The sequence below is a fragment of the Pseudoalteromonas shioyasakiensis genome (genome assembly GCA_013391845.1).
In the GTDB taxonomy this organism is placed as follows: Bacteria; Pseudomonadota; Gammaproteobacteria; order Enterobacterales; family Alteromonadaceae; genus Pseudoalteromonas; species Pseudoalteromonas apostichopi.
Genome location: CP058414.1, coordinates 515,001 through 630,343 on the forward strand (window position 1 = coordinate 515,001; position 115,343 = coordinate 630,343).

The 115,343-nt window shown below is 42.0% G+C and carries 106 protein-coding genes, 4 tRNA genes, 3 rRNA genes and 4 pseudogenes (2 of these 117 cut by a window edge); 53 read left to right on the forward strand and 64 right to left on the reverse strand.

Annotation, left to right across the window (positions count from 1 at the left end):
• The 18 genes and pseudogenes from HYD28_02250 to mnmE all read right to left on the reverse strand — a co-directional run.
• Positions 1-1,348, reverse strand: the 5' portion of a protein-coding gene (locus HYD28_02250; GenBank protein QLE07885.1) for a choice-of-anchor I family protein. The gene continues 491 nt to the left of window position 1, outside the view; the window shows 1,348 of its 1,839 coding nt (coding positions 1-1,348); it begins with the start codon at positions 1,346-1,348; the stop codon falls past the left edge of the window.
• A gap of 142 nt (positions 1,349-1,490) precedes the next feature.
• Entirely contained in the window at positions 1,491-2,849 is a 1,359-nt protein-coding gene (gene glmU, locus HYD28_02255) for a bifunctional UDP-N-acetylglucosamine diphosphorylase/glucosamine-1-phosphate N-acetyltransferase GlmU (protein ID QLE07886.1), read from the reverse strand.
• A 272-nt stretch (positions 2,850-3,121) separates the two neighbouring features.
• Positions 3,122-3,544, reverse strand: coding sequence for a F0F1 ATP synthase subunit epsilon (gene atpC / locus HYD28_02260; protein ID QLE07887.1), 423 nt, complete (start codon positions 3,542-3,544; stop codon positions 3,122-3,124).
• A 13-nt stretch (positions 3,545-3,557) separates the two neighbouring features.
• Entirely contained in the window at positions 3,558-4,943 is a 1,386-nt protein-coding gene (gene atpD, locus HYD28_02265; GenBank protein QLE07888.1) for a F0F1 ATP synthase subunit beta, read from the reverse strand.
• Positions 4,944-4,975: 32 nt separating this feature from the next.
• Positions 4,976-5,836, reverse strand: a complete 861-nt coding sequence (atpG, locus tag HYD28_02270) for a F0F1 ATP synthase subunit gamma (protein QLE07889.1) — start codon at positions 5,834-5,836, stop codon at positions 4,976-4,978.
• Between the two features lie 59 nt (positions 5,837-5,895).
• Complete coding sequence (gene atpA, locus HYD28_02275) at positions 5,896-7,437, reverse strand: F0F1 ATP synthase subunit alpha (protein QLE07890.1); 1,542 nt, start codon at positions 7,435-7,437, stop codon at positions 5,896-5,898.
• Between the two features lie 14 nt (positions 7,438-7,451).
• Positions 7,452-7,985, reverse strand: coding sequence for a F0F1 ATP synthase subunit delta (gene atpH / locus HYD28_02280; GenBank protein ID QLE07891.1), 534 nt, complete (start codon positions 7,983-7,985; stop codon positions 7,452-7,454).
• Positions 7,986-8,001: 16 nt separating this feature from the next.
• Entirely contained in the window at positions 8,002-8,472 is a 471-nt protein-coding gene (gene atpF, locus HYD28_02285) for a F0F1 ATP synthase subunit B (GenBank protein ID QLE07892.1), read from the reverse strand.
• 42 nt (positions 8,473-8,514) lie between these two features.
• Positions 8,515-8,748, reverse strand: coding sequence for a F0F1 ATP synthase subunit C (atpE, locus tag HYD28_02290; protein ID QLE07893.1), 234 nt, complete (start codon positions 8,746-8,748; stop codon positions 8,515-8,517).
• Positions 8,749-8,804: 56 nt separating this feature from the next.
• A complete protein-coding gene (atpB, locus tag HYD28_02295; protein QLE07894.1) occupies positions 8,805-9,662 on the reverse strand; it encodes a F0F1 ATP synthase subunit A in 858 nt (285 codons plus the stop codon).
• Positions 9,663-9,677: 15 nt separating this feature from the next.
• Complete coding sequence (locus tag HYD28_02300) at positions 9,678-10,058, reverse strand: ATP synthase subunit I (GenBank protein QLE07895.1); 381 nt, start codon at positions 10,056-10,058, stop codon at positions 9,678-9,680.
• A 159-nt stretch (positions 10,059-10,217) separates the two neighbouring features.
• Positions 10,218-11,129: a ParB/RepB/Spo0J family partition protein gene (locus HYD28_02305; GenBank protein QLE07896.1), complete on the reverse strand. Its 912-nt coding sequence runs from the start codon at positions 11,127-11,129 to the stop codon at positions 10,218-10,220.
• Positions 11,130-11,149: 20 nt separating this feature from the next.
• A complete protein-coding gene (locus HYD28_02310; protein QLE07897.1) occupies positions 11,150-11,935 on the reverse strand; it encodes a ParA family protein in 786 nt (261 codons plus the stop codon).
• A 13-nt stretch (positions 11,936-11,948) separates the two neighbouring features.
• Positions 11,949-12,569 (reverse strand): 16S rRNA (guanine(527)-N(7))-methyltransferase RsmG, encoded by a 621-nt coding sequence (gene rsmG, locus HYD28_02315; protein QLE07898.1) that lies wholly within the window; start codon positions 12,567-12,569, stop codon positions 11,949-11,951.
• Between the two features lie 15 nt (positions 12,570-12,584).
• Positions 12,585-14,474: a tRNA uridine-5-carboxymethylaminomethyl(34) synthesis enzyme MnmG gene (gene mnmG, locus HYD28_02320; GenBank protein ID QLE07899.1), complete on the reverse strand. Its 1,890-nt coding sequence runs from the start codon at positions 14,472-14,474 to the stop codon at positions 12,585-12,587.
• 428 nt (positions 14,475-14,902) lie between these two features.
• Positions 14,903-15,353 (reverse strand): annotated as a pseudogene (gene mioC / locus HYD28_02325) (FMN-binding protein MioC).
• Positions 15,354-15,939: 586 nt separating this feature from the next.
• A complete protein-coding gene (locus tag HYD28_02330; protein QLE07900.1) occupies positions 15,940-16,680 on the reverse strand; it encodes an isocitrate lyase/phosphoenolpyruvate mutase family protein in 741 nt (246 codons plus the stop codon).
• A 147-nt stretch (positions 16,681-16,827) separates the two neighbouring features.
• Positions 16,828-18,192 carry a tRNA uridine-5-carboxymethylaminomethyl(34) synthesis GTPase MnmE gene (gene mnmE / locus HYD28_02335; protein QLE07901.1) on the reverse strand — a complete coding sequence of 455 codons (1,365 nt, stop codon included), beginning with the start codon at positions 18,190-18,192 and terminating at the stop codon, positions 16,828-16,830.
• A gap of 207 nt (positions 18,193-18,399) precedes the next feature.
• Between mnmE and HYD28_02340 the strand changes: the two genes are divergently transcribed.
• Both HYD28_02340 and HYD28_02345 read left to right on the forward strand, forming a co-directional pair.
• Positions 18,400-20,547: a TonB-dependent siderophore receptor gene (locus HYD28_02340; GenBank protein ID QLE07902.1), complete on the forward strand. Its 2,148-nt coding sequence runs from the start codon at positions 18,400-18,402 to the stop codon at positions 20,545-20,547.
• 9 nt (positions 20,548-20,556) lie between these two features.
• Positions 20,557-21,762: a PepSY domain-containing protein gene (locus tag HYD28_02345; protein ID QLE07903.1), complete on the forward strand. Its 1,206-nt coding sequence runs from the start codon at positions 20,557-20,559 to the stop codon at positions 21,760-21,762.
• A 55-nt stretch (positions 21,763-21,817) separates the two neighbouring features.
• On the opposite strand, the gene yidC is transcribed toward HYD28_02345, so the two are convergent.
• From yidC to rpmH, 4 genes are all read right to left on the reverse strand, one after another.
• The gene (yidC, locus tag HYD28_02350) at positions 21,818-23,449 is read right to left on the reverse strand and encodes a membrane protein insertase YidC (GenBank protein ID QLE07904.1); all 1,632 of its coding nucleotides are present in this window, start codon (positions 23,447-23,449) and stop codon (positions 21,818-21,820) included.
• A gap of 8 nt (positions 23,450-23,457) precedes the next feature.
• Entirely contained in the window at positions 23,458-23,730 is a 273-nt protein-coding gene (gene yidD, locus HYD28_02355; protein QLE07905.1) for a membrane protein insertion efficiency factor YidD, read from the reverse strand.
• A gap of 128 nt (positions 23,731-23,858) precedes the next feature.
• Positions 23,859-24,281: a ribonuclease P protein component gene (gene rnpA, locus HYD28_02360; protein QLE07906.1), complete on the reverse strand. Its 423-nt coding sequence runs from the start codon at positions 24,279-24,281 to the stop codon at positions 23,859-23,861.
• Between the two features lie 5 nt (positions 24,282-24,286).
• Positions 24,287-24,421 carry a 50S ribosomal protein L34 gene (rpmH, locus tag HYD28_02365; GenBank protein QLE07907.1) on the reverse strand — a complete coding sequence of 45 codons (135 nt, stop codon included), beginning with the start codon at positions 24,419-24,421 and terminating at the stop codon, positions 24,287-24,289.
• 506 nt (positions 24,422-24,927) lie between these two features.
• Between rpmH and dnaA the strand changes: the two genes are divergently transcribed.
• The 7 genes and pseudogenes from dnaA to HYD28_02400 all read left to right on the forward strand — a co-directional run bounded on the left by dnaA (position 24,928) and on the right by HYD28_02400 (position 34,614).
• Positions 24,928-26,325, forward strand: a complete 1,398-nt coding sequence (dnaA, locus tag HYD28_02370; GenBank protein ID QLE07908.1) for a chromosomal replication initiator protein DnaA — start codon at positions 24,928-24,930, stop codon at positions 26,323-26,325.
• 13 nt (positions 26,326-26,338) lie between these two features.
• Positions 26,339-27,442, forward strand: a complete 1,104-nt coding sequence (gene dnaN, locus HYD28_02375; protein QLE07909.1) for a DNA polymerase III subunit beta — start codon at positions 26,339-26,341, stop codon at positions 27,440-27,442.
• A 6-nt stretch (positions 27,443-27,448) separates the two neighbouring features.
• Positions 27,449-28,544: pseudogene (recF, locus tag HYD28_02380) on the forward strand (DNA replication/repair protein RecF).
• Positions 28,545-28,556: 12 nt separating this feature from the next.
• Positions 28,557-30,983: a DNA topoisomerase (ATP-hydrolyzing) subunit B gene (gyrB, locus tag HYD28_02385; protein QLE07910.1), complete on the forward strand. Its 2,427-nt coding sequence runs from the start codon at positions 28,557-28,559 to the stop codon at positions 30,981-30,983.
• Between the two features lie 142 nt (positions 30,984-31,125).
• On the forward strand, positions 31,126-32,025 hold the full coding sequence (glyQ, locus tag HYD28_02390; GenBank protein ID QLE07911.1) for a glycine--tRNA ligase subunit alpha: 900 nt from the start codon (positions 31,126-31,128) through the stop codon (positions 32,023-32,025).
• 8 nt (positions 32,026-32,033) lie between these two features.
• Positions 32,034-34,103: a glycine--tRNA ligase subunit beta gene (gene glyS / locus HYD28_02395; GenBank protein ID QLE07912.1), complete on the forward strand. Its 2,070-nt coding sequence runs from the start codon at positions 32,034-32,036 to the stop codon at positions 34,101-34,103.
• Positions 34,104-34,164: 61 nt separating this feature from the next.
• Positions 34,165-34,614 (forward strand): hypothetical protein, encoded by a 450-nt coding sequence (locus HYD28_02400; protein QLE07913.1) that lies wholly within the window; start codon positions 34,165-34,167, stop codon positions 34,612-34,614.
• 97 nt (positions 34,615-34,711) lie between these two features.
• Here the strand turns inward: HYD28_02400 and tusA are convergent, their stop codons facing one another.
• The 3 genes from tusA to fadB all read right to left on the reverse strand — a co-directional run bounded on the left by tusA (position 34,712) and on the right by fadB (position 38,436).
• Positions 34,712-34,951, reverse strand: coding sequence for a sulfurtransferase TusA (gene tusA / locus HYD28_02405; GenBank protein QLE07914.1), 240 nt, complete (start codon positions 34,949-34,951; stop codon positions 34,712-34,714).
• 153 nt (positions 34,952-35,104) lie between these two features.
• Entirely contained in the window at positions 35,105-36,271 is a 1,167-nt protein-coding gene (fadA, locus tag HYD28_02410; protein QLE07915.1) for an acetyl-CoA C-acyltransferase FadA, read from the reverse strand.
• 5 nt (positions 36,272-36,276) lie between these two features.
• Positions 36,277-38,436: a fatty acid oxidation complex subunit alpha FadB gene (fadB, locus tag HYD28_02415; protein QLE07916.1), complete on the reverse strand. Its 2,160-nt coding sequence runs from the start codon at positions 38,434-38,436 to the stop codon at positions 36,277-36,279.
• A 195-nt stretch (positions 38,437-38,631) separates the two neighbouring features.
• On the opposite strand from fadB, the gene HYD28_02420 reads away from it, so the two are divergent.
• The 9 genes from HYD28_02420 to HYD28_02460 all read left to right on the forward strand — a co-directional run bounded on the left by HYD28_02420 (position 38,632) and on the right by HYD28_02460 (position 46,478).
• Positions 38,632-40,518 carry a transglycosylase SLT domain-containing protein gene (locus HYD28_02420; GenBank protein ID QLE07917.1) on the forward strand — a complete coding sequence of 629 codons (1,887 nt, stop codon included), beginning with the start codon at positions 38,632-38,634 and terminating at the stop codon, positions 40,516-40,518.
• Between the two features lie 93 nt (positions 40,519-40,611).
• Positions 40,612-41,934, forward strand: coding sequence for a Xaa-Pro dipeptidase (gene pepQ, locus HYD28_02425; protein QLE07918.1), 1,323 nt, complete (start codon positions 40,612-40,614; stop codon positions 41,932-41,934).
• Between the two features lie 57 nt (positions 41,935-41,991).
• Positions 41,992-42,609, forward strand: coding sequence for a YigZ family protein (locus HYD28_02430; protein ID QLE07919.1), 618 nt, complete (start codon positions 41,992-41,994; stop codon positions 42,607-42,609).
• Between the two features lie 95 nt (positions 42,610-42,704).
• The gene (locus tag HYD28_02435) at positions 42,705-44,156 is read left to right on the forward strand and encodes a potassium transporter (protein ID QLE07920.1); all 1,452 of its coding nucleotides are present in this window, start codon (positions 42,705-42,707) and stop codon (positions 44,154-44,156) included.
• A gap of 38 nt (positions 44,157-44,194) precedes the next feature.
• A complete protein-coding gene (locus tag HYD28_02440; protein ID QLE07921.1) occupies positions 44,195-44,851 on the forward strand; it encodes a flagellar brake protein in 657 nt (218 codons plus the stop codon).
• 475 nt (positions 44,852-45,326) lie between these two features.
• Positions 45,327-45,536, forward strand: coding sequence for a calmodulin (locus tag HYD28_02445; GenBank protein QLE07922.1), 210 nt, complete (start codon positions 45,327-45,329; stop codon positions 45,534-45,536).
• A 68-nt stretch (positions 45,537-45,604) separates the two neighbouring features.
• The gene (locus HYD28_02450) at positions 45,605-45,817 is read left to right on the forward strand and encodes a calmodulin (protein QLE07923.1); all 213 of its coding nucleotides are present in this window, start codon (positions 45,605-45,607) and stop codon (positions 45,815-45,817) included.
• Positions 45,818-45,957: 140 nt separating this feature from the next.
• Positions 45,958-46,173 carry a calmodulin gene (locus HYD28_02455; GenBank protein QLE07924.1) on the forward strand — a complete coding sequence of 72 codons (216 nt, stop codon included), beginning with the start codon at positions 45,958-45,960 and terminating at the stop codon, positions 46,171-46,173.
• A gap of 86 nt (positions 46,174-46,259) precedes the next feature.
• Positions 46,260-46,478, forward strand: a complete 219-nt coding sequence (locus HYD28_02460; protein QLE07925.1) for an EF-hand domain-containing protein — start codon at positions 46,260-46,262, stop codon at positions 46,476-46,478.
• An 84-nt stretch (positions 46,479-46,562) separates the two neighbouring features.
• Here the strand turns inward: HYD28_02460 and trkA are convergent, their stop codons facing one another.
• Genes trkA through HYD28_02480 form a run of 4 tightly spaced genes read right to left on the reverse strand, consistent with a single transcriptional unit; the run spans position 46,563 to position 50,714 of the window.
• A complete protein-coding gene (gene trkA, locus HYD28_02465) occupies positions 46,563-47,939 on the reverse strand; it encodes a Trk system potassium transporter TrkA (GenBank protein QLE07926.1) in 1,377 nt (458 codons plus the stop codon).
• A gap of 12 nt (positions 47,940-47,951) precedes the next feature.
• Positions 47,952-49,238 carry a 16S rRNA (cytosine(967)-C(5))-methyltransferase RsmB gene (gene rsmB / locus HYD28_02470; GenBank protein QLE07927.1) on the reverse strand — a complete coding sequence of 429 codons (1,287 nt, stop codon included), beginning with the start codon at positions 49,236-49,238 and terminating at the stop codon, positions 47,952-47,954.
• Entirely contained in the window at positions 49,231-50,184 is a 954-nt protein-coding gene (fmt, locus tag HYD28_02475) for a methionyl-tRNA formyltransferase (GenBank protein QLE07928.1), read from the reverse strand. Before fmt ends, rsmB begins: the two co-directional genes overlap by 8 nt.
• A 20-nt stretch (positions 50,185-50,204) precedes the next feature.
• A complete protein-coding gene (locus tag HYD28_02480) occupies positions 50,205-50,714 on the reverse strand; it encodes a peptide deformylase (GenBank protein ID QLE07929.1) in 510 nt (169 codons plus the stop codon).
• A gap of 118 nt (positions 50,715-50,832) precedes the next feature.
• Here HYD28_02480 and HYD28_02485 point away from each other — a divergent pair, with 118 nt between their 5' ends.
• The 6 genes from HYD28_02485 to hemF all read left to right on the forward strand — a co-directional run bounded on the left by HYD28_02485 (position 50,833) and on the right by hemF (position 55,739).
• Entirely contained in the window at positions 50,833-51,951 is a 1,119-nt protein-coding gene (locus HYD28_02485) for a LysM peptidoglycan-binding domain-containing protein (protein QLE07930.1), read from the forward strand.
• Positions 51,952-51,981: 30 nt separating this feature from the next.
• Positions 51,982-53,079, forward strand: a complete 1,098-nt coding sequence (gene dprA, locus HYD28_02490; GenBank protein QLE07931.1) for a DNA-protecting protein DprA — start codon at positions 51,982-51,984, stop codon at positions 53,077-53,079.
• Positions 53,072-53,545 carry a DUF494 domain-containing protein gene (locus tag HYD28_02495; GenBank protein ID QLE07932.1) on the forward strand — a complete coding sequence of 158 codons (474 nt, stop codon included), beginning with the start codon at positions 53,072-53,074 and terminating at the stop codon, positions 53,543-53,545. Before dprA ends, HYD28_02495 begins: the two co-directional genes overlap by 8 nt.
• Positions 53,546-53,616: 71 nt before the next feature.
• Positions 53,617-54,186, forward strand: coding sequence for a topoisomerase DNA-binding C4 zinc finger domain-containing protein (locus tag HYD28_02500; protein ID QLE07933.1), 570 nt, complete (start codon positions 53,617-53,619; stop codon positions 54,184-54,186).
• A gap of 33 nt (positions 54,187-54,219) precedes the next feature.
• A complete protein-coding gene (locus HYD28_02505) occupies positions 54,220-54,786 on the forward strand; it encodes a threonylcarbamoyl-AMP synthase (GenBank protein ID QLE07934.1) in 567 nt (188 codons plus the stop codon).
• Between the two features lie 2 nt (positions 54,787-54,788).
• On the forward strand, positions 54,789-55,739 hold the full coding sequence (gene hemF, locus HYD28_02510; GenBank protein QLE07935.1) for an oxygen-dependent coproporphyrinogen oxidase: 951 nt from the start codon (positions 54,789-54,791) through the stop codon (positions 55,737-55,739).
• Here hemF and HYD28_02515 read toward each other — a convergent pair.
• From HYD28_02515 to HYD28_02525, 3 genes are all read right to left on the reverse strand, one after another.
• Positions 55,736-56,188, reverse strand: coding sequence for a hypothetical protein (locus tag HYD28_02515; protein ID QLE07936.1), 453 nt, complete (start codon positions 56,186-56,188; stop codon positions 55,736-55,738). The genes hemF and HYD28_02515 overlap by 4 nt on opposite strands.
• Before the next feature lie 66 nt (positions 56,189-56,254).
• A complete protein-coding gene (locus tag HYD28_02520; GenBank protein QLE07937.1) occupies positions 56,255-57,850 on the reverse strand; it encodes a methyl-accepting chemotaxis protein in 1,596 nt (531 codons plus the stop codon).
• A gap of 81 nt (positions 57,851-57,931) precedes the next feature.
• Entirely contained in the window at positions 57,932-58,363 is a 432-nt protein-coding gene (locus HYD28_02525; protein QLE07938.1) for a group II truncated hemoglobin, read from the reverse strand.
• Between the two features lie 41 nt (positions 58,364-58,404).
• Between HYD28_02525 and aroE the strand changes: the two genes are divergently transcribed.
• Both aroE and HYD28_02535 read left to right on the forward strand, forming a co-directional pair.
• Positions 58,405-59,229: a shikimate dehydrogenase gene (gene aroE / locus HYD28_02530; protein ID QLE07939.1), complete on the forward strand. Its 825-nt coding sequence runs from the start codon at positions 58,405-58,407 to the stop codon at positions 59,227-59,229.
• Complete coding sequence (locus tag HYD28_02535; protein QLE07940.1) at positions 59,226-59,480, forward strand: DUF1488 domain-containing protein; 255 nt, start codon at positions 59,226-59,228, stop codon at positions 59,478-59,480. The genes aroE and HYD28_02535 overlap by 4 nt, the downstream gene beginning before the upstream one ends.
• Here HYD28_02535 and HYD28_02540 read toward each other — a convergent pair.
• Positions 59,477-60,010, reverse strand: a complete 534-nt coding sequence (locus tag HYD28_02540; protein ID QLE07941.1) for a gamma carbonic anhydrase family protein — start codon at positions 60,008-60,010, stop codon at positions 59,477-59,479. The two genes, HYD28_02535 and HYD28_02540, sit on opposite strands and share 4 nt — an antisense overlap.
• A gap of 574 nt (positions 60,011-60,584) precedes the next feature.
• On the opposite strand from HYD28_02540, the gene HYD28_02545 reads away from it, so the two are divergent.
• The 13 genes from HYD28_02545 (at position 60,585) to HYD28_02605 (ending at position 72,298) form a co-directional block, all read left to right on the forward strand.
• Positions 60,585-62,126, forward strand: a 16S ribosomal RNA gene (locus HYD28_02545).
• 76 nt (positions 62,127-62,202) lie between these two features.
• Positions 62,203-62,279 (forward strand) — tRNA-Ile (locus HYD28_02550).
• A gap of 42 nt (positions 62,280-62,321) precedes the next feature.
• Positions 62,322-62,397, forward strand: a tRNA-Ala gene (locus HYD28_02555).
• Positions 62,398-62,673: 276 nt separating this feature from the next.
• Positions 62,674-65,581 (forward strand): 23S ribosomal RNA (locus HYD28_02560).
• A 106-nt stretch (positions 65,582-65,687) separates the two neighbouring features.
• Positions 65,688-65,802, forward strand: a 5S ribosomal RNA gene (gene rrf, locus HYD28_02565).
• The 16S, 23S and 5S rRNA genes sit together here with 2 tRNA genes alongside, the layout of an rRNA operon.
• Positions 65,803-66,224: 422 nt before the next feature.
• Entirely contained in the window at positions 66,225-67,157 is a 933-nt protein-coding gene (locus HYD28_02570) for a CHAD domain-containing protein (protein QLE07942.1), read from the forward strand.
• 30 nt (positions 67,158-67,187) lie between these two features.
• Positions 67,188-68,087 carry a DUF350 domain-containing protein gene (locus HYD28_02575; protein QLE07943.1) on the forward strand — a complete coding sequence of 300 codons (900 nt, stop codon included), beginning with the start codon at positions 67,188-67,190 and terminating at the stop codon, positions 68,085-68,087.
• Between the two features lie 4 nt (positions 68,088-68,091).
• The gene (locus HYD28_02580) at positions 68,092-69,813 is read left to right on the forward strand and encodes a polyamine aminopropyltransferase (GenBank protein ID QLE07944.1); all 1,722 of its coding nucleotides are present in this window, start codon (positions 68,092-68,094) and stop codon (positions 69,811-69,813) included.
• Positions 69,814-69,892: 79 nt separating this feature from the next.
• The gene (locus HYD28_02585; GenBank protein ID QLE07945.1) at positions 69,893-70,306 is read left to right on the forward strand and encodes a DUF2170 family protein; all 414 of its coding nucleotides are present in this window, start codon (positions 69,893-69,895) and stop codon (positions 70,304-70,306) included.
• A gap of 24 nt (positions 70,307-70,330) precedes the next feature.
• Positions 70,331-71,023, forward strand: coding sequence for a PspA/IM30 family protein (locus HYD28_02590; GenBank protein ID QLE07946.1), 693 nt, complete (start codon positions 70,331-70,333; stop codon positions 71,021-71,023).
• 71 nt (positions 71,024-71,094) lie between these two features.
• On the forward strand, positions 71,095-71,733 hold the full coding sequence (locus HYD28_02595) for a hypothetical protein (GenBank protein QLE07947.1): 639 nt from the start codon (positions 71,095-71,097) through the stop codon (positions 71,731-71,733).
• On the forward strand, positions 71,730-72,047 hold the full coding sequence (locus HYD28_02600) for a hypothetical protein (protein QLE07948.1): 318 nt from the start codon (positions 71,730-71,732) through the stop codon (positions 72,045-72,047). Before HYD28_02595 ends, HYD28_02600 begins: the two co-directional genes overlap by 4 nt.
• Before the next feature lie 65 nt (positions 72,048-72,112).
• Positions 72,113-72,298, forward strand: a complete 186-nt coding sequence (locus HYD28_02605; GenBank protein QLE10466.1) for a hypothetical protein — start codon at positions 72,113-72,115, stop codon at positions 72,296-72,298.
• Here HYD28_02605 and HYD28_02610 read toward each other — a convergent pair.
• From HYD28_02610 to HYD28_02630, 5 genes and pseudogenes are all read right to left on the reverse strand, one after another.
• A pseudogene (locus HYD28_02610) lies at positions 72,291-72,693 on the reverse strand (hypothetical protein). The gene HYD28_02605 and the pseudogene HYD28_02610 overlap by 8 nt on opposite strands.
• Positions 72,694-72,706: 13 nt before the next feature.
• A complete protein-coding gene (locus HYD28_02615) occupies positions 72,707-73,192 on the reverse strand; it encodes a hypothetical protein (GenBank protein ID QLE07949.1) in 486 nt (161 codons plus the stop codon).
• A 123-nt stretch (positions 73,193-73,315) separates the two neighbouring features.
• A complete protein-coding gene (locus HYD28_02620; GenBank protein ID QLE07950.1) occupies positions 73,316-74,692 on the reverse strand; it encodes a class II fumarate hydratase in 1,377 nt (458 codons plus the stop codon).
• Positions 74,693-74,700: 8 nt separating this feature from the next.
• Positions 74,701-75,027, reverse strand: a complete 327-nt coding sequence (locus tag HYD28_02625) for a hypothetical protein (protein QLE10467.1) — start codon at positions 75,025-75,027, stop codon at positions 74,701-74,703.
• Positions 75,028-75,172: 145 nt separating this feature from the next.
• The gene (locus HYD28_02630) at positions 75,173-75,367 is read right to left on the reverse strand and encodes a hypothetical protein (protein QLE07951.1); all 195 of its coding nucleotides are present in this window, start codon (positions 75,365-75,367) and stop codon (positions 75,173-75,175) included.
• Between the two features lie 183 nt (positions 75,368-75,550).
• On the opposite strand from HYD28_02630, the gene HYD28_02635 reads away from it, so the two are divergent.
• Positions 75,551-76,141: a DUF938 domain-containing protein gene (locus HYD28_02635; GenBank protein QLE07952.1), complete on the forward strand. Its 591-nt coding sequence runs from the start codon at positions 75,551-75,553 to the stop codon at positions 76,139-76,141.
• Here the strand turns inward: HYD28_02635 and HYD28_02640 are convergent.
• From HYD28_02640 to HYD28_02650, 3 genes are all read right to left on the reverse strand, one after another.
• Complete coding sequence (locus HYD28_02640) at positions 76,118-77,257, reverse strand: N-acetyltransferase (GenBank protein ID QLE07953.1); 1,140 nt, start codon at positions 77,255-77,257, stop codon at positions 76,118-76,120. The genes HYD28_02635 and HYD28_02640 overlap by 24 nt on opposite strands.
• Positions 77,254-78,621 carry an alpha/beta fold hydrolase gene (locus HYD28_02645; protein QLE07954.1) on the reverse strand — a complete coding sequence of 456 codons (1,368 nt, stop codon included), beginning with the start codon at positions 78,619-78,621 and terminating at the stop codon, positions 77,254-77,256. The genes HYD28_02640 and HYD28_02645 overlap by 4 nt, the downstream gene beginning before the upstream one ends.
• Positions 78,622-78,689: 68 nt before the next feature.
• The gene (locus HYD28_02650; GenBank protein QLE07955.1) at positions 78,690-79,151 is read right to left on the reverse strand and encodes an Lrp/AsnC family transcriptional regulator; all 462 of its coding nucleotides are present in this window, start codon (positions 79,149-79,151) and stop codon (positions 78,690-78,692) included.
• A 113-nt stretch (positions 79,152-79,264) separates the two neighbouring features.
• Here HYD28_02650 and HYD28_02655 point away from each other — a divergent pair, with 113 nt between their 5' ends.
• On the forward strand, positions 79,265-80,434 hold the full coding sequence (locus HYD28_02655) for a DUF1864 family protein (GenBank protein QLE07956.1): 1,170 nt from the start codon (positions 79,265-79,267) through the stop codon (positions 80,432-80,434).
• Entirely contained in the window at positions 80,434-81,552 is a 1,119-nt protein-coding gene (locus HYD28_02660; protein ID QLE07957.1) for an aminotransferase class V-fold PLP-dependent enzyme, read from the forward strand. Before HYD28_02655 ends, HYD28_02660 begins: the two co-directional genes overlap by 1 nt.
• Here the strand turns inward: HYD28_02660 and HYD28_02665 are convergent.
• The 5 genes from HYD28_02665 to HYD28_02685 all read right to left on the reverse strand — a co-directional run bounded on the left by HYD28_02665 (position 81,524) and on the right by HYD28_02685 (position 83,571).
• Positions 81,524-82,288 carry an MBL fold metallo-hydrolase gene (locus HYD28_02665; protein QLE07958.1) on the reverse strand — a complete coding sequence of 255 codons (765 nt, stop codon included), beginning with the start codon at positions 82,286-82,288 and terminating at the stop codon, positions 81,524-81,526. The two genes, HYD28_02660 and HYD28_02665, sit on opposite strands and share 29 nt — an antisense overlap.
• A 68-nt stretch (positions 82,289-82,356) precedes the next feature.
• The gene (locus HYD28_02670; GenBank protein ID QLE07959.1) at positions 82,357-82,857 is read right to left on the reverse strand and encodes a DUF4124 domain-containing protein; all 501 of its coding nucleotides are present in this window, start codon (positions 82,855-82,857) and stop codon (positions 82,357-82,359) included.
• Between the two features lie 109 nt (positions 82,858-82,966).
• Positions 82,967-83,059, reverse strand: a tRNA-Ser gene (locus tag HYD28_02675).
• Positions 83,060-83,112: 53 nt separating this feature from the next.
• Positions 83,113-83,203, reverse strand: a tRNA-Ser gene (locus HYD28_02680).
• Between the two features lie 227 nt (positions 83,204-83,430).
• On the reverse strand, positions 83,431-83,571 hold the full coding sequence (locus HYD28_02685) for a hypothetical protein (GenBank protein ID QLE07960.1): 141 nt from the start codon (positions 83,569-83,571) through the stop codon (positions 83,431-83,433).
• Between the two features lie 323 nt (positions 83,572-83,894).
• Here HYD28_02685 and HYD28_02690 point away from each other — a divergent pair, with 323 nt between their 5' ends.
• Positions 83,895-84,743, forward strand: a complete 849-nt coding sequence (locus HYD28_02690; GenBank protein QLE07961.1) for a YegS/Rv2252/BmrU family lipid kinase — start codon at positions 83,895-83,897, stop codon at positions 84,741-84,743.
• 54 nt (positions 84,744-84,797) lie between these two features.
• Here the strand turns inward: HYD28_02690 and HYD28_02695 are convergent, their stop codons facing one another.
• Positions 84,798-85,727: a DMT family transporter gene (locus HYD28_02695; protein ID QLE07962.1), complete on the reverse strand. Its 930-nt coding sequence runs from the start codon at positions 85,725-85,727 to the stop codon at positions 84,798-84,800.
• 101 nt (positions 85,728-85,828) lie between these two features.
• Here HYD28_02695 and HYD28_02700 point away from each other — a divergent pair, with 101 nt between their 5' ends.
• Positions 85,829-87,271: a PLP-dependent aminotransferase family protein gene (locus HYD28_02700; protein ID QLE07963.1), complete on the forward strand. Its 1,443-nt coding sequence runs from the start codon at positions 85,829-85,831 to the stop codon at positions 87,269-87,271.
• Between the two features lie 54 nt (positions 87,272-87,325).
• Here the strand turns inward: HYD28_02700 and HYD28_02705 are convergent, their stop codons facing one another.
• Positions 87,326-88,147, reverse strand: a complete 822-nt coding sequence (locus HYD28_02705) for a YggN family protein (GenBank protein ID QLE07964.1) — start codon at positions 88,145-88,147, stop codon at positions 87,326-87,328.
• Between the two features lie 391 nt (positions 88,148-88,538).
• Between HYD28_02705 and HYD28_02710 the strand changes: the two genes are divergently transcribed.
• The gene (locus HYD28_02710) at positions 88,539-88,727 is read left to right on the forward strand and encodes a hypothetical protein (protein ID QLE07965.1); all 189 of its coding nucleotides are present in this window, start codon (positions 88,539-88,541) and stop codon (positions 88,725-88,727) included.
• Positions 88,728-88,779: 52 nt separating this feature from the next.
• On the opposite strand, the gene HYD28_02715 is transcribed toward HYD28_02710, so the two are convergent.
• Both HYD28_02715 and HYD28_02720 read right to left on the reverse strand, forming a co-directional pair.
• The gene (locus HYD28_02715; GenBank protein ID QLE07966.1) at positions 88,780-89,262 is read right to left on the reverse strand and encodes a glutathione peroxidase; all 483 of its coding nucleotides are present in this window, start codon (positions 89,260-89,262) and stop codon (positions 88,780-88,782) included.
• Positions 89,263-89,329: 67 nt separating this feature from the next.
• The gene (locus HYD28_02720) at positions 89,330-90,196 is read right to left on the reverse strand and encodes a LysR family transcriptional regulator (protein ID QLE07967.1); all 867 of its coding nucleotides are present in this window, start codon (positions 90,194-90,196) and stop codon (positions 89,330-89,332) included.
• A gap of 160 nt (positions 90,197-90,356) precedes the next feature.
• Here HYD28_02720 and HYD28_02725 point away from each other — a divergent pair, with 160 nt between their 5' ends.
• Positions 90,357-91,511 (forward strand): iron-containing alcohol dehydrogenase, encoded by a 1,155-nt coding sequence (locus HYD28_02725; protein QLE07968.1) that lies wholly within the window; start codon positions 90,357-90,359, stop codon positions 91,509-91,511.
• Here HYD28_02725 and HYD28_02730 read toward each other — a convergent pair.
• The gene (locus HYD28_02730; protein QLE07969.1) at positions 91,508-91,807 is read right to left on the reverse strand and encodes an AzlD domain-containing protein; all 300 of its coding nucleotides are present in this window, start codon (positions 91,805-91,807) and stop codon (positions 91,508-91,510) included. The genes HYD28_02725 and HYD28_02730 overlap by 4 nt on opposite strands.
• Positions 91,804-92,466, reverse strand: coding sequence for an AzlC family ABC transporter permease (locus tag HYD28_02735; protein QLE10468.1), 663 nt, complete (start codon positions 92,464-92,466; stop codon positions 91,804-91,806). Before HYD28_02735 ends, HYD28_02730 begins: the two co-directional genes overlap by 4 nt.
• 196 nt (positions 92,467-92,662) lie before the next feature.
• Between HYD28_02735 and HYD28_02740 the strand changes: the two genes are divergently transcribed.
• Positions 92,663-93,313, forward strand: a complete 651-nt coding sequence (locus HYD28_02740; protein QLE07970.1) for a cytochrome b/b6 domain-containing protein — start codon at positions 92,663-92,665, stop codon at positions 93,311-93,313.
• A gap of 61 nt (positions 93,314-93,374) precedes the next feature.
• Here the strand turns inward: HYD28_02740 and HYD28_02745 are convergent, their stop codons facing one another.
• Positions 93,375-93,827 carry a cytochrome c gene (locus tag HYD28_02745; GenBank protein QLE07971.1) on the reverse strand — a complete coding sequence of 151 codons (453 nt, stop codon included), beginning with the start codon at positions 93,825-93,827 and terminating at the stop codon, positions 93,375-93,377.
• A gap of 158 nt (positions 93,828-93,985) precedes the next feature.
• Positions 93,986-94,456, reverse strand: coding sequence for a DUF2721 domain-containing protein (locus HYD28_02750; GenBank protein QLE07972.1), 471 nt, complete (start codon positions 94,454-94,456; stop codon positions 93,986-93,988).
• 248 nt (positions 94,457-94,704) lie between these two features.
• Here HYD28_02750 and HYD28_02755 point away from each other — a divergent pair, with 248 nt between their 5' ends.
• Positions 94,705-98,406, forward strand: coding sequence for a S8 family serine peptidase (locus tag HYD28_02755; GenBank protein ID QLE07973.1), 3,702 nt, complete (start codon positions 94,705-94,707; stop codon positions 98,404-98,406).
• 129 nt (positions 98,407-98,535) lie between these two features.
• Positions 98,536-100,701 (forward strand): S9 family peptidase, encoded by a 2,166-nt coding sequence (locus HYD28_02760; GenBank protein ID QLE07974.1) that lies wholly within the window; start codon positions 98,536-98,538, stop codon positions 100,699-100,701.
• A 21-nt stretch (positions 100,702-100,722) separates the two neighbouring features.
• On the opposite strand, the gene HYD28_02765 is transcribed toward HYD28_02760, so the two are convergent.
• From HYD28_02765 to HYD28_02780, 4 genes are read right to left on the reverse strand one after another with little or no spacing between them, the layout of a single operon-like run.
• Positions 100,723-102,198 carry a HAMP domain-containing histidine kinase gene (locus tag HYD28_02765; GenBank protein ID QLE07975.1) on the reverse strand — a complete coding sequence of 492 codons (1,476 nt, stop codon included), beginning with the start codon at positions 102,196-102,198 and terminating at the stop codon, positions 100,723-100,725.
• Entirely contained in the window at positions 102,198-102,923 is a 726-nt protein-coding gene (locus HYD28_02770; GenBank protein QLE07976.1) for a response regulator transcription factor, read from the reverse strand. Before HYD28_02770 ends, HYD28_02765 begins: the two co-directional genes overlap by 1 nt.
• A 58-nt stretch (positions 102,924-102,981) precedes the next feature.
• Complete coding sequence (locus HYD28_02775; protein ID QLE07977.1) at positions 102,982-103,710, reverse strand: spondin domain-containing protein; 729 nt, start codon at positions 103,708-103,710, stop codon at positions 102,982-102,984.
• A gap of 9 nt (positions 103,711-103,719) precedes the next feature.
• Positions 103,720-104,421 carry a spondin domain-containing protein gene (locus tag HYD28_02780; GenBank protein QLE07978.1) on the reverse strand — a complete coding sequence of 234 codons (702 nt, stop codon included), beginning with the start codon at positions 104,419-104,421 and terminating at the stop codon, positions 103,720-103,722.
• 205 nt (positions 104,422-104,626) lie between these two features.
• Here HYD28_02780 and HYD28_02785 point away from each other — a divergent pair, with 205 nt between their 5' ends.
• Both HYD28_02785 and HYD28_02790 read left to right on the forward strand, forming a co-directional pair.
• Entirely contained in the window at positions 104,627-104,998 is a 372-nt protein-coding gene (locus tag HYD28_02785) for a DUF4870 domain-containing protein (GenBank protein ID QLE07979.1), read from the forward strand.
• Positions 104,999-105,055: 57 nt separating this feature from the next.
• Positions 105,056-105,490 carry a DedA family protein gene (locus HYD28_02790; protein ID QLE10469.1) on the forward strand — a complete coding sequence of 145 codons (435 nt, stop codon included), beginning with the start codon at positions 105,056-105,058 and terminating at the stop codon, positions 105,488-105,490.
• Here the strand turns inward: HYD28_02790 and folX are convergent.
• The 3 genes from folX to folM are packed head-to-tail and all read right to left on the reverse strand — an operon-like array spanning position 105,487 to position 107,141.
• A complete protein-coding gene (gene folX / locus HYD28_02795) occupies positions 105,487-105,846 on the reverse strand; it encodes a dihydroneopterin triphosphate 2'-epimerase (GenBank protein QLE07980.1) in 360 nt (119 codons plus the stop codon). The genes HYD28_02790 and folX overlap by 4 nt on opposite strands.
• Positions 105,847-105,848: 2 nt before the next feature.
• Positions 105,849-106,403 (reverse strand): GTP cyclohydrolase I FolE, encoded by a 555-nt coding sequence (gene folE, locus HYD28_02800; protein ID QLE07981.1) that lies wholly within the window; start codon positions 106,401-106,403, stop codon positions 105,849-105,851.
• 18 nt (positions 106,404-106,421) lie between these two features.
• Positions 106,422-107,141 (reverse strand): dihydromonapterin reductase, encoded by a 720-nt coding sequence (gene folM, locus HYD28_02805; GenBank protein QLE07982.1) that lies wholly within the window; start codon positions 107,139-107,141, stop codon positions 106,422-106,424.
• A gap of 200 nt (positions 107,142-107,341) precedes the next feature.
• Between folM and HYD28_02810 the strand changes: the two genes are divergently transcribed.
• Positions 107,342-108,241, forward strand: a complete 900-nt coding sequence (locus tag HYD28_02810; protein ID QLE10470.1) for a sulfite exporter TauE/SafE family protein — start codon at positions 107,342-107,344, stop codon at positions 108,239-108,241.
• On the opposite strand, the gene nadE is transcribed toward HYD28_02810, so the two are convergent.
• The 3 genes and pseudogenes from nadE to HYD28_02825 all read right to left on the reverse strand — a co-directional run bounded on the left by nadE (position 108,238) and on the right by HYD28_02825 (position 113,152).
• Positions 108,238-109,074, reverse strand: coding sequence for an ammonia-dependent NAD(+) synthetase (nadE, locus tag HYD28_02815; GenBank protein QLE07983.1), 837 nt, complete (start codon positions 109,072-109,074; stop codon positions 108,238-108,240). The two genes, HYD28_02810 and nadE, sit on opposite strands and share 4 nt — an antisense overlap.
• A gap of 67 nt (positions 109,075-109,141) precedes the next feature.
• Positions 109,142-109,769, reverse strand: a pseudogene (locus HYD28_02820) (DUF480 domain-containing protein).
• 17 nt (positions 109,770-109,786) lie between these two features.
• Positions 109,787-113,152: a response regulator gene (locus tag HYD28_02825; GenBank protein QLE07984.1), complete on the reverse strand. Its 3,366-nt coding sequence runs from the start codon at positions 113,150-113,152 to the stop codon at positions 109,787-109,789.
• Positions 113,153-113,330: 178 nt separating this feature from the next.
• On the opposite strand from HYD28_02825, the gene HYD28_02830 reads away from it, so the two are divergent.
• Positions 113,331-115,343 carry the 5' portion of a penicillin acylase family protein gene (locus HYD28_02830; protein ID QLE07985.1) on the forward strand. Its footprint extends 270 nt past the window's final position, so the window shows 2,013 of its 2,283 coding nt (coding positions 1-2,013); its start codon is at positions 113,331-113,333; its stop codon lies off the right edge, out of view.

Consider the following 115,343-nt stretch of genomic DNA (forward strand, 5'->3'; position numbering starts at 1 on the left):
CTTTAACAGTGGTCACTTTTAAACGGCCAATATCACTGTTGTCATTGTTCAGGTAGTCAAAATTGCTTGCTAGTGTTAAGTCTTTAGCTCTTGTCTCATCTATATATGATAAACAACCGTCATCTTTATCATAATCAAGACCACCTTTAGCTATGCAATCAGCTTCGTCGTTTGTATCAAAGAAGTATTCTCGTGCATCACCTTCGTTCGCTGTGACAATAAAGTTAGCACCTTTCCAGGTAAAGCTTGAAATAGTATCTGGTTGATACATGCCATAGAGGCCAGGGTATGATTTAAAGTTAACCCCACCGTCTTTATCAGATGCATCAAAAAGCAAATTAGACCAATCTTTAAAACCTAAGCCTTTAAGCTCTAGGCTATTATCTTCAAGATTGACGATAGCAAGGGCGTTATTTTCTTGTAGTGACACGTAGGCAAATTTATTATCTTTCGAAACGCTGATGTATTCAGGTTCTAAATCCATAGCCACGGTTGTATTAATCAAATTACCGTTGATTGTTCGACCTGTCGGGTTAGCAAATACAATCCCTCGCTCTTCAAGCTCTGCTTGTTTGTCGTTATAAGCTGAAAAAGTAATGCTAATAGCAGTATCTGCAATTACACCATCATTGATATTTATAATGCTAATTGAGCCTTCAGGGTCAATACTGTAATCACCATTAGGCTCACCTTCATTTGCAACCAGTACCTTATTGCCATCATGGCTAAAAGTAACCATGTCGGGTAGGGCGCCTACCGTTACATTCTTAATAAACAGAGGCTCATCGCCACTGATATCATAAAATGCGATTAAACCTTCATCACCGGTAATATCTGCGGCCATTGCAACTGCAAGAAGTTCATTATTAGCATCAATAGCGATACTGTTTGCATCACCCGCACTGTACTTATTAAGTGCAAGGGTAATCTCTGAGGTTAAATTAGTGCCGTTTATAACCCCTTCGTTATCTTTAACTAAAGCTGCACGGTCAAAGCTATCGGCTTTCATGATATTCACAACTGCCGAATCACCGGAACTATTGATCGCAAAAATTCGTTGTTTAGAAGCTTGATAAGCGACAATCTCTGCTGCACCTTCCGGACTTTCTGCGTTCAGCACTGCACGACCGATAAGGTTTATACTTAAAGCCGCGTTTGCATCTGTACCATTTGCTCCGTCAGCTCCGTTAGTACCATCGGAGCCATTTTCCCCATCAATTCCGTTAGTACCATTTTGACCTGCAGGACCTTGTTCACCTTGTAGGCCATCTTTGCCGTCGTCACCGTCTAACGAGCAACCTGTAAGAATAGTTAAAAGTGATAGCGCAATAATTGATCTTTTTAACATTATTATTTTTCCTTGGTATTGTATTGAGGCAATTACAACACGCAGGCATTACAACTATATGGCACTTTTATGAGAACAAAATTTAGCCACAAAAAAAGCGAGTATAAACTCGCTTTTATTTATAAATTAGTAGGGTAGCTCACTACTTTTTGGTTGGACGCTTCCAGCCAGTTAGATTACGTTGTTTGCCACGAGCTACTGCAAGCTGCTCGTCTTCAACAGTATTAGTAATAACAGAACCTGCGCCAATCGTTGCCATTGAGCCAATATTCACCGGTGCTACTAGTGATGAGTTTGAACCGATAAAGGCGTTATCACCGATAATAGTTTTTGATTTGTTTACGCCATCATAGTTACAAGTAATAGTACCTGCGCCAATATTCACTTTTTCACCAACTTCAGTGTCACCTAAGTAGGTAAGATGATTTGCCTTTGAGCCTTTGCCTAAGCGAGTCTTTTTCATCTCAACAAAGTTACCGATATGCGAGTCTTCTTCCATAATCGCACCAGGGCGAAGGCGAGCATAAGGGCCTAAAGTACATTTAGCAGCCACACTCGCTTCTTCAACAAGTGAGTTAGCTTTAATTACAACGTTATCACCAACAGTACAATCTTTAAGTACGCAGTTAGGGCCAATTTGCACGTTATTACCTAGTGTTACTTTACCTTCGAAAATAACATTAACGTCGATTAGTACATCTTCGCCGGTAGTAACTTCACCACGCACATCAATACGCGCAGGATCAGCAAGTGTAGCACCATTAAGCATTAGCTCTTCGGCTTGCCATGCTTGGTATGCACGTTCAAGAGCTGCAAGTTGAACGCGATTATTTGCGCCTTCGACTTCCATCGGGTGCTCGGGCTGTGCAGAAGTAATTTCAACACCTTCGCTATGTGCCATAGCAACGATATCTGTTAAATAGTATTCACCTTGAGCGTTGTTGTTCGATAGGTTACCTAACCAACGTTTAAGTAGCTCACCATTGGCAGCCATAATACCGGTATTAATTTCTTTAATTGCAAGTTGCTCAGCAGAGGCATCTTTTTGTTCGATAATACCCACTAGCTTGCCATTTTCACGGATCATACGACCATAACCTGATGGGTCATCTAGGGTAACGGTTAATACAGCTAAGCCTTTTTCTGGTGTCGCTGCGAGTAACTTCTCTAAGGTAGCGCGTTTTGTCAGTGGCACATCACCATAGAGAATTAATACAGTGTCGTCATCAGCAATGTGTTCTTTAGCAACTGCCACGGCATGACCCGTACCTAGTTGCTCTTCTTGTAATACCCAGTTTACTTGATTGTGCGATAGGGCATCTTGCAGCTGTTCACGGCCATGACCGTAAACAAGGTTCGTTTCACGAGCGCCAAGGGCAGTGGCATTATCAATAACGTGCTGCACCATAGGTTTACCAGCAACTTTGTGTAAAACCTTTGGTAGAGCAGAGCGCATACGAGTGCCTTTACCCGCAGCAAGAATAACGGTAGTCAGAGACATTAAAACAATATCCTTCTTTCTTTGTTTTAGGTGTGCAATATTTTGTGAGTTCTGGGAAACATACAAAGTTGTGTAAGTCACATCATGTGTAAATACGCAATCCTAATGAGTTGGACTGAACCTTGGATGAAACAGCTATTCACTATTAATTTACACTATTGTAGCGAGCTTTGATGAAGGATATAAGTATAAATATTAAGTAGGGTAGAAAGCCGTGAATTTCGGGCACAAAAAAGCCCACATTAAGTGGGCTTTTTGAAAACCGAGTAGGCTTACTTTTTACGTAATTGTTGAATTACGCGAAGTTGAGCGATTGCTTCAGCAAGTTGCACTGCAGCTTGTTGATAATCTAACTCAGCAGTTGACGTATTCGCCATTTGCTCTTCAGCATCACGTTTAGCTTTTTCAGCCGCTTGCTCGTCTAGGTCTTCACCACGTACTGCAGTATCTGCAAGAATCGTGATGCGATCCGGTTGAACTTCTAGCGTACCGCCAGCAATATACATCACGTCTTCGTGACCAAATTGCTTAACCAAACGTACCATACCAGGTTTTAGGGCAGTTAATAATGGAGCGTGACCATAGTTAACACCAAGGTCACCTTCACTACCACTCACTTGAATCGATTCAACCAGACCAGAGAACAAGCTCTCTTCTGCGCTTACTACGTCAAGATGTACAGTCATAGCCGCCATACTACCCTCCTAATTACATGCTTTTGGCTTTTTCTTGAGCTTCTTCAATAGAGCCAACCATGTAGAACGCTTGCTCTGGCATATCATCAAACTCACCGTTTAAGATACCTTTGAAGCCAGCAATTGTGTCTTTAAGTGACACGTATTTACCAGGCGCGCCTGTGAATACCTCAGCAACGAAGAACGGCTGAGATAGGAAGCGCTGGATTTTACGTGCACGAGATACAACTTGCTTATCTTCGTCAGAAAGCTCGTCCATACCTAGGATTGCGATGATGTCTTTAAGTTCTTTATAACGTTGAAGAACTGTTTGAACGCCACGCGCTGTATCGTAGTGCTCTTGACCGATTACTAATGGGTCAAGTTGACGTGAAGATGAATCAAGTGGGTCTACCGCAGGGTAGATACCAAGTGAAGCGATATCACGAGAAAGTACTACTGTTGCATCTAAGTGAGCAAACGTTGTTGCTGGAGATGGGTCAGTTAAGTCATCCGCAGGTACGTATACCGCTTGGATTGAAGTGATTGAACCCGTCTTAGTAGATGCGATACGCTCTTGAAGTACACCCATTTCTTCAGCAAGAGTTGGTTGGTAACCTACTGCTGAAGGCATACGACCTAGAAGTGCTGATACCTCTGTACCCGCTAGAGTATAACGGTAGATGTTATCAACGAAGAAAAGTACGTCACGACCTTCGTCACGGAACTTCTCTGCCATAGTAAGACCAGTTAACGCTACGCGTAAACGGTTACCCGGTGGCTCATTCATTTGACCGTATACTAGAGATACTTTATCTAGTACGTTTGAGTCGTTCATCTCATGGTAGAAGTCATTACCCTCACGAGTACGCTCACCAACACCTGCGAATACTGAGTAACCGCTGTGCTCGATTGCGATGTTACGGATAAGTTCCATCATGTTTACGGTTTTACCAACACCGGCACCACCGAATAGACCAACTTTACCACCTTTAGCGAATGGACATACAAGGTCGATTACCTTGATACCAGTCTCTAAAAGTTCTACTGAACTTGATTGTTCTTCATAAGAAGGTGCTGCACGGTGAATAGACATACGCTCTTCTTCACCAATTGGACCAGCTTCATCAATAGGGTTACCTAATACGTCCATGATACGACCTAGTGTCTTCGTACCTACAGGAACGTGGATTGGCTGACCTGTACCTTCTACTGCAGTACCACGACGTAAACCGTCAGTAGTACCAAGTGCGATACCACGTACCACACCGCCACCTAGCTGTTGTTGAACTTCTAAAGTTAAACCAGCTAAGTCGCCATCTGTTACTTTTAGTGCGTCATATACGGCTGGCACGTTGTCTTGTGGAAATTCGATATCCACAACGGCGCCGATAATTTGGACGACCTTACCTAAACTCATGTCTATTCCTCTCATTAAACTTTGCCGAAGCGTTAAACTGCTGCCGAGCCGCCAACAATCTCACTAATTTCTTGTGTGATTGCAGCTTGACGAGCCTTGTTATAAACAAGCTGTAACTCATCCATAAGGTCGCCTGCGTTATCTGTTGCAGCTTTCATTGCAACCATACGGGCAGCCTGTTCAGAGGCAGCGTTCTCAACTACACCTTGGTATACTTGAGACTCAATAAAGCGTACTAACAGAGCTTCTAAAATCGCATCTGGGTTTGGCTCATATAAGTAATCCCAAGAATGTTGAGATACTTCTTCTTCAGCTTTTGGCAAAGGGAGTAACTGATCGATTGTTGGCTCTTGCTTCATAGTATTAACGAACTTGTTAAATACTACGTATAAGCGGTCAATTTTACCTTCAGAGTATGCATCTAGCATTGTCTTTACAGGACCAATAACGTCTTGTAATGAAGGTGTATCTCCTAAGTTCGCTTTTTTAGCGACTAACTTACCGCCAAAACGTTGGAAAAAGCCAGCTGCTTTGCTACCTAAAGTAGTAAACTCAGCTTCAACGCCTTTTTCTTTCCACGCTTTAACGTCTAGGGCAACTTTTTTGAACTCGTTTGAGTTCAAGCCACCACATAGACCACGGTCAGTAGAGATAACAATATAACCAACTCGTTTTACTTCACGCTCTTCTAAGAAAGGGTGAGTAAAATCAAGATTTGCTTGAGCAACACGACCAATCACTTGGCGTAAGTTTTCAGCGTATGGACGGCTTGACGCCACACGTTCCTGCGCTTTTTTCATTTTAGACGCAGCAACCATTTCCATCGCGCTGGTGATCTTTTGAGTATTCTTGATACTCCCGATCTTGCTTTTAATCTCTTTTCCGCTGGCCATGACTCTCTCTCCGAATCAGGTGGGCTTTAGTTACCTAAAGCTCACCATTCATAACTAAATTACCAAGTTTGCGTCGACTTGAACTTCTCTAGAAGTTCTTTAAGTTGAGCTTCAATCTCAGCGTTGTAGTTACCAGTTTCATTGATTTGAGCCATTAGCTCTGCGTATGTGCTGTTTGCATAAGAAATTAGGCCAGCTTCGAAATCCATGATTTTCGCGATTTCGATGTCTTTTAGGTAGCCCTTTTCAGCAGCAAATAGCGACAGAGACATTTCAGCAACAGACATTGGTGCGTACTGTTTCTGCTTCATTAGCTCTGTTACGCGCTCACCATGCTCTAATTGAGCACGTGTTGCATCGTCAAGGTCAGACGCGAACTGCGAGAACGCAGCTAATTCACGGTACTGAGCTAACGCTAGACGGATACCACCACCTAGTTTCTTAACGATTTTAGTTTGCGCTGCACCACCAACACGAGATACCGAGATACCAGCGTTAACAGCTGGACGGATACCTGAGTTGAATAAGTCAGTTTCTAAGAAGATCTGACCATCGGTGATAGAGATAACGTTTGTCGGTACGAACGCAGAAACGTCGCCGCCTTGAGTTTCAATGATTGGCAATGCCGTCAGTGAACCTGTTTTACCTTTCACTTCACCATTAGTGAACTTCTCAACGTAATCAGCGTTTACACGTGATGCACGCTCTAGAAGACGTGAGTGAAGGTAGAATACGTCACCTGGGTATGCTTCACGGCCTGGTGGACGCTTAAGTAGTAATGAGATTTGACGGTAAGCAACAGCTTGCTTAGATAAATCATCATATACGATTAGCGCGTCTTCACCACGGTCACGGAAGTATTCACCCATAGTACAACCAGAGAATGGTGCTAGGTACTGAAGTGCCGCAGATTCAGAAGCAGATGCAACAACAACGATAGTGTTTTCAAGTGCACCGTGCTCTTCTAATTTACGTACTACGTTAGCGATTGTAGATGCTTTTTGACCAACTGCAACGTACACACACTTAACGCCTGTACCTTTTTGGTTGATGATTGCATCGATTGCTAATGCAGTTTTACCAGTTTGGCGGTCACCGATAACAAGCTCACGTTGACCACGACCTACTGGGATCATCGCATCGATAGATTTATAACCAGTTTGTACTGGCTCATCTACTGATTGACGTTCGATAACGCCTGGTGCGATTTTCTCAACAGGTTCAAAACCGTCGTTATCTAAAGCGCCTTTACCGTCGATAGGTGCACCTAGTGTGTTTACAACACGACCAAGTAGACCACGACCAACAGGAACCTCTAGGATACGACCAGTTGATTTAACTTTTACGCCTTCTTTAAGGTCAGCGTAAGGACCCATTACTACAGCACCTACTGAGTCACGCTCAAGGTTTAGTGCGATAGCATAACGGTTGCCAGGAAGCTCGATCATCTCACCTTGCATACAGTCAGCAAGACCGTGGATGCGGATGATACCGTCAGTAACAGATACGATAGTACCTTCGTTACGAGCTTCACTTACAACTTCGAACTGCTCAATACGTTGTTTGATCAGATCTGAAATTTCAGTGGAATTAAGTTGCATGCTCTTTTTCCCAATTACGATTGTAGTGATGTAGCTAAGCGGGCTAATTTGCCACGTACTGAGCCGTCAATTACAGTGTCACCCGCCTTAATGATAAGACCGCCAACAACTGTAGTATCTTCACTACAATTCAGCTTAACTTTGCGTGCGAAACGTTTTTCAAGTGCCGCTACCAATGATGCTTGCTGCTCAGCAGCTAGCGGTGTTGCAGAAACCACATCAACGTCGATTTCTTTGTCGTAGTCCGCTTTAAATTCAGCGAATAACTCTGCAACAGCAGGCAGTGCAACTAAACGTCCATTTTCAGCCATCACCTTGATTAGGTTCTGACCTTGTTCGTTGAGCTGCTCTGCACAGATCTTGATAAACAGATCTGCTTTTTCAGTAGCAGTAGGCAATCCAGCTAGCGCGGCAGCGGCTTGCTCATTGCTGGCAACATGGCCAGCAAAGAACAGCATGTCGTTCCAACTTTCAACAGTGCCTTTTTCAACGGCAAGTTCAAAAGCCGCTTTAGCGTATGGGCGAGCGATAGTAGCCAATTCAGACATGCTCATACCCTCCTAATTACAGCTCAGCGACAAGTTTTTCAACGATGTCACTGTGTGCGGCTTGATTGATTTCGCGCTCTAAAATCTTCTCAGCACCAACCACGGCCAGCGTCGCTACTTGTTTACGTAGTTCTTCTGTTACACGGTTACGCTCTGCTTCGATTTCAGAGTGCCCTTGAGCAATAATTTTTTCACGCTCTTGTTGACCACGAACAGTTTCTTCGTCAACGATTAGCGTGGCACGCTTTTTAGCTTGTTCAATGATATCAGCCGCTTGAGCTTTTGCCTCTTTAAGCTGCTCAGCAGCTTTCTTTTGCGCAAGTTCTAAGTCTTTTTCGGCTCTATCAGAGGCAGCTAAACCATCTTCGATTTTCTTCTGGCGAGCTTCAATTGCACCATTTAGTGGTGGCCATACGTATTTCATACAGAAAAGTACGAAAACCGTAAATGCAATTAATTCACCGATAAGAGTGGCTGTTAAGTTCACGACCGCTCCTCCTTAAAATAGTAAGCTGTTCAAAAAATAATATTAAAGTACGAACAACAATACCATTGCGATACCAACACCGATCATAGCTACGGCATCGATTAGACCAGCAAGGATGAACATCTTAACTTGTAATGAAGGTGCAAGCTCAGGTTGACGTGCACAAGCTTCTAGGAATTTACCACCCATGTTACCGAAGCCGATAGCAGTACCGATTGCACCGAAGCCGATAAGTAGAGCAACAGCGATGTACTTAAGACCAATCATTAGTTCCATTTTTTTCTCCAAAGTTTCAATTGTAAATTAAAGTTAAAATTTAAAAGTGTAAAAAATTAGTGATTATCTGAGCTTGCCATGCTTAGGTAAACGATTGTAAGCATCATAAATACGAATGCTTGCAGTACGATTACTAAGATGTGGAATACAGCCCAAATAAAGTGCAACGGTAGTTGCATTAAACCAACTGCGCCGATCAAGATGAAAATCAACTCACCAGCATATAAGTTACCGAATAAACGCAATGCTAACGAGAACGGCTTAGCAACTAAAGCGATTGTTTCTAGTAATAAGTTACATGGGATTAAGAACACCATCGCTAGCTTGTTTTTAGAGCTGAACGGGTGAAGCGTTAATTCAGCTAAGAATCCGCCAATCCCTTTGATTTTGATTGCATAACCGATCATCAGAATGAATACACCAATAGCAAGTGCAGCAGTCATATTGATGTCTGTTGTAGGTACAATCTTCATGTAAACGTCGTGAGAATCCATACCAAATGCTTGCTCGCCAACAAAGCCAGCTAATGCAGGTAGGAAATCAACCGGAATCAAGTCCATTAAGTTCATTAAGAACACCCAAACGAAAATCGTTAGAGCTAATGGAGCGATTAATGCGCTTTTACCATGGTATGTGTCACGTACGTTGTCGCCAACGAACTCAACAATCATTTCAATGAAACACTGAAATTTACCCGGTACACCGGTATTTGCTTTTTTAGCGGCACCACGGAAGATCCATAAAAATACCAGACCTAAACCGATTGACCATGCGAGGGTATCTATATTCCATGTCCAGAAACCACTGTCTGCACACGCTTTGTTGAAGGCAAGACCAGCGTCGGTCGAGCACATCTTAGCGTTAGTTAAGTGGTGCTGAATATGGCTTGATAGAGTTACTTCTTCTGCAGCCATGTTATATCCCAAAAGTTAATGATTAAAAAAAACGGGCGCAAACAATCCGCTAAATAACACCAATACATACACACAGAAAAACGGTAATAAAACGACCGTATAAGACTTCAGTATCAGTGCAAACAAAACGATTGTTAGCATAAATTTTAATCCGTTGCCGCGCTTTAGCGAGGCATACACTTGATTTACTCGACTTGCACCCATATAACGGAATGCATAGACAGCAAATACAAAATTAGGGAGTAGTGCAACAGCTCCGCCAGCAAGCGCTGACTGGCCGGCATTGACTCCCCAACCTATAAAAACAATTACTGCAGCGATAAATGCTACGATACCCTGAAGACAAATTAATTTAAATGCGGCAAGCCTATACGGCTTTGCTAACCTATTAGTCACGTTTTGTTAACCTTTAGAACGTTAAATTGTCAGGGTATGAAAACTGGCGAAATTATACTGATTCCTACCAGTTTTGCAACTTGAGTCGACCCTTTGTAGTGCAAAAACACCACAAATGTCTCTTTTTGGACATGTTATTAATTAATGACGGGAATAGTCTTAATTTATACGGCTTAAAATGCCATCTAACTCATCAAGAGTTGTATAAGAGATAACCAGTTTGCCTTTGCCTTTTTTATTGTAGTTTATTTCTACTTTAGCGCCTAAATTTTCAGCAAGCTTTTGTTCTAACTGTTTGACATCAGGATCTTTTTCTTGCACTTCTTTCTTTGGGGCTGGTTCTAAAATAGAACGCACAAGCTTTTCAGTTTCACGAACAGTTAAAGCTTTAGCAACGGCTAATCGAGCAGCATCTGATTGCGCTTCGCCTTCAAGTGCTAACAAACAACGTGCATGACCCATTTCAATGTCGCCATGCTCTAACAAAATTTTAACATCTTCATTGAGATTATTTAGGCGTAGTAAATTAGTCACAGTAGTACGAGATTTACCAACTGCCTCGGCGACTTGTTGATGAGTTAGTTCAAATTCGTTAAGTAAACGATTTAACGCAATCGCTTCTTCCATCGCATTTAGATCTTCACGTTGAATATTTTCTATAAGCGCGATAGCAACGGCCGCCTCATCAGGTACATCTTTGATGATACATGGAACAGCATCTAATTTTGCAAGTTGAGCAGCACGCCAACGACGTTCACCGGCGATAATCTCATATTTTTCTGCACCAATTTGGCGCACAACAATCGGCTGAATGATGCCTTGAGCACGTATTGAGTTAGCTAACTCTTCAAGCGCTTCTTCAGACATGTCTTTACGCGGTTGATATTTACCCGATTGTAAAAACTCAATCGCTAACTTTTGCAGCTCACCTTTACTTTGCTCTGCAACGACCTCAGAGACTTGCTCTGGTGTTGCTGTCGCTTGTTGCTGATTATTTGCACTTGGGGCAGGTTTTGATGAACTTAATAAAGCGTCGAGTCCTCGGCCTAAACCGCGTTTTTTAGCAGACATGTTATTTTTTTACCTCGAAGTTAGGCTACTGCTGAAGATGTTTTCTCTTTTCTACGTAACATTTCGCCGGCTAGGGCTAAGTAAGCTTTAGCACCACTTGATGCACGGTCATAATACATGGCAGGGGCACCAAAACTCGGCGCTTCTGCTAAACGGACATTACGTGGGATAACGGTACGATATACTTTATCGCCAAAATGTTGTTTGAGTTGTTCTGATACATCATTTGCAAGGCGATTGCGCGGATCATACATGGTGCGCAAAATCCCTTCAATTGTTAACGCTGGATTTACTAGCTTAGATAGCTGAGTAATGGTATCCATTAATGCCGTTAAACCTTCAAGGGCATAATACTCACATTGCATCGGAACTAAAATTGAATCTGCGGCAGCCATTGCATTAACAGTAAGCATGTTAAGTGAAGGCGGGCAGTCGATAAAAATGAAATCGTATTGGTCTTGAATTTGTTCAAGCGCATTACGTAAACGCACTTCACGCGCAAACAATTCCATTAATTTAACTTCAGCGGCAGTCACATCGCCATTAGCAGCAATTAAGTGATACTCACCTGAGGTTTCTTTATTGATAACTTCATCGATTGGTGTTTCTTCAATCAATAAATCGTAAATAGTCGCAACATCACCGTATTTATCGACACCACTACCCATGGTAGCGTTTCCTTGCGGATCAAGATCGATTAATAACACTTTACGCTTCGTCGCGGCCATCGATGCCGCAAGATTCACAGCGGTGGTTGTTTTACCAACACCACCTTTTTGGTTTGCTAATGCGATGACTTTTGCCACAGTGCTCTGATCCCTAGTCTTTAGAAAGAATGATTAGATGTCTTTGCGCATCTAACTCAGGTACTTCCAAGCTGATTTTTTCATCAAACTTAATACCTTTAGGTAATGAGTCTAGTTCTTCGCTCGGAAATACGCCTTTTAAGGCGATAAATTTACCTGAATGATCAATCAAGTGCGCACACCAGTCAACCATATCTTGTAAAGAGGCAAATGCACGACTTAATACACCATCTAATTTAACACTTGGTTGATATTCTTCAACTCTAGACTGCACTGGGGTTACATTTTCAAGGCCAAGTGCATGTTTTACCTGCATCAAAAAGCGCACGCGTTTACCTAAACTATCTAACAATACAAATTGTGTATCAGGTAAAGCGATGGCTAATACGATACCCGGTAAACCAGGACCCGTACCAACATCAATGTAATGTTTGCCTTTAAGGTGTGGCGCAACAACTAAGCTATCCATGATATGTTTAACCATCATTTCTTCAGGTAAACGAACAGAGGTTAAATTATATGCTTTGTTCCACTTGTCTAATAATTCAACATATTGTACAAGTTGTTGTTGCTGCTTTTCTGTTAGCGCAATATCAGTTTGCGCTAACAGTGAAGTTAATTGTTGTTGTAACACTGTATTCCTCACCAATTACGCAGTCTTGCGCAGTAAGCCTTGCTTTTTCAGATAGACTAATAATAGCGAAATAGCTGCAGGGGTGATACCTGAAATACGTGATGCTTGGCCAATTGTATCTGGACGACTATCAGTAAGTTTCGCGATAACCTCATTTGATAAACCAGAAACAGTTGAATAATCAAAGTCTTTTGGTAATACAGTTTGTTCATGACGTAGCTGCTTATTGATCTCATCTTGTTGACGAGCAATATAGCCTGCGTACTTAGTATGGATCTCAACTTGCTCAAGTGCAGCTTGGTTATCGAACTCAGAGCCTAAACCATCGATCGCCATTAGGTCGTTATAACGAACTTCAGGACGACGGATCAGATCTTCAAGGCTCGCTTCACGAGTAAGTGGTGTTTTTAATAACGCATTTACTTGATCAACAGCCAGGTGATCTTTATGGATCCAGGTTTCTTTTAAGCGTTGTGTTTCTTTTTCAATGATTTCCATTTTTTCGTTGAAGGCAGCCCAACGAGCATCGTCAACTAAGCCAAGTTCACGGCCTTTAGCAGTTAAACGAATGTCGGCATTATCTTCACGAAGTAATAAACGGTATTCAGCACGGCTGGTAAACATACGGTACGGTTCTTTAGTACCTAATGTTGCTAAGTCATCAATCAGTACACCTGTATATGCTTCATCACGACGAGGTGTCCAAGGTTCTTTACCTTGTACTTGTAATGCTGCGTTCATACCAGCAATTAAACCTTGCGCACCAGCTTCTTCGTAGCCTGTTGTGCCATTGATCTGGCCTGCGAAGAATAAACCATTAATAAACTTAGTTTCTAATGATTGTTTTAAGTCTCGTGGATCAAAGAAATCATACTCAATGGCATAACCAGGACGACAGATATGTGCATTTTCAAAGCCAGTAATTGATTGCACAATTTCAAGTTGCACATCAAATGGTAAACTCGTCGAGATACCATTTGGATATAATTCGTATGATGTTAAGCCTTCTGGCTCAACAAAGATTTGATGTTTATCTTTATCAGCAAAACGTACGATCTTATCTTCAATTGATGGGCAGTAACGTGGACCAATACCTTCAATAACACCAGAGTACATAGGTGAACGATGCAGGTTATTACGGATCACATCATGTGTTTTTTCATTTGTATAAGTGATGTAACACGGGATCTGCTGTGGGTGATCCGATTGTTTACCCATAAATGAGAATACAGGAGTAGGAGTATCACCAGGCTGTTCTTGCATCTTGCTAAAATCAACAGTACGCGCATCAATACGAGGAGGCGTGCCTGTTTTTAAACGATCAACACGGAACGGTAATTCACGTAAACGCTCTGCAAGTGCAATTGAAGGTGGATCACCAGCACGACCCCCTTTGAAGTTCTCTAAACCAATATGGATCTGACCACCTAAGAAAGTACCCACAGTAAGAACCACTGAAGGCGCACTAAAACGAAGACCCATTTGAGTTACAACACCGATTACTCGATCGCCTTCAACGATTAGATCGTCACATGACTGCTGGAAGATCTTTAAATTTTCTTGATGTTGTAAAGTGTGTTGAATAGCGGCTTTATACAAAGCACGGTCAGCTTGCGCACGTGTAGCACGTACTGCAGGGCCTTTAGATGAGTTTAAAGTACGAAATTGAATACCACCTTTATCGATAGCCTGAGCCATTGCACCACCAAGTGCATCGATCTCTTTAACTAAATGGCCTTTACCAATACCGCCAATTGCCGGATTACAAGACATTTGACCAAGAGTATCCATATTATGAGTTAGCAATAGGGTATTCATGCCCATGCGAGCAGATGCTAATGCAGCTTCAGTACCTGCATGCCCACCACCTACAACAATAACATCAAAACGTTCGTGAAAAATCATTTATGGGATCCTACTAATCAACCAGCAAAACTTTGTAAAGGGAGCGTATTCTACCTAGAAATTTAGAGAAGATAAATGATTAAACAGTGCTCAAGATCTAAGTGGGTGATCTCTAATAATATAAAGGATCTTTTAAAGAGATCTTTTATTACTCTTACTACTAGTGAGGGCTAGATCTGTTGATAATGTTCAATTTGCTTTTTAAAACATTGCTTTAAGGCAGATCTAAAGGTGTTAGTATGATCGGATCTTCCGGCGTAAAAGCTTTGATCAAAAGGGCTATTTATACACAGGGCAATATCGGTTGGATCTTATCCAAGGGATAAACTAGGTTAAAATCGCAGTTAGATCAGTGTTTATCCACAATCCGATCTAAATTATCAGTAAATTGTGGGTAACTTTTATTACAACGATCAACACCGATCGGCTTAATTGAGTCCTACAGCCTCGATCCAGCTTGGTAACCAAGCTAAAGCTGTGTCTTCTGGTAACGCTTCATCAAGAATATTTAGCTCTAAGCGTTCTGCCACGCGGTTTGCACCTTTATTTGCTAATAACTCATCTAGATTACGGCCTGCATAGTTATAGGTGTCGTAGCTAGTGTCGCCTAATCCGATCACACTGTAGTTTAATCCTTTAAGATCAGCCTGTTGGTTAATAGATTCAACAAATGGCAGTAGGTTTCTCTGGGTAGTCTCCCGCGCCATATGTAGAAGTACATAACAACCAAATAGTATCTTGCTGATCAATATCATCAAATACAGGCTGTTCATGAAGCTGCACTTGGATCCCTTGTTGTTCAAGGGCTTCTGTTAGTTGCTCTGCCACGTATTCAGCAGATCCCATTTGGCTGCCAACGATGATATTTACTGATTGCATGTGATTGATCATGTATAGAAATAAGTGGCCACATGATAACTAAGTTAGGGTGTGAGTAAAGCGTTGAATTACGATCTGAATAAGTTTTTCTGCCTAAAATAACGGCTTAAATTCAATGTTTTTTATAATTTACTGTTTTTAATGGTTTTTTATATTTATTCGTAAATTAAACCCTTTGATCAAGCTGTTAATAAATTTGGGGAAAGTTCTGATCAAGCTAGAATTTAGAAACTGTATAACTTTGCTAAGTTGTTGATCTTTAATTGTGTGTAAGCGCTTTAGTTTTTAGATCGGATTAAAATGGAGAGTATGATCGTTTTGTGGATAGATCGCTTGTTGATAACGATCGGTTTGTAATTTGCGATCAATAAAATAGATCGAAAAAAACTTAAATATGGGCAAATAAAGGCTGCTTTTTAGAAAATTAATTATCAAAAAGGGCTGTTGTTTGTAAATAAGTTCAAATTTCAGCGTTTTTTTATGATCAAATCAGCCTTTAGATCTAAAAAAGCCTCAAATGTGGATAACATTTTTAGCTAAATTCGATCTTAAAAGCTGTTTTGATCTGATTTTTTAGCTCGCTAAGTTAGTTTTCGATCTGAGTTAAACTGTTTTTTATCGTATTACCGACTAGATCATAGAGCGAATTACCCAATGAAAATCGTTTTGCGCCACCAGCGAAAGCGGCTTTTGCTGAGTTAAAATTGTTCATAGCCATCACATTTAGTGGCATATCTATCGCGTTAGCTAAGCTGGTTATGTGCTCTATATTAGTTAAGCCAGGTACAAAAAGACCATCTGCACCTGCATCTTGATAAGCTTTTGCGCGCTTCAATGTGACTTTAAAAGGGCTGTCACTAACAAAGTAGGTATCGGTTCTGGCGTTAATAAATAAACTGCCGAAGCCATTTTCGTTAAGTACTTTCTTTATCTCACTAATAATAGTGCATTGCTGTTTGATAGATCTGAGTGCATTCGTGTCTTTGTCTGAGTCTTCAATGTTGATACCTGCAACCCCCAATTTTGCTAACGCAAGAACGTTTTGGCTAATTTGCAGCGGATCGTTACTGTATCCTGATTCTATATCGACAGAGAGTGGAATATGTATGTATTTGGTCAAGCTTTTAACCAGCGCTAACTGAGTTTGAAAAGAGATGTTCTCACCATCAGCTAAACCTAAACTTTCAGCAATGCCCCAGCTGGTTGTTGCTACAGCTTTAGCTCCTGCGGCCTGAATGAATTGTGCTGAACTAAGATCCCACGCATTAGCGAGTACAAAGCCTATTTGCTGGTGGTGTAATTGATGAAAGAGTTGATATTTGTCCATGACGTCCTCCGTTTAATGACATCGCTAGACTAATTGATTTGGGTTTAATTACTGGCTGGTTTCGGCCCTGAACCGATAATTGATTACTGAATTAAAAACAAAAAAAAGAGTCGCAAGACTCTTTTTTATAATATTGATGACCGGAATTTATTTACCGATACAGAACGAACTAAAGATTTTTCCTAGCAAGTCATCAGAAGTAAATTCACCCGTAATCTCATTTAAGAACTGTTGTGTTAGGCGTAACTCTTCAGCCAGGATCTCACCAGCAATATGCATCTCTAATTGCTCTTTGCCTGTGTTTAAATGATAGGCTGCGTGATCAAGTGCATCTAAGTGACGACGGCGTGCCATAAATCCACCTTCAGTTGCCCCTTGGAAACCTATACATGCCTTTAAGTGAGTACGAACTAACTCTATACCTTCTGCATTTTTGGCACTTAAACGGATCACCGGATATTGTTCATGTTCATCCATTCCGACATTTTCACCTGAAATATCGGCTTTATTTCGGATCACAGTAACGCCCATACCCTCTGGTAACTTGGCCATAAATTCCGGCCAAATATCATGAGGGTCAGTGGCTGATGTGTCTGTGCCGTCTAACATAAATAGTACGCGATCGGCTTGGTTAATTTCTTCCCATGCGCGCTCTATACCAATTTGTTCTACTCTATCAGGGCTTTCGCGTAGGCCTGCGGTATCGATAATATGCAGTGGCATACCATCAATGTGGATATGTTCACGCAATACGTCACGTGTTGTACCGGCTATTTCGGTAACGATAGCTGCATCTCGGCCAGCTAATGCATTTAATAGGCTTGATTTACCAGCGTTAGGGCGACCTGCAATAACAACACGCATACCTTCACGCATGATGCTACCTTGTTTTGCTTGCTGAGTTACATTTTCTAATTGATCAATAATGGCATTGAGATCTGCTGATACTTTACCGTCTGATAGGAAGTCGATTTCTTCATCTGGAAAGTCAATAGCGGCTTCAACGTACATACGTAGGTGAATGACTTTTTCCACCAGCGTTTCGATGTGCTTAGAAAATTCACCTTGCAGAGATTGGAGGGCACTTTTTGCTGCCTGTTCACTGGTTGCATTGATGAGATCGGCAATTGCCTCAGCTTGAGTTAAATCAAGCTTGTCATTCATAAATGCGCGCTCAGAGAACTCCCCCGGCTTTGCTAAACGAACACCGTTAATTTGGCTAATTTCTTTTAATAGCATATCAAGTACAACAGGACCGCCATGACCTTGCAGCTCAAGTACGTCTTCACCGGTAAATGAATTTGGTCCTTGGAAGTATATAGCAATACCTTGGTCAAGCTGCTCACCGCTCAAGCTTTTAAATGGCACATAGTCTGCGTAACGTGTTTTAGGACAACGGCCAATAATGTGCTCTGCCACTGTTTTAGCTAAGCTGCCAGAGACGCGAATAATACCAACCCCACCACGTCCTGGTGCGGTCGCTTGTGCTGCAATTGTGTCTTGATTAATCATGCGATGAAAAATGCCAATAAAAGAATGAATGCTGGCTCTATTGTAACCTATGGCTTAATTTCATGCGAATAGCTGTTTAACCAATGAAGTGTTAAAAGCGCATTGTAAGTAATACTTTATTTAGCTCCGATTAATAAAAAACGGCATTGCAAATGATAATTATATTCATTAACATGTTTCGCATTATTCATTTTGTCCCTTTTTATTATGCGTCTTTCTGCTGTTTTTATTGCACTTGCTGCTGGTTTTTCGGCCATTGTCCATGCTCAAACAGAAGTTACTACTTCTGATCAAACCAATTCTAAAGAGATCGAAAAAATAGAAGTTGTTGGCCGTGCGTTTTCTTTATATCGCCCAACCGAGTCAAGCTTTGCAACTCGTACAAATACACCTTTAGAGAAAATTCCTCAGTCAATCCAAATTCTGCCGCAGGAGCTGATCAGCGATCAGGCTGCTCGTCAAATTACCGACCTTTATAGCAATATTGCTGGCGTTAATGCTTTTAGTTATTCGGGCGTGACATTCCGTGGTTTCCGCCAAGATGAGATTTTATATGATGGCGTAAAGGGCGACCCTTTCAATGGTTTTGCTGTACCGCAATTATTTAATATTGAACAAGTTGCGGTTTTAAAAGGGCCTGCTGGCGCTATATATGGTAGTGGTAATCCAGGCGGTATTATTAACTATGTAACTAAGAAGCCTAAATTCACCAGTGAACACAGTATTGAAGTTGAAGTAGGTAATGATGACTTCTTCAGTGGTGCATTAGAAAGCACTGGAACATTGAGTGAATCACTTGATAATCATGCTTACCGTGTTGGTCTTTACCGTGATACTGAAAAGCCATTCCGTGCTAACACTAGCAGCGATAATACTATTGTTGATCTTGGTTATACGTGGCTTATTAACAGTGCAACCGAATTGACCACTCAGTATACCTATATAGAGCAAGAGTTGGGTGGAGCACGTTTACGTGGTGTAGCGGCAGATGATAATGGACATTTTCTGACTGATATTAGCTGGAACCATAACGAAGCTACTGACTTTCAAAATGTTGAAGCGCATGTCTATCAGGCGACTTTAAAACATGAATTTAATGATATTTGGCGAACAGATGTCACAACACGCTATTTTGATAACAAAGAAGTACAAAACTACCATGAGCCAAGAGGGCTTGTAGATACTGATGACGACGGTATTGTAGATTGGAGCCATCGTGAGTTTCGTGATCAAGTACGTGAAAACGAAGGCTTTAGTTTAACTGCTAATGCGATTGCAGAATTTATAATTGCAGACATGCAACATCAAGTGCTGCTTGGTAGTGACTGGTATGAGCATGACTTTGAAAGTGCTTACCGCACAGCAAAGCAACAGAGTAAAGGAGGCCCTGTACCAGGCCTTGCTCTTAACGATCCTGAATATGGTTTAACCTCTGCTGATGATTATGATCTTGATAGTATTAAACCAAGGTTAGGTAAAACAAACAGCACTCGCTTTGGTGCGTACTTGCAAGATCAGCTTGATATAACTGCAAATTGGAGTGTTACTGCTGGCTTAAGATATGATCGTTTTGAAGATAAAGATCTGTTAAATCAAACCGAGTTTTCTGATAGCGACTTAACCTACCGTATTGGTACCAGCTATAACATTAACAATATGTTCTTTCCTTATGCGCTTCATGGTACTGGCTTTGTACCACAGGGTGCCAGTGATCAAGAAACAGCAAAAGGCGGACCATTCTCGCCAGAGACTAGCCGTATTAATGAGTTAGGTTTAAGAACCAAATTATTAGAAGACACACTTGCTGTTAATATGGCTGTGTACGATATCGTACGTAAAAACATTCTGCAGCCTAGTTTATTGGGTGATGTTGCAGGCGACGGCGTTGATGACTTAGTTGCGGTGGGTGAAGTTCAAAGTAAAGGTTTTGAACTAGAAGTGGTTGGTGATATCACTGAGCGCTGGGTGGTTACTGCAAGCTACGCCTATAATGATGCCCGTATTACTGAAGCAAATGACAGTATTCGTAACCAAATTCCTGATAGCGATAAATTTGCCAACGCACCGCAAAATACTTTAGGTATATGGACACGCTATGAGCTAGCTAGTTTATCGTCATCTATTTCTGCTGGTTTAGATTATGTTGATGAACAGCTTAGTTTAGGTGGTCAACGCGTTAAACCTTACACTATTTACAACATGGCGTGGCAAACAACCGTTGATAACTGGCAATGGCAGCTATCAGTTAAGAACTTGTTTGATAAAGAATACGCAAGCAGTGGCTTTATCGAGCGAACAGGGCACTTTCCTGGTGAACCACGCCGTGTCTATTTAAGTGCTAAATACAACTTTTAATGGTGGCGTGTGAACGCTAAAAGTTGGTTTAACTTACATTCATGGGCAGGACTCTTTGTTGGAGTCCTGCTTTTTGTTACCTGCGTATCGGGCACACTCGCTACGTTAAGTCATGAACTCGAATACTTAACAGACGCTAAGTACCGTGCTTTAACTTCTTCTGCCTCTACTAACTACCAAGCTCTCGAAAACACCCTTAATAAGCATTATCCGCAAGCTCAGTTACTCTATATACAACGTCATAAGCAAGATTACCTAGCCACTGAAGCGGCCCTTAAAGTCGGTGATTCATTTCGTTTTGTGTATTTAGATGCAGCAACGGGTCGCTTACTCGGTGAAGGAGAGTGGGCGCGAATATCGCGGTTTTTACGTAACTGGCATATGAATTTGTCGATGGGCTGGACGGGTAAATTAATCGTCACCAGTTTGAGTATTTTACTTGTTATTTTATTGGTCTCGAGTATTTATGTGTATCGGCGCTGGTGGCAAGGCTTTATGAAAAAGCCTGCTGCGCTTTGCCTTGATAAGCGCAGTAGTTGGTCTGATTGGCATAAGCTGTTAGGGCTTTGGAGTTTATGGTTTATTGCTGTGATGGCCATCACAGGGGTTTGGTATCTGGTAGAACATGGGCTGCAAACCGCGAAGGTACCTCACTATGTATCTAGTCCACAAGCCTTGAGTGAGTTTAAAAAACAAAGTCTTCGCAAAGGTCTATCGCCAATTAGTTTAGCAGCTGCTTATGAAGCCGCTCAACAGGCATTTACTAGCCTTGATATTCGCTATATTCGTTATCCTAATGAAGCAAATCAGCCTATTGAAGTGCGCGGTTATAACGATGATATTTTACTACGCCTGCGTGCTAACAGGGTTTATTTAAAACCAATTTCAGGTGAGGTACTTGGTATACAAAAAGGAGAAGAATTACATCTGCTACCTCGAATTAAAGACACCGCAGATCCGCTGCACTTTGGTAACTTTGCAGGAATTGGTACCAAGCTTATTTGGGCGCTATTTGGTGCATTGATGAGCTTTGTAAGCGCTGCAGGCATCTATATGAGTTGGCTTAGGGTTAAGCGTAAAACAACAGCTGGAAAGTGGCTTGGATTATCTGGGGGAATTGCAATTGGTTTGGTGGTTGCTTCGCTGCTAACTACGAGTTTGAGCTTTACTGAGCGAAGTGTGCCCAATCAGGTTTATTCACCTATTCTCGGTTAGCTATTTTCAGGCATTAAAAAAGGCGCAGTTTGCGCCTTTTTGTTGGGTAGAGAGTTTAGCCTCTTACCTTAATACCTTTTTTCTCCATACCGCGGTAGATGATTAGCATCTGTGCGATTGAGATAAGGTTCGATACTAACCAGTAAAGTACTAGGCCAGATGGGAACCATAAGAAGAAAATAGAGAATACTACTGGCATAAAGGTCATCATTTTTTGCTGCATAGGGTCAGTAACCGTCATAGGTTGCAGCTTTTGAGTGATGAACATACTTAAACCAAATAAAACAGGTAATACGTAGTATGGGTCCATTGCTGATAAGTCATTTAGCCATAAAATGAATTCAGCATGACGTAGCTCAGTTGACTCTAAGAATACGTAGAATAATGCTAAGAAGATTGGCATTTGTAGTAACAGCGGGAAACAGCCACCCATAGGGTTCACTTTTTCTTTGCGGTACATTTCCATCATAGCTTGACCGAATTTTTGACGGTCATCACCATACTTCTCTTTTAGAGCTGCCATTTTAGGCTGTAATGCACGCATCTTCGCCATTGACGTGTATTGTGCTTTTGTTAGCGGGTACATTGCTGTCTTAACGATAACAGTGATTGCAATGATAGCTAGACCCCAGTTACCTAGGATGCTGTGTAACCACTTAAGTAATACGAATAGTGGTTGTGAGATAAACCATAACCAACCGTAGTCTACGGTTAAATCTAAGTCTGGGTGAATTGCTTCTAGTACGTCAGACTCTTTCGGACCCATGTAGTAAGTTGAGCTAAGTGTTGCTTGCGTACCCGCTTGTACGTTAACTGCTTCACCTTTAGTACCAATAATTGCCGCATTACCAGATACAAGCTTAGTGTAAAGAGTGTTTTGTTGGTCTTGCTTAGGTACCCATGCACTTACAAAGTAGTGTTGAATAAATGCAATGTAGCCGCCAGATGTAGTGATATTAAGGTTCTTATCAGCCATATCTGAGAAGCTGTACTTTTCATATGGCTCTTCTTCAGTACCATATGCGCCGCCTAAGTAGTTTTGATCTACTAGACTACCTTTTTCTTGTACTGTGCGTTTTACTTGTGTGTATAACTGCACTTGAATTGGATCAGCTGTTACGTTGTTTACTGTGTACTCTAAATCTACAGCGTAGTCGCCTTTTTTGAAGATATAAGTTTTAGTAAACGTCACACCTTTACTGTCAGTAAACTCTAGTGGTACACGTAGTTCATCACCCGTTAAAGTGAATGCTTTTTGTGTGGTTTTATAAACAGGGCGGCCCTCAACAGTTGCATCTGGGCCATTTAAACCAATTAAGCCACTTTGTGAGAAGTATTGTTTACCATCAAACTCACCTAATAGCATATAAGGTGTGTTACTGCCTTTATCTTCTTCGTACTGAAGTAAGTCTGTCTCAATGATGTCACCACCACGGGTGTCAATCTTAACAGTGAATACATCAGTTGTTACATCGATAACTGAGCGCTTTGCTGTAGTAGCAGCTGGAACTTCACCGTCAGATGATGCTGGAATAAAGTCATCAGATTCCGGTGTAGTTGCGCCTAGTGTTTGTGTTGTGGCACTTGGATCAGCTTTTGGTGCGTTGTAGTCGTTATTCCATTCTTGAAATAATAAAAACGACACAAGCATCAAGCCGATTAATAAAAACGTGCGTTGCGATTCCATAACAGCTCTTATTTCTCGTGTTGGTGGTTAATATGATTTTTTGCCGGTACGGGATCATCCCCACCAGCATGTAAAGGGTGGCATTTTAATATGCGTTTAACAGCTAACCAACTGCCTTTTACACTTCCATGCAAATTAATTGCTTGAATAGCGTAACTAGAGCAGGTTGGATTAAAACGACAATGCGGGCCTAATAGTGGGCTTATCCATTTTTGATAGCCGCGTATTAGCATGACTAAACAGCGCTTTGGAATAGCAACAAGTGGTTTAAGTAACCTCATGATGTGTCTGCCCCTGCGTTAATTTAGTCAATGGATACCATGAATTTAAATTCCCATCGTAGAATTTTAAATGCATGATTAAAAGGTGAGCTAAAGATACCTTAATTAAGCCTGTAATTCTATTGCTATCAGGCTTGTTTATTAGATTTAGCTGATTTATTCGGGCGTTTTTTAAATGGTGGTGGTTTAGGTGCACCAGGCTTGCAGCGTTCGTTAATTTTTCGCCACAATTTATTTAGTTGCTTTGTTAGCTCTTCGTTGGACTGTTCATCAATACCACTTTTAACCATAAGCACGATATCAATGTTATCGATTTTATGTTGATTTAAACGGAAACTTTCGCGAGCAAGTCGTTTAATTCGATTACGTTGACAGGCTTTTTTAACGCGTTTTTTTGCGACCGTAAGACCTAATCGAGGATTAGTTTGGTCATTGCGTTTAGCTAATAGAGTAAAGAAAGGAGTCGCAGCGCGTGCTGGTTCATTAAAGATTCGAGAGTAATGCGAGGGAGTTAACAGACGTAACTCCCTGCTGAAGCTAAAGTCTTCCACTTATATTAAGCAGAAAGAACTTTACGGCCTTTAGCACGACGACGAGCTAATACTTTACGGCCATTTGCTGATGCCATACGAGCACGGAAACCGTGTGTACGTTTGCGTTTTAAAACGCTAGGTTGAAAAGTTCTTTTCATAACAATTCCATCCGATCGGTTAAGGTTAAAACATCCTATGCAGGTCGCGATCCTGGCACAGGTGCCATTGCGAGCGCGAGATATTATAGATGAAGACAATAAAAGTCAATCATTAAAACGCTGCAGAGGTAGTAATTATAAAGGATCCTTTTTCGTGATCATATAGGATCATCATAAATAAGAAGTTTTCCACAGCCTCTGTATAAAAAGTGAATAAAAGCTTGGGAAAAGCCAATTCGATCGTAGAATTTGATCGCGATCTGCCTGCAAATTTGTTATGATCACTGTTCGAGCTTAAAAAATAAATTTCTTAAAAATCAGTGTTTTATTCTTTTATGTTGCTGAGATCATATTTTTCATAAAAATCAATCTTGTACTTGTGGATAAAGTACCTTCATAATAGTCGGTCTGGGCCAAGAAAGTTGGTCAAAGATTAGCAATAAATGTTTGATTTTCCATCATTAAAGATGAACGGGAATAAAAATTAAATCTCTGGGAGTTTAACTGTGTATCTGTCGGTTTGGCAAAGTTGTTTATATGTATTGCAAGATGAATTGCCTTCACAGCAATTCAGTATGTGGGTAAGACCACTTCAAGCAGAAAGTACCGAAGATACGTTGACTATATATGCACCTAACCGTTTCGTTTTGGATTGGGTGAGAGAAAAGTATTTAAACCGTATTAATGAACTACTCGTTGAAATTTGTGGTGATGAAGCACCTGAGCTACGTTTTGATGTTGGTAGTAAACCAATTTTAAATGCCCAAGTGGCATCAGCACCGGCTGCTTCAGAAGCTAGCGCATCTGTTCCACAACAAGCTGCCGAAAAGCAACAGCCAAAGCCTGAAAAAGCAGCGGTAGAACCTGCACCAAAATCAGGTTATAAATCAAACATTAAAGAAAATTATACCTTTGATAGCTTTGTTGAAGGTAAATCAAACCAATTAGCAAAAGCTGCAGCGACTCAAGTTGCAGATAACCCAGGTTCAGCATTTAACCCTGTATTTATATATGGTGGTACGGGCTTAGGTAAAACTCACTTATTACATGCTGTTGGTAACGGTATTATGGCAAATAAGCCAGACGCTAAAATTGTCTATATGCACTCAGAGCGATTTGTGCAAGATATGGTTAAAGCGCTGCAAAATAATGCCATTGAAGAATTTAAACGTTATTACCGAAGTGTTGATGCATTGATGATCGATGATATTCAATTTTTCGCTAATAAAGAGCGCTCACAAGAAGAGTTTTTCCATACCTTCAACGCTTTACTTGAAGGAAATCAACAGATTATATTAACTTCAGACCGCTATCCCAAAGAGATAGAAGGGGTTGAAGATCGCCTTAAATCACGTTTTGGTTGGGGTTTAACAATTGCTATTGAGCCGCCAGAACTTGAAACGCGCGTTGCCATTTTGATGAAAAAAGCGCAGCAAAGTAAAATTAATTTACCCCATGAAGTGGCCTTTTTTATCGCTAAAAAATTGCGTTCAAATGTGCGTGAATTAGAAGGGGCGTTAAACCGCGTTATTGCTAATGCAAACTTTACTGGTCGTCCGATTTCGATCGACTTTGTAAAAGAAGCCCTGCGAGACTTACTTGCTCTGCAAGATAAACTGGTAACGATAGATAATATCCAACGTACAGTTGCTGAGTATTACCGCATTCGTGTGTCAGACTTATTATCTAAACGTCGAAGCCGTTCAGTAGCAAGACCACGTCAAGTGGCCATGGCATTATCAAAAGAACTTACAAATCACAGTTTACCTGAGATTGGCGACGCTTTTGGTGGTCGCGATCACACAACTGTATTACACGCTTGTCGTAAAGTTAAATCACTACGTGATGAAAGCCACGAAGTGAAAGAAGATTATCAAAACTTAATAAGAACCTTGTCATCTTAAGGCCGACTTTATTATGCAAATAACAATATCAAGAGAGCAATTTTTAAAACCTTTAGTTCAAGTGTCTGGTGCGATTGAGCGTAAGCACACCTTACCTATTTTATCGAACGTACTTTTAGTTGTTGAAAACGGACAACTTTCGATGACGGGTACCGATCTTGAAATTGAGTTAGTGGCGAGTGTGTTTGTAGGTGAAGATACCACTGATACGCAACTCACTTTACCAGCTAAAAAGTTACTCGATATTTGTAAAAGTTTACCTGATGGCTCAGACCTTACGTTAAGTAGCCAAGATCATCAGTTACTACTGACCAGTGGTAAAAGCCGTTTTTCTTTAACAACGCTTGCCGCTGAAGATTTTCCGAATCTTGAGCAGTGGGATGGTGAAGTTGAATTTCAACTAACGCGTTTAGAGTTACGCAAGCTTTTAGAAAGCACGCATTTTTCTATGGCGAATCAAGACGTACGTTATTATTTAAACGGTATGTCTTTTGAAGTTGATAACGCAGATATTAAAACAGTGGCTACAGATGGTCACCGTTTGGCGATTGCACAAAAGCAATTACCGCAATCATTAAATACGCAACGTCAGTTAATTATTCCACGTAAAGGTGTACAAGAAATTATGCGCCTAATGGTGGCTGATGATGAGCTAGTTACCATTCAATTCGGTGCTAATCATATTCGTATTATTGATACTGAATTTACGTTTACCAGTAAACTAGTTGATGGTCGTTTCCCTGATTATCGTCGAGTATTGCCGCGTGGTGGTGACAAGGTGATTACTGCTAACCGTGAATGGCTACGTAGTGCTTTTCAGCGAGTGTCTATTTTATCGAATGAAAAGTTCCGTGGCGTACGTTTAAACCTGTCTGAAGGTTTATTAAAAATTACAGCAAACAACCCTGAGCAAGAACAAGCTGAAGAGGTCGTTGAAGTAATGTACCAAGGCGGCGAACTTGAAATTGGCTTTAACGTTTCTTATGTCCTTGATGTACTTAATACATTAAAAACAGAAGATGTTACGTTTACGCTTGCAGATTCTAATAGCAGTGCGCTAATTGAAGGTGCGGGTGACGAAGAAGCTATGTACGTTGTTATGCCGATGCGCCTATAAGCTTATATGAGTTTAAGTCATTTAAGCCTCAATAATTTTCGGAATATTGAGGCGCTGACACTTGAGCCGGTTAATGGCATAAACATTATCTACGGCGAAAATGGCAGCGGAAAAACTAGTCTCCTTGAGGCGATTTATTTCCTTTCTCACGGTAAATCATTTCGTACCGCCAAACATAAAAATATCATTCAGCATCAACAAGACAAGTTTGTGATACATGGTCGAAAAGCACTACACGACTTGTCTATCCCAATTGGTATTAGTAAAAACCAAGCGGGTGAAACATCTTTAAAGATTCAGGGAAAAACGAGCCGTAAAATTTCTGAATTAGCGCAGCTAGTACCGGTGCAAGTTATTACACCTGAAAGCTATTCATTGTTTTTTGGTGGCCCAAAAGAGCGTAGAAAATTTCTCGATTTAGGATTGTTCCACGTGGAACATGACTTTTTTTATTTATGGCAGTCCTTTAATAAAGTACTGAAACAACGTAATGCTTTATTAAAAAGTAAACCTCGAGATTATTTCGAACAGATCAAGTTTTGGGATAAAGAATTTGTTAGACTAGCTGAACAAATAAATAATTTAAGAATCGCGTATATAAGTAGGTTTAAGCAGCAGTTTTTTGATAAAATGTGTGCAGAATTAACGCTTGTAAGCGATTTAGAAATTAACTTTCATGCGGGCTGGAAAGAGAGTGAAACGCTCTCAGAGGCGCTTGAGCAAAGCTTTGAACGTGATGCCAAACAAGGTTTCACAAGTAAGGGGCCGCATAAAGCTGATTTTAGTTTTAGTGTTTCTGGTAACAGTGTAGAAAATACATTTTCTCGTGGTCAATTGAAGCTCTTGCTTTATGCGTTAAAAGTAACGCAAAATAGCTTAATTGAGTCAGAAACAGATAAGCAATCTATATTGCTAATAGATGACTTACCTTCAGAAACTGGGTGAAGATACAAAAGAAAAAGTGGGTCAGCTTTTGACTCATTGCGATTCGCAACTTTTTATCTCATCAATTTTATCTGAAAGTATTTCTGCTGTGGTGGAACCCATGCAACGAGAACTAAAAATGTTCCACGTGAAACATGGCAACCTAATAACAAGATAAGTGGGATTAACCATGTCTGAGAATTACGATTCGTCGAGTATTAAAGTACTTAAAGGATTAGACGCAGTAAGAAAGCGTCCAGGAATGTATATAGGGGACACCGATGACGGTACAGGCCTACACCACATGGTGTTTGAGGTTGTTGATAACTCTATCGATGAAGCCTTAGCTGGTCATTGTGATGATATTTTTGTAACGATTCACTTAGACGGTTCAGTCTCTGTAAGAGATAACGGTCGTGGTATTCCTACATCTATTCACGAAGAAGAAGGTGTTTCTGCGGCTGAAGTTATCATGACGGTACTTCACGCTGGTGGTAAGTTCGATGATAACTCATATAAAGTATCGGGTGGCTTACACGGTGTAGGTGTTTCGGTTGTAAATGCGCTATCAGAAAAACTACAACTGACAATTCGTCGTGAAGGCAAAATTCACCAACAAACTTATACTATGGGTGTACCAGATGCACCATTAGCTGTAATTGGTGATGCAACTGACACCGGTACTGAATTACGTTTTTGGCCAAGCGGTGAAACATTCACTGACTTAAACTTCCACTACGATATTTTAGCAAAGCGTTTGCGTGAGCTTTCGTTCTTAAACTCTGGTGTAAGTATCATTCTTACCGATGAGCGTGAAGAAGCTAAAAATGACCACTTTAAATATGAAGGTGGTATTCAGGCATTCGTAGAATATCTAAACCGTAACAAAACACCTGTACATAAAAGTGTTTTCCACTTTACTCATGAGCGTGAAGAAGACGGTATTAGTGTAGAAGTATCAATGCAGTGGAACGATGGTTTCCAAGAAAGCATTTATTGTTTTACAAACAACATTCCACAACGTGATGGTGGTACGCACTTAGCTGGCTTTAGAGCCGCATTAACGCGTACGCTAAATAACTACATGGAAAAAGAAGGCTTTAACAAAAAAGCGAAAACAACAAGCAATGCAACGGGTGATGACGCTCGTGAAGGCTTAACTGCAGTTGTAAGTGTTAAAGTACCTGATCCTAAGTTCTCATCACAAACTAAAGATAAACTAGTATCAAGTGAAGTGAAATCTGCTGTAGAGCAAGCAATGGCAGAAAAACTAACAGAGTTCTTATTAGAAAATCCTGTTGATGCTAAAACTGTTGTTGGCAAAATCATTGATGCAGCACGTGCTCGTGAAGCAGCTCGTAAAGCGCGTGAAATGACACGTCGTAAAGGCGCAATGGATTTAGCCGGTTTACCAGGTAAATTGGCTGATTGCCAAGAAAAAGATCCAGCACTTTCAGAACTATACATAGTGGAGGGTGACTCTGCAGGTGGTTCAGCTAAGCAGGGTCGTAACCGCAAAAATCAAGCTATCTTGCCACTTAAAGGTAAAATTCTTAACGTTGAAAAAGCACGCTTTGATAAGATGCTTTCTTCGCAAGAAGTAGCGACATTAATCACAGCATTAGGTTGTGGTATTGGTCGTGATGAATATGACCCAGAAAAGCTTCGTTATCATCGTATCATTATTATGACCGATGCGGACGTGGATGGTTCTCACATTCGTACCTTGCTACTGACTTTCTTCTACCGTCAAATGCCAGAGATTGTAGAAAAAGGCTTTATCTATATTGCGCAACCACCACTTTATAAAGTGAAAAAAGGTAAGCAAGAACGCTACATTAAAGATGACCCAGCGCTTGTTGATTACCTAACGTCATTAGCATTGAACAATGCTGCACTGTATACGAGTGAAGGTGCAACTGCACTTGAAGGTGAAGAATTAGAAAGAATTGTTCACGATTATCAAAATACAGTAAAAGTAATTGAACGTTTAAAACGTAAATATCCAAATTCGGTTATGGAACGTTTAATCTATCAAAGCGAAATTACAGAAGCTGATTTAGCAAATGAAGCAAAAGTAAAAGAGTGGACTAACACGCTTGTTGAAGACTTAATTGCACGCGATGAAGATGCAACTATTTTCCACGCGAGCACTGAGCACGATACAGAACGCAACATGTATTATCCTGTTGTGAATATTCGCCAACATGGTGTGGACAAAGCGCATGTATTGAACTTCGACTTCATTACATCTCGTGACTACAAACGCATTGCAGCGACAGGTGTTAACATTGCTAACTTACTTGAAGAAGGCGCATATATTCAACGTGGTGAGAAAACTCATGCTGTTGATAACTTTGTTGATGCATTAGAGTGGTTAATTAGTGAATCGAAACGTGGCCTTTATATCCAACGCTATAAAGGACTAGGTGAGATGAACCCAGATCAACTTTGGGAAACCACCATGGACCCAGGCGCACGTCGTATGTTGAAAGTAACAATTGAAGATGCGGTTGCAGCTGACCAATTGTTCGCGACACTAATGGGTGACCAAGTTGAACCCCGTCGTGACTTCATTGAAACGAATGCACTACGTGTAGTTAACTTAGACGTGTAAAGTTAGAATTGATAATTAAAAAGGAGCCAACTGGCTCCTTTTTTTATTGCTGAAAAAGCACAAACTGCTTAAAACCTTACTGCACACAAGGTATACTGAGAGCAATTTTCAGACTAAACGCACCAGATACTATAAGCCAAATATGCAAAAATATGACGTTAAAACCTTCCAAGGTTTGATCCTGGCTTTACAGGACTATTGGGCACAGCAAGGCTGTGTGATTGCTCAACCACTCGATATGGAAGTGGGAGCAGGGACATTTCATCCGTTAACTTTCTTAAAGTCGATTGGTCCAGAGCCAATGTCGAGCGCGTATGTTCAACCATGCCGTCGTCCAACTGATGGTCGTTATGGTGAAAACCCAAACCGCTTACAACATTACTACCAATTCCAAGTAGTATTAAAACCATCACCAGAGAACATCCAAGAGCTCTATTTAGGCTCTTTAGCTGCGGTAGGTATCGATACGCTAACTGACGAAGTTCGCTTCGTAGAAGACAACTGGGAGTCGCCTACATTAGGTGCTTGGGGTCTAGGTTGGGAAATCTGGTTGAACGGCATGGAAGTGACGCAGTTCACTTACTTCCAACAAGTAGGTGGCCTAGAGTGCTCACCAGTAACAGGTGAGATCACGTATGGTCTTGAGCGTTTAGCAATGTACATTCAGGGCGTAGATAGCATCTATGACCTTGTATGGGCAGATGGTCCTATGGGTCGTGTCACATACGGTGATGTATTCCATCAAAATGAAGTAGAGCAATCGGCTTATAACTTCGAACAAGCGGATGTTGAGTTCTTATTTGCACAGTTTGATCACTGTGAAAAAGAAAGCGAAAAGCTAATTGAAGCAGGCTTACCATTACCAGCTTATGAGCAAGTAATGAAAGCATCACATGCGTTTAACTTATTAGACGCTCGTCACGCTATCTCAGTAACAGAACGTCAACGTTATATCTTACGTGTTCGTGCTTTATCTAAAGCATGTGCGCAAAGTTACTATGATGCCCGTGAAGCTCTTGGTTTCCCGCTTTGTAAGGATTAAGAATTAGCATGTCAGCAGAAAATTTATTAGTAGAAATTGGCACTGAAGAGTTGCCACCGAAAGCACTTCGTAAACTTGCTGAGTCGTTTGCTGAGAACTTAGCAGCTGAGCTTGCAAGCTTAGAATTAGCTCATCAAGGCGTTAATTGGTACGCATCACCACGTCGTTTAGGTTTACGTGTTACTGCACTTGAAGCTAAACAAAGTGATAAGGTTGTAGAAAAGCGCGGCCCTGCAGTAGCAGCGGCTTTTGACGCAGATGGCAACCCAACTAAAGCCGCAATGGGTTGGGCTCGTGGTTGTGGCATCGATGTAAGCGACGCACAAACGCTAGAAACAGATAAAGGTGCTTGGTTATTACACAAAGCACAGGTTGAAGGTCAAGCAACTACCTCGCTTATGAGCGATGCTGTAAACAAAGCGCTTGCTAAATTACCTATCCCTAAACCAATGCGTTGGGGTGCAAATAAAACACAATTTATCCGCCCAGTGCACACTGCGACTATTTTATTTGGTAGCACGCTAATCGAAGGTGAAATCCTTGGTAAGCAAGTTGGCAACCAATTACAAGGTCACCGTTTCCATCATCCAGAAAAAGTAACAATTAACCACGCAGATGACGTGTTTGATGTTCTTAAATCTGCTTATGTTGTCGCTGACTTCGAAACACGTAAAGCACAAATTCGTGAACAGATTGAAGCTGCAGCAACAGCTGTAAATGCAAAAGTAGCGATGGATGAAGACTTACTGGAAGAAGTAACATCTCTTGTTGAGTGGCCAGTAACATTAACAGCAACATTTGAAGAAGCCTTCTTAGATGTCCCTTCAGAAGCGCTTATCTATACTATGAAGGACGACCAAAAATACTTCCCGTTATTAGACCAAGACGGCAACTTACTTAACAAGTTCCTATTTGTTTCTAATATCGAAAGTAAAGATCCAAGCGTGGTAATTGCTGGTAACGAAAAGGTGGTTCGTCCACGTTTAGCTGATGCGCAATTCTTCTATGAAACTGATAAGAAGAAAACGCTAGAGAGCCGTTTAGAATCGCTTGATACTGTTTTATTCCAAAAGCAATTGGGTACGTTAAAAGACAAATCTGAGCGTATCAGTGAACTTGCAGGTTACATTGCGGAGCAATTAGGTGCCGATGCCGAGCTGGCTAAGCGTGCAGGTTTATTAAGTAAAACAGACTTAATGACCGAAATGGTGATGGAGTTTACCGACGTACAAGGTGTAATGGGTATGCATTATGCTCGTCACGACGGTGAAGCCGAAGAAGTTGCACTAGCGCAAAATGAACAATATATGCCTCGCTTCGCGGGTGATAATTTACCAACCAATGTGATCAGCTGTGCAGTAGCAATTGCTGATAAGTTTGATACGCTGGTGGGTATTTTTGGTATTGGTCAAGCGCCAAAAGGCGACAAAGACCCATTTGCACTTCGCCGTGCAGCGATTGGTGCATTACGCATCATGGTTGAAAAATCATTACCGCTAGATATCTTAGATCTAGTTGCTAAGTCACAAACGCTATTCGGCGAGAAGCTAACAAACCTAAACGTATCAACAGATGTGTTTGAGTTTATGCTAGGTCGTTTCCGCGCATGGTACCAAGATGAAGGTATCGAAGTTGATGTGATCCAAGCTGTGCTAGCTCGTCGTCCAACTAAACCAGTTGATTTTGACCGTCGTGTTAAAGCGGTAAGTCACTTCCGTACATTAGAGGCTGCAGAAGCGCTTGCAGCAGCAAATAAACGCGTAAGCAATATTCTGGCTAAGAATGACATCACAACACAAGGTGATGTAAATGAGAGCCTATTAAGCGATGATGCAGAAAAAGTATTAGCGTCGCATGTTGCGAAGTTTGCAACTGAGCTTGCACCTCTATATGCAAATGGTGATTACCAAGAAGCATTGTCACAACTTGCGGGTATCCGTGAGAGTGTTGATAATTTCTTCGATAATGTCATGGTAATGGCCGGTGACGAAGCAGTTAAACAAAACCGTTTAGCATTGTTAAGCCAACTAAGCCGCCTGTTTTTAGATATTGCTGATATCTCTGTACTTCAGAAGTAAGCAGTAGCCAATTAATAAAAGCCAGCTCAGTGCTGGCTTTTTTGTAGCATAAGGAATAGTAATGAAACGTGTAATTACTTTAGCATTAGCAGGCTTATTAACAGCCTGTTCTAGCCAAATGCAAATGCCAAGCATCGATGATATTCTGCCAAGCAAAGACCTTGACCGTACTATGTATTTACGTGGTGACTTTACCTTGTGGGATGCCGAACCTCAGTATCAATTAGAGCAAGTTGCACCAGGTATATTCCAAACCGAAGTTAAGTTTTCAACACCTGGTAAGGTTTATGAATTCAAAATAGCGGATGCTGATTTTAGCGAAGGCTATAACTGCGGTTACAGTGATATGGACCCTGCAGGGCAATCATTGGTTTTAGGCCAAGCTGCCAATGCCGACTGTAATACTATCTACAATTATTTCAGCTTTAAACCCGCTGCAAAAGGTATGTATGTAGTGAGTTTTGATTATCGTAACAGTAATCAACCAAAAGTGACGGTAACCCGAAAGTAAAGCTCTAAGCTTTCAGCTGTCAGTTTGAAGCCGATTGAGTGAGCATATGATATTGATTTAATGCTCACTCTTAATTTTAATAGTTTAACGTAACTCGTTATAGCCCTTTCTTCACCAAGTATCGATACGGTGCTTGCTCTACATCTTTAGCCACTAGAGTATGATCCATAAAAGTACAAAAGCTTGGAATATCACGGGTAGTTGATGGGTCATCGGCGATGATAAGCAATGTTTCACCATCTTTCATTTTACGCACTGCGCCACGCACCATCATGACAGGTTCTGGACAACGAAGGCCAAGTGCATCTAATTGGTGATCGGGATTATCAAAACTCATGGCTGACCTTTTGAATGAAAGAGACAATTAATAAGCGGCTATTTTAACTTTCTATTGCCGCCTGTTTCAATAACCTAAAGCAAAGCAAATAAAAAAGGCGCACTGAGCAAATCAGTGCGCCTTTTTATCACCAAGATGTTTGGTGTGAGCTCGTTACTCTACGCGCTCAAATACAGTTGCAATACCTTGACCTAAACCAATACACATAGTTGCTAGACCGTATTTAGCGTTCTTGTCTTCCATTAGGTGAACAAGCGTTGTGCTAATACGTGAACCAGAACAACCTAGTGGGTGACCAAGTGCAATTGCACCACCATTTAGGTTAACTTTTTCATCTACCACATCCATCAGACCTAGGTCTTTTAATACTGGTAGAGATTGTGCTGCGAATGCTTCGTTCAGCTCTGCAACATCGATATCGTCAATTGTGATACCTGCTTGTTGAAGTGCTTTTTGCGATGCCGGAACAGGACCATAACCCATAATTGATGGATCGCAACCTGCAACAGCCATTGATTTAATACGCGCACGAATTGGTAAACCAAGTTCTTTTGCTTTCTCTTCGCTCATTACAAGCATTGCTGACGCGCCGTCAGAAAGTGCAGATGAAGTACCTGCAGTTACGCTACCTGATGCTGGATTGAATACAGGGCGTAGTTGCGATAAGCCTTCAACAGTCGTCTCAGGACGAATTACTTCATCGTCTTCAACTAAGATTAAAGAACCATCTGCATCGTGACCTTCCATTGCTAGGATTTCACGGCGGAAACGACCTTCAACTGTTGCAGCGTGTGCACGTTGGTGTGAACGGTAAGCAAATTCGTCTTGCTGCTGACGGCTAATGCCGTGAAGCGTTGCAAGGTATTCAGCAGTTAAACCCATTACGCCAGCAGCTTGTGCTACAGACGTTGATAAACCTGGGTGAAAATCATTACCATGAGTCATAGGTACGTGACCCATGTGTTCAACACCACCAATGATGTAGGTATCGCCAGCGCCAGTCATAATAGCGCGTGCTGCATCATGTAATGCTTGCATTGATGAACCACATAAACGGTTAACCGTTACCGCTGGTACAGAGTGAGGGATACCGGCTAGTAATGCCGCATTACGAGCAATGTTGAAACCTTGCTCTAACGTTTGTTGAACACAGCCCCAGTAAATATCATCAATTGATGCTGGATCAACGGCTGGGTTACGGTCTAACAAACCTTTCATTAAGTGAGCACTTAAATCTTCCGCACGCTTGTTTTTGAATACGCCGTTCTTTGAACGACCCATTGGTGTGCGGATACAATCTACGATTACTGGATTATTCATGTTTCTTATCCTTCCACCTTATAGAATACACGGCCTTCTTCGGCCCACTTGCGAGTTTCATCTGATACTTGGTAAATCGCACCTAAGTGAGCGTACTTGTCAGCTGTTGCAACAAAGTTCGCTAAACCAGTTTGATCTAAGTAACGGAATGCACCGCCTCTAAATGGAGGGAAACCAATGCCGTAAATTAGCGCCATGTCAGCTTCTTGTGGTGACGCTACGATACCTTCTTGTAAACAAAGTAGTACTTCGTTGATCATAGGAATCATACAACGGTCAATGATTTCTTGTTTGTCGAAATCTTTAGGTGCATCAGTGATAGCACTTAGTAGCTCAGTTGCTGTTGCATCTTTTGCTTTTTTCAGGCGACCACGACGGTCCGGCGCGTATTGGTAGAAACCAGCACCATTTTTCTGACCAAAGCGTTTTTCGTTTGCAAATACAGTAACAGGGTCTTTATCTTGGCGAGCCATACGCTCAGGGAAGCCGTCAGCCATTACACCAGTACAGTGGTAAGCTGTATCGATACCTACAACATCAAGTAGATATGCAGGACCCATTGGCCAACCAAATACATTTTCCATTACTTTATCAACTTTAGTAAAGTCAGCACCTTCAACAACAAGTTTGCTGAAACCTGCAAAGTAAGGGAATAGTACGCGGTTAACAAAGAAACCAGGGCAGTCGTTTACAACGATAGGTGATTTACCAAGTTTTAATGCGTAATCAACAACTGCATTAATTGTTGCTTCTGAAGTTTTTTCACCACGGATGATTTCTACTAATGGCATTTTTGGCACAGGGTTAAAGAAGTGCATACCACAGAAGTTTTCTGGTTTTTCAAGTGCAGATGCTAACTCGTCAATACGAATAGTTGACGTATTTGAAGTTAGGATAGTGCCTGCTGGTAAGTCTTTTTCAAGACCCGCAAGAACAGCTTGCTTCACTTTAGGGTTTTCAACCACGGCTTCAACAACGATATCAGCACTTTGTAGGTCTGCATCATTTAACGTTGGTTTGATCTTGCCTAAGGTGGCAACCATCTTATCCATCGCCATATGGCCACGTTGTACTTTCTTACCTAGTAGCTTAGATGCTTCGCCCATACCTAAATCAAGTGCATCTTGGTTGATGTCTTTCATGATAATAGGTGTGCCTTTATAAGCAGACTGGTAAGCAATACCGCCACCCATAATACCTGCACCTAATACAGCTGCTTGTTTGATCTCAAGCCCACTGTGTTTAGCTTGCTTCTTCGCTTTACCTTTAATGTATTGGTCAGCTAAGAAAATACCGGTTTGCGCGGCAGCTTCGCTTGTTGCTGCAAGTTTAGCAAAGTTAGCGTTTTCAATAGCCATTGCTTCAGCGCGTTCACAGTTTGCAGCAGCTTTGATTGTTTTTACAGCCATAACAGGTGCTGGGTAATGACCTTTTGTCTGACCCATTACCATACCTTCTGCCATAGCAAAGCTCATACCTTGCTCAACACGGTTCATTTTCAGTGGCTGTAATTTTACTTGTCGTTTTGCTTGCCAATCTAGCTTGCCAGCAATTGCTTGCTCAAGTGTTGCAATACTTGACTCTAAAAGTTTGTCAGCACTAACTACCGCGTCAAACGCACCTACTTTTAGGGCATCCGCAGCACGGTTTTCTTTACCTGTAGTGATCCATGTCATCGCATTATCAGCGCCAATAAGGCGTGGCAGGCGAACTGTGCCACCAAAACCAGGCATAATGCCTAATTTAACTTCTGGTAGGCCAATTTTAGCGTTAGAGCTAGCAACGCGATAATCGGTAGCAAGTGCCCACTCACATCCACCACCAAGCGCCATGCCGTTTACCGCACTTAGGGTTGGGAAAGGTAAATCTTCAATTGCGTCAAAAACATCAGTTGCATTTTTGATCCATGCAACTAGTTCTTCTTGAGGTTTAGTGAAAGTAGGTAAAAATTCGAAAATATCGGCACCGATAATGAAATGATCTTTATCGCTGGTGAACACCATGCCTTTGATATCTGAGTTTGTTGCCAATTCTTTTAATGCTAAAGCGCAATCTTGCAAGGTTTGCTGCGAAAGTTTATTTACTGAGCCGTCTGCACAGAACTTAAACTCGGCGATGTTGTCCTTGATGAAAGCAACTTCAAATGAATCGCTTTTATATAACATTATTATTCTCCCTAGTTTATTAACTAAGACTGGTACGATGAGTTTGCATTTCAATCAGTGTGCTTGCTTTAAAATGAAAATGCAACGAAAAATTTACTGCGCTTTATCGCGATTGGTTAAAATATAGCTGGTTTGGTGCTAAGGTGTAGCAGAAGTTTTTTGTTATTAATTCTTTAATTTTTGTTAAAGGTCATCATGAAAAAACAACTCCTTGGTTGGACAGCTGCCGCATTACTTTTTCCTTTTTTTGCAGCTGAAGCCAACGATAAACATGACGCTTTTTTAAAAGCAGAAAAAAAGGCGCGTTACGGTGATTATCAAGACATGAAAGAGGCAGCAAATGGACTTGATCATCCGTTGAAACCTTATGTCGAAAAGGCATATTGGCAACGCAACCCAAGCCTTAAACACCAAACGGAAATAGAGAACTATCTTAATATTTATCAAAACACGCCACTAGAGTGGCCTGTACGAAAGGCATGGCTTAATTACTTAAAAAAGTACAACAAGAAAGCTGCATATATTCGAAATTATCGCGAAACGAGCAATAACGAATTAACGTGCCCTTACTTAAGCTTTCAATTGGACTTGGGGGCACCTGAAAAAGCCATAATGAACCAAGTTACTGATTTATGGGTTGTTGGGGAGTCACAGCCAAAAGAGTGTGATGGATTATTCTCGCTGTGGAAGAAAAAGGGTTACCAAACCCAAGAGCGAGTTTGGCAGCGTATTAGTCTGGCCGCTGAAGGGGGCTCATCAAGCTTAATTCCTTACTTAAAAACATTATTGCCTCGGGCTGATCAATATTTAGCTGATTTATATTTAAAGGTACGAAGAGACCCAAGTGCTGCTGCGGGTCTTTATCGCTACAAGAAAAAGTCGACTAAAGAAGGACAAATTGCACTCTATGGGGTTAAGCGCTTAGTATGGCGAGATAAAGATTTGGCATTACGAGCTTGGGAAAAGCTCGAAGCTATGTTCGATTACACCGACGAGCAAAAAGCCGATGTTTACTACAGCTTTGCGCTTTCGCTTGCCTCGAGCGGTCATCAACAAGCACGCTTTTGGTTAAACAAAGTACCTAAAGAGCGCCAAACTCGTAAACTAATGCAATGGCAGCTAGGGAACATGCTAGAGAGACAAGATTGGTCTGGCATTGTGGCGTTTTTCACGGGTAAAGAAAACCTGAGTTTGGGTCAACAATATTGGTTGGCATATAGCTTAAATCAACGTGGTGACGTCGAGCGAGCTCGTGAAATTTGGCAAACGGTGGCTAAAGAGCGTGATTATTACGGCTTTTTAGCATCTGCACGCTTGGGTATTCCGGTTAGTTTAAATAACAAAGATATCAATATTAGTAATAAGCTTAAGCTTGAAGTGGCAAATGCCCCTGGTTTTAAGCGAGCTCGCGCCTTGTATGAGCTTGAGCGTTATACATCTGCGCGTCGTGAATGGAATTATTTAACGGATACATCTACTAAAGAAGAAAAGCTTGCTGCGTCTTTACTTGCTGCTGAGCTAGATTGGTACGACAGCACTATTTATACCTTGGCGCAAATAAAAGAGTGGGATTATGTCGATTTACGTTTCCCATTTGCGTTTAAAGATGTGTTTGCCACTTATAGCAACCGCAGCCATATCGATGTTGCTTGGAGTATCGCTATCTCGCGTCGAGAAAGCTCTTTTGCGCCAGATGCACGCTCTCATGCCAATGCTCATGGTTTGATGCAGTTGTTACCAAGTACTGCTAAGTATATGAATAAGAGTACAGTGTCACGCAGGCAGTTATATCAGCCTCGTACTAATATACGTCTAGGTAGTGAATATTTGCAGTATTTGAAAAAGAAAAATCATGGCAATGAAATCCTTGCTACGGCTTCTTACAATGCAGGTTATCATCGCATTAAACGCTGGATCCCAGAGCAAGCAATGCCAGCTGAACTGTGGATAGAGTTAATTCCTTATACCGAAACACGAAACTACGTTAAGAATGTGTTTGCCTACAGACAGGTTTATCATACTCGATTAGGTCGTGACGGCAATGTATTGGCACCGATCCTAGATATGTCGATGGGTGGTTAAACAAGATGTGTCACACTATCCTTCCTCAGTTGGGGGATAGTGCTGGCTATGTTAGACTGCTAACAAGTTAAATTTACTAAAGATGGGTTTACTATGGATAAATTAGCGGTGTTATACGCCGAACATATTGCAACCTTGCAACAACGCACTCGTACAATCACAGAGCGTGAAGGTTTAGAAGGGTTAGTAATTCACTCAGGTCAGGCTAAACGTCAGTTTTTAGATGACATGTATTATCCGTTTAAGGTGAATCCGCAATTTAAAGCTTGGTTACCAGTAATCGACAACCCACATTGCTGGATTGTGGTTGATGGTGCATCTAAGCCAAAGCTGATTTTTTATCGTCCTGTGGACTTTTGGCATAAAGTGCCTGACGAACCGCGTGATTTTTGGGCTGAGTATTTTGATATTGAATTATTAGTACAGCCAGATCAGGTCGAAAAGCTGCTTCCTTATGATAAAGAAAAATTTGCCTATATCGGTGAATACCTAGAAGTAGCACAAGCGCTGGGCTTTAGCATTATGAACCCAGAGCCAGTAATGAATTACCTACACTTTCATCGCGCTTATAAAACCCAGTACGAGCTTGAGTGTTTACGTCAAGCTAACCGAATCGCGGTAGATGGCCACAAAGCTGCACGTGATACTTTTTTTGCTGGTGGTTCAGAGTTTGATATTCAGCAAGCTTACCTCATGGCAACGCGTCAGAGTGAAAACGAAATGCCTTACGGTAATATCGTTGCGCTAAATGAAAACTGTGCAATTTTACACTACACGCATTTTGAGCCTAAAGCGCCGCATTCACATCATTCTTTTCTTATTGATGCTGGTGCGAACTTTAATGGCTATGCGGCTGATATCACGCGTACTTATGACTTTAAAAAGTCGGGTGAATTTAGCGATTTAATTAAAGTAATGACAGAGCATCAAATCGCTTTAGGTAAAGCATTAAAGCCTGGCTTGTTATATGGTGAATTGCATTTAGATTGCCACCAGCGTGTAGCGCAAGTGCTAAGCGACTTTAATATTGTGAAATTACCAGCAGCTGAAATTGTTGAACGCGGTATTACTTCTACTTTCTTCCCGCATGGTCTTGGTCATCACCTTGGCTTACAAGTACACGATATGGGTGGCTTTATGGCTGATGATACTGGTGCACACCAAGCTCCGCCAGAAGGTCATCCATTCCTTCGTTGTACTCGATTAATTGAAAAGAACCAAGTATTTACTATTGAACCTGGTTTATACTTTATCGACTCATTATTAGGTGACCTTGCGCAAACAGACAACAAGCAGTTCATTAACTGGGAAAAAGTTGAAGCGCTTAAGCCATTCGGCGGTATCCGTATTGAAGATAACATCATCGTTCATGAAGATAGCCTAGAAAACATGACCCGTGATCTACACTTAGATTAACGATTAAGGTTAGTGAATATCGGGGCCATTAGGCCCCATTTTTTTAGATAAGCAATTATGTCTGAATACCAATATCCGGCTGAGCCGGTTTTTTACCAAGAAGAAATCAAAAAAAGCACCTTTATTGTGCATATTGCCCACACCCCAGATCTTGCGGCAGCAAAAGCCTTTATCAAAGAGATTCAAGATAAATACAGCGATGCTCGTCATAATTGCTGGGCGCATGTTGCAGGTAACCCCGGTGGTAGCCATGTATATGGCTTTTCGGATGATGGGGAGCCTAATGGCACTGCCGGCAAGCCAATGCTAAATGTACTAACTGGATCTGGTATTGGTGAAATTACAGCGGTTGTAACCCGTTATTTCGGTGGCATTAAGCTCGGTACCGGTGGGCTTGTGCGCGCCTACGGTGGTAGTTTAAATAATGCGATGCGTGAGCTTAAAACTATTACCAAAGTACCTAGTGTTGAGCTGATAGGCCAAAGTGATTACAGCGTACAAGGGGCTATAGAGCAGCTATTAAAAAATCAGTACCAGGTGCTTCATATCGAAAAACAGTTTGCAGAAAACATCACTTGGCAAATCGAAATCGATAGTCGTCAGGCGGAGCAAGCGGTTGATGATATTCATGAACTGACTTACGGTGCAGTTAGCCTAAAAGTCAGAAAAGTTTGAAATCTAAAAATAATACATTGCGTTTACTTACAATTAAGGCTGTAAGACAATAAACTGTATTAGCTAAACAATTAATAAGAAAGCGATACGCCTAGATGCAATTTCGTACCATAATAAAAATTCTCGGCCAGCTGGTGGCGTTATTTAGTATCACTATGGTGCCACCGGCACTCGTGTCTTTGATCTACAAAGACGGTGGTGGTGTGCCATTTGTTCTCGCTTTCATTTTTAGTGTAGTGATTGGTTTAGCGGCTTATTACCCAAACCGCCATGAGCACGGTGATTTAAAAGCTCGTGAAGGCTTCCTGATTGTCGTATTGTTCTGGTTGGTACTAGGCACGTTCGCAGCGGTACCTTTAGTGTTCTTACAAGAACCTAATCTTTCGCTAGCGGACTCTGTATTTGAAGCTTTCTCAGGGCTAACAACCACAGGGGCCACCGTACTTACAGGCATTGAATACCTACCTAAATCAGTCCTATTTTACCGCCAACAATTACAATGGTTAGGTGGTATGGGGATCATCGTACTCGCGGTGGCGGTCCTGCCTATGCTAGGCGTCGGTGGCATGCAGCTATACCGTGCAGAAACACCGGGTCCGGTTAAAGACTCGAAAATGACGCCGCGTATTGCTGATACCGCAAAGCATCTTTGGTATATCTATGTGTCGCTTACCATTGCTTGTACGCTGGCATATTGGGCTGCAGGAATGGATTGGTTTGATGCAATTTGTCATGCCTTCTCTACTATCGCGATTGGTGGATTTTCTACTTATGACGCATCAATGGGGCAGTTCGATAGCCCTGTAATTAATTTTATTTGTGTGGTGTTTTTGCTTATTGCGGCGATTAACTTCTCGCTTCACTATGCGGCGGTATCGTCACGCAGCATTCGGGCCTATTTACGAGACCCGGAATTTAAAGTGTTTTTATTGATTCAATTAGCATTGGTAATTGTCTGCTTTACTGTGTTGTCATCAAATAATATTTATGCGGATGGTGATGAGACTCTTGATCAAGCCATGTTTCAAGCTGTGTCAATGAGTACAACAGCAGGCTTTGCGACCGATAACTTTTCGGCATGGCCACTGTTCTTACCAATTTTACTTATCTTTTCAAGCTTTATTGGCGGCTGTGCTGGTTCTACCGGTGGCGGTATGAAAGTAGTTCGCGTGTTCTTGTTATACTTGCAAGGCATTCGAGAGCTTAACCGCCTTGTGCATCCTCGTGCTATCTACTCAATTAAATTAGGCCGAAAGGCACTGCCAGATAAAGTTGTCGAAGCGGTTTGGGGGTTCTTCTCTGCGTATGCTTTGGTGTTTGTCATTATCATGTTGGCGCTGATGGGCACTGGTATGGATAACATCAGTGCATTCTCTGCTACAGCTGCTTGCTTAAATAACTTAGGCCCAGGTTTAGGTGAAGTCGCTGCTCATTACGGGGCGATTTCAGATACGGCAAAATGGCTACTTACTATTGCAATGGTATTTGGTCGTTTAGAAATATTCACCCTACTAGTACTGTTTACGCCTACCTTCTGGCGAGGCTAACCAAAGCAAGGTGATTATCAAGAAGTGGAGGCATTACTGTGCCAAAAACTCAAAAACAACGCAATCTTGAGAAACTAACCTGTATCCCTGCAGGTAGCTTGGTGGATGTTGAAATTACCACACCAACCGACAGTAAACGGGTAAAAACAGAATTTATTGGTTTGATGAATGATCAGTACATCATTCTTAACTATCCATCAGCAAAGCGTTTAGCGAATAGTAGTGATGTCATTAAAGACGGTGTAATGGTCGTTATACGCGCCGTACTTGAAGCGGGAGGTGGGCAAGTGATTGCTTTTCGTCAACAAATAAACGCCTTGGCATCGCATCCACATCGCTTAATTTTTCTCGACTTTCCTCAGCAAGTACAGCTTTATAGCTTGCGTAGTGAAGCGCGTATTCCTACGTTATTCCCTGCAAACTTAGTGATTGCAGAGCAAACACTGGCGGGACTTATTAAAGATATTTCACTTACGGGCGTGCAGTTTGATATTAATAGCAGTAACGACTTAACCGCTTTTAAAGGACAAAGCTGTCAAATCACGCTCAGTAAACGAGAGTTTAGTGGCACAGTATGTAGCGTTCGCAAAAGAGCGGGTGGTTTTATGCTGGGTGTGCAGCTTGATACGAGTGAAGATGAGATGAAAGCGTTTATGAAAGAGCACTTAATTGACCTTTCGGTATTAGACAGCTAATTCCGGTTACCAATTCGCCATTTTGCAACAAAATGGCTATTTTCCACGATTTAACCCTATAAATATCAAAGTTAATTTATAAATAAATTTAAATAGTCAATAAAATCAATGTGTTATGAGTTAAATTAATTTCGGTTTTTTTCTTTAAATTTCGTTGTTCAGATAGAGTTTATTTTCGAACACCTCATTTTTTTGTTTTCTAGTCCGAGTTAATCGTTATTGTCTCCATTTTAATCTTTATAACTTATTGATTTTAAAGGGAGCGTAAAACCAATCACTGAGCCTGTTGCAAAACAGCAACAAATAAATCGCTCTATTCATCATAAATCCTCGAAAGTTAAATTCAAGATACTGATTTTATTATTCTTTTTAACTTTGGCATCGAAGTTGAAATAGTCTAAGCGAACACAGAGAAAAACTGATTCAGGAAAATTTCCTCTATCACAGTTGAGACAACATTGAAGGAATAGTGATTATGAAAACGTTACACAAAACTTTAGCACTTGTAGCTCTTGCAACCTCATCAGCAGCGTTTGCCGCTGATTTTGACACACTCGATGTGAATGGCGATGGCGCTATCAGCAAAAGCGAAGCATCAGTAAGCGAAACGTTAATGAGCCAATTTAAAGAGCTTGATACAGACGGCAATGGTGAGCTGTCTAAACAAGAGTACTCTAAAGCTTAATTTCATTGTAAGGACACATTGAAAAGGACTTCCTAACTCAAGACTACACACTTTGAAGGAATGACATTATGAACACAGTAAATAAAACATTAGCACTTATGGCACTTGTATCTTCATCAGCAGCATTTGCAATGAGTGATTTCGATACCCTAGATGTTGACGGCAACGGTGTTATCAGCCAAAGCGAAGCGTCTGTTGATGCAGAGCTAATGAGCAAATTCAGTGAATTAGACACTGACGGTAACGGTGAGTTATCGAAACAAGAATTTTCTAAAGCTTAATGTGATTAAGCAAAACCAGTTTATCTAGCTGATTAGTTCTGAGCTGCCAAAGACAGCCTAAGTGGATAAGGGAATCCATGAAAGAGGACAACACTGGAAGTGCGATCAGCTAACACTCTTAATATTGAAGGAATATCATTATGAAAACAGTAAACAAAACATTAGCTTTAATCGCACTTGCATCTTCTTCAGCGGCTTTTGCAGCAACTGACTTTGACACCTTAGACGTAGACGGTAACGGCGTGATCAGTAAAAGTGAAGCGGCCGTTGATGCAAAAATTATGTCGCAGTTTAAAACCTTAGACGTGAATGGTGACGGTGTTCTTACTGAAGCAGAGTTTTCAGAAGCAGAGTAACCTAATTAACTCGTAATAAACCAGTTTCCACTAAACAAGGATCTCAGAAACGGATTTCACTCTTTTCAAATTTTAAGGTAATTATTATGAAACAGTTAAGCACAACAATCGCAATTTTAGCACTAGCAACATCATCGGCAGCTTTTGCACAAGGTGTAAGCTTTGCAACTTTTGACACCGACGGTGATGGCGTGATCAGTAAAGAAGAAGCGTCTGCAAATATGCAGCTTGAAAAGTTATTTCCAAAGCTAGATAGCGATGGTAATGGCGAGCTTTCGAAAGAAGAGTTCGCACAGATTCAATAGAATCTTTTTGAAAAGTTAGGTACTTTCACTTCAAGAGTCGTAAAGCAGCCGTTATGGCTGCTTTTTTCGTTTATAAGCTCTCGTTTACAAGAAGATCGCACTTACCTGAAACAGCTTTTCAACAACCGTAATATGCTTTTTATCAATCAAAAACATGATTACGTGGTCACCAGACTGAATAACGGTATCGTCATGGGCAATCAGTACATCATCGTTACGCACAATAGCACCAATAGTTGTTCCTGCTGGTAGCTTGATATCTGCAATTGCTCGGCCAACAACTTTAGAAGTATGCTCATCACCATGAGCGACAGCTTCAATTGCTTCTGCTGCACCTTTACGTAACGAATAAACATTAACAATGTCACCACGGCGAACATGTGTTAATAGCGCCGAGATTGTTGCTTGTTGGGGCGATATAGCAATATCAATCTCACCACCTTGAACTAAATCAACATAAGCGCCACGCTGAATAAGCACCATGGTCTTTTGTGCGCCCATACGCTTTGCCAGCATCGCAGACATAATGTTTGCTTCATCGTCGTTAGTGACTGCGATGAATACATCAACTTGTTCAATATGTTCTTCAGATAACAGCTCTTGATCAGAGGCATCGCCACAAAACACCACGGTGTTATCAAGCATTTCAGATAGCTGAGCAGCACGCTCTTTATTGCGCTCAAGCAGTTTAACGCTGTGGTTCTTCTCAAGTGAACGAGCAAGACCCGCACCGATATTACCACCACCGGCAATCATGATCTTTTTGTATGAACGTTCGAGTTTTTGAAGTTCATTCATTACTGCTCGAATGTGCTTGGTTGCTGCGATAAAGAATACTTCATCGTCAGCTTCAATAACGGTTGTGCCAAGCGGCTTTATAGCTTTACCTTGACGATAAATAGCCGCTACACGGGTTTCGACATTCGGAATATGCTCTTTCAAGGCCGAAAGTGCATAACCAACCAGCAAGCCACCGTAATACGCTTTCACCGCAACCAGCGATAACATGCCATCAGCGAATTGTAATACTTGTAAAGCACCCGGATAATCGATTAAGCGACGAATATATTTAGTCACCAACGCTTCAGGAGCAATGTAGTGATCAACAGGTAAGTCATCGTTATGGAATAGCTTCTCACGATACTTTAAGTATTGTTCTGAGCGAATACGGGCAATTTTGGTTGGTGTATTAAAAATACTATAGGCCACTTGGCAAGCAACCATGTTCACTTCGTCAGAACTGGTTACGGCAATAATCATATCGGCGTCTTCGGCACCTGCACGACGCAATACATCCGGATGAGCACTGTGGCCAGTAACACCTTGTAAGTCATACTTATCTTGTAACTCTCGCAAACGGTTACCGTCGATATCGACAACGGTGATCTCATTTTGCTCACCGACGAGGTTTTCTGCCAATGTGCCACCAACTTGTCCGGCACCGAGTATGATTATTTTCATAGCTTGTTCTTATTAGTGTTTTTTAACTAGCTTTGCGTAGTAGAAACCGTCACTTTCACCAGGCAGTAATTGTAGGCCAGGTATCGTTGGGGTGTCGTTTTCATGCAAAGGTATGTGTTCAGCACTTTGATTATTGGCAAGGAACTTAGCAACTTGTTGTTGGTTCTCTTGCGGTAATACAGAGCAGGTTGCATAAACTAACGTACCACCAGGCTTAAGTAGAGGCCAGATACTATTTAGTATATCGCCTTGTAAATTAGCGAGGTCTTCAATATCAGATGCACGACGTAGCCATTTTATATCAGGGTGGCGACGGATTACGCCCGTTGCTGAGCAGGGCACATCAAGCAAAATACGGTCGAATTGCTGTTCATCCCACCAAATATGTGGCTGTGATGCATCTGCACATTGTAGATCAGCAGTTAAGCCAATACGCACTAAGTTTTGTTTAACGCGTTCTAGGCGTTCGCTGTCGCTATCAAGTGCTAATACGTCGGCATCAGCAAGCTCTAGAATATGGCACGTTTTACCACCTGGCGCTGCACATGCATCTAAAATGACATCATCATTTTCTGGTGCTAGGAAACGCGCAGCTAATTGTGCCGCGGCATCTTGTACTGAGCAAGCGCCAGTATCAAACTCTGGTAATGCGTATACATCACAAGGTTTTGCTAGCTTAATACCATCAGGAAAATTCGCATTGAGGGTATGCTCAATATCATTCGCTTTAAGCATCTCACTGTATTCTTGGGTGCTGTATTGCGCTTGATTTACTCGTAACCACATAGGAGCTTGAAGCTGATTCGCCTCAAGGATTTCTTGCCAATTATCAGGGTAGGCAGCGGTTACTTGTTTGATAAACCAACCAGGGTGGTTAAATTTGCAAACAGGAATTTGCTGTGCTTTTTCTTCAAGCTCAGCTTGTTCACGTTGGAAACTGCGTAAAATAGCGTTAATAAGGCCTTTTAAACCAAGAGCGCGCATTTGCTGAAGCGCATTAACCGTTTCGCTGATTGCCGCATGAGGCGGTACACGCATGTGTTGAAGTTGGTAAATACCCACATACAACAAGAATTGGAAAATACGGCGCTTGCCTTTTAGCGGTTGATCTAAAAGTTGCTGGCAATAATTTTCTAGGCTAGGTAAATAGCGCAGCACACCGTAACAAATCTGTTGCAGCAGGGCTTTATCTTTAGGTGATAATCCTTGGCTTGCAAAAGGTAGTTCTTGATTAAGTGATGCACCTTTATCGACTACGTTGTAGAGGGTTTCAGCAGCAAGTGCTCTTACATTACTCATTGCTTTGACCTAATACTGAGCCAGGTTCAACCCAATCACTGCGACCATTTAGAAAGTCACTAACAGCCATTGGTTTTTTACCTTGTGGTTGGAGAAGGGTGATTTTAAGTGCACCTTGCCCACAGGCGACTAAAATACCTTGCTTATCAGCAGCAATGATTTCACCTGCTTGCGCACTTTGCGATACAACTTCTGCCTGCCAAATTTTTACTGTTTGTCCTGCCATTTCGGTAAAGCAAACAGGCCATGGGTTAAAGGCTCGGATATTACGCTCAATTTGCTCAGCATCCATTGACCAATCAATATTGGCTTCATCTTTAGATAACTTTTTCGCGTAATTTGCTTGCGTGTCATCTTGCTTTTCTGGCGTGATTTCACCTGCAGCAAGGCGATTAATAGTACTAATCAGTGCATCAGGACCTAGCGCAGCTAGTTTATTGTATAAAGAGCTACTGGTTTCTGTACTATCAATCGGACAGCGGCTGATATGCAGCATGTCGCCTGTATCTAAGCCTTCATCCATTTGCATTATTGTTACACCTGTTTCACGGTCGCCAGCCCAAATAGCACGCTGAATAGGCGCTGCACCACGCCAGCGAGGTAAAATAGAACCATGCACATTTAAGCACCCTAAGCGCGGAGCATCTAAAATAGCTTTTGGTAATAATAAGCCGTATGCCACCACAATCATGATATCTGCGTTTAGGCTTGTAAGTTCTGCAAGCGCTTCATCAGATTTTAGTGATTGCGGTTGAAATACAGGTAAGTCATGGGCAAGTGCTAGCTCTTTAACTTCACTGGCTTTTAGCTTTTTACCTCGGCCCGCAGGGCGATCTGGTTGGCTATAAACACCAACAACGTCGTGCTCTGAGTCAATCAGTGCTTGTAAATGGCGCGCAGCGAAGTCCGGCGTACCAGCAAAAATAATGCGTAATGGTTGTGTCACAGATATTCCTATTGATGAACTTATGATTTAGCAGCCAGCTTAGCTTCTTTTTCAAGCTTTTTACGGATACGTTGGCGCTTTAAAGGCGATAGATAATCAATAAAAAGAGTGCCTTTAAGGTGATCAAGCTCATGCTGAATACAAATCGCTAATAGCTCGTCAGCGTCTAAGCTGAATTCTTCACCATTTTCATTAAGCGCTTTAACAGTAACAGTTTCTGCGCGGTCAACTTTTGCGTATGAATAAGGGACTGATAAACAGCCTTCTTCACTGACTGTTGAGCCATCTTTCTTAGTGATTTCTGGGTTGATTAATACTAACGGTTGGTCGCGCTCTTCAGATACGTCGATCACCACAATTCGCTGGTGGATATCTACTTGCGTTGCTGCTAAGCCGATACCGTTTTCGTCATACATAGTTTCAAGCATGTCTTTGACGATTTGACGAACTTCATCGTTTACTTCTGGTACTTCTTTCGCGATTGTACGCAAACGCTCATCCGGAAATCTCAAAACTTCTAACCTAGCCATAGTTACCTTTTACACTTGTGATTCATTTAGGGTATTGTATGCTCTTATTTTAGCCATTCGTGTTCACCTTTAACAGGTTTTGGTCGATAATAATCTAAAAACAACTCAAGGAAGCCAAATGAGATACCCACTAGTTGCGGCTTTGTTAGCCTTTAGCTGTGCTTTTTCGGTAGCTGCTGATGTCTTAACAATTAAAAAAGATGCGCCAAAACAATACGTTGTAAAAAAAGATGACACGCTTTGGGATATCTCTGGCGTGTATCTTGACCAGCCTTGGCAATGGCCTGATTTGTGGCAGATGAACCCGCAAATCGCGAATCCGCATTTAATATACCCGGGTGATGCGCTCAGTTTAATTTACGATAAAGACGGAAATCCACGTTTAGTTAAAAATCCGCGTTATAAAAAGCTCTCTCCTGAAGGGCGAATTACACCAAAGGGTAAGCAAGCTGTGCCGACTTTGCCTCTCGAATTGTTGCGTCCATATTTGACTTATGAACAAGCAATTAGCGCCGATATTATTGCACAAAAGCCGTATATTTTAGGTGCCAGCGTTAATACCAAAATGAACACTATTGGTCACACTCTTTACGTTAAAGGTGATTTAACACTAAACGAGGCTTATGGTGTATACCGTAAAGGTAATGACCTTGTCGATCCAAATACAAATGAAGTACTGGCGAACAAAGCGGAGCTTGTGGCGATTGTTCGAGCATTTAGAAGCGGTGATGCGGAAAACGGTGTACCTGCCTCTGTCAAGGTTGAGTTGGTAAAACAAGAGATCAAGCCTAATGACTTCTTAATGCCAGCAATGGAAGGGCAAATGATGCCTGCCTATTTCACTATGAAGCGCCCAGAAGTTGCTTTAGATGGCACTATTATCGCCGCAGCTAATGAAATGCGTGAATTTAGTACCATGGATATTGTTGTACTAAACTTAGGTGCTGACCAAGTGAAGCCAGGTTTTGTACTTGATATTCAACGTCAATCACCAGAAGTGTATGACGGTCGCAATGGTCCGCGTTACCGCGAAGATTCTAACAGCCTAGAGAAGTTCATGACTGATGCAAATGAGCTTTTTGGTATTGAAAGTGATGAAGACAGTAATGTATGGCATATGCCAAAGGAAAAAGTCGGTGAGCTAATGGTGTTTAAGGTATATGACAACGTTAGCTATGCACTGATAGTGAAAAATCAGCATCCGATCCGAGTTGGAGATTATGCAGTTATAAACTAACTCACAAATTGGGCGCTCTAAGGAGGGAGCATGGCACAGGTTTCAGGCAAGCTATCCCATTGGCTTGCCTTTTATTTATGTAAAGGGCTTGGGATCAAAAGTCTTCTTGCATTAAGTCAAAAACAGCCACTGGGAGAGTTATTTACATTAACTACCTCAGAGCTGCAGCAGCTCGGCTTATCAAAGAGCCAAGCCGATAACTTAGTTAATACTGACTGGCAGTTAGTTGCACACTATCAAGCGCAGATAGCTAAGCTGCAAATCAAGGTCATTAGTTATTTTGATGACAGCTATCCGCCGTTACTCAAGCAAATAGCCAGCGCTCCTATATTATTGTTTTGTTTAGGTAACACGGAACTATTACTGTCACCGCAAATAGCTATTGTTGGTAGCCGTAATGCAACACCTACAGGAATTGAAGTAGCCGCCGAGTTTGCCCATCAACTTTGTTCTGTTGGAATGACAGTTACATCAGGTATGGCTATGGGGATTGATGGCGCTGCTCATAAAGGCGCATTAGCGGGCTCTGGCAATACCATAGCTGTACTTGGCACGGGTATCGATATTGCATATCCAAGACGCCATAGCTTACTTATCAAACAAGTTGCAGAGCGGGGCTTGTTGGTTACTGAATTCCTACCTGGCACGGCTGCTAATGCAGCGAACTTTCCGCGCCGAAACCGTATTATCTCTGGGTTGTCATTAGGAGTACTGATTGTTGAGGCGCAAATTAAAAGTGGCTCACTGGTAACGGTACGCTATGCGCTTGAGCAGAATAAAGAGGTGTTTGCAGTGCCAGGCTCGATAAAAAGTCCACTTTCAGAAGCAAGTCATTTTTTAATTAAGCAAGGCGCTAAATTGACAGAAAATATTAGTGATATTCTTGATGAAGTGAGCTTTTTCTGTGAAAACAGTCTATATAGTATAGAACAGCCTATTGCAGATGAACCCGACTGCCCAGTGTTCAAAAGTATAGGGTATGAGGTTACAAGTGTTGATCAAATAACACAGCGAAGCCAATTACCAGTAAACGAAGTACAAGCTCGGTTACTCGACTTAGAGCTCGCAGATAAAATCGAACGAGTACTCGATGGTTATATAAGACTAGGAGGACATAAACATGTTTGACATCCTCATGTATCTTTTTGAAAACTATATCCATAGTGAAGCTGAAATCTTTACTGAAGAGAATGAGCTTACCGATGAGTTAGTTCGTGCTGGCTTCAATAAACCTGAAATCTACAAAGCCCTTGATTGGTTAGAGCAACTGGCTGATTTGCAACAAAGCGACATCTATCCATACCTTAATGCCCAGCCACAACATGCCATGCGTATTTACACCGATAGTGAATGCCAAATGCTGAGTGTTGAGTGTCGTGGTTTTTTAATGTTTATCGAGCAAATTGGTGTAATTAACACCGTAACTCGTGAAATGGTTATAGACAGACTGTGTGCTTTGGATAAACCATATATTTCTTTGGAAGATCTAAAGTGGGTGGTCCTTATGGTGTTATTTAATGTGCCGGGCTCAGAGCAAGCTTACGCGCAAATGGAAGACTTAATATTTGACGAACCAGCGGATGTATTACATTAGTTCGACTTTGCTTGTATCTTTGTTGAGTTTGGGTATATTAGGCGAAAATTAGCCAACCCCACAGGAATCTTATGAGTAAAATCGACCATTCTCTTTTTTCTGCAGATAAACATGCACTCGAAAAAGAGTATGAGGTTTGCCCTAAATGCGGTTCTGAATTGGTTATGCGCAACTCAAAGTCAGGCCCATTTTTAGGCTGTGCCAGTTACCCCAAGTGTGACTACATCCGTTCTTTAGCACATCATGATAGCCAACAAATAAAAGTTCTCGAAGACAGTGCCTGTCCTGAGTGTGGCAAACCATTGGTAATTAAAAATGGCCGTTATGGCATGTTTATCGGTTGTACTGGTTACCCAGAATGCCATTATATTGCTCATGATGAAGAGCCTGACGATGCCCCTAAATTACCTACTTGCCCTAAATGCAAAAAAGGTCAGCTGGTTGCGCGTAGTAATAAGTTTGGCAAAACCTTTTATTCTTGTGATAGCTATCCGCGTTGTAAATATACACTTAATTATAAACCCGTGGCGACCGAGTGTCCGGCCTGTCATTGGCCAATTATGACCGAAAAGAAAACAGCTTCAGGTGTTGTGTTACAATGCCCTCAGAAGTCGTGTATGCATAAGTTAGTCGAGTCTTAATGTACTTGTAATTCGTTTTTTAGGAGAGTTTCTTTGTCTGATCCTGTTGCACAACCAACCAATGCAATTGATGCTTTGCAGCAAGGTGGCGTGATTGTTTATCCAACCGAAGCTGTTTTTGGTCTTGGTTGCGATCCTGATAACCAAGCCGCGGTTGAAAAGCTTTTAGCCATCAAACAACGCCCTGTAGAAAAAGGCTTAATTTTAATTGCTGACAATTATGGCCAGTTATTAAAGTATGTAGATGATGCCAAAATCCCAATGGATAAACGTGCTGATATCTTTTCACAATGGCCAGGAGCTATCACTTGGGTGATGCCAGCTGCAAAAGAAACGCCAAAGTGGTTAACAGGTCAGTTTGATACTATTGCTGTGCGTGTTACTGATCATCCGACGGTAAAAGCTTTGTGTCAGCAATTTGGTAAGCCTTTGGTTTCAACAAGTGCAAACTTAACTGGTCAAGAAACGGTAATGACTATCGCACAAGCGAAAAGCGAATTTGCTGATACGGTAGATTTTTATGTTGATGAGCCGTTAGGTGGCAACAGCCAACCAAGTGTGATCAAAGACGCAGCGACCGGAAAAGTATTTAGAGGATAAACATGCAAAGCGAGCTACTCGAACAAGTTAAAACCTATTTAATGGCCTTGCAAGATACAATTTGTCAGGGCCTTGAAAGTGCCGACGGCAAAGCAAAGTTTGTTGAAGATAATTGGCAACGTGCAGAAGGCGGCGGTGGCCGTACTCGTGTTATCCAAGGTGGCAATGTCATTGAACAGGGTGGGGTGAATTACTCGCATGTGTTTGGTGCTTCAATGCCAGCATCAGCAACAGCGCATCGTCCAGAGCTCGCTGGTCGTAGCTTTCATGCATGCGGTGTGTCATTAGTGATCCATCCTAATAACCCACATATTCCAACTAGCCATGCCAACGTGCGTTTCTTTATTGCCGAAAAAGAAGGCGAAGAGCCAATTTGGTGGTTTGGTGGCGGTTTTGATTTAACGCCTTTTTACCCTGTATTTGAAGATGTACAACATTGGCATCAGGTGGCAAGCGATTTATGCCAGCCATTTGGTGCAGAGGTTTACGACAAATATAAAAACTGGTGTGATGATTACTTTTATTTAAAACACCGCGACGAAACACGTGGTGTTGGTGGCTTATTTTTTGATGATTTAAATGAGCTTGGCTTTGAACAAAGCTTTGCTTTCATGCAGGCGGTAGGAAATGGTTATTTAGATGCTTACCTACCTATTATTGAGCGCCGTAAAGACACGCCAATAACTGAGCAACAACGCGACTTCCAATTGTATCGTCGTGGTCGTTATGTTGAGTTTAATCTTGTTTGGGACCGCGGAACATTATTTGGCTTACAAACAGGTGGACGCACTGAGTCTATCTTAATGTCGATGCCACCACTAGCACGTTGGGAATATAACTATGTACCAGCTGCAGACAGCCCAGAGGCTAAGCTGTATCAGTACTATTTACGCCCTCAAGACTGGTTAAATAGCAAAGAATCTGATCTAGTTGCACGCCAGTGGCAGCTTTAATCAAGTATTGAAACCACTCTAATCAACATTATGTTGTCACCCTCAACTAGGGTGGCAACACTGTCACTGTTAGGCAGCTCTGCCAATACACTAAATAGCACTTCTGCTTTTAATATCTCTAGCTGATCAGATGTTGTATCAATAGGTGCGCTAACCTGTGTTAAGCACTGACTGATATCACAGGCATAGAAATCAAGTTTCACTTCAAAATATTCAGGGTGCTGAATAAGCTTATCAAAACCATCAACAATACTTTGTTCAAGCTTATCGCTTTGTGACGTTTTACCTTGGCTGAGAAGTGATTGAGCAATTTGCTGAATATCGTCATGATAAATATATTCATTAATAGTGCTTATTTGATTAGCGGAATCATTCACGCTGTACTGATAGGTCAATAGTAGCGCCGCACTAATACCAATGCAGACTAAAAGAGTTGTTATAAATTTCATTTAAACATCCTTATTTACTATGAAATACTCATAACAACTCTAGCAGTTGCATAAAAAACGTGCAATTCAGCTTAATTTAAAGCGCCTTACTTGCTCATCCAGTGAACGTGCTAACGACAACAGCTCTTCACTGACTTTTTGGTTTTCATGCGCATCGACTAATGAGTGCTCGGCATTATCACTAATTGCTATAACGCTTTGGTTAATTTCTTCAGCCGCCAAATTTTGCTGTTCAGTGGCATCAGCAATTTGCACGTTAAGCTGATTTATCTCACTCATTTGTGAAGAAATATCACGTAATGCTTTAGCTACTTGCTTAACTTGGACTGCACGCTCGTCTGCTTCTTCACAAGAGTTATTCATAGTATTAACGGTGTGTGCCGCTTCACTTTGTAATTTGTCTATAGTGCGGCGAATTTCGTCGGTTGAGTCATGGGTGCGGGTTGCCAAAGTGCGCACTTCATCGGCAACAACGGCAAATCCTCGACCAGCTTCTCCAGCACGGGCGGCTTCAATAGCCGCATTGAGCGCAAGTAAGTTAGTTTGTTCAGCAATACTACTGATCACCTCAAGTACTTTACCAACGTCTAACGTTTGGGTTTGTAATTGAGTTACTTGCTCGGCGGCCGCTCTAACATCAGCCGCAAGTTGATTGATACTTTGCTCAGTGTGTTCTGCAACATGCAAGCTTTGCTGTGCAAGTTGGTTACTGTGTTCTGATTTCTCAGAAGCAAAATGCGTGGTGTTTTTAACTTCGCTTGATGAACTTTCGAGTTCATTGATGGCGGCAGCGACAGAGTCTGTTCCTTGCTTTTGCTTTAAGATAGCCTGTTCCGTGGCATCTGCTGAGGCATAAATGCTTTCGGCTGAATGGATCAATACCTTAGAAGAGTGGGAAACCTGCGCAATATTATCCTTAAAGGCGCCAATCATGTGATTAAAGCTGGTGGCAAGTGAGCTCAGTTCGTCATTATTGCTGTCGTCTACAGTGAGGCTTAAATCTTTATTGGTGGTTGCTAAGTGCATAGTATGACTAATGACTTTCAAGCGTTTAATAAATACTTTTCTAAACATCACTGCCAGCAGTGAAAATGCAGAAATGAAAATAGCAGTTAATAGCAGTGTATTCATTAAGGTGTTTTGTGATACTTCTTGCTCAATATCAGCCAACGAATAACTAATTTTTACTACTCCTAATACATCACCTTCCTGCGCTTGATGGCAGCCTAAGCAATTAGTGCCTTTATAATCACTACGAGCAAACATAGGCTTCAGATAGGTCATCGTGCTATTTTGATTATCAATAAATAATGTTTCAGTACCTGTCAGTGCTTTTCGCTCAGTATCGTTAGTCGCAACCTGGTTGGGATTTCCTGACCCATAAATTTTATTAACGATTGGACTACGTATGATATGGGCATCTTCAATATTAGGGTGGCTTCTTAATTTAGTACTCAGAATTTCACGATTAGCCATAGTGCCAGTTAGCATCATGGTGTTAATAGAATCAAAGTAATTATCGGCAAGCAGTTTTATGTTACTTTCAACGGTATCTTGCGCTAATTCATGTTGTTGCTGGGCGCTGCTGAATATACTGGCAAATAATACCAATACGCCTGTCAGTGCCAACAGGGCATAAATTTTAAATTGGATTGATTTCATGCGACGACGCTTTTTCTAAATTAAGGAAAATTTATTATCTTTATTTAAAAAAAGCGTACATTGATATAGCGCAAAGCTTAGTTAGTTTTGATTGATCATATGGCTGGCGAGTTGCGATAAAGATTGTCTTAACCCTTCGCGAAGTAGTGGGTTATCAATTTCGATATCGAGCGTTTTATTCATACAATGCATCCATTGGTCACGTAAGTCTTGATCAATAGGGAAAGGCATGTGACGCTTTCTTAGCATCGGGTGACCATATTTTTCAACAAATAGGTCGGGGCCGCCCAGCCAGCCAGATAAAAACTCAAAGAATACTTGGCGAATTCTATCTAAAGGCTGAGGATGCATATCATATAATGGTTTGGCGTATTCATCAGTGGCCATTATGTCGTAAAATCGATTTGCAATTGCTCGAGCTCCTGCTTCACCACCAATAATTTCATAAGGTGTTTTTTCTGGGGTAGGCGTTTCAGGCATTGGTTTCGATTTAGAAAAAAGTCGTTTAATCATAATATTAATAAAGCTCTACAGGGCGAAGAGGTTGCTTCACTATGGACAAATACGCGGTTTTTGGAAATCCAATCAAACATTCGAAATCACCCGCAATACACGCACAATTTGCTGCATCATTAAACGAGCAAATCGAATACAGCGCCATTTTAGCACCAACAGATGCATTTGAAAAAACTGTCACTGGGTTTTTCGCTGCTGGTGGTAAAGGGGCTAATGTCACTTTGCCATTTAAAGAGCAGGCTTTTGCCATGGTAGATGAACTAACAGAACAAGCAAAAATAGCCGAGGCCGTTAATACCATTAAACAACTCGAAGATGGCCGCTTACTCGGTGATAACACCGATGGTGTAGGGCTGGTTAAAGACCTTTTAGCCAATAATGTCACTTTAAAAGGTCAGCGAGTACTTCTTATTGGAGCGGGTGGTGCGGCGAGAGGTGTCATTCAACCATTATTGAATGAACAAATCGAAAGCTTAACAATAGCCAACCGTACCGTTGAAAAAGCGCAAGCACTTGCAAGTCATTTTAAGGGGGAGATAGATGTGCAAGGTTGTGGTTTAAATGATATCCCAGCAAGTAACTATAATGTGGTTATCAATTCTACATCAAGTAGTGTAACTGGAGACTTGCCAGGTATAGCACAGCAGCACGTTACAAAGTGTCAGTGCGCATACGATATGTTTTACGCGAATGATGATACGGCATTCATTAGATGGGTTAAGTCGATTAACCCAACATGTTTAACACTCGATGGTTGTGGCATGCTGGTTGGCCAAGCTGCACAAGCTTATTTTGTATGGCGCAATAAAATGCCAGAAATTCTTCCCATTGTGAACGCGCTTAAAGCAGGAGAAATTGCGTGAATCAAGCTATCCAATTTATCGACCGACTTGAATTTAAGCCCGATGAAAAGCAGTTGGTGTTCTTTGCTCAAGTAAGTGGCTTGATGGTGGAGTGTATTATTGATACCAGCAAGTATGATTTTGCCGCCCAAAGCAGCGCAGTTAATTACTTTGAATCTTATCGTTTCGATTACGAAGAGCTCGCCGAGAAACTGATCGAAGATGAACAGTATAACTCGGCAGGACAAATTGAATTAACCGAGGTGTTTTAGCCCTCAGCTAAGTATTCATCTTTAAGCTGAACATAATTGTCAGCAGAAATTTTTAAAAAGGCGCGCTCTTGTTCTGTTAAAGGGCGGGCCTGTTTAACCGGACTACCTACATATAAGTAACCTGACTCTAAACGCTTATTAGGTGGGACCAATGAACCACCACCAATGATCACATCATCTTCAACAATTACATTGTCCATCACTATTGCACCCATCCCCACAAGAATACGATTACCAAGTTGGCAGCCGTGTAGCATGACTTTATGGCCAACAGTGACATCATCTCCAATTATAAGAGGGTAACCATCTGGATTTGACTTAGAGGCACGAGTTAAATGTAAAACACTGCCGTCTTGAATGTTCGTACGCTCACCAATACGGATATAGTTAACATCACCACGCGCAGCAACAAGAGGCCAAACACTTGAATCCTTGCCAAGCGAAATATCACCTACTAAAACTGATGACTCATCAATATAAACACTATTATCGAATGTCGGAGTGATCCCTTTATAAGAACGGATAGTCATAAATTCACCTTAAATTTTAAAAATGCGCTCAGTCTAGTGTAACAGCGAAGTAAAGAAATACATCAAAAGGCCCCTAATTTGATTGTAAAACAGCCAGTTTTAGGGTGTTTAGTTCAAAAGCTGAGCGAACAGTACATTTTTTTAAATTTTATTGAAAAAAGTGCTTGCGTAAAAAATCCATCTCCCTATAATGCGACCCCACTGACACGGCGGGCAGCAACGAAAGACGCTAAACAACGTAGCAGAGAGTTAAGTGAAACTTCGGTTTCAAATTATCGAAAGAAAGTTTGAAATTAAGTGTTGACTCGAAAAATTAAGGATGTATTATACGCATCCCTAGCGACAACGTCGCAACGTTCTTTAACAATATAAAGCAATCATCTGTGTGGGCACTCGTACAGATTGAGTTCTAACAGCAGATTCTAGTTCGCTAGATGACGCAAGCAAATTTAGAGTCTCAATTGAACTGAGTGACCAACGGAAACAAGTTTACTTGTTTCAGCACAGTCAATTCGATTCGAAAGAATCAAAATTCAGAATTCATTGAGCATGTCCTTCGGGACAGAAAAAACTTTTAATTGAAGAGTTTGATCATGGCTCAGATTGAACGCTGGCGGCAGGCCTAACACATGCAAGTCGAGCGGAAACGAAGAGGTGCTTGCACCTCTGGCGTCGAGCGGCGGACGGGTGAGTAATGCTTGGGAATATGCCTTATGGTGGGGGACAACAGTTGGAAACGACTGCTAATACCGCATGATGTCTACGGACCAAAGTGGGGGACCTTCGGGCCTCACGCCATAAGATTAGCCCAAGTGGGATTAGCTAGTTGGTGAGGTAATGGCTCACCAAGGCGACGATCCCTAGCTGGTTTGAGAGGATGATCAGCCACACTGGGACTGAGACACGGCCCAGACTCCTACGGGAGGCAGCAGTGGGGAATATTGCACAATGGGCGCAAGCCTGATGCAGCCATGCCGCGTGTGTGAAGAAGGCCTTCGGGTTGTAAAGCACTTTCAGTAAGGAGGAAAGGTTAAGTGTTAATAGCACTTAGCTGTGACGTTACTTACAGAAGAAGCACCGGCTAACTCCGTGCCAGCAGCCGCGGTAATACGGAGGGTGCGAGCGTTAATCGGAATTACTGGGCGTAAAGCGTACGCAGGCGGTTTGTTAAGCGAGATGTGAAAGCCCCGGGCTCAACCTGGGAACTGCATTTCGAACTGGCAAACTAGAGTGTGATAGAGGGTGGTAGAATTTCAGGTGTAGCGGTGAAATGCGTAGAGATCTGAAGGAATACCGATGGCGAAGGCAGCCACCTGGGTCAACACTGACGCTCATGTACGAAAGCGTGGGGAGCAAACAGGATTAGATACCCTGGTAGTCCACGCCGTAAACGATGTCTACTAGAAGCTCGGGTCTTCGGACTTGTTTTTCAAAGCTAACGCATTAAGTAGACCGCCTGGGGAGTACGGCCGCAAGGTTAAAACTCAAATGAATTGACGGGGGCCCGCACAAGCGGTGGAGCATGTGGTTTAATTCGATGCAACGCGAAGAACCTTACCTACACTTGACATACAGAGAACTTACCAGAGATGGTTTGGTGCCTTCGGGAACTCTGATACAGGTGCTGCATGGCTGTCGTCAGCTCGTGTTGTGAGATGTTGGGTTAAGTCCCGCAACGAGCGCAACCCCTATCCTTAGTTGCCAGCGATTCGGTCGGGAACTCTAAGGAGACTGCCGGTGATAAACCGGAGGAAGGTGGGGACGACGTCAAGTCATCATGGCCCTTACGTGTAGGGCTACACACGTGCTACAATGGCGCATACAGAGTGCTGCGAACCTGCGAGGGTAAGCGAATCACTTAAAGTGCGTCGTAGTCCGGATTGGAGTCTGCAACTCGACTCCATGAAGTCGGAATCGCTAGTAATCGCATATCAGAATGATGCGGTGAATACGTTCCCGGGCCTTGTACACACCGCCCGTCACACCATGGGAGTGGGTTGCTCCAGAAGTGGATAGTCTAACCTTCGGGAGGACGTTCACCACGGAGTGATTCATGACTGGGGTGAAGTCGTAACAAGGTAGCCCTAGGGGAACCTGGGGCTGGATCACCTCCTTATACGATTTAGAACTTATTTGTTCGTAGTGTCCACACAGATGATTGTTGATTGTAAAGAGAACAACACTTATTGTTTGGGTCTGTAGCTCAGTTGGTTAGAGCGCACCCCTGATAAGGGTGAGGTCGGTAGTTCAAATCTACTCAGACCCACCACTTCTTTGAAGTGGAAACTAAACAGTAAGTACCAGCATATGTGGGGCTATAGCTCAGCTGGGAGAGCGCCTGCCTTGCACGCAGGAGGTCAGCAGTTCGATCCTGCTTAGCTCCACCACTTTTACTCCTTAAAAATAAACATTCTTAATCAGGTAATAAACTGCTTGAGAATAGAGTGTGTTTAATTTTGAGAAGTTTATTCTCTTGCTCTTTAAAAATTTGGAAAGCTGATATTAAAATTCTTATAGATATTCGTATCTATAAAGAGTTTTCAAAAGTAAAAATATGCCATTAATCGAAAGATTAATTGGTATCTACTTTAGTATTCTCATCATTATTTGATGAATTAACTTCTGGCGAAGTTAACAGCTGTCACTAACAAAGACCCGTTTGGGTTGTATGGTTAAGTGACTAAGCGTACACGGTGGATGCCTTGGCAGTTGGAGGCGATGAAGGACGTATTAACTTGCGATAAGCCTAGTCAAGCTAGTAAAAAGCGCTTGAGACTAGGATTTCCGAATGGGGAAACCCACCTGCTTGCAGGTATCGTTAACTGAATACATAGGTTAACGAGGCGAACGCGGAGAACTGAAACATCTAAGTACCCGTAGGAACAGAAATCAACCGAGATTCCGGAAGTAGCGGCGAGCGAAACCGGACCAGCCCTTAAGCTTATTATGTGTTAGTGAAACATTCTGGAAAGTTTGACGATACAGGGTGATAGTCCCGTACACGAAAATGCATCTTAAGTGAAATCGAGTAGGTCGGAGCACGTGAAACTTTGACTGAATATAGGTGGACCATCATCTAAGGCTAAATACTCCCAACTGACCGATAGTGAACCAGTACCGTGAGGGAAAGGCGAAAAGAACCCCTGTGAGGGGAGTGAAATAGAACCTGAAACCGTGTACGTACAAGCAGTAGGAGCCCTTCGAGGGTGACTGCGTACCTTTTGTATAATGGGTCAGCGACTTATATTTTGTAGCGAGGTTAACCGATTAGGGTAGCCGTAGTGAAAGCGAGCGTTAACTGCGCGTTTAGTTGCAAGGTATAGACCCGAAACCCGGTGATCTAGCCATGGGCAGGTTGAAGGTTGAGTAACATCAACTGGAGGACCGAACCCACTAACGTTGAAAAGTTAGGGGATGACCTGTGGCTAGGAGTGAAAGGCTAATCAAACCGGGAGATAGCTGGTTCTCCCCGAAATCTATTTAGGTAGAGCCTCGGACGAATACTTACGGGGGTAGAGCACTGTTAAGGCTAGGGGGTCATCCCGACTTACCAACCCTTTGCAAACTCCGAATACCGTAAAGTACTATCCGGGAGACACACGGCGGGTGCTAACGTCCGTCGTGAAGAGGGAAACAACCCAGACCGCCAGCTAAGGTCCCAAAGTCATAGTTAAGTGGGAAACGATGTGGAAAGGCCCAGACAGCCAGGAGGTTGGCTTAGAAGCAGCCATCCTTTAAAGAAAGCGTAATAGCTCACTGGTCGAGTCGGTCTGCGCGGAAGATGTAACGGGGCTAAACTATGCACCGAAGCTGCGGATTCAAACTTTGTTTGAGTGGTAGGGGAGCGTTCTGTAAGCCGTTGAAGGTGTACCGGGAGGTATGCTGGAGGTATCAGAAGTGCGAATGCTGACATGAGTAACGATAATGCGGGTGAAAAACCCGCACGCCGGAAGACCAAGGGTTCCTATCCCATGTTAATCAGGGTAGGGTAAGTCGACCCCTAAGGCGAGGCCGAAAGGCGTAGTCGATGGGAAACGGGTTAATATTCCCGTACTTGGTATAATTGCGATGGGGGGACGGAGCAGGCTAAACAAGCATGGCGTTGGTTGTCCATGTGAAAGTGAGTAGGTTGAGAGTTTAGGAAAATCCGGACTCTTAAGACTGAGACACGAGACGAGCACCCAAGGGTGTGAAGTTGTTGATGCCATACTTCCAGGAAAAGCCTCTAAGCTTCAGATTATACCGAATCGTACCCCAAACCGACACAGGTGGTCAGGTAGAGAATACTAAGGCGCTTGAGAGAACTCGGGTGAAGGAACTAGGCAAAATCGTACCGTAACTTCGGGAGAAGGTACGCTCCTATCTGTGATGAGACTTGCTCTCTAAGCGGACGGGAGCCGCAGTGACCAGGTGGCTGGGACTGTTTATTAAAAACACAGCACTGTGCAAAATCGCAAGATGACGTATACGGTGTGACACCTGCCCGGTGCCGGAAGGTTAATTGATGGGGTTAGTTTTCGGACGAAGCTCTTGATCGAAGCCCCGGTAAACGGCGGCCGTAACTATAACGGTCCTAAGGTAGCGAAATTCCTTGTCGGGTAAGTTCCGACCTGCACGAATGGTGTAACCATGGCCACGCTGTCTCCACCCGAGACTCAGTGAAATTGAAATCGCAGTGAAGATGCTGTGTACCCGCGGCTAGACGGAAAGACCCCGTGAACCTTTACTACAGCTTGGCACTGAACATTGAACCTACATGTGTAGGATAGGTGGGAGGCTTTGAAGCAGAGACGCTAGTCTTTGTGGAGCCGTCCTTGAAATACCACCCTTGTAGTTTTGATGTTCTAACGTTGGTCCCTAATCGGGATTACGGACAGTGCCTGGTGGGTAGTTTGACTGGGGCGGTCTCCTCCCAAAGAGTAACGGAGGAGCACGAAGGTTGGCTAAGTACGGTCGGACATCGTACGGTTAGTGTAATGGTAGAAGCCAGCTTAACTGCGAGACAGACACGTCGAGCAGGTACGAAAGTAGGTCATAGTGATCCGGTGGTTCTGAATGGAAGGGCCATCGCTCAACGGATAAAAGGTACTCCGGGGATAACAGGCTGATACCGCCCAAGAGTTCATATCGACGGCGGTGTTTGGCACCTCGATGTCGGCTCATCACATCCTGGGGCTGAAGTCGGTCCCAAGGGTATGGCTGTTCGCCATTTAAAGTGGTACGCGAGCTGGGTTTAGAACGTCGTGAGACAGTTCGGTCCCTATCTGCCGTGGGCGTTTGAGAATTGAGAGGGGTTGCTCCTAGTACGAGAGGACCGGAGTGAACGAACCGCTGGTGTTCGGGTTGTCATGCCAATGGCACTGCCCGGTAGCTACGTTCGGAACTGATAAGCGCTGAAAGCATCTAAGCGCGAAGCAGGCCTCGAGATGAGTTCTCACTAGACTTTTAAAGTCTCTGAAGGGCCGTTGAAGACTACAACGTTGATAGGCAGGATGTGGAAGTGGTGCGAGCCATTAAGCTAACCTGTACTAATTACCCGTGAGGCTTAACCATACAACGCCAAACGCGTTTTATGACAGCGTAACAGACAGAAGTTAAGAAACTAAAGTAGACATTTACTTGATATCAGAATTCCGAATTTTAGTTAATTGCTAAGGCGATTAACAACCCAAATTTGCTTGGTGACAATAGCGTTTTGGACCCACCTGACCCCATGCCGAACTCAGTAGTGAAACGAAACAGCGCCGATGATAGTGTGGCATTTGCCATGTGAAAGTAGGACATTGCCAGGCTCCAAATTAAAGAAAGCCCGATTCGAAAGAGTCGGGCTTTTTTGCGTCTGGAGCTGTCAGCTTTCAGCCGTCAGACGTCAGCTGAAATGTGGGGTTGTATAGTGCAGAGTTTCCCTCAGCAACAAAACTTTGTAGGAGGCACGTTAGTGCCGAATCTAGACCTTAACAAACACATTCATGGCTGAATCCATTCCTACAAGTACACTTTGCCTAGAGCCTCTGGCAGAGGGAGACTCAGCACCAAACACCTCCACAAAGCGGCTGAACGCTGACGGCTGAAATCTGATAGCTCTGTGTTGGGTTTCGCTGCGATCTACCCAATGTACCAACCAAATTTACCCTTTGTTGCAATTTTAATCTTGGTTTAGTACCTGAGCTATGTAAAACTATTTGCGTTTTTAAACCACAATCAGGTGACATGAATGTCTCAAATAAAAGCTTGGAAACTTATTAGCCTGTTTTGTTTGGTAAGCTTGCTTATGGGCTGTGAGTCGAAAGAAGAGCAGCTGAAACAAACAATACAACAATCCATAGAAAAAGCTGAGGTTGAATTAAATCAGCTTGGTACAGCGCTTGATAATGGCTCTTTGCGTAATGCGACGATACTTAAACAATACGGACAGGTGCTTGCTGAGCAGCAGCCGCAACTTTCTGAGATCGCACGAGTAATTAGTCTTGATGCGACCCGTGACGGGGCTATTTATACAGGTCTTACACAACGCTTAGCAGATGTTAAGTCTACTTATCTAATACCACCTTATGAAGATACCCTTCATCAACTTGATCTCATTCGTGATGCTGCCAAGCCATCTTTATTTCAAGATGCGCTTACTGATCCTATCAATATGCTGGCAGACATGTCGCAAGGGTCACTAGCAAGGGTTGGCGCTATTAGTGAAGCAGCTGAAGGTGAAAGCGTTGGTAACCAATTGGTCGGTAACCCTAACTATGGGCAGTGGCAAACTAATAGCAACGGTACAAGCTTTTGGGTTTGGTATGGGATGTATCGTATGTTGGGCGATGTATTCGACCGAGTTGAATATGGTCGCTGGAGCAGAAACAGAAAGTACAGCTATTACAATGACTATGGCCGTTATCGTTATTCGAGCCCAAAACAGATTAAAGCACAACAAACGGTAGAGACGCGTACTCGTCAGTCTTATCAACGCCAGGGTAAACAATTCACTAGTCCGTATGCCACTAAACGCAGTGGTGCATCTGGATTAAGCCGAAGCAGCTATACACCACCACGCACCCGTAGTAGCTATGCTTCTAGCAGTAGTTACAGTAAAAGCTCTGGGTCATTACGAAACAGCTCGAGCAGAACATCACGTGGCATTAGCCGCGGTAAGTAGTGAAAAGAATAACCACCGGAGTTACAACATATGTATGAATTTAATGGAATAACAACTTGGTCGTTGCAAGCTTTAGCAATCGACTTTGCAATCATTATCGCTTTATTTGTCAGCCTAAAATTTATCAAAGGCTGGGTATCTAATTTACATGCTAATGATGAAATAACTGAGCGCGACAATTTTGCTTTTGGTATTAGTTTTGCGGCCGGACTTGTGGCACTTGCCATTGTTCTTAGTGGTGTAAGCAGCGGCGCATTTGCACCTACCCTACAACAAGAAGCATTACAAATGCTAGGTTATGGTGTGATGGCAATTGTGCTTATTAAGCTTGGTCATTTCTTCCAAGACAAGGTAGCGCTTCGTAAAGTGAGTCTGCATGACGAAATCGTAAAAGGCAACGCAACTGCTGCATTGATTGATTTTGGTCATGTAGTGAGTGTAGCTATTGTTATTCGCTCAGCTTTATTTTGGGTGGCGACCGAAGGCTGGCATGGTATTCCAATCGTGATCGCGGCCTTTGCAATTGGCAGCATTGCGATGCTATTGATCAGCCAATATCGAGTGCAGTTATTCAAGCGTACTAATCGCAGTGGTGACTGCTTGCAACAAGCGGTTATCGACGGCAACTTAGCCGTGGGTATTCGTTACGCTGGCTTTTTAGTGGGTAGTGCATTGGCATTAACTGCTGCATCAGGTATCGCTCCTTATGCGGCTGACAACATTGCTGCTAGTTTAGGTTACTGGGCATTAAGTGCAGCGGTAAGTTTAGTTGCCTTCATTTTATTACACTTAGTGACTATCAAAATCATCTTATCAGGCTGTGATATTTCAGATGAAGTAAACCGCCAGAAAAACGTAGGTGTAGCTGCTATCTCTGCAGCGGTTTCATTTGCGATAGGTTCGACTATGGCAACCTTGTTAGGTGCCTAATTAAGTGTCTACTACAACAAGCGCCCCAAGTAGGGCCAATCTACTTGGGCATGACTTCCTATTAATAACTGTTATGGCCGTACTCGCTGGGTGCGGCCTTATTTATGAATATCTGCTATCTCATTATGCAGGTCGGGTTCTAGGCTCGGTCGAGAGCGCCATTTATGCCATGATTGGTACCATGATTGTCGCTATGGGTATCGGTGCTTTTTTAGCGCGTTGGTTTAAAGATGCATTTACTGCTTTTGCTTGGCTTGAGAGTATTATTGCTTTGGTCGGCATGGGCTGTATTTTAGCGATTGCTAGCGTTATCGCTGTGAGTTATTCATTGCCGCATATCTTCTCTGAAATTTTTAACCTGCCTGCGGATACTGTCCTTAACGGCTATGTATTTGAAAAGCTACAGGAGTGGTCACGTTTCTTACCCTATGTGTTTGGCCTATTACTCGGGCTATTAATTGGTATGGAGATCCCTTTGATCGCGCGTATTCGCCAGCAGGTTTATGGTCGCTTTTTAGAAAATAATGCGGGTACTATTTACGGGGCTGATTATATTGGCGCCGGTGTCGGTGCTGCGATTTGGGTAAGCATTATGCTTGCAATGCCAATTATGCAAGCGGCAGCTTGGACGGCGTTGTTTAATATTATTGCTGGTCTGGTGTTTTTATGGCGCTATCATCAACATGTTCGCTTCGCTAAGTTATTGTTGGTTTGCCATGTACTGTTGTTGATGTTTTTTGCACTTGTGCTCGTGCTTGGCACCAGCTGGATGAAAAACCTCAGCAATGTTTTATACAAAGATAAAGTCATATACTCGCAAGCAACCAAGTATCAGCACTTAGTGTTAACCGAGCGTTTAAGTCGCAATCAGCCGAATGCAATTACTGATCTTTACCTCAATGGCCGTCTACAGTTCTCAAGTGTGGATGAGCAAATTTATCATTCAATGCTTGTGTATCCTGCTATGTTGGCTTCAAATCGTCATGACCGCGTGTTGATCATCGGGGGTGGTGACGGGCTTGCATTGCGCGATGTTTTGAAGTGGCCAGTAAAGCATGTCACCTTGGTTGATTTAGATGGTCAGTTGTTAAACTTATTTGGCAATGAGGTCGGTGAATATGACGCGCCAGAGGAAATAAGAACACGGTTAACAGCGCTAAATAAGCATTCTATGAGTGATCCTCGCGCTGATATTCGCATTGCAGATGCCTTTTTAGAAGTTGAAGCTATGTTGGCAAAAGGCATGCGCTTTGACACTATTTTGATTGACCTACCAGACCCTAACCATCCTGACCTTAATAAGATGTACAGTGACTATTTTTATAATCATGTGCGTCAGTTGTTGGCGCCTGATGGGGCTGTGGCTGTGCAATCAACATCGCCTTATCATGCGAAAAAAGCGTTTTTAAGTATTGCTAAAACAATGAAAGCAGCTGGCTTTGGTTATGTTGAGCAATACCAACAAAATATTCCTTCGTTTGGTCAATGGGGTTGGACAATCGCGACCACGGCTGGCAAATCAGCAAGTCAGCGAATTCGTGAAACTAACGAATTACCAGTGCCATCTCGTTGGGTAAGTAAAGAATATTTATTGGCTTCTTTTGTGTTTCCGAATCATTTTTTTGAACAAGTAAACACGATAGAAGTCAATAGATTAGGTTCTGGAACCTTATATGATTATTACCGCCAAGCGTGGCAAGTTGAAACCGAATTGTACAAAAATTGATATTTTATAGTTGACATAATATGTCGGCTATGCAAATCTTAACTCAGACATAATATGTCAAAACGTAAAAAGGTGAGACATGGAATTAAATGAACTATCAATCAAACTGGCTTCTTTTGAAACAGAAGGTGTGAGCTTTGAGTCTTTCTTGATTGCCAACGAAGGTGAACAAGATGTGTTACAAGTTATCGTCGATGGGAATGATGAGTTACCTATCTTTGTTACTCAAACAGAAGAGCAATTACTGTGTATTAGCTACCTGTTTGCTGAAAACGAAGTACAAGCAGATATGCGTAATGAGTTAAACGAAACGTTACTACGTTTAAATGTGCCAATTCCATTAAGCGCATTTGCAAAAATTGATGACAAATACGCTATTTTTGGCGCGCTATCGGTTAATTCATCGTTTGATGATATTACCCATGAGTTGGTAACACTGGCTGACAATGCGATTGATGCACTTGAAGCCGTGACCATTTATTTAAACGATTAATTAGCAATTTCTGGAGTTAAGATTATGAGTATTTTAAAGAAACTATTTACAGCTGTACGTGGTGGCGCTCGTGAAGCAGGACAAGCAGTTGTTGATGCAAACGGTATCCGTATCTTTGAACAAGAAATTGCTGATGCACAAAATGCCTTACAACGCGCTAAGAAAAGCCTTACCGAAGTAATGGCAAAAGAGATGCAAACTAAGCGTAAAATTAGCGCACTAGATGCATCAATTGCAGAACATGAAGCGTATGCAGGTCAAGCACTTGAAAAAGGTAACGAAGCGTTAGCATTAGAAATCGCAGAAAAAATTGGTGATTTCGAAGCTGAAAAAGCAGAGCACGAAGAAGTGTTAGCTGGCTTTAGTAACCACATTGTGCAACTAAAGCAGCAAGTTAAAGAAGCTGAAAAGTCGATTAAAGAAAACCAACGTCAATTAACGATGGTTAAAACGACTGAAAGTGTGCAGCAAGCAACAATGGCTGTTAACAGCACGCTAAATACTAATAGTTCATCAATGACATCAGCACGCGAGTCTCTAGAGCGTATTAAACAACGCCAGCAAGACCGTCAAGACCAGTTAGGTGCGGCTAAGCAATTAGAAGCTGATACTAACGGCGATGATTTAAAAGCGAAAATGGCTGAAGCGGGTATCGGCGATACCAACCCAAAAAGCGCAGATATTTTGGCGCGTATTAAAGCAAAACAAAATAGCTAATCAGTTAACGGAAAGACAAAAGGTAACCCACGCACTGGGTTACCTTTTTTGCTTCAACAAGGAGTCAGCCAATGTTTAACTTTTTTAAATCTAAAAAAGCCCCAGAGCGTCAGCTTACTGATCCAAGCCAATTACTCGTTGGTGATATGCTAACAGTGATTGATTCGTTCGCTTATCCAAGCTGGTTAAAAGGACAGACACTGCGTGTTATTGATGTGCAAACGTATCAGTATCAACGTAGTGCAGAGTATGAGCTGGTACTCGAGAGTGAATCTGGCCAAGTGGTGTTTTTGCAAATTGAATCAGATGACGGTGAACAATGGGCAAACTTTGCGATCAAAATTCAGCGTGATGATGTTGATGAGATTTTTACCCTTGATGAGTTCGCTCGTATTTTTGATGAAGATGAGCTAACGGCAATTAATGTGCAGAATAGCCCTGAACGCTTTAGCCACTTTTTAGCATCAAGCTATAAACAAACAGAAGCCCCTTATGTGTGTTATTTCCATAATAAGGATTACCGTAATCAGCCTTTACCTCGTTACGAAGACGAAGGCGGTGAACCGTGTGAAATGATTTGTTTAAGCTCTGATGATGAATCACATAGTTTAAATATTGAGATCTGGGAAGGCGGTGAAACAGAAGTATCACTCACGTTAACTAGACCAATTAGCGATATTGTTGATTTATTTCCTGGGGATGCCAAGTGAGTGATGCAAAAGCCAAGTGGCAGCGTCAGGAGCAGGCCGTAAGAGCCACGCAAATGGCGTTTGATTTAAGCAGTGAAGTGCAAAAATCAATAAAAAAACAAGCAATTGACCAAGAGCTTACCCCATCAGATATGATCCGTAAGATTTTGGAGCTCGACGTTAAATCGAAAAAAACCAGGCAGCGTTTATCGTTTAACTTAAATGATGAAGAGATTGCCTTATTGGCTGAGCGTTTTGGTGTTGCAGCCGATGATAAGCGTGCTGTAAAGCAGCGGGTTGCTGAATTACTCATTGAACATAGTAAAAAAAGCTAAGGTTTTGCCTTTACTTCTTTAAGCCCTTACACTGAGACTAGATGTTTGAAAGAAGTGGCATGACTGTGGATATTATTTTACTTGCGTATTTAGTTATTTTTGCATTATTTGGCACTGCAGCAAGTTACTTTGTTCGCTACATTTATGCTTACTGGGTGCATAATACAATGCATGTAAAATACATTTATAAGGCCGGGATTTGTATCATCAGCGTGGTGATAGTATCCGGCCTTATTGCATTACTTACTTAATCTCGATGGCTTGGCATTGCTGTGAGATACACAGCGATTGTACCGGTAAGACAGGTGAACAGTCGTTAACTGTTAATGCTTGACCAGATGACCTCTCAACTGCTGTAATTTGCTCAGCAAGTTGCTCTGCTTTTTCTTGTGCCGTGTTCAATGTTGAATAGACCACATAGCGGCTTGGGCCACCACATGCTCTTTCACCGACTTCTAACACCTTACATTGAAAACTAGCTGTACAACTATTATTACTAACGATATCGTTCAGCTGATCATTTAAATCACTCAAATCAACGCGCACAGAAACTACCCGACGTTGTTGTTTCACAACCCGTTAAAGCAATACTTGCTAACATAGTTGTAGTGATGAAAAGTTTCTTTAAAGTCGATGAACGAACCATTATTGCTTATTCCTTAGTATACACTTGCCGCTGAGCCTTCGATTTTAACACAAGTATTAGCAGAACACTGCGCACCTGGTGCGGTTAGATGCTGACAAATACTCATCATGTCGTTCGCTGCGTTAAATTGTTTTTCAAGGGCAGTGATATCTTTTGCAAGTTTTTCAACTTCAGCCGTGTCAGCTGTTTTGGTTGAATAAACAATGAAGCTACTTGGGCCGCCACAGGCACGGCTACCAACAGGTAATACTTTACATTGGCTGCTGTTATCACAGCTTGGATCATCGATTAATTGTTTAAGCTGCTCATGGGCTGAGCTGATAGTGGCTTTATCTGGAGCTGCTTTAGTCACTTCTTCAGTATTTTCTATTTTTACGGCTTTTGGTGCCTCGACAAGTTTATCGCTTGTTGCCGTTGATTCGGCTTGCCCACCCGTTGCAGCGTCAGAGCACGCAGTTAATAACACAGGAAATAAAATTGCCAATAGAGGATAGCGCATAACATACCTAAAAATCGTTGAATAAGTACTCACTATCATACACATTGCTCAAAGTGGAGCAATAAAAACGTTAGTTTTCAGAAAGTAGCTCTGTTATCACAGAGCTACAGGAGTATTAAAGGATTACAAACCGCCTTGTGTTAGTTTGGCTGGGTTGAGTAACTCACTCAATTCTTCACGTGAGATATCAGTATGTTCTGCAGCAACATCAATAATTGGACGGCCTTCTTGATAAGCTAATTTGGCAATTTTAGCTGCTTTGCTATAGCCGATCACCGGATTAAGTGCCGTAACCAGAATTGGGTTTTTGGCGAGTGCTTTATCAACATTGCTCTGGTTTACTTTAAAGCTGGTAATCGCTTTATCTGCAAGTGCCTCACTGCTATTAGCCAGCAGTTCGATACTTTGCAGAATGTTTAAGGCAATCACAGGTAGCATCACATTAAGTTCAAAATTACCAGCTTGACCAGCCACAGTAATAGTGGCGTCATTGCCAATAACTTGTGCGCTGACCATAGCTGCAGCTTCAGGGATTACTGGGTTTACTTTACCTGGCATAATTGATGAACCAGGCTGTAAGGCTTGAAGCTCGATTTCACCAAGACCTGCAAGAGGGCCTGAGTTCATCCAGCGCAGGTCATTGGCTATTTTCATCTGTGCTACGGCTAATACCTTAAGCTGACCCGAAAGCGCTACAATAGCATCTTGTGAACCTATGTTATAAAAGAAGTTTTTGCTCGGGCTAAAGCGAATACCTAAATTCTCACTTAAGTGCTGACAAAACTGACCGGCAAACGCTGGATCGGCATTGATACCAGTACCAACGGCTGTACCACCTTGTGCAAGTTCACAAACCCGCTCTAGTGCTTGGCGAATACCTGTCATGGCGTGATCGACTTGTAACTGCCATGCAGCTAATGTTTGCGCAAAACTTACTGGCATGGCATCCATTAAATGAGTGCGACCAGTTTTAACAATATGGCCGACTTCGGCTTGCTTGTTTTGCAAGCTTTGACTGAGTTTATCTAGTTTAGGAAATAGTTCATAAATGATGTTAATAGCGCTACTTACAGCAATTGCTGTGGGGATCACATCATTTGAGCTTTGTCCCATATTCACGTCATCATTGGGGTGAATAGTTTCGTTTGCCAGTTGGCTTGCCAGTGTCGCTATTACCTCATTGGCATTCATATTAGAGCTAGTGCCAGAGCCGGTTTGAAATACATCAACAGGAAACTCTGAAAAGTGTTTACCATCGATGATTTCTTGGCATGCTTGCTCAATTGCTTTCGCTTTGCCTTGGTTCAAGTGACCTAATGCGGCGTTACTTTGTGCGGCGGCTTGCTTAATATAGGCGAGGGCTGTGATAAATTGCTTAGGCATGGCTAAGCCACTAATTTTAAAATTGTTGATAGCACGTTGCGTTTGAGCTTGATACAAAGCGTCTGCTGGGACTTGTAGTTCGCCCATGCTATCTGATTCGGTTCTAAATTGGCTCATAAACACTCCTAAATCGGGTTAAATTCTTGGCTGAGAAGACATGCTTCTCGCTCCAAACTGAAATACTTTTCAATACAGTTATGAGTTTTGTAATAACGCTTTAGCGCAAGTTGCGGTTTATAAAGCTGAGCCAAACATTGTTTACGAATTGCATTATGTACTAATGAATCACACATCTTTTCAAGCAATTCATGAAAGGTGCGTCTTAGATACAGCTCTTGCAAAATAAAGTTGTGATGCTTTTCGTAATAGCGTGCAATGTTTAAACCCGCTTCAACATAGTTAGCAACAAGTGCAGGGGCATGTAGCCCTGGTCTTTGGCAAACACATTTCATTTGCCGCTGATATTGCAGCATAGCATTGTGAGAGTGCATAGAAAAACCGATTAGCTGTAATGATAATTGTTATCATTACAGCTAATCGGTTTTAGTGCAAGTCTTATCTAGTGAAGCTAAGACTGGATAGATTAACTGTGAGTGATTAATTGTAGCCGAGAATAAAAATCTGGTCTGTTTCATGTTTTTTCGGCGCCTGTACATTTTCTTTATTACATTGAGAAAGTAGTTCGATCACAGTTGCTCTAGCATCACAACTTGTTAAGGCGGCTTTTTCGCTTTCAGCGCGTTCGCTGGCAGCAAGTGCTGCATCTACAGCAGTGTAGGGTGAGATATACATAATATTACTCCTATTGATTAATTCACTTAAGAAATTGCATAAGCTGTACCAATATTAATTAATAATCGTAACCTGCTGAAAATAGTGGTTTTATATTTTTAAATAATAAATACATCGCGACTTTGCTATTTATTTTTGCTTTACTGTTGTGCACGAATTACCAAACATGGTGCATTAATTTATATGGATAAACCCTTCTCTCAAGCCTGTGAAAACAACAAATTACCTATTTTAAACGTATTAGAAGAGTTCTTTTCTGATGTGACGAATGTATTAGAGGTAGGCTCTGGTACGGGGCAACATAGTGTGCATTTTGCAACGCATTTAGCACATTTGCAGTGGCATTGTAGTGATCGCGAGGTTAATCACCCTGGGATTTTAGAGTGGCATCAAGAAGCTGAACTATCTAACTTGCATGCGCCATTAACACTCGACCTCAATGATCCTTGGCCTGTTGAAACAGTGAATGCTATTTTTACTGCGAATACGATGCACATTATTAGCTGGCCGCTTGTGGAGAGCTTTTTCCAAGGTGTAGCAAAGCATTTAGCGGCTAAAGGTAAATTGTGTATTTATGGGCCATTTAAGTATCAAGGTAAGTATACCAGTGCCAGCAATGCTGAATTTGATGCTTTTTTAAAACAGCAAGATGAAAATAGTGCCATTCGTGATTTTGAAGCGATTTGCCAACTCGCTGAGCAAGCTGGCTTAACCTTTGTTGAAGATGTGCAAATGCCTGCAAACAACCAATTATTGCTGTTTAAAAGGCAGTAAGCTTTCGCATTGGGCTTTATAGAGCGCCATATGTTGGCGTTCTCTAATTATAAAATCACTGATGGCAGCTGCAAAATCACCGTGCTGAATATGATGCAGTGAATAGGTATATACAGGCTTAAAACCTCGACTTATTTTATGCTCACCTTGCGCGCCAGAGTGGAACTGTTTTAGTTTGTTGGCAATGCAGTATTCAATGCCTTGGTAATAGCAAAGCTCAAAGTGCAAACTATCGAGCTCATAGTTCGTTCCCCAGTAACGACCATATAAACAGTTCTGATCTTTAAAGCTGAGTGTGGCGGCAATCACCTCTCCTTGATATTTAGCGAACATTAGCACCAGTTTGTCGGCCATGCTTTGCTGTAATAACTCGAAAAAAGCGGTATTCAAATAACCATTGTGGCCTGAGCGCTTCAAATAGGTTTGGCGGTAAAAATGACTAAATTGCTGCATGTGCTGTTTGCTGATGTCAGCACCTTCGATCCATTCTACGGCTATCTGCTGTTCAGTTATTTTAGCGCGTTCTTTTTTGAGCGATTTACGCTTTCTTGCGGTGAGTGAAGCTAAAAAATCCTCGAAGCATTTATAGCCTTCATTAAACCACTGAAACTGCACGCCATGACGTTGCATTACGGTGTCGCTAGTTAATGCAGTCGCTTGCTGCTGGTGGCAAAAATTTATATGCCAACCTGACCAGTCTAACTGCGCTGCTGTTGCCGTGAGTATGTGCTGAATGTAAGCATAGACTTCAGTAGGATCAGCATAGTTAATACTAACTCTTTGCCCAGCAATAGGCGTGAATGGCACGCCGCAAAGCCATTTAGGGTAATACTCTAAGCCATGCTGTTGGTAGGCTTCAGCCCAAGCCCAGTCAAATACATATTCACCATAAGAATGATGTTTTAGATACCCGGGTAGTAAGGCTATGACCTGTTCTTGCTGGTAAATTGCTAAGTGCATGGGTTGCCAGCCCGACTCTTCACTCACACAGCCACTTTGTTCTAGAGCCGCTAAAAAAGCGTGATCAGTAAAGGGTGTATCATCAAAAAATGACTGCCAAAGAGCAGCATCAATCTCGCTTATTTGATTAAACCAGCGGTGGCTAAACTCACTCATTGTGCTGCCGATTCACTATCTTTAATGAAACTGCTGATATGCATAGCGAGCTTATCGAAATAAGGGTTAAACGTGAGTCGTGCAAAGGGTTTGTGTGCTTGTAAATTTTCGGCTGTGCGCTCACCCATCACGATGTCTTCTTGGTATTTGCAGGCTGTATAAAGCGTATCGTCATCTAAATAGCTGCCGCAATTTCGGTACAAAGCTTTACGGCCATAGTAAGGGTTGCTGGGTTTATTAACGATACCAATATGTGACATCCCTTTGATTTTTTTACAATCATCTGTATCGCAGTCATCACGGATTATGTGGTAATCAGCAGGAAAGCTGGCTGGGATGTTATTGTCGTCACCATAGTATACAAGGCGATCAAGCTGATTATTTTTGCGCGTTTTTGGGTCGTGCAGTTTAGCTAGTAATTTAAAGGTTGCTTGGTTATCTATCGTGGTGTCAACATCACTAAAGGTGCTAAATATTGCTACATTAGGCTGTTGACGATAACGAAGCTCATCAAGGCTGATACGGCTCATTGCTTCGTGGCTAGCTGAGGCTGCACTAAATGGAAACGACTCATACTTGGCAAAATCAAGATCCGCGTCTTTATCAATCCAATTCACAAATGGAATTGCATCGACCCATTTCGCCAGCCAACCGTTTTTATTGTGTGGCTCGCTTGCCGGTGAAAACAACATAGCAGCAGTAATTTTATTATCGACAGGGCCTTGAGTTAAGTAATCAATAACCAGTGCAGCACCGGTTGAGTAGCCCCCTAAAATCACCTGATCAAAGTCTTTTAATGTGCGTTCAATGGCATACACACTGGCCTTTTGCCAATCATCGGCATTTATGTCTCTGAGTGCTGCGGGAGCGGTACCATGCCCTGGTAGTAAAATTGTGCGTACCGTATACCCTTGTTGATAATACACTTGTGCAAGGTCGTGATAGGTAAAGGGTGAGTCGGTTAAACCATGGATTAAGAGTACGGCTTTACGGCTATCGGCCTGTTTTAGTTCGAATGGGCTTATTAAATCGGCAACAGTCGCGTTTGCTGGTCGAGCGCCTTGTGCAACAAGCTGCTGATAGGTGTCGGTATAAACAGGGCATGGCAAACTAGCACGCGGATTTTCGCTGCTAATTTGCAGGTACGCAGCGGTTAAATAGTCACTAAATGCTTGCTCGATATTATAGCTAAAAGTGCTATGGGTGCGTGGTAATGGCTCTCTAAACAGCCCTTCGCGTTTACTTTTCATCATTAGTGCTTGGTCTTCAAGCTGAGTAAGGCAGGTTTGTTGCTGTGCCATTAATGGGCTGCTAAATAGCCCACTGATGGCCCAAGAGATAGCAACTAAGTTGATGAATTTCATATTTTAAGCATCCTTTTAAAGCCTGTTTTTAGCTTATCGAGTTATCTTTGATTTGCAAGCAAGCTGCGTCAAGCTAGCGGTAAATGACGCTTCGTGAAAGCTTGTTTTAAGACCACCGTCGACTCGATGTTAGCAATACAATCAATACTACCTAGCTTATGTTTCACAAAGCTTTCATAACTTTCTAAATCAGCGGCAATAATCTTTAGAAGATAATCATAACTACCTGAGATAACAGAACACTCAAGTACATGATCAAGTTTCTCAACTTGTTGTTCAAATTGCTCAGCAGCGGCAACTGAGTTTTGGTTTAGGCGTACAAAGGCATACACAGACACATTTAAATCAACCGCTTTAGGATTGATGGCAGCATGGTAGCCACTGATCACATTCGCTGATTCGAGTTTTTTAATACGGCGCAGGCAAGGAGTATCTGACAGGCTGACAGAATGGGCTAGCTCCGAGACAGAAGTTCTTGCATTATCTTGTAAAGCATTAAGTAATTGTTGGTCTTTTTTATCTAATTTCATTTTTATTTGAGTGATTTTCACTAATCTAGATGGATTCTAGTCTATATTTTGGCGATTAGCACTCATTGAACTCTGTTAACATTATCGCAATATAATTATTTTGGAGTGAGCCTGTGACTGAGAACACAAAGGCATTTGATAGCTGGCTTCGCACCCGATTTGTTGAGATCAATAGCGAGCTAGAAAAACTATATTGGCAACAAGACGATAAAGCGAATGTAGAAGGTGTAGGTGAAGACCTTAAACGTCAATTAGAGCAAGAAGGTAATGAGCATATTCGTGCCTTACTTGCAGAAGGTAATACCGATGAAGGCTTTGACAACGCCTTCGATTTATTAGGTAATGTTGGTTTGTATATGGCGGCATGCCGTCGTCATGAGATTACAGAGCCTTCTCGTGAAACAACCTCCCCCCTTGTCGAAGCCTCAGCACTGGCAATGCATATTGGTGCATCTATTGGTGTAACCCCGCGTTTTGCAACGGCGCATTTAACCACCCACAATAAAGCGGTTGATGGTTTGTATAAGCGCTTTACTGACCTTGAAGATGAGAAAATCTTTGTTGATTACAATACCAAGGGTATTTTAGCGTATAAGCGTGCGGCGGATGCTTTATTAAAAATTCAACCATTGGGCATATCGCACCCTATAGCAGCAGATTTACTCGCAGTGGCAAAGCAAGCACTGCTAGATGTTATTGAGTCGAACAATGCGTTATACAACAAGCTTGATACAGACCGCTTTTTCTATTGTGTACGCCCGTATTACAAGCCGTATCGAGTAGGAAAAGAGGTGTATCGTGGTGCTAATGCTGGTGATTTTGCGGGCATAAATGTCATTGATTTATTACTTGGTCTTTGTTTTGCAAATGAACCTAGTTACTCGCAAATGCTGGTGGATAAATTCTTGTATATGATGCCTGAAGATCAGCAAATTTTGCGTGAAAGCATGCGTATGACAAGTATTATGGATGATTTTTTAGCTGCAGAAGCTGAGCGCGATAGCGAATGGCTACAAACTAATTTAAAGCTGTTTATTCAAGTGTGCAAACTGCATGGTGATACTGCGATTGGGCATCATAATCAATTGGTTAGTAAATACATTGCACAACCTTCACAGAAAATGCAGCAACAGCATATGGATAAAGTCACAGCCAGTGGGCCTCCTTTACACATGTTACTTAACTCACTAGAGCAGTTACGAGATCGTCGTGCGGCAGCAAAACGTGATGATATTCGCACCCGTTTTGATGATTTAACTAAATTAAAACAGTGGATTAAGTAATGAACAAAGACGATTTTGTAATTCCACAAGGCGGCTATTTGCTTAACCACTCTGTTGGGCGACCTTTAAAATCAGCTGAGCAGCACTTCCATCAGCAGTTTTTTGCAGCTTGGCAAAATGAAAATAAAGAACCATGGCAACAGTGGCTGCAAGGTGTCGAGGCATTTACAAGCAGTCTCGCTAAGTTATTTAACTCGCAAAAGGAGTTGTTTTGCCCGCAAGTTAATTTATCGAGTGGCTTAACCAAGCTTTTGATGTCACACCCGCGACTTCAGCAAGAAAACTGCAAAGTGTTGATGGCAGAAAGTGATTTTCCAAGTATGGGCTTTGCAATGCAAAAAGCTTTACCTGAAAGTGCAGAAATCGTGTTTATTGGAAAACATGAAGATTTAACCGATGCTCACGTTTGGCAGTCATATTTAGCGAATAATGAAATTGATTTAGTTTTCATTAGCCATGTTTATTCAAACACAGGCCAGCAAGCACCTATCCGTGAAATTATAAATATAGCAAAGCAACACAACACATTGACTTTGCTTGATGTTGCACAGTCTGCGGGGATTCTAGAGGTTGACTTAACTAAGCTTGATGCCGATTTTATGCTGGGCTCAAGCGTGAAATGGTTATGTGGTGGACCTGGTGCTGCTTATTTATGGGTTAACAGCAACCAACTTTCATTTTGTCGGCCACAAGATGTTGGCTGGTTTTCTCATCAAAACCCATTTGAATTTGATATTAAGCACTTTGCTTATCATCAAACCGCGTTGCGCTTTTGGGGGGGAACACCTTCAGTTGCACCTTATATTTTGGCTTCGCATAGTATTAATTACTTTGCAGAGCTGGGTATTGCGAAAGTACGAGCGCATAACTTAGCAATGCTCGCACAGTTTCATGAGCAATTAGCTGATTATATGCGCTCACCAAAGCAAGCTGATAAATGCTCTGGAACTGCCATTATGCATTTTGGTGAGCAACAAGCGGCTGTTAAAGCAGCGCTTGAGGCTGCGAATATTGCTGTTGATGAGCGTCACTTAGGTTTAAGAGTCTCTGCTCATATTTATAATGATCAGCAGGATATAAACACTTTTATTACGACTGTGAAAAGCGTTTTAGATTAAGTGCTTGCCGGGCTTTTGCTTTTACTGAACGCCAATGGGTCATTGGTTTTTCGGGGACCAGCGCCAAAATTTGCTCAAAGTCGATGTCATCAATACTGACTTCATTACTGTGGGCAAACATAATTCGTTTTGGTTGCAGCGCTTTTAGCATCAGCAAAGAGTTCAAATACAGCTTAGGATAAAAAACAGGAAAGGGCGGCACTAGCTGTCCTTTTACTTTTACTAGTAAATCAGCAATGTAAATTCGCTCACTGGGGATATGGTATAGACTAATATCTCGGTCGGTATGACCTGGGCTATGTAGCGCCTGCCAATCCTCAAAGCCGGGTAGGGTTTCATCTGTTGTAAGGTAGTAATCAGCATCGAGGTGACGACTATACCAAAGGTTATGACGCTTTTTATTTAATCTTCCAGCGACCCACCAAGCCAAAGCGATATCGGTTAAGTGCATTAAGAAACCATCAATGCCTCGATACCATTGTCCAGGGGCATTTGATGTAGCAATTTTGGCGCCGCTTAACTTTCTTAATGCATGAGCCCCACCTGCATGATCTGGATGCATATGGGTTACTACAATCAGTTTTAAGTTTGTGATAGGGCGCTTTAGTTGCTCGGTGATATAGTCAAACACGGTATTAACATCCGCGCGGCAACAACCATCAAGTAGCATCAATTTATCTGAATATTCAATCAAATAGATATTTTGAATATAGCCTTCGAGCGTGTGAATTTGCAAAACAATTGATTCCTAAACTTAGTCAGCAAACCTGTTATATCATGCCTGACCAGTTTTAGTAAGTTAAGCTAATTGGACTGTGTGCTCTGTTCTTTGAGTAATTTTTTGTGTTCTTCTAGTTGTGCTACTTGCTTTTCGAGGATAGCTATTTGGCTTTTATAGTAGGTGTTAATACGTTTGCTTTGTTTACTTATAGCGTCATCAATAGACTTTGCACCTAACCTGTTCGCAGCATCTTGGGTCATATTATTAAGTCTGTTAATACGCTCATTTTGCTGTTTTTGCAGCTCTTTGATTTCTAACTGAAGGCGGTCTATTTCGCGATCCGCTTTTTGAATTTTTAAGTAATCCTCGACACTTAAGTCGGTTGGTTTTTGTTGTTTCTGTTCTTGCTCTGTGGCTGGAGTGAGATTACTTACTGGTGATGGTGTAATTTTTACGATTTCAGCATCCTTACCACAAGGCTTCTCTGTAAAGGTGGCAACCCCGTCAATCATGCACTTATAAATAGTGGCTTGGCTGTAGGTGCTGGCAAATAGAGCAAGAGTAAACAGAGCAAAACGAAACATAGCATCACTTTGTGTAGCAAATAGATACTTAGCATGCATGAAATATAATGAGGTGTGCAAGTTTTTTGGGCATAAAAAAACCGCTTAAAAGCGGTTTTTAACAATAAAATGGTGGAGAAGGAGGGATTCGAACCCTCGATAGAGCTACAAACCCTATACTCCCTTAGCAGGGGAGCGCCTTCGGCCACTCGGCCACCTCTCCAGCGCATAATTCTGATTGTAATTTGCTGAAATAAATCAGCAAATAAAAATAAGTGGTGGAGAGATAGGGATTTGAACCCTAGAGGGGCTACAAACCCCTGCCGGTTTTCAAGACCGGTGCATTCGACCACTCTGCCATCTCTCCACGTCGTGATGCGAGAATAATACTTAGCTGAATCGGCTGTGTAAATAGGAAAAAGTTTGTTTGCTTGTTTTTTGAGCGTAAAGAGGGCGTTTTTTTGTAAAAAGGTTTAATTTTTTGCTGTTTTTCACTGAAAAGAAGGGGATGGGGCAGTAAACGGAGGAGCTAAAGAAGGATCTTCGTTAGTGGTTGGGTGTTTACTGCACCTAAAAAGTAACCATGGTTGGGGATTACTTATGTTGTACTGCGCCGCCAAGTGCTAACTTTTTGCCGTAGCGATTAAGTTTTGCCAACATTTTAGCTTTGCGGTTTGTTGGTTTTACGGCAACATGAGTTGCAGCGTTTTGGTTTAATGTATTAATTGGGTTCATTACTTTGCTCCGGGTTGTGTTTGGTTGAAAACGTGGGTATTTTGCAATCAAACTGGGCAAAAATAAAACGATAAAAATTGAGTCTGCCAGATAACTTTTTCTAATCCGAAAGTGTTTTATTAACATGGGGTTAAGCTTTTGTATTTACTCTTGTTTGCATGGTTATGCAGTTGTGTTTGTAGTGAAGTGCAGGTAAATAAAGGTTTTTAACTTTTTGTATTTTTATTTATGCGTTTTTAAAGTGAGAAAGTGACTAATTATTCAGATTAATATAATTTGAGTGAGCTTGGGTTTTCGCCACGTAAGAAAAGAAGTAACCGTTGATGTTGATAATAATAAAGCCAAGTGACAAAAAAAATCATAAAAACAGTGTTGATTGGCTACTAAACGAATGTAAAAAAAGAGAGATAGAACCAGAGCTATATTTAACTACAGGCAACTTTGAGAATGATTGCGCTGAAATTGCTCTTTTAGCTAGGAGCCAAACTCAAGTTGTGGTGATTGGTGGTGATGGGACTTTGCATTTAGCTGTTAATGCATTAATGATGAGTAGCTGTTCTATTGCGCTAATTCCGGCTGGCACGGGAAATGATTTTGCTCGTGGCTTTGCTTGTCAGCAACAGGCTTGGTATGAGGCTATTTTCAATAGCCGTACTAAGTTAATTGATATTGGCCAAATCAATCAGCGCTATTTTGTTAATGTTGCGGGTATTGGTTTTGACGCTGAAGTGGTCGTCGAATTAAACAAAGCTGGTCATTTTAGCTCGTTTGGTTATACATGGCAGGGCATTAAACAGCTATTTTCATTTCAGGCTCAGCCTCTTCAGGGAAAGTTTAATGGTAAACCTCTCACTTATAGTAATTTAGCGACGATTTTTGCCAATCATCACTACTTTGGAGGTGGTTTGAAAATTGCCCCTCAGGCAAAGTTAAACGATGGTCAACTGGACTGTTACTGCATGCCAGCTGGCGGCTTGTTGAAAAACCTGATCAGCTTTTTATATTTACTGCTAGTGAAGCACCACCGCTTGCAAGCACTGGAATATACCCGTTTAACAAGTGCTGAAGTAACCACGAAAGGGTTGGTTATTGAAGCCGATGGTGAATTTGTGGGTTTTACACCTGCTAAAGTTAAGGTACACAAACAAGCGTTACGTTTTCATGTACCATAAAAAAGCGCCGGCAATATTTGCCAGCGCTTGGTGTTAGAGGCGACATAGTCACTTCTAACTGGGGACGGTGCTTTTTTGTTGCAGGTTACGTGCAGCAAAAAATGCTTTAATTTGTCGAGTTGGAGTCAGCACGATAGCATTACCAAATAACACTAGGCTAAATCCCATAAAGGTGTTCGCTTGCCATTCGAATCCTTCAAATAAGGTACTTAATACCACCGCAACCAGCGGGAATAATACAATGACATAGCTTGCGCGCTCAGGGCCGATATTTTTTAGTAGTGCAAAGTAACAAGCAAATGCGATTACGGTACCAAACACTGCTAAGTACAAGAGCGATATCCAATAACTGGCCGGGGCATTCAATGTAAGCTCAACATCGCTCACTAAAACGTAAGCTGCTAGGCTTAAAGCGCTGTATAACATACCCCAGGCATTGCCCTGAAGTACGCCAATATTGCGCTGAGAATTTCGGACGCTGACCATATTACCCAATGAAGCCACAAAGGTCCCAGATAGCGCAAGTAGTAACCCGACCAACGCACCATTACTCAAGTCGAATTGCTGAATTTGTGGCCAAAACAAACTGGCAATACCTAATACGCCCAATAAAGCGCCAAAGTAAATTCGTTTAGCAATCGGCTTTGCGAAGAATAGTCTGGTATTAATAATGTTCATTAATAGCAACATAGAGAACGCAATTGAGGCCATTGCAGAGCTGAGGTAGTTCTGCGCCCAATACAGTACTAAATAATTTAAACCAAAGTTAAATAAAGCCAATAATGCAAAAAATCCGTGATCACGCAGTGAATATTGCATAGGTAGTTTTTTCGCTAGCACAAAGGTCCACATTAAAATGGCTGCAATGGCAAAACGATAAAATAAAGAGACCTCAACTGCGACATCACCTAGTTGAAACTCAATAGCTAGCCAAGTTGACCCCCAGATCAGCACTGTAGCAAGGTAGAGAGCGGCGCTTTTCATAGTTAGTACCTAAAAATTGAAAGTATGTTCATTTTAATCTGCTTCTGTATACTTAACATATACAGAAAACTAAAAATGCAACCTATACAGTTTGGTGGGCTATGTCACAAGTTATCAGTCGCAGTAACAGTGAGTTCTTATATCAACAAGTTATTCAGCTAGTTAGAGATCTTTGCTTGCAGGGCTCGCTATTACCGGGTGAGAAATTACCTTCGCTCAGAAAAATGGCAGATAAGCTAAACATTAGCATTCCTACGGTAAAACAAGCTTATCAATTACTTGAAGGGCAAGGATTGATTGAAGCGAGAGAAAAGTCTGGGTACTTTTTAAAGTCTTCTCAGTTAAATCAGTCTCGGCCAAAGCGAGTCAGGCTTAGTCGAGAGCCAACCACAGTAAACAAGCAAGGATTGATTGAGCAAGTTTATGGTGCCATCCATAAAGCCAATGTGGTGCCATTTGGCATTGCTAACCCAGTAGCCGCTGCTCCAACTGATAAAGCGCTTGCAAGAACAATGCGCCGAGTAATGACACTGGCTGGCGCATCGGCAATTAATTACGGCCCGATGGATGGTTTTGCACCACTTAAAAAACAACTCATTCATCGCTATTTGGACTTTGGCATTGGTGTTGATAGCGATGAGTTAGTGATCACCAATGGTGCCCAAGAGGCGTTGGCTATTGCCCTGAAGTGCGTTGCTAAACCCGGGGATGTTATTGCTATCGAGTCGCCTTGTTATTTTGGCATTATCGAATTAATCGAAAGCTTAGGCTTAAAGGCACTGGAAATACCGCTGTGCCCCGATGAAGGAATATGGCTAGATGACTTGGTTCAAGCACTCGATGAGCATGATATAAAAGCGTGTGTGTTTTCAACCTCATTAAATAACCCAGTTGGCAGTTTTATGCCTGATGCCAAGCGTGAGCAATTAGTGGCACTTTTAGAGCAGCGCGAGGTGGTGCTCATTGAAGATGATGTTTATGGCGACCTACATTTTACAGCTAAGCGTGCCACTCCTGCACAAGCTTATTCAAAAAAGGGGTTAGTGATCACCTGTGCGTCGTTTTCAAAAACAGCCGCACCTAGTTACCGCATAGGTTGGATCATTGCAGGTAAGTTTGCTGAACAAGCAAGGCGACACAAGCGCGCGCTTAGTTGCTCTGCGCCGCTTATAAATCAGTGGACCTTGTATGAGTTTATAGCCAGTGGTGAGTACGACCGTAATATACGCTTGCTAAGACAGCGCTTGAGTACCAACAAAGAGCGTATGATTTGGTGCCTGCAGCAATATATGCCAAGTTGTGCGCGTATTAGTAACCCGCAAGGGGGCTGTGTTATCTGGGTTGATCTTGGTAGCCAATATGATGCGGTAAAACTATTTCATTTGGCACTTGAGGCAGGGATTAGTATTACCCCTGGGTTGATATTCTCAGCGGGTAAAAAGTACCGTAGTTGTTTTCGCTTAAGCTATGGTTTGCCTTGGTCTGAAAGTTTGGAACAGGCGATTAAAACGTTATCGCAACTGACCGTGCTGGCCAAAAAATAAAAAAGCGCAGAGCAAGCTCTGCGCGAAAGGACCAAGTGTTTTGGTTCAGGGATGTTAATTTCTTAACTGGTCAATTACTCTGCGTTTCTGTTTAAAAGTAAATAATTGATATTCTTTTAGCTGTGGTACTAGAACCACTAATTCTTGTTCTTTATGAGCGATATCAGCAAAACTGCCACATAATGCATCTGCTCGCTCTTCTAGCTGAGCTGCTTGGGTTTCTACGCGAGCTTCGATTTGTGCGCCCATGTTTTCCATACGTTGCTCAAACTCATCCATGTCGCCACCCGAACCTAAAAGCTCAGAGCCAAGAGCCACTAAAATACTGCCCATCGATTGCATCATGGCTGACTCTACTGCTGATTCGATTTGCTCATCGAATTGATCTTCAAAGTTTTGGCCAAATTTTTCAAAGTTTTGTTGACCCATTGTGAACGCACCTTGTTGGTAGAAAGCGTTTTGCACTTCTACGCTGATATCGTCCATTAATTCTGAAATGTCACTTAGGCCATCAATGTTGAAAGCATTTGATACTTCTTCGATTGCTACGCCGGCTATTTTTACACCATCAAGTGCGATATTAGCTACTTCAGGAAGTTGGCTGCGCAAGCTGTCTGAGTAATCTGCAATTGCTTGCTGTTGTGAAGCATTAAGGGATACGCTTTGGCCATCGATATATAAAGTATGTTGGTCGATGATTTTCATGCTGCGATTATCGGCTGTGTATACTTCTAACTCACTTGGAGTGATACGCACATCATTTATAAATTCGACATCACATTGCTCACCGCTGAATGAAATATTTGTATCATTATCGTTATGAGCCATTGCGCTGGTAGCGATAAATAAAGAACTTAGTAACAATAACTTTTTCATTTTTTTCTTTCCTGTTTGAAATGACATAAAAATATAATCAAATAGGATGCCAAATATTATAAATTCATTTATTTCATTGGCTTATGGTGTTTTAGGGTTTTTATTGGAAGTGCACAGAATAATTTTTTAACCATTTTTTAGTCAAATTAACTAAAAAATACACATGCATAAATGACTTTTATCGAAACGATAAAAAACTCTCACTTTTCAGAAATCAAATTTAGCGCTATTTATTCACAATATTGACATATGACCTATTTAGCATGGGTGTATGGCTTTATTTTGGTGGTTTTTTAGATACTAAATAACTACTGAGCTTTTTAATCTTTGCCAATTCATCGAGCAAATTTTAATCTCAAGAATTGGTCTCAAACACTTTATGGAGTGGGTTGTGGGTAAGACATTTAGTTATGACGCGCTAGATGACGATTTTGTTGAAGACGAGTACGAAATGGTCGGGCGTAATCAACACGACAAGAAAAAGCAACGCGTTAAGAAGAAGTTGGAAGACTATCTTGAACAAAAACGCTTGCGTAGAAACTTAGGCGATGACGACTTTGATGAGTACTTGAACGACTAAGCATAAATTTAAATAAAGAGGCTATTTGCCTCTTTATTGCTTTAAGGCCTTATTACTTGCTCAAAGCGGCAAGAATGTCTGATTCGAACTGCTCAGGTTTTGTAAGTGGCGCGTATCGTTTAATTGCTTTGCCGTCTTTACCAATTAAAAATTTGGTGAAGTTCCATTTTATTTTGCGGGTAATAAAACCAGGCAGCTCTGATTTTAGATATCTAAACACAGGGTGAGCATGCTCGCCATTTACGTCAACCTTACTCATCATCAAAAAGCTCACACCATAGTTAATTAAGCAGCCTTCTTTTATTTCTTTAGCATCACCAGGTTCTTGTTTACCAAATTGATTACATGGAAAGCCAATTATTACCAAGCCTTGTTCATGGTACTTATCATGAAGTACTTGTAAGCCTTCGTATTGCGGGGTGAAACCGCATTTACTTGCTGTATTTACAACAAGTACGACCTTATTTTCAAAATCAGAAAAATCGACAGTTTGGCCTTGTAGGCTGGTGGCAGAGAGTTGGTGAAATTCGCTCATAATGATAACTTTTTATTATTGTTACACTGATTCTAACTTGCTTGTCATATTTCTAAAAGAGCAAATATTAATCAGCAAATGCATTGGTTAAATGTTCTATTAGTAAACGTACACGAAACGGTAATAGATCTTTTCTTGGGTAGACTAACCAAGATGCGTTATCGCCAACCTGAAACTCTTCAAGAATGCTTACTAATTGCCCATTGTTTAAAAAAGGTTCCACGATATCTAACGCTAAATGGGCAATGCCAACTCCTGCTACTGCGGCATTTAAAATAGCCTGCGGGTGGTTGCTACGCCAATTACCATCGATACGAACTTCTTTAATTTGATCGTCAATATTAAATCGCCAGCGCTTTCGCATGGTAATTAAGCAGTTATGCTCAGCAAGGTCATAAGGCGTTTTAAGAGAAGGGTGACTGGCTATGTATTCAGGGCTAGCAACGAGGGTCATGACGCGCTTACATAAAGGGCGTGCAATTAAGTTTGAGTCTTGCATCCTGCCAAAGCGAATGGCTAAATCAAAGCCTTCTTCAACTAAGTTGACATTGCGACTATTAAAGTCGAGATCGACCTCTACCTCAGGGTAGCGTTTTACAAATTCTGCGACTTTGGGGGCGATTTGGTTAGCTACAAACTCGCCCGCACCCGTTATTCTTATTAGTCCTTTTGGTTGGCGCTGCTCACCTTGTAATTGATTGTTTGCATCAATTAACTCTTGGCGTATAGCTTTTAACTTAACAGCGTATTCACGCCCTGCATCAGTGAGACTAATTTTACGAGTGGTGCGCTGAAATAGCACAGAACCTAAACGATTTTCAAGTTGTTGTACTTGCCGACTGATATGTGAAGTTGATACTTCCATAGCTTTAGCTGCGTGTGTAAAACTGCCGTGTTCAACAACATATAAAAATTCCTCTAAGCCTTGCCACATTATCTTTACCCTAAGTTTTTCAGTAAATTTAAAGCAGTTTAAGTGGTTTATTATTGCATGTCTGCAAAAGTGATTATTTATTTGCTCCCTTTATCCCTGTATAAAAATAACTACAATAGTTGTGTCACTGATTAATACTCACAAATATAAGGGAGTAAGCATGTTAAATTTTAGCTTTGAGAATCCAACCAAAATTCATTTTGGTGAGCAGCAAATTAAAGAAATTCAAAACGAGATCCCAAAGAATGCCAAGGTACTTGTTACTTATGGTGGCGGCAGCATTAAGAAAAATGGCGTTTATGATCAAGTTAAAGCCGCATTGATTGAACATACTTGGTTTGAATTTGCGGGAATTGAGCCAAATCCAAGCTACCAAACATGCATGAAAGCTGTAGAGCTAGTTAAAGAGCAGCAAATTGACTATATCCTTGCTGTCGGCGGTGGCTCTGTCGTGGACGGAAGTAAATTTATTGCTGCTGCGGCTGAGTTTGCTGGCGAACCATGGGATATTTTAGCAAAAGGTGCTGAAGTGAAATCAGCAGTGGCACTGGGCGTTGTTCTAACACTGCCTGCAACAGGTTCTGAATCAAACACTTTCAGTGTGGTATCAAACTTAGATACTCAAGATAAGCTGCCGTTTGCAAGTGAGTTTGTGCGCCCTCGCTTTGCTGTCTTAGATCCCGCGGTGACATTCTCATTGCCTCAGCGTCAGGTAACTAATGGGATTGTTGATGCGTTTGTGCACACAATGGAGCAATACCTTACTTATGATGTCGGTGCCAAATTACAAGACCGCTTTGCTGAGGGGATTTTAATGACCCTTATTGAAGAAGGTCCGAAGGCATTCTCTGAGCCAGATAACTATCAAGTACGCGCGAATATTATGTGGTCAGCGACTATGGCACTTAATGGTTTGATTGGTGCTGGTGTGCCACAAGACTGGGCGACTCATATGATTGGTCATGAAATGACCGCGGTGTACGGTTTGGACCATGCACAAACATTAGCGATTGTATTACCTCGTATGATGGCTGAACAAAAAGACACCAAGCGTGGCAAGTTATTACAATATGCTGAGCGAGTATTAGGCCTTGATATCAGCGATGAAGATGCGGCTATTGATAGCGCAATTGCTGCGACAGAAGCATTTTTCCATAGTGTTAAAATGCCAACTCGTTTAAGCGACTACAAGCTCGATGAAAGTGTCGCAGATAAACTTGTCGCTCAGCTGGAACGCCACGGTATGACGGCTCTAGGTGAGCGTGAGCAAGTTACACTTGAGAAAAGCCACGCAATTTTACTTGCCAGTGTTTAACTTAAGATTATAAATAATCCCATCCCTGCTAGTGTTGTGTAGTAAATGTTATGTGTTCTATAAGCCACTATAACAGATACTACTGCAGCACTTAGGTAGGGATTTTGCCAATCTAAATTTATCCCTTCGTCATTAATAAACACAATGGGTACCCAAATCGCGGTAAGTACTGCTGGGGCGCTAAAACTTAAGAATTGCTGCATTTTCGGGCCAACTTTAAATGGTAATGCGCGGTGCAAAAATAAGTAACGTGTGAAGAAGGTGATACACGCCATCAATAAAATAGTGGTCATCAATGTGTATGCTCCTCTTTTGCTTGCCAGCGACTAATTAGGTAACCGACAGTCATGGCAATAAGGGCTGCTGTGACAAGCCAAAGTTGAAAGCCCTGACTTTTTAATAGTGTTGCAACAACACCTGCTGTGATCACAGTAGCTAGTGTCGCTAGGTTTTTTACACCAGGAATAACTAAAGCAATAAAAGTGGCAGCGATAGCAAAATCAAGCCCCAGGTGCGTTAAATCAGGTAGTAAGCTACCTGCGACGATACCAAGCAGAGTCCATATATTCCAAGCAATATAAAAGCTAAACCCGGCACTTAGCGCGTAAATCAAGCGCACTTTCGTTCTATACGCTCTGCGATGATGCGAAAAAGCAAACAATTCATCAGTAAGTACAAAGCTAACTGGAAGTCGCCAACGAAAGGGCTGGTCTATGACTTTGTGACGAATAGCTAAACCATACAAAAAGTGCCGCGAGCTAATAATGAGTGTGGTAAACAAAATTGTTAATAGCGGGGTATTTCCAGCCATTAACTCAATTGCGACGAGCTGAGCAGAACCAGCAAATACCAATAGCGACATAGCTTGTGTTTCAAAAGCACTAAAACCATTTTGAACGGCTAAAGAACCACATAAAATCCCCCAAGGTAACACCGCAAGACATAAAGGAAGCATGTCGAAAAACCCTTTTAGTAAGGCTCTTAATGTTGAATTATGCATCTTATCGCTCATGTTTGTTGTTATGGCTCAGATCAAAACAGCTGAAATAGAGGTGTGTCAAAATAACTGAAGTTTGTAATAATGTATAGCCGAACCCGTTATTGAAATTTCTGTCTGCAAGTCATTAGCGTCTTTTAAAGGGAAAGTTACAATGTCTAAAGTTAAAGTTTGGGATGGCTTTATAAGAAGCTTCCATTGGTTATTAGTTGCGGCCATCGCAACACTCTATTTTAGTGCTGAAGAAGGTATGTTGGAGCTGCATTTTGCTGCAGGCTACTTTACCTTGGCGCTTATTATCACACGTATTATTTGGGGTTTTATTGGTAGTCAAACGGCGAAGCTCTCTGCGCTCATTCATTCTCCTGTTGCTGCTATTAAGTCGTTTACAAGCAATGAGCACAAAGCGGGTCATGGTGCTGCGGGTAGTTATATGGTGATAGCCTTTTTTGCTTTACTCATCGTGCAGTTAACTTCGGGTCTAATGACCAGTGACGATATTTTAACGGATGGCCCTCTAGTAGAGCATGTTTCTTCAGATACTGTAGAGTTTGCGGGTTGGTTACATCATTTAAATTTTGATATTTTGTTGTACGCAATTGTGCTGCACGTTTTGGCGATTGTTATTTACCGTATTAAGGGTAAAAACTTAGTGAAACCTATGTTGACCGGAAATAGCGAGCAAGTCTCAATCACTGAGCCAGTTACTAAATCACCAGTGATTGCTTTTATTATCTTTGCAGTGTGTTTAGTGGTGTTATTTACGACTTGGGGTGCTGAGCCGCTCAGCTATTTACTTGGGTAAGTTGCTATAAGGCATTAAAAAGGCGCTTCTTAGCGCCTTTTTAGTTTAAATTATTACTAGACTAGTCTTTGAAAGACTTATGGCAATCTTTACAGCCTTTAGCCCATGCGCCGAATGCTTTACCAATAACTTTTTTATCGCCACTTTGTGCTGCGACAGCTAATTCATCGGCGTATTGCTGGAAAGCAACCGCTTTTTTCATAAAGGTTTCGTTGTCGCTCCAAACAGCTGCAAGCGCAGAAGTATCACCTTTATCAGAACCCGCTACAAAAGCTTCCCAAGGCATTTTTGATAGCGCTGCTGCATTGTTTGCACGCTTTTGAAAACGTTCTGCATCAAAAGGTACTTTTCCTTTTAACATATCGCCCATATCGCCAATTTGCACACGGATCATTGAAAATGCAGCCTGACGGTACTCAATTGCATCGCTTGGTTCTTCAAAAACTGAGTTTGCAGATGCACTTAGCGCCATTGTCGATAGCATAGCACCTAATACTAATTGTTTTAATTTCATTCCTTTTGCCCCTTAAGGTGTCATAAAGATAAACTAACTGAGTTTGTATCTTAGCTTAGTGTATTATTCAAGTGTATTGCGGTTAATCTTAACTTAAGTTTAATTTAGGGCGTGTTTACCTTTGTGGATTAAAATTAATCATAAAAGGTCAATACGGGCTAATCATTTATATCAATATCGGCGAAGATCATACCTCGGCGCATGCTTCTCGTTGCTAAGAAAACCTCGCCTAGTAAAGATAAAAAGCCACAGATTAACAGTGCCATAGCAGCGACAAAGCAGCTTGCAATTGTCACACTCAAGTTAATTGATTGGATATGTGATAAAAATAGACACATAACCACAGCGCACACTAATAAGGCACTGAGCACGCTTAAACTAAACGCGATATGGATGCAGCGTGAGCGTTTCAACAATGCCCTTAGTTCTGTTGTTAGTGACTTATTGAAGTCTTCATCGGTACTGACTTTAAGCTTACGTTCTAACTGTCTCGCTCGATCGGTAATACGCGCTAAGCGGTTGGAAAGTACTCCTAACGTTGCTGCAATACCTGTAATTAAAAATACCGGTGCAACCGCTGTTTGAATTACTTTTGCCATGGTAAGAATGTTGATTACTTCTGAATTCATCTGACAGTACTCTACTTTATCAAAACTCAATACATCATATTCATTTACAAATATTTACAACTCAAAAAATCATAATAAAGTACTTAACAAACAGTTGGTTAAAGATTTAAGCGTACTTTACGTTGTAAAAAATGTAATTGTTTTGTAACTGTAATGTTGTTCTTGCTTATGTTTCCGATTTATATTGGTGCTGAAACTTTGTTTCAATCACTATTTAGACGATAACATAACATATCCCAGGGGAACCCATGTCTAAAAATCTAATAAAAAGAACTGCAGTTGCTTTGGCTGTAACGAGTGCTATGTGCGCTAGTGCACAAGCCAATGATTTTTCTAAGTATAATCTTGCTGGTAAAAAGTTAATTAAAGCGAGTGCGGTAACAAAAAAAGAACAAAAAGTACGCAGTGAAGCGACTAGTTGGCTAGTTAAGTTAAATGCTCCAGCATCAATTAATGCTAAAACAATGGGTGTTGATGTAGCCTCTGTTCAAGCACAAGCAAAAGTAGCGCAAGCAAGCGTAGAGCAAGCTATTAATAGCATGGACTTACCACTTGAGGTTGTTGCAAAAACATCAACACTAGTAAGCTCAATCGTAGTTAATGGTAACAAGCAAGATGTTGCTAAGTTATTATCAAACTCTCAAGTAGAGGGTATTTACCCAGTATACGATTATGAATTGCATGTTGCTGACAGCGCTGACTATATTGAAGCGACTCCATTAGTATCTAATGGATTAGCGACAGGTGAAGGTGTTCGTGTTGCTGTTCTTGATACGGGTATCGATTACACCCATAAAGCCTTTGGTGGTGCGGGTACTGATGAAGCTTATGCTGCTGCAATTGCTGATCCTGCTTCTGTAGATTGGCCACAAGGTAAAGTATTAGGCGGTTATGACTACATCAATTATGACAACGATCCAATTGATGTGACAACTAACCACGGTACACACGTTTCTCACTCGGTTAACGGTATTGCGCCAAACGTAGATCTATTCGTTTACTCTGTATGTAACAGTGGTTGTCCTGGTCTTGCACAACTTCTCGCGCTTGAAAGCGCAATGGACCCTGATGGTAATGGTGACATTAGCGACCGTGTTGATGTAATTAACATGTCTTTAGGTGGTGACTACGGTGATATTGCCAATGATGCTGTTGGTCTATTCATCAACCAAGCTGTTAAGCTTGGCACAAACGTTGTAATTTCAGCGGGTAATGACGGTGCATATCCTTTCATCGTTGGTGGCCCAAGTACCACTGAGAACGCACTTTCAGTAGGTGCGATGACTCACCCTACCGGTGAAGAGTCAATTGGTAGCGGTACAATTAATGGCGAAGCAGCAATTGTTCAGCCTGCAAGCTTTGGTCCGCAAACTGCATTTAGCTACACTAATGAAAACTTGGATCTTGTTTACCCAGATGCAAACCAGACAGCGTGTGAAGCGTTTGCTGATGACGTAGATTTCACAGGTAAAGGCGTTATCATCGACCGTGGTGCATGTGCATTTACAGTTAAGGTATTAGCTGCACAAGCTAAAGGCGCTGAGTTTGTTATTATTGCAAACAACACTGATGATGGCACGCCAGCACCTATGGGTGGTTCAGATCCTGCTGTTACTATACCTTCAATAGGTGTAACGTTTGCAGCGGGTACTGCTTTAAAAGCGGGTGGTACATTCAACCTAACAGTTGAGCGTTTAGTTCTATCTGGTGCAATTGCAGACTTCACTTCGCGTGGCCCTTCAATGGGTGGTCTATTAAAACCTGAAATTACAGCACCAGGCGTAAACATCATGACTGCTCATCCTGGTCTAGGTGATGGCCTTACTGGCGCAACAGGTACTTCATTCTCTGGTCCTATCACAGCAGGTGCGGTGAGCTTATTAAAAGAAGCGCTACCAGAGCGTAATGCGCTTGAAATCAAAGCGACGTTAATGAACACTGCTAACCTAAATGTGACTATGGAGCCGTTAGCAATTAACCCGGATGCAGAACTTGCGCCAATTAGTTACATCGGTGCGGGTCTTGTTGATGTAAACAAAGCTGCAAATTTACCTGTAGCTGCGTGGGCAGCTGATACTAAGCAAGCGGCACTTTCGTTTGGTTTAGTAAGTGCATCAGAAACTGTTGAGCTAACGAAAACTGTTCAAGTTAAGAACTTCTCTAATGAAGACAAAGTTTATACACTTTCTCTTGAACAACGTTATGCAGATGACGTTGAGCGTGGTTCATTCTCACTTGATTACCCAGATTCAATCACTGTTCCTGCGGGTCAAACTATGTCATTTGATGTGACAGCAACAATTGATCCGGCAACGTTACCAGAATGGACATTAACGGATGATAATATCGGCTCACAAGATGCAACGGCTGATTTAACCAAACTAGAGCTTGATGGTGCGCTAATCTTCTCTGATGGTAGCGATGAAGCATTCCACCTTGTTTACCATGTATTACCAAAAGCAAATGCTGCGATGAGCTTCATGCCTGTAATGACAGACAATGGTGTTGCTCATCAGATAACAAATACAGGTGCGGTAGCACTTGAACCAGTGTTTGCTCCTACTGTAATGACTGATGATGTAGATGAAGACCAACGTTTTGATTTAGTGGGTGCATCTATTGAAACATTTGCAGTACCAACAGATATCTGTGATAGCGGCTATGTTACATTAACCACGATGGTTATGAATGAAGGTATTACACACTCTTACGTGGGTGGTTTCATGGCTGACTTCGATATTGACCAAGATGGTACATACGATGTTACAGTGCAAAATGGTAAACTAGAGTGGTTCTATGATGTAGAGCCGGGTACTGCGATTACCTTTACTCACGGCTATGGCAGCTCTTCGGGTAACCTCAACAATGTTTATCAAATTATTGGTAACAACCACCTTACAATGCAAAGCTGTCTAGGCGCATTTGGCCTTACTGCTGATGATATTGGTAAAGCGACTGCAAATGTACGTTTCCGTACAGAAGAAGAAACGTGGACGCCAATTGCATCAGGTGAAGGTGATGTTGCAATGGGTACATATACATTTACTGATGCATCAAGTGACGTATATGCAGCACTTGTTGATGAAGCTGGTGAAGTCGTTAGCTCATTAGAACCAGGTGCTTCTGCAACATTATTGAATGCTGGTGCAGACTTCATGATCTTATCTGACTCAGGTTCAAAAGCGTTCGCAGCAACACCAAGCGAAGATGCTAACGTTGCTCCAGTTCTTGCTGACGCGTCATTCTCTGTAGACGAAAACACAGCGGTAGATACTGTGATTGGTTCACTAGAAGCAACTTATGGTGCTGAGCTTGCTAACCCAATCGCTGAATATATTGTAGTTAATTCTACTTCTACAGCTGTTTCAGTGACTGCATCAGGTGATGTTGTTGTTATGAATAGCGACATGCTTGACTACGATGCTGGCATGATGAGTATTGAACTTGAAGTTGTTGCAGTAGATTCTGCAGGCAATATCTCTGAGCCAGCGATGGTGACTGTTGAGGTAATGAACGTTGCTGACGAGCCAGAAGAAGTTAACCCTGTGATCGATGCTGAGCTTGGTGAATTCACGGTTCAAGAAAACGCTGCGGAAGGTACTGTAATTGGCACTGTGACTGCGACTGACCCAGATGCAGACCTGACTCCTATCGCAACATATGAAGTGACAGGTAGTGATAGCATCAGCATCAGTGATGCGGGTGAGTTAATGGTTGCTGGCGCTATCGATTATGAGCAAACAACCTCTATCGAAGTATCAGTAACTGCGGTTGACTCTGCAGGCAACATGTCAGAAGCGGTTACTATTACTATTGCAGTGACACAAGACCCGGCAGAAGATGTTGTAGCTGAAGAACCAGCGAAGAAAAAATCTTCTTCAGGTTCACTAGCATGGTTAACATTACTTGCTGCACCGTTCGCATTTATGCGTCGTCGTAAGCAAAAGTAATTACTTGATAAGTAAACAATAAAAGGGAGCTTCGGCTCCCTTTTTACATTGCTTCACAAAGGCTACTTATATGTTGCCGTTTTTTTACTTATATTGGAGACAGAATAATAAAACTAATACAGGAATCCCATGAAAGTTGGCCATTCACTTTGCCTTGCGGCACTCTCTTTAGCTGTTCTATCAGCGTGTAATAAAGTCCCAGATAATAAAGAGCAAGCCGTTATAACAGAGCAAGTTCAGGTTGTAGCTCCGCTTGCTAAAAAAATACCTCATGAAATGACCATTCATGGTGACACACGTATCGATAACTACTACTGGATGCGTGATGATGAGCGCAAAGATGCCGCTGTTATTACCCATTTAAATGCAGAAAATGCGTATGTTGAAAGCAAGCTGGCACATACTCAAACGCTACAAAACACCTTGTTCGAAGAGCTTAAAGGACGTATTGAAAAGGATGACGATACCGTACCGACAAAAAAAGGCGATTATTACTACTTCTCACAAACGCGCGGTGATGACGAATACCCAGTGTATGTGCGCAGCAAAGATGGCCAAGGAGAGGATAAGCAGGTTATCTTAAATGTGAATGAGCTGGCTAAAAATCATGACTATTTTGCCGTAACAGGTTTAGCTGTCAGCCCAAATGGCAATTTGCTGGCTTATGGTGAAGACACTGTGAGTCGCCGTATTTACACAATTAAAGTAAAAGATTTAACCACAGGTAAAATGCTCACAGAAAGCCTTGAAGGCACGGAAGGTGATGTAGTCTGGGCAAATGACAACAAAACCTTTTACTACATCAAAAAAGACCTACAAACGCTGTTAGGCTACCAAGTATATCGCCATACGCTAGGCACCCCGCAAGCCGACGACGAACTCGTTTACGAAGAGAAAAACACCAGTTACTACACCAGTATTTATAAGAGTAAAGACCAACAAGAAATCTATATTAGTCATGGCAGCACCAGTGCTTCGGGTGTCTCGGTTATTGATGCTAATGATGTCAAAGCAATGCCAAAACGTTTTATTGAACGCGAAGCAGGGCTTGAATATGACATCAAAAAGTTAGGTGATTGGTATTACATCGTTACTAATTTAAATGCTGTTAACTTCCAACTGATGAAAGTGCATCGCGATAAAGCTCATGATAAAGCACAATGGCAAACGATAATTGCTGGTCGTGATAACGTGAAACTTGAAGGCATTGAGTTATTTAACAATCATTTAGTTTACGAAGAGCGAGAAATGGGGCAAACCCGAATCACTATTCGCGACCTTCGTAACCAACAAGAGCAAGTCGTTGCGTTTAATGACCCAACTTATATGGTCTTTAGTTATGGTAATCGTGAGTTAGATAACCCTAACTTACGTGTTTACTATTCAAGTATGACGACGCCAGGCAGCAGCTACGATATCAACCTAGAAAGTGGCGAAAAAACACTGCTTAAACAGCGTAAAGTGTTAGGTGATTTTAACCCTGACAACTATGCCTCTGAGCGAGTTTATGTGACTACCCGAGATGGTGTCGATGTTCCTGTTAGCCTTGTTTATCGTAAAGACAAGTTCAAAAAAGACGGCTCTAATCCGCTTATGCAATATGGTTATGGTTCGTATGGTGCGACCATGGATCCGAGCTTTTCAAGTTCACGCTTAAGTTTGCTTGATCGTGGTTTTGTGTTTGCGATTGCGCATATTCGTGGCTCGCAAATGCTGGGTCGCCCTTGGTACGAAGACGGCAAGTTGCTGAAGAAACAAAACACCTTTAATGATTTTATAGATGTGACTAAGTCTCTAGCTGCTCAAAAGTATGCTGATAAAGATAATATTTTTGCCATGGGTGGCAGTGCGGGTGGCTTGCTAATGGGGGCTGTTGTTAATCAAGCGCCTGAGCTATATAAAGGGGTGATTGCCGCAGTACCCTTTGTTGATGTAGTTACGACTATGCTTGATGCCAGCTTACCACTCACAACGAATGAGTATGACGAGTGGGGTAACCCGAACGATAAAGTCTATTATGATTACATGCTGTCATATTCGCCGTACGACCAAGTTAAGAAGCAGGCTTACCCAAATATGTTAGTTACTACCGGTTTGCACGACTCACAAGTGCAGTATTTTGAGCCGGCAAAATGGGTTGCTAAGCTACGTGAATATAAAACCGATGATAACCTGTTGCTGTTCAAAACTGACATGGAAGCAGGGCATGGCGGTGCTTCTGGGCGCTTTAAAAGCTTGCAAGATACCGCTTTATATTACGCCTTTATGCTCGATTTGGCGGGTATCGAAAAATAATAACAACACAGGCATCCGTGATTAAGCGGGTGCCTGCATAGCTAAATTAAAACGAAATTCACTGCCTTTTCCTAAGGTACTTTTTACGTTTATTTCACTATCCATTAGGGTGAGCAGTTGCTTGCAAATAGCGAGCCCTAAGCCTGTTGAGCCTCGTTTTATACTATTACGCGCCTGATAGTGAGGTTCGAAAATCGCATTGAGTTCATCCTCATGAATACCAACCCCGGTATCAGACACTGCCACGTATAACTGATCACTTTGTTGGCTAACCTTAACGGCAATTTCACCGCCATTTGGTGTGTGCCGAATGGCATTTTCGATTAAGTTTGTAAGCACCCGCTCTAATTTTGCGATGTCTGCCGTCACGGTAAAATCGCAAATTTCGGGAATAACCTTGAGTGAAATTCCTGCTGATTGCGCTGTTAGAGCAAGCTTTGCTACACAATCATAAATCAACTCGCCCAAATTAAAGGTCTCGGATTGTATTTTTACTTGGCCGCATTCTAAATTAGCCAATTCAAAAATTTGCTCAATCAGCTGTTTTAGTTGCTGGCAATTATCCATTGCAAGGTTGAGATAATGACGTTGCTCAGGCTCGTTTAAGTGGCTATTCGGTTTATTGATCACCTCCAGAAAGCCGTGCAGTGAAGATAGCGGCGTACGTAAATCGTGTGATAAGTGAGTGAGTAACTCTCGGCGTTGTTTATCGGCTTGCTGTAATGACTGAAACTGCTCATCAATACGCGCCAGCATGGCGTTGACGCCTTTACTTAAATTGCCTATTTCATCATGAGCTGTGTAGCTAGAATCCAATGACATTTTGGTTAGGCTGTAGTTAGCCGCTTCTATTTTATTAAGCTCTTTATTGAGTTTTTTTAGTGGTAAGGTGAAAAACCGAAATAACAGCAACATCGCAATAAAGAGCGCAACTAAGGCGGCTACAAACCACATAGCGGCAAGCCAAAGGTTATCATTGGCTTTAATGTTTTTAAGGGTTGTATCGTAATCTTGCCCGCCAATAATCACGTATAAATAGCCTTGCAGCTGTTGCTGATTATGAACCGACGCAGTTGAAAATATTTTTACGCCATCTTTGCTGCGCGGATCGTCACCATAAATCGGTGTGGCAGTTGGGTCTTCAATTAGTTTCTGTATTGGGCCTAAGTTTATTTGTTGCCTAACGACTTGCCCCGGCTTGGCTGAATAAGTCAGTAAATGACCTTCAGGGTCTACAAAATAAAACTCAAAAGCTGGGCCAAGTATCATTAGTGTGTGGAATAGGTTTTCTAGCGCATCATAGTCATACACACCTTGTTTGATCAGTGGATTGTCGTGCACTAAATGCTCGGCTAGTTGGAGGTGCAAGTTTTGCTGGGCATGGTGTACAGAGCTTTGCTCTAATTGCTTGCTCCAATTTAAAACCAGCGCACATAACAGGCTAAAAATAAGCACCAATGACCAAGCAAGTTTTTGATAAAGCGTCATTGATTTCATTAGCTTGCACTCAACTGACCTGGATTTAGTTTATAACCTACACCCCAGACTGTTTCTATAAAGGTTGCTGGGTGATGCTGCTCAAATTTACTACGTAAACGGTTTATATGAGAATTGACTGTATGCTCGTAGCCGCTGTGTTGATAACCCCATACTTGGTCAAGTAACTGTTGGCGACTAAAAACATGATTTGGGTGCTTGGCAAAGTAAACGAGTAAATCAAATTCGGTAGCGGTTAAGTTAATTGCCTTATCAGCTAAAAATGCTTGGTGGCTGGTAAATTCAATGTGAAGCTCTCCAAGTTGAATTGCCGCTTGAGCGCTGTCTTCATGATGTGATTGGGCTGCTATCAGTTGCGACCTATGCCGTAATTGAGTTTTTATTCGTGCTTGTAACTCTCTAGCGAAAAAAGGTTTGCAAATGTAATCATCAGCGCCCATTTCCAGACCAATCACTCTGTCCATGTCACTACTGAGTGCGGTTAGTAAAATAACAGCAATGCTTGGGTAGTGCTCTTTAATTTTGCGACATAAGCTCAAGCCATCCATTTGTGGTAGGTTGATATCGAGCAGTACTAAGCCATAGCTCGAGCTGGCAAGCTTCTTTATTGCAGCCTCTGCGCTCGATGCTTCATCAATATGTAAGTTCAGGCAGTGTAATTGCGTGCTGATAAGTTGGCGTATTGCTCTATCATCTTCGACGATTAATAATTTTTCTTGGCGCATTGCTTACTCCAAATCACAGAGGCACATCCTTATAACCTCGGTGTAAGGAGTGCGATTATTATTGCGTCCGCGTTATCTTGATCCGAGCAACCGGGTTATCAAACTTATGCTGGCTAGTGAGCACTGAGTTTGCAAGGCCATCATCTTGACTAACCACACCTGGGTGCATTGCAACACGGTTAGTATCGTCGCGCATTTCGTTGTAACCTTCGCCTGAGTCAGCAGGACCAGGGATCGTGCCTTGTGCTTCAGAGTTAGCTTCTGTGCCTGCATCATAGGCAAAACTAGTGCGAGACAGTGACTCATTAACCGCTAACGAAGACACGTCTATAGCATTAAGACCGGTAAACGCGTCATTTGTATTCACCAACATGGTTGCTAAGCTGATTTTTAATGAATCAAGCTCACCTGTCGTCAGGGTCAATGTGACTTGCTCCCCAGGTGGTAATGGGCTTTCGTCGGAAGCTGCTTGCATTGTCATTTCTGCAGCGAGTAGCTCGCTGTTATCGCCGCCTTCAGCAATAATTTCAAGAGCTTCAGATGCTGGCTCGCCAATTTGCCAAAGCATGCCTTCTGTGTGAGCAATCACAGCAATAGGAGAAAATGGCTGGGCAGCAGTGAGGTTGACTACCTCCACCATAAATTGATGATTTGTCGCCATCTCACCCATTTCCATTGTCATTTCTTCAAGCGCTTCATCCATGTTGTCTGATGATTTATCTGAATCCCCACAGGCTGCAAGGCCGGCGCTCAATGCGAGGATAATTAAGCTTTTTGAAAAGCGCATAATAACCTCCTATTTAACCGTAACTGTTAGCATCGCAACTGGGTTTAACCATCTGTGTACTGTGTTATCGAGATCGCTCATCCCCGCTTCTAAATCGTCGTCACCTAAATTACCCGGATGAATATGCACCATCATATTTGTTTCGCTACTGGTGACGCCGCTGCCATTCATACCCGCATTGCCACCCGGTGCAGCAGGAATGCCTGGCGTGCCCGGCATGCCTGAGCCCTCAACAACAAGCTCATCATTGGCTTCGGTACCCGCATCATACGCATTGAGATAAACAGTGTAGGTACCAGCTTCTGCTGGGATCATCCAACTATCTAAACCTACAAAGCCATCATTGGTAGGCAGTAGCATTGCTGTTAGAGATAAGTAGTTATTGCCATCCTTGGTGGATAAGCTAGCCATCGTTGAGCTTGCTGGTGCCAGTAAACCTTCAGCTGGGTTGGCAACCATATCGCTGTTTGCGGCTGTGGCTTCACTCATTAACGGCTCGAGATTGCCGCCCTCAGCCATCGTTTGTAAGGCTGTAGAAGCAGGCATTGCAACGCTGAAAAGTTTGTTGTCACTGTTATGAGCAGTAATGAGAATAGGGGTAAAGTGTAAACCTTGCGTGAGGTTAGTTAGTTTTATATCAAGCTCAGCAGCGTGGCTTGCAAGGCTGGTTACTGCGCATGCAGCGAACAAAGTTAAAGGTAAAGCTTTCATATTAGATTCCTGTTTTTGATGATTCAAAATCAGTATCGAATAGCAATATCCAGAAACCTTCACGAAGTTATCACATTTTTATCACAACGTTGATTACAGCCTTTTGTGTTGGTTGAGAGCTTTAAATTTAATCAATTTAGCTAGGGTAAAAGGTCATTAAGGTTTATAGTAGAGAAATAAACAGACCCATAACAAGGAATTTAAAATGGATGATAATCAAAAAGTTGAAATAATTGTGGCAGATAAAGAGCAGCGCATGTGGGCAATGTTTTGTCACTTAAGTGCCTTAGCTGGCTTGCTTTTCCCGTTCGGCTCGGTAATTGGGCCTTTGATTGTTTGGCTTGTAAAAAAAGAAGAAATGCCGCTCGTTGCAGAGCATGGCCGCAAGTCATTAAACTTTCAATTAACCATGATGATCGCCTACATTGTCTGCTTCATGCTGATGTTTGTTGTCATTGGTGTCATTCTGCTGCCATTGGTAGCGCTATTCTCATTAATTATGGTGGTAGTATCGGCGATTAAAGCCAACGATGGTAAAGAAGTTAAATACCCAATGGCGATAGAATTTATAAAGTAAGGTGGTTTGGGTATATTAAAAGCTCAGCCGTTTGCTGAGCTTTTTTATGTTATGTTTATGGCCTATTTATCGTTATTTCTCAGCGCGTTTATTTCCGCAACCTTATTACCTAGCTCTTCAGAATTAGTGATGACTGCTATGATAGCCAGTGGTGACTATCTACTTTGGTTGTTATGGCTAAGTGCAACCGTGGGCAATGTGCTTGGGAGTTGCGTGAATTATTGGCTGGGCACGCAAGTCATGCGATTTAAAGACCGCAAATGGTTTCCCGTTTCAGAAAAGTCGATAGACAAAGCCGAAAAGCAATTCAATAAGTACGGTATTTACAGTTTGTTGTTTGCTTGGCTGCCTATTGTTGGGGACCCTTTAACGGTTGTTGGCGGAATTTTTAGGGTTAAGTTTTCGCTCTTTTTGTTTCTCGTAACCCTAGGCAAAGGCGCACGTTATTTAGCTGTGCTTGCCTTTGCGGTAGGGCTAGAAAAACTATTTTAGCTTTTTTGCCAATCAAGGGTCAGTGATACTGAATCAGCAAAACGCAGCGCATGAGGTTTATCGACGCGCACTTTGGCATAGTGAACACTTTGATGCTGGTGGCAAATTGCTAAAATTTCAGCAACCAATTTTTCTAATAGCAAAAAGTGGCCTTCTTCGACAAGGCTGATCACTTCTTTGGTGATGGTCTTGTAGTTTAGTGCTTTATCAACCGCATCAGTCTCACAAGCTTGATCAGCAGGGTAATGAATTTCTAAATTAATCACTACATCTTGTTTTTTCTCACGTTCCTCAGGGTTAAAACCAATAAAGGTTCGTAGCCTGAGATTAGTGACATTAATAATTGCGTTGGCCATCGTTACCCTCTAACTAGTTGTAAGAACTCGTTACGGGTTTTTGGATCGGCTCTGAAGTTACCTAACATAACTGATGTACGCATACTCGAGTTTTGCTTTTCAACACCGCGCATCATCATACACATGTGCTTTGCTTCAACAATTACGCCAACGCCTTTCGCACCAGTCACTTCTTCAACCGCTTTAGCAATTTGGTGGGTTAGCTGTTCTTGAATTTGAAAACGACGAGCATACATGTCAACAATACGAGCAAACTTTGACAAGCCAAGTACTTTACCGTTTGGGATATAAGCAATATGACAGCGGCCAACGAACGGCAGTAAGTGATGTTCACACATAGAGTAAAGCTCAATGTCTTGGATCAATACCATATCATCGGCATCTGAAGTAAATACCGCATTGTTGGTGATTTCATCTAATGTTTGACGATAGCCTTTAGTCAGATACTCCATCGCTTTTGCAGCGCGCTTTGGTGTGTCGAGTAATCCTTCACGAGCAGGATCTTCACCCACTGCGCTAATTATTTGCTGGTAACTGTTTTTTAAATCATCGTGCATAGCTTTCTCAGTAATTCGTTATTTTAAATGTCTGCCACCATCAACAGGCATAGAACGACCTGTGATGTAGTGACTGTTTAGTAATAGTTCTACGCTGTTAATAATCTCGGCGCAGCCGGGCTCAATGCCCATTAGCGATTTCTTTAATGTTTTTGCTTTGTACTCGTCGCTGTCGTGTTCGTTAAAAATGATCAACGAAGGCGCAATTGCATTTACTTTAATGGCAGGTGCGAATTTAGCAGCAAACGACTTGGTTAAATTATCAAGCGCCGCTTTACTTGCAGCATAAGCTAGGTGTTTAGGACTGCCTTTCTCAACGACATAATCGGTTAAATGAATAATATCTGCGGCTTGGCCACTGTTTTGCTGATAATGTAATAGCAAGTCAGAGGCTGCTAAATTGATTAAATAGGGCGCTTTGGCGTGAATACGCATCATGTTGTCAAATAGGTCTGCGTAATCGTGGTTATTTGCTTCACAGTCCCAGCTAGACGCATTATGGATAATTGCTTTGAGTTGGTTGGTATGGGTTTTTAATTCTTCAATAAAATGCCCGATAGCTTGGTCATTATTAAAATCGGCATGGATACAAATGGCACCTTTACCTGCAAGCACATCAATCGCTTCATGACGGGTACGGTAAGTTACTATTATTTCTTGCCCTTGCGCTAAAAAGTGCTCGGCCACAGCGAGTCCAATACGTTGGCCTGCGCCAGTAATTAAAATGGGCGATGACATAAACTAATATAAAACCTTAGATTTTTGATTTGAAAAGTAATGTATTTAACTGTAACAACTATAAACCAAATTACAGAACTATTTCACCTTTACTGCATTCATGTTGCCAAACATTCTACGCAATACTGGCAATCATAGATCAGTTGCCCGGTTTTCAGTCTCAGGCATAATAGCCATACTTGATACTTTTCTTTTTCATTATGCTTGCTGTCATTAAATCATTTAGCTGGCTACGAACCGTACCATGGCTATTTATTATCGCTGTTTATTGTACTTTATTGCTTTTGCAAGGCCCCGCTAATGCAGTGAGTAATTTTGTGACGCAATTGAGTATTGCTGCAACGATGGCGGTTGGCTCATTTGTCGCTGGTGGCACTGCTCTGGGAGGCGGTGCGGTAGCGTTTCCGGTAATGACCAAAATATTAGCGATAGAACCTGCGACAGCGAAAGTGTTTTCTCTTGCTATACAAAGCTTTGGTATGACAGCTGCTGCTTTAACAATTATTTTTAGCCGTATCCCTTATTACAAACAAGTGGTATTAATCGCGACGCCAATGGCTATTTTCGGCGCTATATTGAGTTTATTTTTCATTGCTGATCACTTACCAAGGTTAGCGGTGAAAGCGGTCTTTAGTGCACTATTATTATGTTTTGCGTTGACCTTAGCGTGGCGTATTTATCGCCGAGCTCAGCATATTTGTAGCCAGACAAAGATCACCGTAAATAAAACGCGAGTCGCGTTGATAGCTACGCTTGGTGGTGTTGCATCGGGATTGGTTGGGTCGGGCGCCGATATTGCTGTTTTTGCGCTGTTAGTTATTGCATATAACGCGAATATTCAACGTGCAACGGCAACCACTGTGATCATTATGGCTGTGACGTCTGTCGTAGCAAGTGTTATGAATTATTTTTACCTCGAGACTATTAACCCACAAATTCAAGCCTATCTATTAGCTGCTATTCCTGTTGTGGTGCTGGGCGCACCGCTAGGTGCTTATATGTGTGCAAGAGTGAAAAGTGGGCAACTCATTAGCTTTTTAGTGCTACTCATTGCCCTAGAAGTGTCGTTTACTATTTATGAATTATTGATCGTTATTTAAAGCGCATCGTAAACCGTTGGGATTGCTTGGCGCTTATGCTGAGTACGTAAGTAAATAGCTGTTAGCTTTTCTTCGACTTCATTGCTGACATCTTTACCTTCTAAGAAATCATCAATTTGATCGTAAGTTAAGCCAAGCGCTTCTTCATCGGTAAGGCCTGGGCGGTCACACTCTAAGTCAGCGGTTGGGGCTTTATGTACTAGTACAGCTGGCGCACCTAAGTGCTCAGCAAGCGCACGAACTTGGCGTTTTGATAAACCAAATAACGGTGCTAAATCACACGCTCCGTCACCAAATTTAGTGTAAAAGCCAGTGATGTTTTCTGCACTGTGATCGGTACCAACCACTAAGCCTTGACAGAAACCGGCAATTTCGTATTGCGCAACCATGCGTTGGCGCGCTTTTACATTACCTTTGATAAAGTCGATTTTAGCTTGCTCTGGTAATTCAGCATTACCACCAACAACCGCAGCCATTGCTTGCTCATGCATGCCATCTACAGCAGCTTTGATATTAACCGTCATACGCTTACTCGGTTGAATAAAATCAACCGCGAGTTGCGCTTCGTCTTCGTCTGCTTGTACGCCATAAGGTAAGCGTACTGCAATAAATTGATATTCGTTGGTGTTGTGCTCTTGGTTTAGTTCATCAACAGCTAATTGGCATAAACGGCCACAGGTTGATGAGTCAACACCACCACTGATCCCTAATACAAGTGAGCGAGAGTGCGCAGCAATAAGTCGGCTTTTAAGAAAGTTAACGCGACGGGTAATTTCCGCTTTTACATCAATAGTTGGTTGGACTTTCATTTCCGCCAGAATGTCGGCACGCATGGTAGAGCTCCTATTTTTCGTTGTGGTTGTCAGCGTTTTATACATTATGTTACGGGCGTGATTTTTATTAAAGACCTAAATGCGCTTTTATTGCGTTAATTTGTTGCTTAAGATCTTCGATTTCGCTTCGTAATTGTTGCACTTCACTACTGTTGTCCTGAAAAGGCTCATTAGCTGCCATGTCTTCAGTAATGCTGTCTGGGTCTACAAATAAGTGCATGTAACGGCTTTCTCGTTTGCCAGGCTCTCGTGCTAAGCGTGCAACATATTCTTGCTCGATGAGTGCATTTAATGCTGCTTCGACTTCATTGACATTACTAAACTCAGCCAGTCGGTTGCTGCGAGTTCTTAGTTTCTCCCGGTGTTTGCGGGCCTCGTAATAGTAACAAACAAATAATAGCGCGTTGCTGCTCACTAAATTGCAAACTGCCAAACTCGGTATTACAAAAGCGATGAGCATATTTATTTACACGCCCTGACAGTCCTTCATCAACCGTTACCAAGCGTGATGCAATAAGTTCATCAAGGGTATCTTGGACTTGCGCTTCAGTTAGAGACATTACTGGCTCACGGTTAGATTTTTGATTACATGCATTAGTAAGTGAGTTTAAAGATAATGGGTAATGTTCGGGTGTTGTACTTTGCTTTTCGAGTAAACAGCCAATAACGCGTTGTTGAATTGATGATAATTGCATGGTTTTACTCTCTTTCTTTATTCTTCAGTGCTTAGCCACACTGTTAACTTTTTATTGAGCGAGTCAAATTTAAGGGGCTTGGTGACGTAGTCGTTCATACCAGCATTTAAACAACGTTCTTTGTCACCTTGCATTGCATTTGCTGTCAGTGCGACGATATTAACCCCTTGATGAGCTGCACCTGCTTTACCAGCACGAATGGCCCGTGTTGCTTGGTAACCATCCATTTCTGGCATTTGGCAATCCATTAACACTAAAAGATAAGGCCTTTGCTCACGACTTGAAAGTTTTGCAATTGCTTCAAGACCATTTTCGGCAATATCAAAACTAAGGCCTGCTTGTTTTAATAATGAGCCGGCGACCATCTGATTCACTTTATTATCTTCAACGAGCAAAACCTGTGACTCTGTATTACTGTTATTGGTTACAGCCTTGGTTATTAACGTTTCTTTACTGACTTGCTGCTGTTCAATGTACTTGTCATTTACTAGTGAATTAAATAAATCAGACTGTGTTAATGGTTTGAAGATAATACTCTCAACTTTTATTGTTTGTCTTGTTTGTTTTTCCGTAAGGTTCATTGGTGCCATCAGAATTCGTTTGCAGCTAGTGGCATTAAAGTACTTTAAGAACGCTTGTTGGTGCTCTTTTGTTGCGCTGCTATAAAACTGATAATCAACTAAAATTGCATCACAACCTTTATTGTCAGGCATTGAAGCACAATTGAGTAAGCTTGACATATCGCTATATGCTTCTACTTCAGCACCCCACAACTGCAACTGTTTTTTGGTGATATTGATACTTAGCTTACAGTTATCAGCAATTAAAATATGCTTTTTATCTAAGATGTGGCTAGGTTCAGGTGCTTGTTTTGTGTGATCACGTTTAACTTTTACAGAAAAATTAAAGGTGCTGCCTTCCCCATATGAGCTAATTACACTGACATCCCCCTCCATTAACTGGCAGAGCTGTTTGACAATCGCAAGCCCAAGTCCTGTCCCGCCGTATTGACGTGTGGTTGATGCATCTGCTTGTGTGAATGAGTCAAATAAGGTGGCTTGTTTTTCAGGTTTAATCCCAACGCCAGAATCAATAACAGAGCAGTTCAAAAACAACTCTTCGTCGCTTGTTTCGAGTTTGGCGATGACGATAATCTCACCATCTTTGGTGAATTTAACGGCATTACTCACTAAATTATTGATGATTTGTCTAATACGATTCGGGTCACTAATAATAAACCCATGATTAAGTTGTGTAGTATCTAACAGTAACTTGGTATTGTTTTGCTCTGCTTTGATAGCAAACGATTCAATCGTATCGCCAAGTAGTTTTAATACGTTGAAGCTCACATTTTCAATATCGAGTTTACCAGCCTCAATTTTAGAAAAGTCTAGAATATCATTAATGATATGCAGTAAAGACTCAGCCGATGATTGCGCCAAATCGATATGATGGCTTTGCTGGTTGTCTAATTTGGTTTGCTTAATGATATTGAGCATCCCAATCACGCCATTCATGGGTGTGCGGATCTCATGACTCATGCTCGCTAAAAATTCACTTTTGGCTTTTACTGCTTGTTCAGCTGCCTCTTTTGCTTGGACTAGCTGATGCTCAGTCTCTATACGGCGCTGACTTGCGTGTAAACTTCCAATTAACGCAGCAACAGCGATTAAAAAGCTCTCTTCATTTTTACTCCAATGTCTGCGGTTATGGCATTTTTCAGCGCACACTACCCCCATCGTTTTGCTTCCTGTTGGAATTATCACGGTGAGCATTGAGCGTATATTAAACCAATCTAGGTAATTGCTACGTAAATCGCTAGTCAGTGGGTGTTGCTGTGCATCACTGGCATTTATCACAGCGTGATTATTAATGGCATCAAAATAATTTTGAAATTCAATTTGTTGTAGTGATATTGCTTCACTAAATTCAGGCTGACTCTGGTCGTGAATCGCAAAGGTGTTGAGCGATTGACGATCGTCACTGAATAACCAAATACTCGCGCGATCAATATCGAATGCATGGCAAATAGCTTGCACAATGACATGTTTAGAAAGGTTAAGGTTACCTGTCAGTACAGCATCATTGACGGTTAATGATGCAAGGATCTCGTTATGTAAGGCGATCTTGTTATTTTCGAGCTCTACTCGCTTACGGGTATCAATATTTTGCAGTGAGCCAAATAATTTTATACAGCGGCCATTTTTATGCTCAGCTTCTCCGTGTAACAGTACCCAAACTTCATCACCTTCAGCAGTGATAATCTCTACTTGTGTTTCAAAACTTTCACCATACTTAATTGCGCGCTCGTTAAGGCGGCGAATTTTTTCACGACTTTCACCGGCTTTGAAAAGAGTATAGTTAGTAGGCCATTCAGGCTGGACATTTAAGGGAAGCTTAAATATTTGCTTGGTCATGTCAGACCAATATACGGTTTTTTTCTCAAGGTTGAATGACCAAGCACCGACTTTGGCGAGGCTACTCATGGTTTCTAGCATTCGCTCGCTCTTGTGCTGTCGTTCAACCATACGTAAGAAGAATACTGAAGCGCCAGCAAACAAAATACAGAATGAAATAATGGCTAGTCTCAGTGGCCAAATTGCAGAGCTTGGAGGCTGCCATCCAGATTTAGGTGTGACATACATTTGCCACTCACCACCTGGAAAGTTAATTCTAAAACTCAGAGGGTTGGTGTTGAGCACGTCTTTAGAACCGTAAAAAAAGTCACCTTTTGAACCGCGGCCGTTGCGCCCTTGCAGCGCAACTTCATAATGTTGACTCAGTGCAATTAAACCTGAGTTACTGTAGATCTTATCTATATCGAGTACCACCGAGAGTAATCCCCAAAAAGTGAGCTCGGGTGGTGTGAATACGGGCATTCTTGCTATCAGCGCTTGGCCACCTTGCACCAGCTCTAATGGGCCAGCCATAACAATACGGTTTTCATCTCGTGCTCTAATTGCATCATCGCGTTGCCGAGGGGCTTCTAAAAAGTTTAGTCCAATAGATTTCTCATTCCCCGCAAGAGGGTAAGTCATCTGGATAATCATATCTGGGGCTGCGCCGATGTTTCTGAGCTCTGAGGAGGTTGAAAATAAGGGGCTAGCTATTTGCGTAAAGCGAGCTTGGTCTAAATTTGGCTCGGCAGCAACGGCAACAGCAAGGCCGCGCACAAGTTGAATGTTAGAAACCATCTTTGCTTCGAGTTCTGCGCGATAAGCGCTTATTTTCGCTAGTTCTTGAGAGCGAAAAGCATCTTTTTCACGATTGTAATTAATTTGCTCGATTAAAAGACCAATTACCACGATACAGGCAAGTGATAACCAGAAGGCTAGCTTCAATTTTTGTAGTTTTTTATTATCTGCTTCGGTCGCTAGCGGCATGAGAAATATCAGGTTTTATACTATCTACCTACTATAGACAATTTCTGTGGTAATTAACAATGAACAGCTAACCTAGGACGTTAAATTTAATTATTTGTATCGCAACACTATTTTTTCATAAAACTCAGGTTAATATACCAGGTTAATACAGTGTTACTTCAGCGCAAGGAAAATTGGCATGTTTAAGATAATCAAATGGTTACTCATAGGCCTGTTTGTATTGGTGTTACTGGCAACCGGGCTTGTTTATGGCGTATTAAATTTAAGTTTACCGACACTTGATGGCCGGGGTAAAAGTGATGCTATTTCGCAATCAGTAAAGATTGAACGGGACTCCTTAGGGCAGGCTGTTATTCATGCCGAGAACCGTTTAGATGCGGCCTATGCCTTAGGCTTTGCTCATGGTCAGGACCGATTCTTTCAAATGGACTTACTGCGCCGCAATGCGGCAGGTGAACTTAGTGAGTTATTTGGTAAAGCTGCTGTTGGGCTTGATAAAAAAATGCGTTTTCATCAATTACGAAAACGTAGCCAGATTGCAGTCGCGCAATTACCTGCTAAAGATAAAGTGCTATTGCAAGCATATGCAAATGGGGTCAATGAAGGCCATGCACAAGTTGGCTATGATAGCTTTGAATATTTGCTCACTGGCGCTGAAGCAAAACCTTGGCAAAGTGAAGACAGCTTACTAATCATTTTTAGCATGTACTTAGATTTACAAACTGCTACGTTTGAGCGTGACCAAACGCTGATCGAAATCGAAGACCTATATGGCAAAGCGATGGTCGACTTTATTACTCAGCCAAGCCAATATCAAGCCGCGCTCGATAACAGTCAGCTTGCACCTTATAACGGCGGTATTCCTGCGCTTAAAGACGCTTTATGGGCTTCGACCGAGATTGCAAACCGTAAAGAGCTTGGTAGTAATAACTGGGCAGTCACTGGGCAGCTAACTGAAACGGGTGCTGCAATGCTATCTGACGATATGCACTTATCATTTGCAGTGCCAATTATTTGGTATCGTGCGCAGCTTAATTACCCATTAAATGGTGAAATGCAACAAATAACTGGTGTGTCATTACCCGGGGCTCCAGCCATTGTTGTTGGTACCAATAATAAAATAGCTTGGGGATTTACTAATGGTTATCTAGATACTGCCGATTGGATTGCTCTTGAGAGTAAAGAGAAAACTTGGCTGATAGATGAACCCATCTTACTTAATGATGGCAACGTTGAAAATTATGCTTTAACCATGAGTGAGTATGGCCCTGTTAAAGAAATTAACGGCAAACCTTATGCCTTAAGTTGGGTTGCTCACCATGAGTATGCGGTTGATATGGAGTTGCTTAAGCTTGAGCAAGCAAACAATGTTGATGATGCATTAACGCTTGCTGCGGACGTTGGTATTCCAGTACAAAACCTGATAGTTGTTGATGATAAAGGTAATGCTGCTTGGAAAAATATGGGAGCAGTTCCCGCTCGTAAAATACCGCATCAATTAGCTGTTTCTGAGCAAGCGTATCCTGCTGCTTGGCATGAAAACGAAACGCAGCGTCCATTTGTAAAAAACCCAGAAAGTGGTCGGTTATGGACAGGAAACTCACGGGTTGTTTCTGCGCAAGATAATCAGCGTTTTGGTAATGGTGGCTATGCAATGGGGGCTCGCTCTGCACAAATTCGCGATCGCTTATTTGAAAAACAGCAGTTCAACGAACAAGATTTTTATGACTTACAACATGATAACGAAGCACGCTTCTTAACTGCTTGGCATCAATTACTAGTCAAACAGCTTAGCGCTGCAGGCGATAAATATGCCTTATATTTAAATGAATTAAACAATTGGCAGGCGTGCGCTTGTAGTGACTCAGTTGGCTATACCTTGGTAAAACGTTATCGCAGTGAAGTGATCAATGGTTTATTTAGTCCAATTGAGAATAAGCTAAAAGCTCTCGATAGTAGCTTAAAGCCAGTAAAACGAGACTTAGAGCCTGCCGTTTGGCAACTTATCAAAGCTCAGCCTCAAACATGGTTAAATCCTAAGTACGAAAATTGGCAGCAACAAATGTTAGGCGCCTTTGATCGCGTGATTACTAAACTCACAGAGCAGTACGGCAACAATCCACACAGTTGGCAATGGGGTAAGGTCAACGAATTAGTGATTGAGCACCCGTTTGCCAAACAAATACCCGTA

Bases quoted from the DNA above. Each gene is read 5' to 3' on its own strand.
- HYD28_02645 (QLE07954.1), bottom strand. From the start codon at position 78,621: ATGAAATTCATCAACTTAGTTGCTATCTCTTGGGCCATCAGTGGGCTA.
- HYD28_02420 (QLE07917.1), top strand. From the start codon at position 38,632: ATGAAAAAACAACTCCTTGGTTGGACAGCTGCCGCATTACTTTTTCCT.
- HYD28_02400 (QLE07913.1), top strand. From the start codon at position 34,165: ATGAAACGTGTAATTACTTTAGCATTAGCAGGCTTATTAACAGCCTGT.
- glyQ (QLE07911.1), top strand. From the start codon at position 31,126: ATGCAAAAATATGACGTTAAAACCTTCCAAGGTTTGATCCTGGCTTTA.
- HYD28_02670 (QLE07959.1), bottom strand. From the start codon at position 82,857: ATGTTTCGTTTTGCTCTGTTTACTCTTGCTCTATTTGCCAGCACCTAC.
- folX (QLE07980.1), bottom strand. From the start codon at position 105,846: ATGGCCAACGCAATTATTAATGTCACTAATCTCAGGCTACGAACCTTT.
- dnaN (QLE07909.1), top strand. From the start codon at position 26,339: ATGCAAATAACAATATCAAGAGAGCAATTTTTAAAACCTTTAGTTCAA.
- fadA (QLE07915.1), bottom strand. From the start codon at position 36,271: ATGAATAATCCAGTAATCGTAGATTGTATCCGCACACCAATGGGTCGT.
- HYD28_02765 (QLE07975.1), bottom strand. From the start codon at position 102,198: ATGAAATCAATGACGCTTTATCAAAAACTTGCTTGGTCATTGGTGCTT.
- atpC (QLE07887.1), bottom strand. From the start codon at position 3,544: ATGGCGGCTATGACTGTACATCTTGACGTAGTAAGCGCAGAAGAGAGC.
- mnmG (QLE07899.1), bottom strand. From the start codon at position 14,474: ATGATTTTTCACGAACGTTTTGATGTTATTGTTGTAGGTGGTGGGCAT.
- HYD28_02520 (QLE07937.1), bottom strand. From the start codon at position 57,850: ATGAAATCAATCCAATTTAAAATTTATGCCCTGTTGGCACTGACAGGC.
- glyS (QLE07912.1), top strand. From the start codon at position 32,034: ATGTCAGCAGAAAATTTATTAGTAGAAATTGGCACTGAAGAGTTGCCA.
- HYD28_02575 (QLE07943.1), top strand. From the start codon at position 67,188: ATGTATGAATTTAATGGAATAACAACTTGGTCGTTGCAAGCTTTAGCA.
- HYD28_02455 (QLE07924.1), top strand. From the start codon at position 45,958: ATGAAAACAGTAAACAAAACATTAGCTTTAATCGCACTTGCATCTTCT.
- HYD28_02790 (QLE10469.1), top strand. From the start codon at position 105,056: ATGGCCTATTTATCGTTATTTCTCAGCGCGTTTATTTCCGCAACCTTA.
- HYD28_02715 (QLE07966.1), bottom strand. From the start codon at position 89,262: ATGAGCGAATTTCACCAACTCTCTGCCACCAGCCTACAAGGCCAAACT.
- pepQ (QLE07918.1), top strand. From the start codon at position 40,612: ATGGATAAATTAGCGGTGTTATACGCCGAACATATTGCAACCTTGCAA.
- yidC (QLE07904.1), bottom strand. From the start codon at position 23,449: ATGGAATCGCAACGCACGTTTTTATTAATCGGCTTGATGCTTGTGTCG.
- atpE (QLE07893.1), bottom strand. From the start codon at position 8,748: ATGGAACTAATGATTGGTCTTAAGTACATCGCTGTTGCTCTACTTATC.
- atpB (QLE07894.1), bottom strand. From the start codon at position 9,662: ATGGCTGCAGAAGAAGTAACTCTATCAAGCCATATTCAGCACCACTTA.
- HYD28_02705 (QLE07964.1), bottom strand. From the start codon at position 88,147: ATGAAAAAGTTATTGTTACTAAGTTCTTTATTTATCGCTACCAGCGCA.
- HYD28_02450 (QLE07923.1), top strand. From the start codon at position 45,605: ATGAACACAGTAAATAAAACATTAGCACTTATGGCACTTGTATCTTCA.
- HYD28_02615 (QLE07949.1), bottom strand. From the start codon at position 73,192: ATGCGCTATCCTCTATTGGCAATTTTATTTCCTGTGTTATTAACTGCG.
- HYD28_02460 (QLE07925.1), top strand. From the start codon at position 46,260: ATGAAACAGTTAAGCACAACAATCGCAATTTTAGCACTAGCAACATCA.
- atpG (QLE07889.1), bottom strand. From the start codon at position 5,836: ATGGCCAGCGGAAAAGAGATTAAAAGCAAGATCGGGAGTATCAAGAAT.
- HYD28_02825 (QLE07984.1), bottom strand. From the start codon at position 113,152: ATGCCGCTAGCGACCGAAGCAGATAATAAAAAACTACAAAAATTGAAG.
- atpA (QLE07890.1), bottom strand. From the start codon at position 7,437: ATGCAACTTAATTCCACTGAAATTTCAGATCTGATCAAACAACGTATT.
- HYD28_02595 (QLE07947.1), top strand. From the start codon at position 71,095: ATGTTTAACTTTTTTAAATCTAAAAAAGCCCCAGAGCGTCAGCTTACT.
- HYD28_02630 (QLE07951.1), bottom strand. From the start codon at position 75,367: ATGTATATCTCACCCTACACTGCTGTAGATGCAGCACTTGCTGCCAGC.
- HYD28_02500 (QLE07933.1), top strand. From the start codon at position 53,617: ATGAGTAAAATCGACCATTCTCTTTTTTCTGCAGATAAACATGCACTC.
- HYD28_02525 (QLE07938.1), bottom strand. From the start codon at position 58,363: ATGATTAAACGACTTTTTTCTAAATCGAAACCAATGCCTGAAACGCCT.
- atpH (QLE07891.1), bottom strand. From the start codon at position 7,985: ATGTCTGAATTGGCTACTATCGCTCGCCCATACGCTAAAGCGGCTTTT.
- HYD28_02745 (QLE07971.1), bottom strand. From the start codon at position 93,827: ATGAAATTAAAACAATTAGTATTAGGTGCTATGCTATCGACAATGGCG.
- HYD28_02445 (QLE07922.1), top strand. From the start codon at position 45,327: ATGAAAACGTTACACAAAACTTTAGCACTTGTAGCTCTTGCAACCTCA.
- folE (QLE07981.1), bottom strand. From the start codon at position 106,403: ATGCACGATGATTTAAAAAACAGTTACCAGCAAATAATTAGCGCAGTG.
- HYD28_02775 (QLE07977.1), bottom strand. From the start codon at position 103,710: ATGCGCTTTTCAAAAAGCTTAATTATCCTCGCATTGAGCGCCGGCCTT.
- HYD28_02740 (QLE07970.1), top strand. From the start codon at position 92,663: ATGTCTAAAGTTAAAGTTTGGGATGGCTTTATAAGAAGCTTCCATTGG.
- HYD28_02785 (QLE07979.1), top strand. From the start codon at position 104,627: ATGGATGATAATCAAAAAGTTGAAATAATTGTGGCAGATAAAGAGCAG.
- gyrB (QLE07910.1), top strand. From the start codon at position 28,557: ATGTCTGAGAATTACGATTCGTCGAGTATTAAAGTACTTAAAGGATTA.
- dprA (QLE07931.1), top strand. From the start codon at position 51,982: ATGGCACAGGTTTCAGGCAAGCTATCCCATTGGCTTGCCTTTTATTTA.
- HYD28_02585 (QLE07945.1), top strand. From the start codon at position 69,893: ATGGAATTAAATGAACTATCAATCAAACTGGCTTCTTTTGAAACAGAA.
- rsmB (QLE07927.1), bottom strand. From the start codon at position 49,238: ATGAGTAATGTAAGAGCACTTGCTGCTGAAACCCTCTACAACGTAGTC.
- HYD28_02480 (QLE07929.1), bottom strand. From the start codon at position 50,714: ATGGCTAGGTTAGAAGTTTTGAGATTTCCGGATGAGCGTTTGCGTACA.
- nadE (QLE07983.1), bottom strand. From the start codon at position 109,074: ATGCGTGCCGACATTCTGGCGGAAATGAAAGTCCAACCAACTATTGAT.
- HYD28_02435 (QLE07920.1), top strand. From the start codon at position 42,705: ATGCAATTTCGTACCATAATAAAAATTCTCGGCCAGCTGGTGGCGTTA.
- HYD28_02755 (QLE07973.1), top strand. From the start codon at position 94,705: ATGTCTAAAAATCTAATAAAAAGAACTGCAGTTGCTTTGGCTGTAACG.
- glmU (QLE07886.1), bottom strand. From the start codon at position 2,849: ATGTCTCTGACTACCGTTATTCTTGCTGCGGGTAAAGGCACTCGTATG.
- HYD28_02770 (QLE07976.1), bottom strand. From the start codon at position 102,923: ATGCGCCAAGAAAAATTATTAATCGTCGAAGATGATAGAGCAATACGC.
- HYD28_02725 (QLE07968.1), top strand. From the start codon at position 90,357: ATGTTAAATTTTAGCTTTGAGAATCCAACCAAAATTCATTTTGGTGAG.
- folM (QLE07982.1), bottom strand. From the start codon at position 107,141: ATGTCATCGCCCATTTTAATTACTGGCGCAGGCCAACGTATTGGACTC.
- mnmE (QLE07901.1), bottom strand. From the start codon at position 18,192: ATGATTAATCAAGACACAATTGCAGCACAAGCGACCGCACCAGGACGT.
- rpmH (QLE07907.1), bottom strand. From the start codon at position 24,421: ATGAAAAGAACTTTTCAACCTAGCGTTTTAAAACGCAAACGTACACAC.
- HYD28_02750 (QLE07972.1), bottom strand. From the start codon at position 94,456: ATGAATTCAGAAGTAATCAACATTCTTACCATGGCAAAAGTAATTCAA.
- HYD28_02620 (QLE07950.1), bottom strand. From the start codon at position 74,692: ATGAGCCAATTTAGAACCGAATCAGATAGCATGGGCGAACTACAAGTC.
- HYD28_02720 (QLE07967.1), bottom strand. From the start codon at position 90,196: ATGTGGCAAGGCTTAGAGGAATTTTTATATGTTGTTGAACACGGCAGT.
- HYD28_02590 (QLE07946.1), top strand. From the start codon at position 70,331: ATGAGTATTTTAAAGAAACTATTTACAGCTGTACGTGGTGGCGCTCGT.
- HYD28_02305 (QLE07896.1), bottom strand. From the start codon at position 11,129: ATGTCTGCTAAAAAACGCGGTTTAGGCCGAGGACTCGACGCTTTATTA.
- aroE (QLE07939.1), top strand. From the start codon at position 58,405: ATGGACAAATACGCGGTTTTTGGAAATCCAATCAAACATTCGAAATCA.
- HYD28_02695 (QLE07962.1), bottom strand. From the start codon at position 85,727: ATGAAAAGCGCCGCTCTCTACCTTGCTACAGTGCTGATCTGGGGGTCA.
- HYD28_02650 (QLE07955.1), bottom strand. From the start codon at position 79,151: ATGAAATTAGATAAAAAAGACCAACAATTACTTAATGCTTTACAAGAT.
- yidD (QLE07905.1), bottom strand. From the start codon at position 23,730: ATGAGGTTACTTAAACCACTTGTTGCTATTCCAAAGCGCTGTTTAGTC.
- HYD28_02640 (QLE07953.1), bottom strand. From the start codon at position 77,257: ATGAGTGAGTTTAGCCACCGCTGGTTTAATCAAATAAGCGAGATTGAT.
- HYD28_02690 (QLE07961.1), top strand. From the start codon at position 83,895: ATGTTGATAATAATAAAGCCAAGTGACAAAAAAAATCATAAAAACAGT.
- HYD28_02340 (QLE07902.1), top strand. From the start codon at position 18,400: ATGCGTCTTTCTGCTGTTTTTATTGCACTTGCTGCTGGTTTTTCGGCC.
- HYD28_02540 (QLE07941.1), bottom strand. From the start codon at position 60,010: ATGACTATCCGTTCTTATAAAGGGATCACTCCGACATTCGATAATAGT.
- HYD28_02485 (QLE07930.1), top strand. From the start codon at position 50,833: ATGAGATACCCACTAGTTGCGGCTTTGTTAGCCTTTAGCTGTGCTTTT.
- HYD28_02430 (QLE07919.1), top strand. From the start codon at position 41,992: ATGTCTGAATACCAATATCCGGCTGAGCCGGTTTTTTACCAAGAAGAA.
- HYD28_02700 (QLE07963.1), top strand. From the start codon at position 85,829: ATGTCACAAGTTATCAGTCGCAGTAACAGTGAGTTCTTATATCAACAA.
- HYD28_02735 (QLE10468.1), bottom strand. From the start codon at position 92,466: ATGCTTCCTTTATGTCTTGCGGTGTTACCTTGGGGGATTTTATGTGGT.
- tusA (QLE07914.1), bottom strand. From the start codon at position 34,951: ATGAGTTTTGATAATCCCGATCACCAATTAGATGCACTTGGCCTTCGT.
- HYD28_02760 (QLE07974.1), top strand. From the start codon at position 98,536: ATGAAAGTTGGCCATTCACTTTGCCTTGCGGCACTCTCTTTAGCTGTT.
- HYD28_02515 (QLE07936.1), bottom strand. From the start codon at position 56,188: ATGAAATTTATAACAACTCTTTTAGTCTGCATTGGTATTAGTGCGGCG.
- hemF (QLE07935.1), top strand. From the start codon at position 54,789: ATGCAAAGCGAGCTACTCGAACAAGTTAAAACCTATTTAATGGCCTTG.
- HYD28_02685 (QLE07960.1), bottom strand. From the start codon at position 83,571: ATGAACCCAATTAATACATTAAACCAAAACGCTGCAACTCATGTTGCC.
- HYD28_02570 (QLE07942.1), top strand. From the start codon at position 66,225: ATGTCTCAAATAAAAGCTTGGAAACTTATTAGCCTGTTTTGTTTGGTA.
- HYD28_02495 (QLE07932.1), top strand. From the start codon at position 53,072: ATGTTTGACATCCTCATGTATCTTTTTGAAAACTATATCCATAGTGAA.
- trkA (QLE07926.1), bottom strand. From the start codon at position 47,939: ATGAAAATAATCATACTCGGTGCCGGACAAGTTGGTGGCACATTGGCA.
- HYD28_02810 (QLE10470.1), top strand. From the start codon at position 107,342: ATGCTTGCTGTCATTAAATCATTTAGCTGGCTACGAACCGTACCATGG.
- atpD (QLE07888.1), bottom strand. From the start codon at position 4,943: ATGAGTTTAGGTAAGGTCGTCCAAATTATCGGCGCCGTTGTGGATATC.
- HYD28_02330 (QLE07900.1), bottom strand. From the start codon at position 16,680: ATGGACAAATATCAACTCTTTCATCAATTACACCACCAGCAAATAGGC.
- HYD28_02780 (QLE07978.1), bottom strand. From the start codon at position 104,421: ATGAAAGCTTTACCTTTAACTTTGTTCGCTGCATGCGCAGTAACCAGC.
- HYD28_02660 (QLE07957.1), top strand. From the start codon at position 80,434: ATGAACAAAGACGATTTTGTAATTCCACAAGGCGGCTATTTGCTTAAC.
- HYD28_02625 (QLE10467.1), bottom strand. From the start codon at position 75,027: ATGAAATGTGTTTGCCAAAGACCAGGGCTACATGCCCCTGCACTTGTT.
- fadB (QLE07916.1), bottom strand. From the start codon at position 38,436: ATGTTATATAAAAGCGATTCATTTGAAGTTGCTTTCATCAAGGACAAC.
- HYD28_02635 (QLE07952.1), top strand. From the start codon at position 75,551: ATGGATAAACCCTTCTCTCAAGCCTGTGAAAACAACAAATTACCTATT.